Here is a 113,181-nt window from a genome sequence, read left to right as displayed (position 1 = left end):
TCCGACCGTCGTACATCGTCAGCAGGATCGTGGAGACGTGGAGCGTCGGGTTGAGGTGACGCCTGACGAGGTCGATGTTCTTCAGCAGCTGCGACAGGCCCTCGAGGGCGTAGTACTCGCACTGGATCGGGATGAACACCTCGCTGGCGGCCACCATCGCGTTCACGGTGAGCAGGCCGAGGCTGGGCGGGCAGTCGATGAGGATGTAGTCGAACTCGTGCCCGGACTCCCCCGCGGCCGCGATCGCCTTCTGCAGTCGCGACTCACGAGCCACCAGCGAGACCAGCTCGATCTCTGCACCGGCGAGGTCGATCGTGGCCGGCGCGCAGTAGAGGTTCTCCACGGTGGTGCACCGCTGCACGACGTCGAGCAGCGGGGTGCCGTCGACGAGCACGTCGTAGATGGACGGCACCTCGGCGTGGTGGTCGATCCCGAGGGCCGTACTGGCGTTTCCCTGGGGGTCGAGGTCGATGACGAGGGCCTTGAGCCCGGACTGCGCGAGCGCTGCGGCGACGTTGACCGTCGTCGTCGTCTTGCCGACACCACCCTTCTGGTTTGCCACGGTGAGGACCCGAGGAGCCACCGGCTTCGGGAAGGGGCGGCCGGTCAGCTGGATGCGCCGGCGTGCGTTCTCGGCCAGCTCCATCGCGAGAGGCGTGTCCTGTCCGGCGGTCGGGATGGCCGCTGCCAGGGCCTCCCGATCCGCATGGTCGGCCCGGAGATCGGAGGCGCGGCGGGCTTCGTCCACAGCGTTGTCCCCAGCCTCGTTCGCCATCATTTCCTGTTCAACAGAGGCCTTTTCGGGAGAGTCGTCCACCGTGTTGTCCACAGGTGCGGAAGCCACACCCTGGGCGTCTCCGGGCGCCTCCGAGTCACCCTCATGGGTCGGGTCGACCGGCAGGCCAGAGCCCGGGTCGTCGACGGACGTGGCGAGGCCCGACCCCTGCACGCCGGTCTCGACGACCTCCGGATCGGCGTGACCGACGGCCCTCTCGGCGTCGACTGCATCGTCGGGCCCAGCCTCGTCGGATGCGGGCATCCGCTCCTGTGGGGCGGAGGCCTCGGCCTCCATGAACGGCTGGTGGGCGGACTCGATCGGGTCGGGCTGCACGCCGGGAGCCTCTCCGGCCCAGCCCGCGGTGTCGCGGGACTCGGCGTCCGACGATCCGTCGTCGGAGGGGTCGGCCGGCGTGACCTCCGGGCGGGCATCCGGCTGACCGAGGACGACCTCGCTCGCCAGCACGCCGTCCTGGTCGCCGGTAACGCTTCCCGCCGGTGTCTCACCCTCGTCGGGGGTGTCGAGGGTGCCGGCGCCTCCCGGGGCGGGGGTGACCGCAACATCGTCGGCAACATCGTCGGCAACATCGTCGGCAACATCGTCGGCAGCATCGTCCGTGCCCTCGCGTGCCGCGTCGACGCGCGTTTCGCCGCTCGTTTCACGTGAAACGCCCAACATGCGCGCCAGCCACCCGAGCCGTCGGTGCTCCGGTCCCGGCTCGGGTTCGCTCGGCCAGCCCAAGTTGGTCGACATCGTCACAGGGAGAGCACCTCCGGGGTTGAGGGCCGGCCCGCGGAGTGATCCGCGCGAGCCGTCCATCGAAATGGTCTGGACACGATCATGGCTGATGGCGCGGACGCCCGCCCGCTTCCGGGCCGGAGCGTCGCGAACCGCGCGGACGATCAACCCGTCGCCGGGCCGACCCGGCGCTCGAAGGCTGACGTGAGCGGAAGCGGCGGCGGTCCACGACGTCGCCGATGGTGGCTCGCAGCACGATGGTGGGCTCCCCGAGCAGGGCAGCGCCGTACTCGTCCACACCGGCGTCGACGACGCCGAGACGCGTCAGGGCGGTTCTGCCCTCCGCGAGCTCCGCGACGGCCTGACTCCCCTTGAGGGCGAGCAGGCTGCCACCGGCGTCCAGCAGTGGGAGGGTCCACTCGGCCAGCTGGACGATGCGCGACACGGCGCGGGCCGTGACCCACGGGGCGTGAAGCCGGTCCCACATGGTCTCGGCCCGCGCCGTGTGCACGGTGACGTTGGTCAGACCGAGCTGGGCCACGGTCCCCGACAGCCACCCGGTGCGCCGGGCGAGCGGCTCGACGAGGTGCAGGTCCAGGTCCGGGCGGGCGATGGCCAGGGCCAGGCCGGGGAGGCCTGCGCCCGAGCCCACGTCGATGACCTGCTGCGTCTCCCCAGTCCGGGGGATCGCCTCGTGGACGACCGCGCAGTTGAGGACGTGCCGGTCCCAGAGGCGGGGGGCCTCGCGGGGCCCGATCAGGCCGTGGCTGATCCCGGTATCGGCCAGGATCGCCACGAAGTGCTCAGCCAGCTCCACCCGATCGACGAAGACGGCGGCCGCCGCCCCCGGGGTGGCCGGCACCTCGATCGGGTCGAGAGCATCGTGTGTCACGCGCCCTCACTCCTCGGTTCGTGCCGTTCGGATGCAGCTGGTCGAATCCCGTTTCACGTGAAACGAAACCGATGGTCAGGCAGGCAGGATGACGATGTGTCGGTGCGGGTCGACGCCCTCGGACTCGGACACCAGACCGGCGGCCGCGACCTCGTCGTGCACCACCTTGCGCTCGAAGGCTGTCATCGGCTCGAGCGAGCGCTTCGTCCCCGACTCCTGCACCTCGGCGATGGCGACCTTGGCCAACTCGACGAGCGCCGAACGGCGCTGGGCACGATGGCCGGCGATGTCGAGCATGAGGCGGCTGCGCTCACCCGTCTCGACCTGCACGGCCAGGCGGGTCAGCTCCTGGAGGGCCTCGAGGACCTTGCCGTCGGTGCCGACCAGGCGGCGCGGCACGCGACCCTCGTCGGAGTCGACGATCGCGATCGCGGCGCGGTCACCGTCGACGTCCACGTCGATGTCGCCGTCGAGGTCGGCGATGTCGAGCAGCGTCTCGAGGAAGTCGGCCGCCACCTCTCCCTCGCGCTCGAGCTGACGCACCCGCGTCTTCTTCTCGCCCTTGCCCTCCGACTCGACCTGATCCGGGCCGGCGGCCTCATCCGAGTCGTCGTCCACGGTGTCGCCCTGGCCCGTGGACACGGAGGTGTCGGCGGCGACCTCGGTCGGCTCGGTCGTGGACTCGGTCGAGGTCGAGGGCTCGGTGGCGTCGACGGGCGTCTCGACGTCCGTGGCCTGGGTGTCGCTCATGGAAACTCCTTCGTTCACCGGGGCCGGATCTGTGGACAACTCGTGTCTCCGCAGGTCAGAGGCCCCAAGGCAGTGTGGACAAGTGTGTGGATGAACCTCAGCGGCGGTTCTTGGTCGGCTGCGTGCGGGCACGCTTCTTGCCCTTGGGCTGCTGGCGCTGGCCCGACTTGGGCTCGTCGTCGGGGACCGTCTCGGCCGACTCGAGGCCCGGCACGGTCAGCTCCTGCATGTCCTTGCCCTTGCGCTTCATCCGCTCGCGGCGAGCACGCTCGGCCTCTGAACCGGGAGCCGGCATGTTGCGGATGACGTAGAACTGCTGGCCCATGGTCCACAGGTTCGTCGTGAGCCAGTAGATCAGGACGCCGATCGGGAAGTTGATGCCCGAGATCGCGAAGAAGATCGGCATCAGGTACAGCAGGACCTTCTGCTGCTTGGCGAACGGGTTGTCCAGCGCAGCCGCAGGCATGTTCTTGCGCATCAGCTGGTACTGGGTCGTGAAGGTGGTGGCCGACATGAGGATGATGAGGACGGCCGTCAGGATCTTGACGTTGAGGCTGGCGCCGGGCGTCAGGAACGAGTCCGACAGCTTGGCGCCGAAGATCGTCGAGCTCTCGATCTGGGCCGCGACCTCGCGGGTGATCGGGCCGATCGCGTCGTGTCCGGGAACGCCCTCGGCCTGGGCCTTGAGGTTGTTGAGCAGCTGGAAGAGCGCGAAGAAGAAGGGGCTCTGGATCAAGATCGGCAGACAGCTGCTGAACGGGTTGGTCCCGGTGCGTCGGTAGAGATCCATGATCTCCGCCTGCTGCGCCTTCTGGGACTCCGGGTCGCGCTTGCCCTTGTACTTCTTCTGGATCTTCTGCATCTCGGGCTGGATGAGCTGCATCCGCCGCGAGGAGTGGATCTGCCGCACGAAGAGCGGGATGAGCAGGATGCGGACCACGACCGTGAGGCCGACGATCGACATGGCCCAGGCCCATCCGGCGAGATCGCCGTTGAGGCCGATCTTGTCGAAGAGCCAGTGCCAGCCGTACATGACCCAGGCTTCACCGAGCTTGATCGGGTAGAGCAGGGTGTTGAAGAACTCGATCAACGTGTTTCCTCTGTCGTCGGGTGGGCCGGCCGGTTCAGCTCGGGTTCGAGGTGTCTGGGCCACTCACCACTGATCGGCAACCTTATGCCGGTTGGTCAGGTCGTGGGTTCCCGGTGCGGGACTCCGTGCTGTGCGTGCTCGTCGTGCTCGTGGTCGTGCGTGTGGTCGTCCTCGGCCGGGTCGGAGCCGGCGGGACGGAAGTCCTCGGGCCGCACGTCGTTGCGCGTGGCCCATGTCATCGGAACGGGGTCGACCCCGCCCGGGTTCCACGGGTGGCAGCGGCCGAGCCGGCGGATCGCGAGCCAACCACCACGAACCGGGCCGAACCGGGTGAGCGCGGTGACGGCATACGCCGAGCAGCTCGGGTAGAAGCGGCAGCTGGGGCCGGAGAGCGGGGAGATGAAGCGCTGGTAGAGCTTCACCGCGAGCACCAGGGGTGTCGCGAGCACCTGGTTCAGGCTGGTGCTCATGGCCGGCACGCCTTGTCGAGCTGGCGCCCGACCGCGAGGTCGAGCTCGTCCCAGGTGACCTCGGCCGCCGCCGGGTTCGCCCGCACGACGACGTCGAGCCCAGCAGGTATGCCGGCCAGCCGGGTCGCGACGCTGGCGCGCAGGCGCCGTTTGGTGCGGTTGCGCACGACGGCGTTGCCGACGGCCTTGGACACAACAAAACCGACGCGCGGCGGAAGTTCCGCACGCGCATCGGTCCGGTTGGCATGCACGACGATGAGTCGCCCGCCTGCTCTGCTGGCGCCGGGCCCGCGTACTGCCGTCGTGAAGTCCGTCCGCTCACGCAGTCGGTGACGTGCCGGCAGCACGCCGCGGCCTCCGGCTGCTCAGGCCGAGAGCTCGGCGCGGCCCTTGCTGCGGCGGCGGGCGAGGATGGCGCGGCCGGCGCGGGTGCGCATGCGCAGGCGGAAGCCGTGCGTCTTGGCGCGGCGACGGTTGTTCGGCTGGAAGGTGCGCTTGCTCACGAGGTTCTCCGTAGGTTGCAGGGGCCCGTCCGACGTCACGACGACGTCGGCCCGGCTCCCGTTGTGGGGCTTGTGGTGGCCGGTGCGACCGCAATCGGCAAGCCCGTGGAGGGCCGAGGTGGTCCGGCTGAGCCGGTCTCGGGGCCATGGGCATGCGAAAGAGGTCGCAGACACGCTCGGTCAACGATACGGGAGCCCGCGAACGAGGGTCAAACCGACGGAGGCCGCCCCGGTGACCTGGTCAAAACCCACGATCCTCGAAGGTCCGGCAGCGATTGCAAGGCGACACGCCGCCGAACGCGCAGATTGTCGGCGACTCGATTGTCACGAGCGCGCCTGCGGCGGTAGGTTTTCGACTCTCACGATCCTCGCCACCCCATGCACAGGCTGTGGACAAACGTGTGGACAACAGGGCATCGTTCACCAGGACACGGACGGTCCCAGGACGTCCGACCCGGCGGGCTCGAGCCGTTGCTCGTGCCGAACCGAGCCGGGAACGCAACAGGTGCAACGGAATTGACTCAGGGGCAGGTGGGATCAGGTGGCCGATACAGGCGTCGATTACGCGCAGATCTGGCAGCAGACGCTCGGCACCCTCGACTCGGTGGGCCTGTCGAACCAGGAGCGCGCCTTCGTCCGGCTGTGCCGGCTCGTCGGCGTGCTCGACCAGACGGCCCTCGTGCGCGCCCCCAACACGTTCACCAAGGACTTCCTCGAGCAGCGCGTCCGTGAGCAGATCCACGAGGCCCTCGCCAGCCAGCTCGGCCATCCGGTCCAGCTCGCCGTGTCGGTCGACGAGAGCCTCGAGACCGACCTCGGCATGATCAGCGACGAGCCGAGCGGCCAGGTCCACGACGGTGCGCGCGGCGGCCAGGGCGTCATTCAGGGCGGCGGGTCCAGCTCGGCTCCCGGCAACGGCTCCGGTCTCGTCGGCGGTCACCAGAACGGCGGCTACGGCCAGGCGGCGCACAACCCGCTGCGTGACCTGGCCGAGAGTGCCCCGGCGCTCAACGGTGCCGACCTCGACGAGCCGCGCCAGCCGGCCTACGACGTCCAGACGCGGATGGAGCTCGGCCCCGACCCGCTGAGCGCGGGCGAGAGCGGGCCGCTGCGCCTGCAGCAGCGCCCCGAGCCCAGCTCCCCCGGCGACACCCGCCTCAACCCGAAGTACACCTTCGACACCTTCGTCATCGGGGCGAGCAACCGCTTCGCCCACGCGGCTGCGGTCGCGGTCGCAGAGGCCCCGGCCAAGGCGTACAACCCGCTCTTCGTCTACGGCGAGTCGGGGCTGGGCAAGACGCACCTGCTCCACGCGATCGGCCACTACGCCCGCACGATGTTCCCCAACGTGCGCGTGCGCTACGTGAACTCCGAGGAGTTCACCAACGACTTCATCAACAGCATCCGTGACGACAAGGCGAGCGCGTTCCAGAACCGCTACCGCAGCGTCGACGTGCTGCTCATCGACGACATCCAGTTCCTTCAGGGCAAGCTGCAGACCCAGGAGGAGTTCTTCCACACCTTCAACACCCTGCACAACGCGAACAAGCAGATCGTCATCACGAGCGACCTGCCGCCGCGTGAGCTCTCGGGCTTCGAGGACCGGATGCGCACGCGCTTCGAGTCCGGCCTGCTGACCGACGTCCAGCCGCCCGACCTCGAGACCCGCATCGCGATCCTGCGCAAGAAGGCGATCCAGGACCGGATGAAGGTCCCCGACGACGTCCTCGAGTACATCGCGACGAACTTCAGCACCAACATCCGCGAGCTCGAGGGCGCGCTCATCCGCGTCACGGCGTTCAGCAACCTCAACCGCCAGGCGGTCGACCTGCCGCTCGCGGTCATCGTGCTCAAGGACGTGCTGCCCAACGAGACGCCCAACCAGGTGACGGCGGCGACGATCATGGCGGTCACGGCCGCCTACTACGCGGTGACGCTCGAGGACCTCTGCGGCTCGAGCCGCTCGCGCCAGCTCGTGACGGCCCGCCAGATCGCGATGTACCTGTGTCGCGAGATGACCGACCTGAGCCTGCCCAAGATCGGCCAGCACTTCGGCGGCCGCGACCACACGACCGTCATGCACGCGGACCGCAAGATCCGTGAGCTGATGGGTGAGCGCCGTGCCATCTACAACCAGGTCACCGAGCTGACCAACCGGATCCGCCAGCAGTCGCACTGACGCCCGCCGGCGCGGCCCGATGGCGTATGCCGTCGGGCCGGGTCCGCGTCAGGCCGCAGCGCCCGCTCGGGCGGGTGTCGTGGTGCGCCGTGCGGCGATGGTCGCCACCAGGGCCTCGTCCCACGGAGTGGGCCTGAGGTCGAAGGTGCGCTGCGTCAGCTCGGAGTCGAGCACGAACGGCCGCTCGAACTGGTGCCTGGTCTCGCGGAGCTCGCGCATGAAGGGGACGACGAGCCCGGCTGCGGTCCCGAGCGAACGGGGCAGCACGCGTACCCGCCGCTGCTTGACGCCCGCGAGCCGCGCGACGTCGGTGGCGGCCTCGTCGAACGTGCAGGCGGGTGCGGTCGGCACGTGCCACGCACGTCCCCAGCCGTCGTCGCCCGCGGCGACCCGGGCCGCGAGGCGGCCGACGTCGGGGACGTAGGTCCACGAGTGGGGCGCGTCGGCCCGACCGGCAGGGACGACGGGCGGCCGGCCGGCGAGCAGCGCGTCGATGACGACGTCGTTCAGGTAGCTCGTGCGTGGCGTCGTGCCGGGCCCGAAGTAGTCGCTCGAGCGCAGCTCGGTGACGCGCACGTGCCCGGCCTCGTGGCGGGCCAGGGCCTCGGTCCACATGTCGGCCCGGATCCGGCCCTTGTGACCGGTCGGGCGCATCGGGTCGTCCTCGTGCATCGGGGCCGCGACCTCGCCGTAGCCGTAGAGGTTGCCGATGATGACGAGCCCGGCGCCGCTGGCCTCGGCGGCGGCGAGCGTGGCGGCCGCGACGGGCGGCCAGTCGGTGTCCCACGTCGTGTAGCTCGGCGGGTTGACGGCGTTGACGATGCTCGCGGCGCCACGTGCGAGGGCGGTGACGGCGGCGCTGTCACTGGCGTCGACGGCGACGATCTCGACGGCGTCGGGGTGCGTGGCAGCCCAGGGCTGCTCGGTGACGCACCCCGAACGCGAGGCGAGGGTGACGGTGTGGCCGAGCGCCACGAGCGCCGAGGTGGTCGAGCGGCCGACGCCTCCGGCGCCGAGGACGAGGTGGTGGGTCATGTCTGCTCCTTCGAGGTCAAGGTGTGAGCACCGCTCACGTTTCGAGCATCGCACCGGGGCGGGCGTAAAGCAAGAGCACCGCTCACATTTGTTGGTGAACTGTGGCAGGCTCGAAGGCATGGACCCGCTCACCGCCTCCCCGGATCCCGACGCGACCGCCGCCCCGCTGGGCAAGCGGGCGCGCAACCGGCTCGCCGTCGAGGCGGACATCCTGCGCGTGGCCCGAGAGCACCTGGCCACCGACGGGGCGGCGGCGTTGAGCCTGCGGGCCGTCGCCCGCGACCTCGGGATGGTCTCCTCGGGGATCTATCGCTACGTCGAGAGCCGCGACGAGCTGCTCACCCGCCTCATCGTCGACTCGTACTGGTCGCTGGCCACGGCCGTCCGCACGGCCCACGACGCCACCCCCGTCGACGACCTCGAGGGGCGGTGGGACGCGATCGGTCGAGCGCTGCGGTCCTGGGCGGTCGGGCATCCTCACGACTTCGCCCTGATCTACGGCTCGCCCGTCCCGGACTACGAGGCGCCGGCCGAACGCACCGAGGAGCCGGGCACGGCCGTCCTCGTCCTGCTCGTCGCACTGCTCGACGACGTCCGGCGGGCGGGACGGCTCACCGCCCCGGACCGGCTCGGTCTCGTCGCAGTGCACGCCGAGGCCGGGGTGGGTGCCCTGCTCGAGGCGCCGATGTTCGCCGCGACAGAGCTCGACGCCGTCACCCTGACCCAGGGGCTGGCCGCCTGGACCCTCCTCCTCGGCTCCGTGACGAGCGAGGTCTTCGCCCAGCTCGGGCCGGTCCCGGACGGCCGGGCGCTCTTCGAGTGCCTCCTGGCCGCGTCGAGACGGTGCGTCATCGCGCCCGCCGGTGACTAGTCGCCACCCCCGTCACGGTCCGACGGTCCCCGGCCACACGGCATACGTCCACATTCATCCACAGAGTTGTCCACACCTGTGTGCACAGCGTGACCTCTCCGTGACCCAACGGGCACAGACGCGCAGGAGGCCGGGCCAGGGAGAGTTGTCCACCGTCTGTGGACAACTCTGTGGAAGTGGATGCCGTCCCCATGCACAGGTGACTAGTCATCAATCCGTCCAAATCGGACATATGGCAACCCCTCTTCCACACGCCTCTGTGGAAACGTGTGGATGACCGTCGAATAGCTGCGGACAACCCATGGCCTACCTGTGAGGACGATGTGCACGGCCGAAATCGGTCCACAGCACCAGGCCACCGCGTCCGGTACGAGCCCACACGTCGTGCACACCCCGATCGGCGCGCTGACCAGCCTCGACGCGAGTTGTCCACAGGATCCACAGCACCTATGACTATGACGAGATCCCAGTCATAGAGGGGAGCCCCGACAACGAGGGTCAGGTCAGGACACCGGCGCCGGGCGCGGGAGGGCCCACGGATCCCACGTGGAAGGGAGGTGTGTCTTCGCCGCCCCCGCGATTCGGGGAGTGTCTGTGGTGCCAGTCACCGGCAGGCACTAGTGTCTGATCCCCAATGTCCTTCCCCGTCGAAGTGAGTGCACCGTGAAGTTTCGGGTTGAGCGAGACGTCCTGGCCGAGGCCGTGACCTGGGTGGCCCGCGGGCTCCCGGCGCGCCCGCCGGTTCCCGTGCTCGCTGGCGTGCTCGTCGACGCGAACGAGGACGGCACGCTGACGCTGTCCGCGTTCGACTACGAGGTGTCCGCGCGCATCACCGTCCCGGCCGACGTCGCCGAGGCCGGTCAGGTGCTCGTGCTCGGTCGGCTGCTCGCCGACATCTCGCGCAACCTGCCCAACAAGCCGATCGACGTCAGCACGGACGGCACCAAGGTCAACGTCGCGTGCGGGTCGTCGCGCTTCGCGCTCCGCGAGATGCCGGTGGCCGACTACCCGACGCTCCCCGCGTCGCCCGAGACGAGCGGCACCATCGCCGGCGACGTCTTCACCCAGGCGGTCGCGCAGGTCTCGATCGCCGCCGACAAGGGCGACACCCTGCCGATCCTCACGGGCGTGCGCATGGAGATCGACGGCGACAAGGTCACGCTGCTCGCGACCGACCGCTACCGCCTCGCGATGCGCGAGCTGACCTGGAGCCCGGCGGCCACCGACGCCAGCCACATCGCGCTGATCCCGGCCCGCCAGCTCTCCGACACGGCGCGAGCCCTCGGGGCATCCGGCTCGGTCGAGCTCGCGCTCGGTCAGGGCGGCGACGGCCTCATCGGTTTCGAGGCCGGGCAGCGACGCGCGACGACGAGGCTGCTCGACGGCGAGTACCCCAAGGTCACCTCGATCTTCCCGACCTCCGTCGACACCGAGGCGATCGTCGAGACCGCGGCGCTCGAGGAGGCGGTCAAGCGCGTCGCGCTCGTCGCCGAGCGCAACACCCCGGTGCTGCTGAAGTTCACCGAGGGCCAGGTCGCCATCGAGGCCGGCACCGGAGACGACGCCCAGGCGTCCGAGGCCGTCGAGGCGACGCTCAACGGCCCCGAGATCCAGATCGCGTTCAACCCGCAGTTCCTCCTCGATGGCCTGCACGCCGTCGGCACCGCGTGGAGCCGGCTGTCCTTCACCCAGCCGAGCCGCCCGGCCGTGCTGACCGGCCAGGCCGAGGCCGACTCTGAGTCCGACACCAGCTACCGCTACGTCCTGATGCCGGTGCGTTTCGCCAGCTGACGGGGCACCCCTCGTCCCCTGAGGCGCCGCGCTGGGTACGCGTAGCCTCGAACGCGTCACCGGTTCCGCCCCGCACGCTCCCCCGCAGAAAGGCACGCGACATGCAGCTCGGTCTCATCGGTCTCGGCAAGATGGGCGGCAACATGCGCGAGCGGTTGCGCCGCGCGGGCCACGAGGTGGTCGGCTTCGACCGCAACCCCGACGTCGCGGACGTGCGCACCCTCCCGGCTCTCGTCAAGGCCCTCGACGCGCCCCGCGTCGTGTGGGTCATGGTGCCGGCCGGCGACCCGACCCGTGAGACCGTCGCCAAGCTCGCCGAGCTGCTCGAGCCGGGCGACCTCGTCATCGACGGCGGCAACTCCCGCTTCACCGACGACTTCGAGAACGCCAAGCTCCTCGGCGACAAGAAGATCGGCTACGTCGACTGCGGCGTGAGCGGTGGCGTCTGGGGCCTCGAGAACGGCTACGGCCTCATGTGCGGCGGCGACAAGAAGTGGGTCGCCAAGGCGATGCCGATCTTCGACGCGCTGCGACCCGAGGGCCCGCGCGACGAGGGCTTCGTCCACGCCGGCAAGGTCGGCGCCGGGCACTACACGAAGATGGTCCACAACGGCATCGAGTACGGCCTCATGGCGGCGTATGCCGAGGGCTACGAGCTGCTCGAGAAGAAGGACATCGTCACCGACGTCCCCGGCGCCTTCAAGGCGTGGAGCCGAGGCACCGTCGTCCGGTCCTGGCTGCTCGACCTCATGGTCGACGCGCTCGAGGAGAACCCGCACCTCGACGACGTGTCCGACTACACCAACGACTCCGGCGAGGGCCGCTGGACCGTCGAGGAGGCCATCGCCCTCTCGGTGCCGATGCCGGTCATCTCCGCCTCGCTCTTCGCCCGCTTCGCCTCGCGCCAGTCGAGCTCGCCGACGATGCAGGCCGTCGCGGCGCTGCGCGGCCAGTTCGGTGGGCACGAGGTCATGACGATCGCCGAGGGCGAGAAGCTGCGCCAGGGCGACGTGCCCCCGGCACCGGCCAAGAAGGCCGCCGCCACGAAGGGCGCGTCGCGCCGGTCGGCGACGAAGCAGGCGAGCAAGCGCGCGTCGGCGACGGCCTCGAAGGCCAATGTCGGCGCCGCCAAGAAGGCTGCCGCGTCGGGTCGGGCCTCGTCCACGACGGCCACCGACATGGCCGACACCGCGCGCGGCCAGAAGCGCGCGGCGAAGAAGACCGCCACGAAGGCCTGAGCAGAGCGCCGCACCCTCCTTGCACGTCCGTCACCTGACCCTCAAGGACTTCCGCAGCTACACGAGCGCCGAGCTCGCGCTGACGCCGGGGGTCACCACGCTCGTGGGCCTGAACGGGCAGGGCAAGACGAACCTCGTCGAGGCGGTCGGCTACCTCGCGACGCTCGGGTCGCACCGGGTGGCGACGGACCAGCCGCTCGTGCGGTTCGGGGCAGCGCAGGCGATCGTGCGCGGGGCCATCGTGCGCGACGAGCGCGAGACGATGGTCGAGCTCGAGATCACGCCGGGTCGGGCCAACCGGGCCCGGCTCGGGCGCTCCCCGGTCTCGCGGCCCCGGGACGTGCTCGGCACGGTGCGCACGGTGCTCTTCGCGCCCGAGGACCTCGCGCTCGTCAAGGGCGACCCGTCGGAGCGGCGCCGCTTCCTCGACGAGCTGCTCGTCCAGCGCCAGCCGCGGTGGTCGGGCGTCCGGTCCGACTACGACAAGATCCTCAAGCAGCGCAACGCCCTGCTGAAGTCTGCGGCGCCCGTGCTGCGCAAGGGTCCCCGACGCCAGCCGCGCCCGCCACGCGACGGCGACCAGCCGCTCGACGAGGCGCGCGAGGCGGCCCTGCACACCCTCGACGTGTGGAACGACCACCTGGCCACGGTCGGGTCCCAGCTGCTCTATGCCCGTCTGCGGCTGCTGCGCGACCTCGCCCCAGACCTGTCCGAGTGCTACGACGCGGTGAGCGCGGCCTCGTCGAACGCCCGCGCCACCTACAGGAGCTCGCTCCACGAGGACCTCGCCCGACGACTCGCGGCAGGCGAGGTGCCCGAGATCGACGAGCTGCGCGCCGGCATGCTCGACACCCTCGAGCAGGTGCGCTCCAACGAGATCGAGCGCGGCATCTCCCTCGTCGGGCCGCACCGCGACGACCTGGTGCTCTCGCTCGGTGAGCTGCCCGCAAAGGGCTATGCCAGCCACGGCGAGTCGTGGAGCTTCGCGCTGGGACTCAAGCTCGCGGCATACCGCCTCCTGCGGCGCGACCTCGGGGACGACCCGGTGCTCGTGCTCGACGACGTCTTCGCCGAGCTCGACTCGGGGCGGCGCGAGCGGCTCGCTGCGCTCGTCGCCGACTGCGAGCAGGTGCTCATCACGGCCGCGGTCGGCGCGGACGTGCCCGACGTGCTCCGTGAGAACGGAACGACGTATGCCGTCGTGCTCGGTCAGGTGCAGGCGGCGGACTCCCCAACGGCCCCCGCCGAAGCCGCGGTCGAGGATGATGCGGTCGTGGACGACGCGGCCGTCGAGGTTGCGGGCGAGGACGACGATGAGTGACGAGACCCCCGAGGTCGAGGGCGAGGAGCCTCCCGAGCCCACCGACGAGGACACCCGGATCGCCGACGCGGCGGCCTCGGCGCTGGCCCGGGCCCGGGCGGGAGCGGCCGACAAGGGCCTGCGCCCGGGGATGCGACCGAAGAAGCGGCGCCGTCCGATCGGCCAGGCGCCCGTGCTGACCGGCTCGGCGCGCGACGGCCGCGACCCGGCCCTGCTCGGCGACCAGCTCGACCGGCTGCTCCTCGACCGTGGTTGGAAGGTGGACGTCGCGGTCGGTTCGGTGATGGGCCGCTGGCCCGAGATCGTGGGTCCCGACATCGCCGCGCACGTCGAGCCTCAGACCTTCGTCGACGGCATCCTCACCGTGCGCGCGGACTCGACGGCCTGGGCCACGCAGATGCGCCTGCTCGCGTCGTCGCTGCTCGCCCGGATCGACGAGGAGATCGGGGCGGGTGCCGTCAGCGAGCTCAAGGTCGTCGGTCCGAGCGCGCCGTCGTGGAACCGCGGCCCGCGCCGCTCCCCCGACTCGCGGGGACCGCGCGACACCTACGGCTGACCGGCGCCGTGGCCGGCTCGGCCGCGCTCAGACGCCGGAGAGGCCGATGACGACCACGGTGGCGACGAGCAGGACCGTGCCGGCGATGATGATCCACCCCAGCGCGAGCGGGACGCGGCGGGAACGCCCCGGGTCCGCGACCCCGGCGTCAGGCTCGGTCTCGGGGTCCTCGTGGTGGTGGTCGTCGTTGCCGACCGCGTCGGGGTCAGCGTCCGGCGCGACCTCCGGGACCACGGTCGGTGGGGTGCTCTCCCCCGGCTGCATCCGGACAGCGGCCGCGGGATCGCCGCGGAGCGCGGAGCCGACAGCGTCGGCGATCGAGGTGAGCACCTGGGACACGACGGGCGGCAGCGGCGCGCCGTCCGGACCGGTGACGACGGTGCGCCGCGTGACCGCGCTGCCCGAGCTGCTCGCCCGCGACAGGTCGAGGGAGTCGAGTCGTCCGTCGGGTCCCGGGTCGACGCCCGCGGCGAGGAGCTGTGCGCGCACGTCCTCGGGCAGCTCGTCCCACGAGCCGTACTCGCGGCCCCCGACGTTGATCCTGATCACCCAGCGAACTGTAGGGCCGCTCGGAGGGCGTGTGTCGGTGTTCCGACGCAGACTGTTCGCATGACCTCGACGCAGCCCTCGACCGACCCTCGGACGCCGCTCTGCACCATCGTCCCGCCCTACATGCTCGAGGCGATGGCGGCCAGTGACGAGCCGGCCCTGGCCGCGCACGCCCGCGAGGCCCTGCGCCACGACGAGGACCTGCGCTCCACCCGCCGCACGCCCACGGCCCGGCCGACCACGCGCCGTGCCCCGCGCCGTGAGGACGTCACCACCCCGGGGGCCCACGGCACGGGTCCGCACCGCACCATCTCCGACGCTGCGGGTGCCCAGACGACGCCCGGCACGACCGTGCGCACCGAGGGCGCGGCCGCGACCGGCGACGTCGCGGTCAACGAGGCCTACGACGGACTCGGCGCGACCTGGGAGCTGTGGTCGACGGCGTACGACCGTGACTCGCTCGACGGCAAGGGGATGCCGCTGCTCGCGACGGTCCACTACGGCCGCAACTACGACAACGCGTTCTGGGACGGCTCGCAGATGGTGTTCGGCGACGGCGACGGCGTCGTCTTCGAGCGGTTCACGCAGAGCCTCGACGTCATCGGGCACGAGCTCGCGCACGGCGTCACCGAGCACACGGCCGGGCTGCTCTACCAAGGTCAGTCCGGAGCGCTCAACGAGTCGATCTCCGACGTCTTCGGGGTCCTCGTCAAGCAGAAGACGCTGGGACAGAGCGCGGCGCAGGCCGACTGGCTCGTCGGTGCCGAGCTGCTCAACAGCTCGGTCCAGGGCCGGGCGCTGCGCGACATGCGCAACCCCGGCACGGCCTACGACGACCCGCGCCTCGGCAGGGACCCGCAGCCCGCTCACATGGACGGCTACGTCGACACGCAGGACGACAACGGTGGCGTCCACATCAACTCCGGCATCCCCAACCGCGCCTTCGTGCTGGCGGCCGACGCGATCGGCGGCAACGCCTGGGAGGGCCCGGGGGCGATCTGGTATGCCGTCGTGTCGGGTGCCGGCATCAAGGCCGACTGCGACTTCGCGACCTTCGCCGACCTCACGGTCGCTGCCGCCGCGAGCGCGCACGGTGACGGCTCCGCCGAGCAGAAGGCCGTGCGCTCGGCCTGGGAGCAGGTCGGGGTGCTCGGAGCGTCCCCGGCCGCACCGGCCGCTGGGGCCGACGGCGCCGACGGCTCGGTCCCGGCGCCCAGCCCGAGCGGGCCCCGCGGGGGTCAGGCACCCGGCGCCGACGCGCAGCTGCTGCTGCGGCGCACCGGCGGCTTCGCCGGTCAGGTCCGCGAGCGGCGGCTTGCCCTCGGCGAGCTGCCCGAACGGGACGCCAAGGACTGGCAGCACCTGCTGGCCGCGCCGACGCTCCAGCGCATCGCCGCCTCGACCGAGCGCACCCACCCCGACGCCTACATCTACTCCGTCGTGTGCGACGAGGCCGGGTGTGACGTGACGCTCCAGGAGCCGCACCTGCCCGAGGCGATCCACTCCCTCTTCGAGCGCACCCTCGCCGAGTACTGAGGCGTCGGCGGCTCGGCGCCCCGCACCCCCGGCGCCCGCGCCCTCGGCGCCCCGCGCTCGGGGTCCTTGTGTCGGGGTCGTCCCGGTGCGGCTGCCGGGCCTGCCGAAACGAGGGGAAGTCTTTACGAATCCTTGCCGGACGCGAGGGTCCCGTGCGTGGTTGCCTGTGTCGTCGCCACCATCACGGCGCCACCACCACGTCGCCCTCACCGCGTCGTCACCCCGAAAGGTTCGACATGCGTCGCATGCCTCTCATCGCCACCGCCTCGGTCGTCGCCGCGGTCGGCGCGCTCCTCTCGACGGCCGCCACCGGTTCGGCCGCCGCGCCCCTCTCCTCGGCGGCGGTCGCCTCGATGCCCGCGGACCTCACGCTCGTCCAGGTGCGCCAGAGCCTGCTCGGCTCGCACAGCTGGTACGCCCAGACCTACCGCGGTGTCCCGGTGCTCGGCGGCTTCTACGCCTTCCACTCGACGGGGGCGTCCGCGTCGGTCGACGACGGGCGTCGTGTCGTCACCGGCCTCACCTCGGTCTCGCCGGGTGTCGCGCGCTCGTCGGCCGCCACCGCGGCCAAGGGCCACGGCAACGCCCGCAGCAGCCGGCTCGTCGTCGTGCCCGGCGCCGCCGGTGCGAGCGCGACCCTCGCGTGGCAGGTCACGACCGACCAGGACAAGCAGGTTCTCGTCGACGCGCGCAGCGGACGGGTCACCCGGGTCACCGACGAGCGGGTGCTCGCGAACGGCTCCGGCAAGGTCTTCGACCCCAACCCCGTCGTCGCCCTGCAGAACGAGTCGCTCAAGGACGCGAACAACGCCGACTCGGCCGTCCCGGCCTCTGCCTACACGACGGTGACGCTCGCCAACCTCGACGGCTCCGGCTACCTCAAGGGCAGCTGGGCCAACGTCACGAACAGCAAGAAGGGCAAGAACGCCGGCGCCTTCTCGTCGTCGCTGGCCTTCGCCTACACCCGCAGCGACACGCGGTTCGAGCAGGTCAACAGCTACTACGCCGTGGACCGGGTCCAGACCTACATCCAGGGCCTCGGCTTCGCCGACGTCAACCACGAGGCGCAGGACCTCAGCATCAACACGACGACGCAGGACAACTCCTGGTACACCCCGAGCCAGGACACCATCACGGTCGGCACCGGCGGCGTCGACGACGGCGAGGACCAGGAGGTCGTGTGGCACGAGTACGGCCACGCGGTCCAGGACGACCAGGTGCCCGGGTTCGGCAGCGGCTCCGACGCGGGCGCCATCGGCGAGGGCTTCGGTGACTACCTCGCGGCCACGATGTCGCAGGGCAGCTCGGCCGACACGGCCACCACGCCGTGGGCCTGCGTCATGGACTGGGACTCGACGTCCTACACGTCGACGACGCCGCACTGCATCCGTCGGCTCGACACGACCAAGACCGTGGCCAACCGCACCGGTGAGGTGCACGCCGACGGCGAGATCTGGAGCCACGCACTCTGGGACGTCAACAAGGCCTTCGGCCGCGACAAGGCGACCCGGATCATCCTCGAGGCGCAGTTCTCCTACGCCCCGACGACGACGTGGGCCGCTGCGGCCCAGAAGACCGTCGACGCCGCCACGGCGCTCTACGGCTCGACCGACGCCGCCACGGTGCGCGCCGCCTTCCAGGCCCGCGGCATCCTCTGAGCCGCCGCGCCTCGGGGCGCTGATCGCGTATGCCGGGAGGCCGGGTTCCGCTGGGACCCGGCCTCCCGGCATACCTCCGTCCCACGCCGGGACGACCCGGGAAAGGCCTGTGGACGACGGCCCGGCCGGACGACTTCGGAGGAGGAGAATGGGGACCGGCGGCAGTCTCGAGGTGGCCGACGGCGTTGCGGCGGGTGAAGGTGCCTGAGGCGCGCTGGATCCCCCTGGTGTGATCCTCCCCTCGGATCCACGGGTTCTCGGGCCGGAAAGTGGCCGTTTCGCGCGTCTGAGGGCACGGTTTCCCGCGCCGGACCGTTAGACTGGTGAGGTTGCGGCTCGACGTCCACGTCGAGCCGCCCGCATGAGGTCTGACCACCGAGGAGAGACGTGTCCGACGCCGACGAGCCGATCACCACCAGCACCACCCCCAGTTCCACCGGATCCGACTCCGTGGCAGCAAACGGCACAGCGACTCCTGACGCAGCGGCACCGGTCGTCCCCGCAGCGCCCGCGATCCCCGCCGACGTCCGGCCCAACGGCGTCGACTACGACGCGAGCGCGATCACCGTCCTCGAGGGTCTCGAGGCCGTGCGCAAGCGCCCCGGCATGTACATCGGCTCGACCGGCCCCCGCGGCCTGCACCACCTCGTCTACGAGATCGTCGACAACGCCGTGGACGAGTCGCTCGCCGGCTACGCCGACACCATCGACGTCACCCTCCTCGCCGACGGGGGCGTGCGGGTCAAGGACAACGGCCGCGGCATCCCCACCGACATCCACCCGGTCGAGCAGATCAGTGCCGTCGAGCTCGTCCTGACGCAGCTGCACGCCGGCGGCAAGTTCGGCGGCGGCGGCTACAAGGTCTCCGGTGGCCTGCACGGCGTCGGCAGCTCCGTCGTCAACGCCCTCTCGACCCGGCTCAAGGCCGCGGTCCGCCAGAAGGGCCACGTCTTCCGGATGAGCTTCTCCGACGGCGTGCCCGACGGGCCCCTCGAGAAGCAGGAGGCCACCGACGAGACCGGCACGACGATCACCTTCTGGGCCAACGACGACATCTTCGAGACGGTCGACTACGACTTCGAGACCATCCGGGCCCGGATGCAGCAGATGGCCTTCCTCAACAAGGGCCTGACGATCAACCTCGTCGACGAGCGGATCGAGCAGCCCGCGGGCGAGCAAGACGTGGACCTCGACGACCTCGATGAGGACCTCGAGGTCGTCGACGAGTCGACCGACGACGACGAGCCCCAGGACGCGGCGGCCGGCGACACTGCCGGCGGCGAGAAGAAGAAGGTCACCGCCAAGCGGGTCAGCTACCGCTACGACAACGGCCTCGTCGACTACGTCAACCACATCAACGGCAGCAAGCGCAGCGAGCCGGTCCACCCCGAGGTCATCTCGATCGAGGTCGAGGACGAGGCCCGCTCGCTCAGCCTCGAGCTCGCCATGCAGTGGACCAACGCCTACAGCGAGTCGGTGCACACCTACGCCAACGCGATCAACACCCATGAGGGCGGCACCCACGAGGAGGGCTTCCGCGCGGCGATGACCAAGCTGGTCAACGACTTCGCGCGCCGGCAGAACCTCCTCAAGGAGAAGGACGAGAACCTCACTGGCGACGACGTGCGCGAAGGTCTCACCGCCGTCATCTCGGTCAAGCTCGCCGAGCCGCAGTTCGAGGGCCAGACCAAGACCAAGCTCGGCAACTCCGAGGTCAAGGGCTTCGTCCAGCGCGCCATGACCGAGGAGTTCGGACACTGGCTCGGTGCACACCCCAACGAGGGCAAGGACATCGTCCGCAAGTCGGTCCAGGCCGCGGCCGCGCGCATGGCGGCCCGCAAGGCCCGTGAGGCGACCCGCCGCAAGGGCCTGCTCGAGTCGGGCGGCCTGCCGGGCAAGCTCAAGGACTGTCAGAGCAAGGACCCGAGCATCTCCGAGGTCTTCATCGTCGAGGGCGACAGCGCCGGCGGCTCGGCCACCCAGGCCCGCAACCCGCACACCCAGGCGATCCTCCCGATCCGCGGCAAGATCCTCAACGTCGAGAAGGCGCGCATCGACAAGATCCTCGCCAACAACGAGGTCCAGGCGCTCATCTCGGCCTTCGGCACGGGCATCGGCGAGGACTTCGACATCGACAAGGCGCGCTATCACAAGATCGTGCTGATGGCCGACGCGGACGTCGACGGCATGCACATCCGCACCCTGCTGCTGACCCTGCTCTTCCGCTTCATGCGCCCGCTCATCGAGGCCGGCTACGTCTACCTCGCGCAGCCGCCGCTCTTCCGCCTGCGGTGGAGCAATGCCGAGCACCAGTTCGCCTACAGCGACCGCGAGCGCGACGGCCTGCGGCTGCTCGGTGAGGGCAAGGGCTGGCGCCTGCCGAAGGACAACCCGATCCAGCGCTACAAGGGCCTCGGCGAGATGAACTACCAGGAGCTCGGCGAGACGACGATGGACCAGAGCACGCGCACGCTGCTCCAGGTCACGCTCGACGACGCCGCGAAGGCCGACGAGGTCTTCGCCGTGCTCATGGGTGAGGACGTCGAGTCGCGGCGCTCCTTCATCCAGAAGAACGCGCGCGACGTGAAGTTCCTCGACATCTAGCCGACCGCCGCCGTATGCCGTCGAGCCCGGCCTCGCTGGGACGGGACGTTCCACGTGAAACGGGCGACACGGCATACGCCATCGGTGGCGACCCACGCACCTGTACGAATGTGACTGAGAGACAAAGGGATCTGACGTGAGCGACGACCTGCCTCCCAACGACGGAGACGACGTCAACGAGACGCCCGGCAACGAGACGCCCGGCAACGAGACACCTGGCGACGAGACACCCGACCAGAGCATCGAGGACATCCTCGGCCCCGACCCGGAGGCTGACACGGACGCCGACGACGAGGGCGACCCCAACGCGAGCGCGGTCGTCGTGCCGAGCGACATCGGCCAGCACGACCGGGTCGAGCCGATCGACCTCAACACCGAGATGCAGCGCAGCTACATCGAGTACGCCATGTCGGTCATCGTCAGCCGCGCCCTGCCCGACGTGCGCGACGGCCTCAAGCCCGTGCACCGCCGCATCGTCTACGCGATGTACGACGGCGGCTACCGGCCCGACCGCGGCTACAACAAGTGCGCGCGCGTCGTCGGCGACGTCATGGGCCACTACCACCCGCACGGCGACTCGGCGATCTACGACGCCCTCGTGCGCCTCGTGCAGGACTGGTCGCTGCGCTACCCGCTCGTCGACGGCCAGGGCAACTTCGGCTCCCGAGGCAACGACGGCGCCGCCGCCCCGCGATACACCGAGTGCCGGATGGCCTCGATCGCGATGGAGATGGTCCGCGACATCGAGCAGGACACCGTCGACTTCGTCCCGAACTACGACGGCAAGACGATGCAGCCGGCCGTGCTGCCGAGCCGCTTCCCCAACCTGCTCGTGAACGGCTCCGCCGGCATCGCCGTCGGCATGGCCACGCAGATCCCCGCGCACAACCTGCGCGAGGTCGCGGCCGGCGCGCAGTACTACCTCGACCACCCCGAGATCTCGCGCGAGGACCTGCTCGAGGCGCTGCTCGGCATCATCAAGGGCCCGGACTTCCCGACCGGCGCGCTGATCATGGGTCACAAGGGGATCGAGGAGGCCTACCGCACGGGCCGCGGCTCGATCATCATGCGGGCGGTCGTCGAGGTCGAGGAGATCCAGAACCGCCAGTGCCTCGTCGTCACCGAGCTGCCCTACCAGGTCAACCCGGACATGCTCGCGCTCAAGATCGCCGACCTCGTCAAGGACGGCAAGATCTCGGGCATCGCCGACATCCGTGACGAGACCTCGGGCCGCACCGGCCAGCGCCTCGTCATCGTGCTCAAGCGCGACGCCGTCGCGAAGGTCGTGCTCAACAACCTCTACAAGCACACGCAGCTGCAGACGACGTTCGGCGCCAACATGCTCGCCCTCGTCGACGAGGTGCCGCGCACGCTGCCGCTCGACGGCTTCATCCGCCACTGGGTCGACCACCAGGTCGAGGTCATCGTCCGGCGCACGACCTTCCGCCTGCGCAAGGCCGAGGCCGACATCCACATCCTGCGCGGTCTGCTCAAGGCCCTCGACCGACTCGACGAGGTCATCGCCCTCATCCGTGGCTCACGCACCGTCGACATCGCCCGCGACGGCCTCATCGAGCTGCTCGAGATCGACGAGATCCAGGCCAACGCGATCCTCAACATGCAGCTGCGCCGCCTCGCGGCCCTCGAGCGCGAGAAGCTCATCGAGGCCCACGACGAGCTGCAGACCCTCATCGACGAGTACACCGCGATCCTCGCCTCGCCGGTGCGCCAGCGCGAGATCATCAGCGAGGAGCTCGCCGACATCGTCGAGCGCTACGGCGACGAGCGACGCACGACGATCGTGCCCTTCGACGGCGACATGTCGATGGAGGACCTCATCCCCGAGGAGGACGTCGTCGTCACGATCACCCGTGGTGGCTACGCCAAGCGCACCCGGGTCGACCAGTACCGCTCGCAGAAGCGCGGCGGCAAGGGGGTCCGCGGTGCGTCGCTGCGCGGCGAGGACGTCGTCGAGCACTTCTTCACGACGACGACCCACCACTGGCTGCTCTTCTTCACCAACCTCGGCCGCGTCTACCGTGCCAAGGCGTACGAGCTGCCCGAGGGGTCGCGCGACAGCAAGGGCCAGCACGTGGCCAACCTGCTCGCCTTCCAGCCCGGCGAGCAGATCGCCCAGGTGCTCGCGATCCGCGACTACGCCAAGGCCGACTACCTCGTCCTCGCCACCCGTGCGGGCCTGGTCAAGAAGACGCGCCTGGCCGACTACGACTCCAACCGCTCCGGCGGCCTCATCGCGATCAACCTGCGCGAGGGCGACGAGCTCGTCGGCGCCGGCCTCGCGTCCAACCGTGACGACCTGCTCCTCGTCTCGCGCAAGGGCCAGTCGGTGCGCTTCACCGCGACCGACGAGGCGCTGCGCCCGATGGGCCGCTCGACCTCCGGCGTCACGGGCATGAAGTTCCGCCACGGCGACGACCTGCTCGCGATGTCGGTCGTCGAGGAGGGCGAGAGCCCTGACGTGTTCGTCGTCTTCGAGAACGGCCTCGCCAAGCGCACCCCCGTCTCGGAGTACCGCCTCCAGGGTCGCGGTGGCCTCGGCATCAAGGTCGCCAAGCTCTCCGAGAAGGGCGGCGACCTCGTCGGGGCCCTGACCGTCATCGCCACCGACGAGGTCATGGTCGTCATGGAGAAGGGCAAGATCGTGCGCTCGCGCGTGGACGAGGTGCGCCACACCGGCCGCTCGTCACAGGGCGTGAAGTTCGCGACGCCCGACAAGGGCGACTCGATCGTGGCCGTGGCCCGAAACGCCGAGTCCGCCATCGTCGTCGGTGAGATCGTGGACGGTGACGGTGCGGAGGGTGCCGGGGGTGGCGAGTCCGCTGGTGACGCGGCGTCCGCTCCGGGAGCGCCCGCTACGGTTCCCGGCCCTGATGGCGTACCGTCGGACGAGACGTCGGGTGACGAGGCGAGCTCGTCGGACACCGACAACGGAGGTGACGAATGAGCGCGACCAGCCCTGAGGGCTCCGTCAGCGGGCCCGGCACGTCGACGCGGGCAGGCAGCGGCTCCGGCTTCTCCGACGACCAGGGCCAGAACGGCTCCTACTACGCCGCGAGCGGCGCGTCCGGCAGCACGTCCGGTGCCTCCAGCGCCGAGCAGGCCACCGCGCTCTCGCGTGGCGCGGTCACCAGCCGCACCGCTCCGACGCAGCGGGTCGGCTCCGGCCAGTCCGGCGCGGCCTCCTCGGCGAGCACCGGTACGCGCACCGCGACCGCGACTCGCAAGCACAAGGGCCCGCGCCGCGTCCGCCTCGCCGTCGCACGTGTCGACCCGTGGTCGGTCATGAAGATGAGCTTCCTGCTCTCCGTCGCGCTCGGCATCGCCGGCGTCATCCTCACGGCCGTGCTGTGGATGATCCTGTCGACGATGAACGTCTTCACCGACATCGAGGGCGTGCTCCAGTCGCTCCAGACCACGACGTCCGACCCGTTCTCGATCAAGGACTACGTCGGCTTCGGCCGCGTCGTGTCGCTCTCGATCGTCATCGGCGTCATCGACGTCATCCTCATGACGGCGATCGCGACCGTCATGGCCTTCCTCTACAACATCTGCTCGGCCCTCGTCGGTGGCGTGCAGCTGACGCTCACCGACGACTGAGACCCGCCCTAGCGGCCCTCCACCGGCGTCGCGGACGCGGCGACACGGCATACGCGAACGGCCCCCGCCCTCACCGGCGGGGCCCGTTTTGTGTGAGGCGAGGTGCATCGGGTAACGTTTCCCCTCGCGTCCGGTCAACATCTCTGATGGGGTGGGCCGGCCGCGCGAAGGTGACGATGGGCCTATAGCTCAGACGGTTAGAGCGCTTCCCTGATAAGGAAGAGGTCGGAGGTTCAAGTCCTCCTAGGCCCACCATCACCGCCCCCACGGAGAGGATCCCTCGCATGCTGAAGCGTCTCGCCCTCGTCGGTGCAGCCGTCGCCGGCGTCGTCTTCCTTCGGAAGAAGGCCAAGCAGCAGCAGGCCGAGCAGGACCTCTGGACCCAGGCCACCGACGACGTGCAGGCACCGGTCGCGCCGGCTCCCCGTCCCACGGCGACCGACGAGGCGTCCACCTCGTCCTGAGGCCGTTCTCCCCACTCGGGGCCATGGCGCAATTGGTAGCGCACCTGCTTTGCAAGCAGGGGGTTAGGGGTTCGAGTCCCCTTGGCTCCACCACACTTCAGAGGCCCCCTTCCGCACGTCGGGAGAGGGCCTCTGACGCGTCCGTACCCAGTGAAGTATTGCGTGTCGCCGCAGGCCGTTGGTCGTCGAACGGCCGGGCTCGGCCGTTGACCAGCGCAGACGGCGTCGCCCACTGGCAGCTAGAGAACGACGCTGGCCGCGGCGAAGTCTGCCGCCGGCATTGGGGTCCGAAGCTGCCAGGTGATCGCGATCGGCCGCTCTCCACGGTGCTCGACGTACCGCGCTTCTCCGAGGAAGAGGTACGGCGCACCCGTGCCGAAAGCGGAGACCTTCTGCGGACGAGTGAAGAGGAGGACGTGGCTGCCGTTGGCGCGGTGGTTGAGGTAACGCTGGCCGGTCTTGGACGCAACCGATGTCACAGACTGCGACTCCCAGTGAAACAGGTCGGGACTGATCGCATAGTCCTGGTACATCGTCGTCGGTGAGTAGTCCGCCTCGGACTTATGCAGGGTCACGAGGAAGGCGTCGGCATTTGCCGCTGGCGAAAAGAGGACCCCCTCCCGGAAGCTATTGGGCTTCCGTCCGTCGATCGACACATAGTCCAGCGCAGAGACGATCTCCTCCCGTGTGTACCGGGCGTGGACCCGGAGCGGCCGCATGCCCAGCTCACCCGGCAGTCGAGTGGCGACTCGCTCGGCCCCCTGCAGTCCCAGTCTGACCACAGCCCTCAGATCCTCGCGCACGGCGGGTTCCTGCCGAAGCGCGTCAAGCCCGGCGCCATACGAGTCGAACCCACCCCCATCCGGCCACATCGAGAAGAACAGCATGCGCCCGTAGGCCTGAAGCACCGGGTCGGCGGAGTCGTAACGCGGCGAGTCATCACGCAACCACGCGAGATAGGCTCCCGCGCGCTCGCGATCGTCGACATGGCAAAGCGCGCGGGCCCGCTTCAGAAGAGACAGCTCCATCGGTCCCTCCTGCGGCACCTCGAGCCCCGCCTCGCGCCTCAGGCGAGCCCACGAGCGATCGCCGCGGATCACGTCGACCAGCTCCACGCCGGAGTCGTCGAGGAACGTACCCAGGTCGTCGATGGGGTGGGCTCGCAGCTCCGACGTGATGTTGGGCCAGCGTTTGGTGACCTGACTCTTGATGTTGTCGAGAACGAGGTTCTGACTCTGGTGGTCGAGCACGATCTGCGTTCCGGCGGGAAGGAACGGAAAGCCCTGTTCGATGTCGCGCTCGAGCACGGCGCGAGTACTGCCGGTCATCGCCCGGAACCTTTGATCGAACCGGAACTCCTTGCGGTGGTGGCCGACGAAGTCGAGTGCGGTGAGCACTGCCTTGTCGTTCGCACGTCGGAGCCCTCGTCCAAGTTGTTGCAGAAAGACCGTGGAACTCTCCGTGGGCCGGAGGAAGAGCACGGTGTTGATGGCCGGTACGTCGACCCCCTCGTTGAACACGTCGACGGTGAACACCACCTGTACGGCACCGTCTCGAAGGTCCTTAACCGCGGCGTCACGGTCAGCGGATGCAGCGTCGCCGAGCACCGCCGCCGCTTTGATCCCGGCATCGTTGAAGACTTTGGTCATGTAGCGCGCATGGTCGCGGGAGACACAGAAGCCGAGCGCCTTCATTGCAGTGAGGTCGGCGACCTTGTCACGAACAGCCTTCAGGACGATCCGGGCGCGAGCGTCATTGCCGGTGAACAGATTCGACAACTCGCCTGGGTCGTAGGCGCCGGCCTTCCAGTCCACGCGGGTCATGTCCATGCCATCGGCGACGGCGAAGTAGTGGAACGGGGTCAACAGGTCTGCTCTGAGGGCGTCCCACAGCCGCAACTCGGCCGCGGTGCGGCCGCCGAAGAACGACCGCACGTCCAGGCCGTCGCCACGTTCAGGGGTGGCTGTCAGGCCAAGCAGCTCACGGGGGTTGAGGTGATCGAGGATCCGTCGGTAAGTCTTCGCCTCTGCGTGGTGGAACTCGTCAATGACGACGACTCGATAGGCCCCCGCGGGGATGTTCGTGATGCCGTAGGCCGACAGTGACTGCACCGAAGCGAAGACGTGCTCCCACCGTTCGGGGCGACGACCGTCCACGTAGAGCTCGCCGAAGTTTGCGTCGGCGAGAACCTCTCGGTAGGTCCGCAGGGACTGCTGGAGGATCTCTCGCCGGTGGGCGACGAAGAGCAGTCCCGGAAGCGTCGGACCATCGGCGGCCATGCGCCGGTAGTCGAGCGCAGCGACAACCGTCTTCCCGGTACCAGTCGCCGCGACCAGGAGGTTCCGGTGGCGGCCATGCACGATTCGCTCGACTTCAAGCTGGTCGAGCATCTCCTGTTGGTAGGGGTACGGCCGCACCTCGAGGCCCGAGAGCGTCAGCGTCACCCTGTCGTTGATGCGCTTGCCGGCTGCTTCAGCCAGCGCGTCGTCCAGCCTGTCGCGGTCCGCGTCGGGGTCGTAGCTCTCGAACGTGGCGTCGTTCCAGTAGCTGTCGAACGTGGCGAGGAACTTCCGCAGTACAGGCGGCGTGGACACGGACGACAGGCGCACATTCCACTCGACGCCATCGAGCATCGCCGCGCGGGAAAGATTGCTGGAGCCGACATAGGCCGTGTCGAAGCCGGTGTTGCGCCGGAAGAGCCACGCCTTCGCGTGGAGTCGTGTTCGCTGCGCGTCGTGCTGGACCTTGACCTCGGCCCCGAAGTCCCTCACGAGCCGATCCAGGGCGTCCCGCTCGGTAGCCCCCATATAGGTCGTCGTGATGAGGCGGAGAGGGACGCCACGCTCGCAGGCGCTCTTGAGTCGGTCCTCGAAGAGGCGAAGGCCGTACCACTTGACGAAGGCCATGATGACGTCGACCCGGTCGGCACTAGCCAGCTCGGCTCGAATCTCGTGGCCCACCCCTGGCTCACCGTGCGCGTTGGTGAGGAGGGCGGCATCCGAGAGTGGGGTCGACGGACGCTCACTCAACACCCCGAGAACCGCGCCGGGAGCGGGTGGCGTAGTCAGAGCGAGAAGCTGCCCAGCCCTAGAGACCGAATCCTCGGAAGCCCCGAGAGCCTCGACCAGCTGGTTAACCATGGCCAAGCGACGCCCCGCATCCCGCTCCTGGCGCAGGAACCTCAGCGTCACATCGCGGACGTGCCGTGCCAGGACGTCCGGCTCGTCAGCCTCGTCGACTAAACCGCGGTGAACGTCGAGGGCTGAAACACCCGCCAGGCGCTGCTCCAACGCGCGCGTGATGAGACTCTCGTACAGCCCCTCGAGCAGGCCCTCTTCCCCGTTGCTCACCCGAGGCAGCTTGCCAGGTGCGGGCAACAGAAGCCGCGCTTTTCAGTTCGGCGGCAGGAATCGTTGGCCGACGAATGTCCATTGCCTATTTCTTGGGCGCGGGGACTGACTCCAGACCATTCCCGACAGCTAGGAACCAGTCGTTCTCCGAGAGGTGATCGCGAAGCACCCAGTGGCAAAGTCGAAGCAGTGCCATCTCCGATGGAATGTGGCGCCTTTTCGCATCAGCGTCATGTTCAGTCGCCTGGCTGCGTCAGCGCCCACGGCCCCCCCGAGCGTCGCCAGGCCGGCACCCGACGCGTCGGAGGATCACTCGATCAGGTGATGTCTCGCCCGCCAGCACGGGACGAGGAGGAACAGCATGGCCGTCATCATGATCTCCGAGGTGCCGGGTGCCGACCGCGGCCTGGTCGAGGGCCTCCGGGCCTCCGGGCTGCTCGACGCCCTGCCCAAGATGCCGGGCTTCGTCAGCCACGTCAGCGGCCCGACCGACACCGGCTTCCGCGTCGTCGAGGTGTGGGACCGGAAGGAGTCGCACCAGGCTTGGTACGACCACCACGTCGCACCCAACCTGCCGACCGGACTGTCCGCCACCCCGCCCGAGTACATCGAGCTGATGATCACCCTGCCCGAGCCCCACGACGAGCCTCACGGCCACCGGGCCCCGCGGCGACCGCCTGAGGGCCCGGTCATGGACAACACCGCGACGATGCGTCGCGCCTACGAGCTCATCAACCACGGCGACATCGACGGCTTCGGCGAGCTGATGGCCGAGGGCTTCGTCGAGCACGAGGAGGTGCCGGGCCTCGCGCCCACCAAGGCGGGCGTGATCGACGTTCCGCGCCTACCGCGTCGCCTTCCCAGACCTGCACATGAAGGCTGTCGAGGTGCTCGAGAGCGGCGACCGGACCATCGCCCGGGTGGCCGCGTCGGGCACCCAGCGCGGCGAGTTCATGGGCCTGCCGGCATCCGGCCGCCACGCCGAGACCCAGCTCATCGACATCATGCGGTTCGACGCCGACGGCAAGATCGTCGAGCACTGGGGCGTCATGGACATGCTGACGATGATGCAGCAGCTCGGTGCCATCCCGGACGGCCCGCCTGCACCTCCGGGGAAGTCGGCCGGCCACTAGGCGGACGCGGCGACCACGGGTGCTGCCGACTCGCCGGCACCCGGCGGCCGCAGCGCCGGCGCACCGAGGGCGACCCCGAGCCCGGGGTCGCCCTCGCGGGCCGCCCGGCGTGAGGGCCGCGCGAGCCGCCGCCATCCGCGCTCAGTCGTGCTCGCGGACGGCGAGCGTCAGGGCGTTGAGGCGCAGCTGGATGCCGCCGCGCAGGTGGGCCAGGTCGACGTCGCCCGTGCCATCAGTCGTCGTGACGAGCGTGACCTGCTCGGTCCACGTGAGCTGCGTCGACCGTCCGTCGTCGGCGGGCTCCAGCTCGACGGTCACGAGCGAGGCCCAGCGCACCACGCCGTCGACCACGGCCCGGTAGGCGAGGACGAGGCGGCGGTCCGGCTCGAGGTCGAGGTAGTGGGACTGGTTCTCGAGGACCTCGGGCGGTGCCTCGAGCGTGGTGAACGACGCCCGCGCCGTCTCACCCCCGCCCACGCGGAAGTCGTGCTCGTAGCTCGCGCCCGAGCCGGGCATGCGGACCCAGCGTCGCCGGATCGCGTCGTCGGAGAAGGCCGCCCACACCGCACTCGGCGCGGCGGGGACGGTACGCGAGAGGCTCAGGGTGTCGTGCCGCATGTCTGCTTCAAGGACGTGGAGGGCGGATCTACTCCCGCCGGACGCCAGCCGGTGCCCACCGTTCCGGTGGTTGGGGCGCCGTGACGGGTCGGGCAGGAGCAGACTGCCGTCATGAGCTCGAGCGTGCCGGACGCCGACGACCTCACCGAGTCCCTCACCCGCCAGGGCGTACGTGTCGTGGCGGGGTGGGCGACCAACGCCTCCAACCTCGTCCACGCGAAGTCGATGCCGGTCGAGCGGACTGCCGCCTTCGTCGCGGCCGGCGCGGGCATGTCGCAGGTCCACCACGGCTACTCGCTCGACGGCTCGATCCAGCTCACGCCGTTCTACGACGCGGTCGGCGACCTGCGGATGCGTCTCGTGCCCGAGGGCGTACGCGTGCTGCCCGGTGGTCTGGCCGCCGGGCCCACGCACGTGGTGACGCAGGACGGCGAGCCGGATCCGACCGCGCCGCGTCACGTCCTCGCGGAGATGGTCGACCGGCTGGCCGCTGCCGGCCTGACCGCCCGGGTCGGCCACGAGCTCGAGTTCGTCCTCGTCGCCCCGGACGGGTCGGCGCTCCCACACGCGGCGTGGACGCCCTACGGCCTGACGGCCCTCGTCGACCGGTCGGCGCTCATCGGCGAGATCGTCGACGTCGCGACCGCCGCGGGGCTCGGCATCGAGCAGGTCCACGCGGAGTACGGCGCCCACCAGCTCGAGGTGTCCCTCGCACCGGAGGCCCCCGTCGCGGGGGCGGACTCGGTGATCCTGCTCAAGACGGTGATCGGGATCGTCACCCGCGCGCACGGACTGGCGGCCTCCTTCTCACCGGTCCCCTTCGCCAGCACGGTCGGCAACGGCGCGCACCAGCACCTCTCCCTCGCCGCTGAGGGCGTCAACCTCTTCGACGACCCGGCGGTCACGACGCCGCACCGCATCTCGACGCGGGGTGGGCACGCCATCGCCGGGCTTCTCGACGGGCTCATCGGGGCGCAGGCCGTCCTCACGGGCTCGATCGTCTCGGGTCGTCGGCTCCGACCCGGCCTGTGGTCGGGAGCGACGATCTGCTGGGGCGCCGAGAACCGCGAGGCCGCAGTGCGATTCCTCGCCGGCGGACCCTCGAACCCGCACGGCGCGAACATCGAGGCGAAGCTCGTCGACCCGTCGGCAAACCCCTACCTCGCCTCGGCGGTGCTGCTCGGCCTGGCCCATGACGGCATCGAGCGCCGGTTGCCGCTCCCGCCTGAAACCGTCCGCGACACAGGGCAGCTCGACGACGCCGACCGCGCCCGGGCCGGACTCTCGCTCGTCCTGACCGACCAGGGTGCGATCCTCGACGCCTTCACTGGATCGGTCGCCGAGCGCGTCCTCGGTGAGCGGGCGGCGGCAGCCCTGATCGCCGTCCGACGCCACGAGCGGGACGCCTTCGCGGGCCTCGCACCTGAGCAGCTCTGCGAACGACTCCGACTCACCTGGTCGATCTGAGATGGCACCCAGGACCGTCGGAGCAGTCCGCGACCTGCTCGCCGTGGTCGGCGCCACTACGCTCGTCGACCACCACGTGCACGCCGCCTTCCGCGCTGCTCCGAGCCGGGCGGCATACGGCGAGGCCCTCAACGAGGCGGACACCGACCCGCTCCCGGCAGGCGCCGACCCCTTCGACAGCCAGGTCGGCTTCGCGGTCCGCGCCTGGTGCGCCCCGGTGCTCGGGCTCGACCGTCACGCGGCCCCCGACGACTACTGGGCCCGCCGCACCGAGCTCGGGGAGGACGAGGTCAACCGGCGCTTCCTCACCGCCGCCGGGGTCAGCGACTGGCTCGTCGACACCGGGCACCGGGCCGACGACCTGCTGACGCCGACCGAGCTCGCGACGGCCGGGGGCGGCCGCGCCCACGAGGTGGTGCGGCTGGAGTCGCTCGCCGAGTCGGTCGCGCAGGCCGGGACCGAGCCGAGGGCGTATGCCGCCGCCTTCGGGGCGCTGCTCGCCGACCGGGTGCGTGGTGCCGTCGCGGTCAAGTCGGTGCTCGCCTACCGCGCGGGCTTCGACGTCGACCTGAGCCGGCCGAGCGATGCCCAGGTCGAACGCCACGTCGCGGCATGGCTCAGGGAGGTGGGACGGACCGGCTCGGTCCGGCTCACCGACCCGCGGCTCATCGCGTTCGGCATCCACGAGGCGATCGGGCTGGCCCTGCCGCTCCAGCTGCACGTCGGGCTCGGCGACCGGGACATGGACCTGCGGCGCTCGGACCCGTTGCTGCTCACCGACTTCCTCCGGATGCCCGAGGTGTCGAGCGTGCCGGTCATGCTCCTGCACTGCTACCCGTTCGAGCGGCAGGCCGGCTACCTCGCGCAGGCCTTCCGCAACGTCTTCCTCGACGTAGGCCTGTCGGTCAACTTCCTCGGCGCGCGGGCGGCGTCGCTCGTCGCGCGGAGCCTCGAGCTCGCGCCCTTCGGCCAGGTGCTCTACAGCTCGGACGGCTGCGGCCCGGCGGAGCTGCACTTCCTCGGAGCCCGCCTGTGGCGCAACGCGATCGCCCGGGTCGTCGGTGGCTTCGTCGCCGACGACGAGTGGGCGGCCGCGGACGCGAGCCGGGTCGTGCGGATGATCGCGCGCGACAACGCCGTCCGCGCCTACGGCCTGCCCGCGACCGGCTCCTGACGCGACGAAGGCCCGGTTCGAGGTATTCGCGTGCGTGTTTCCACGCGCGGAATACCTCGAACCGGGCCCGTCCCGGCGCCGGTTAGTTCGCCGTCGCCGTCCAGCGCTGCGTCGCCGCACCGGTGTCGGTCACCTGGACGACCTTGCCGGCCCCGTCGACGGCGAGCGAGAGCCCGCTGTGCTTGGCGGTGATCTTCAGCTGCGTGCCCGACCGCGTGACGGTCCACTGCTGGTTCGTCGTGCCGGTGCAGGTGTACTGCCCGACGAGCGCGCCCGACGTCTGCGAGCTGTAGAAGACGTCCATGCACTGCCCGCTCTGCGCGTTCTTCACCTGGTAGGCGCCGGAGTCCTGCAGCGTCACGACCCACTTCTGCGAGCCCGACGACGACACCGCCGCCGTGCCGAGCTGGGACGAGTCCGACCCCGGTGCCTCGAGGGCGAGCCCCGACCCGACGTTGCCGAGGGAGTACTGCCCGTCGGCGATCGGCGGCGGCACGACGTCCTCGGTGCCCACCGTCATCGCGAAGACGTGCACCGCGGAGTTGGCCGGCAGGGTCACCGCGGCCACCTCCTTGGCCGGGTCGAGCCGCACCGTCTTCGTGTAGAGGCGGTACGCGACGGTCGGGTAGGCCGCGCCGGTGGGCGTGTTCTTGCCCATCGTCGTGACCGCCGTCCTCGCCCCGTAGGTGTCGGTCGCGAGGCAGCACCAGTTCGGGAAGCCGACCGTCACTGCGGCCGACGACCCGTCCGTGTAGTGCACGGTCGCCGCACCGCCGGCCGAGCCGCTCGTCCCGGTGCCCAGGAACGCCAGGGCGTTCCCCCTGCCCGACACCTGGATCGTCTCTCCGGCCGATGCGACGTTGTCCTTCGTGCCCGGCTGCGACGACGGCCACGTGAAGTCGAAGCCGTTCGCCGTCACCTTCGCCCCGGGCGAGACGCCTTGCGCTGCAAGGCGTTCGGCGATAAAGCTCGACCCACCGCCGTCGATGTCGCCTGCTGCGGGCGACGCCAGCGCCGTCACGCCGACGTTGCTGAAGGCGCTCGCCAGCGACGGGAACGCCAGACGGGTCTTCGTGCTGTCGGTGACGGTCCGCGAGACGTCCCGCGCGGTGTATGCCGCAGACGCGCTCACGGCATACGACCCGGGCTTCGCCCCGGCTGGGGGTGTCACGCTGAAGCGGGCGGTGAAGGTGGCGCCGTCCTTGAGGTCGGTGGCCGTCGTCGGCCCGGAGGCCACCGACGTCCAGCCGGTCGGCACGCCCACCGACGTGGACGTCACCTGGACCGGCTTGCCCGTGGAGTTCGTGAACGTCGCCGTGACCTCGCGAGCCTCGCCGGGAACCGAGATGACGGGTGCCTTGACGTCGAGGGTCGCGTCGAGCTCACCCGGCTGGGCGCCACCGACGGCGCCGGCGCCGGTGATCTTCACGGTGTGCGCCGACGCGGTGGACGTCGACGCCGTCCGGACGTGGATGACCCCGGTGGCCGAGTCGTAGAACCACCCGCTCACCGCGGCGTCCAGTGCCGCCTCCGAGCCCACTTCGGCGACGTCGACACCGTCGACGGCGACCGCCGACGGGGCCGAGTTCGTGTGCACGGCGAGGTCGTAGCCGCGCGAGGCGGGCTTGCCGGCGTACGAGCCGTTCACCGACCCGAGGGTCACGGTCACCGGACCCTTGCCGACCGTCGGCGCCCCGACGTCGAAGCGCTGCGTCGCACTCGCGCCGGACGCCCACGCCTGCGAGCGGCCGTCGTCCTCGTAGTTCGTGAACGTCGACGTGCCCGACGGGTAGACCTCGAGGTCGAGGCGACCCGAGGCCTTGCCGGCCTTCCAGTCGAGCGTGCCCTCGGGGAACATCGGTACCACGGCACCGGCCCGGACGAAGAGCGGCAGCCGGTCGAGCGGGGCCTTGTAGCCGTCGACCGTCTGCTTGCCGGAGTAGAGCCGGCCGGTCCAGTAGTCGACCCACGTCCCCTCGGGCAGGTAGATGCCGTCGCGCACCGTCGTGTCGGAGTAGACCGGCGCGACGAGGAAGTCGTCACCCGCGAGGAACTCGTACTTCGCCGCGTCGCCCCACGTCGCCGGGTCCTTCGGGTAGTTGGCGTAGAGCGGGCGCGTCGGCCCCAGACCGGTCTTCGACCCGTTGACCGTGTGCGTGTAGAGGTAGGGCAGCAGCCGCTCGTGCAGCTCGAGGTAGCTCCGGTTGATCGTCGTGTACGGCTCCCCGTAGCGGTAGGGCTGCTTGTCCTTGGCCGCCCACCCGCTCATGGCATACGTCATCGGCAGGAACATCTTCCACTGGAGGTCGCGCGTGTACGTGTCTGCGCTGCCGCCGAAGATGCCGTCGATGTCGCCCGTCGTCACCGGCTGCCCCGAGAGCGTCGAGCCGGCGTACGTCGGGATCTGCCACTTGATGTAGTCCCACGACCCCGACTGGTCGCCGCTCCACATCGCGCCACAGCGCTGCGTGCCCGCCCAGCCCTCGATCGTGAGGACGGTCGCGCGGTCGGTGCTGCCCGACTGGATGCCGTCCCGGGCCTTCTCGCAGGCGTCGAGCGCGAAGCGGTAGCCCGGGCCGACCCAGGCGACGTCGGTCTTGCGCACCCGCACGCCGCTCGCGACCTCGTACGGCTGGTTGGTGAGGTCGGACTGGGTCCAGAGGCCGAGCTCGGACCCGTGGTCGACGAGCATCTCGTGGGTCACGGGGAGGTCCTCGTAGCCGCAGCCGTAGCCGTCGTTGACGAGCGTCCAGCCGAGCGGCATGCCACTGGCCCGGTAGCCGTCGGCGATCGCCGTGGTGTCGCGCAGCGTCTCGCGCTCGCCACGGTTCGCGTTGTGGAGGTAGCAGTCCGCGTCCCCGAGCTCGAGCGCGTACATCGGCAGCATGAGGGGCCGGCCGGTCAGCTCGGTGTAGCCGTCGAGGACCTGCCGGGTGTCGCCGACGAAGTAGTACGCGTCGAAGCGCTGCTCCTGGTGGGTCGTGCGCACCGGCGAGTGGAAGTCGTAGGTGCCAGGTGCGAACGTGTTGCGCAGCACGCCGTAGCCCGCGCTCGAGAGGTAGAAGGGCGCGGCGTTGGGGTTGCCGCCGTCGTCCCAGTTGTAGTCGCGGCTGATCGTGATCGCGGTGTCGCGGTGGCTGAAGCGGCCGTTCTGCATGCCCCCGCCGAAGAACTGCTCCTGGGCGCCCTGGGCGAGTGTCTGGGTCATGCCGCTCGCGTTCCAGGCCAGCGGCGCGGTCTCGCGCATCAGCTCGGCCCCGCTCGCGTCCTCGAGCCGGAAGGTGATCGGTGCCTTCGTCACCGTGAGCCGCGCCTTCGCCGTCGAGATGACGTATGCCGTGCCGGTGTCGGTCACGCTCGACGCACCGCCCGGGTAGTCCCGCTTGACGACGATGTCGGCGTCGGGCGCCGACGGGTCTGCCGGGTCCGCGCTCGCGGGGTCGGTGAACGTGCCGTCGGGGGCGACCTGCACGCGCAGCAGGTCGGTGTCGTCGACCTCGACGCGCAGCTTCGCCGTGCCCGATCCGAACGTGTACGTGTCGCCGCTGCGGCTGTAGGCCGTCACGTCGCCGAGGTGCGAGTCGGCCGCCTGCGCGGGGCCGGACACGAGCACCAGGCCGGAGAGGGTGACGGCGGCGCCGGCGAGGGCACCCACCCCTCTCCGCACTGTGTGTTTGAAACTGCTCATTCAAGCATCCTTTCGCTCACAATCAGTCACCCTCTGTGGGTAGGACCGTAGGGGTGGGCGGAAAGGGGCGTCAAGAGGTCGGGGCAAATCGGTCGTGCTCGGCGTGTCCCGACCACTCCCGAGGACCTACAGGCAATCCACGGGATCTTCCTCTGGCGCAACCTCGACTCTGGTGCCATGCTCAGTGGTGCAGCAATCTCCGCGCCTCTTCAGGGACGCCGGAACTCGTGGGTGTGATGCGTGGAAGGAACCGAACTGACGCGCTTGATGTGATGCAATCTTCATCGAGCCCCTCGCGCAACCAGCCGGACAGGGTCTAGACTGGTGGTAGCGAAGGGTTGGGCCCGCACGAACCGCGCCCAGCCCTTCTGCATGTGCTGGCTCGCACTGTCCCCCTGTCGGTGCGAGCCAGCTCAAGCAGAGAAGGACCCGGATGCCATGGGCATCCGGGTCCTTCTCTGTCCACTCCCGGTTCCGGCGCCGAGCCCTGCACGGGCCCGGCACCAGAGGGGGACTCAGCTCGTGCTGTCGCCGTTCTCCTTGGCGACCCTGGCCTTGGCCGACCCCCGGGGGGACGACTTCGTCGAGGCGCCGTTGATCGTGCCGCCCTCGACCGCCTCGGACGTGATCGCGTCGGAGTCGGGCGCGGCGTCGACCGCCGTCACCTCACCCTCGGCGGTCGCCGGAGCGCCGGCGAGCTCGTCGGTCGCGTCGTCCACGGCATTCGTTGCGGACTCGGTCGCGGAGTCGACGGCATCCGTTGCGGCGTCGGTCGCGGCGTCGACGGACTCGCCGGAGCGGTCCTTAGCGTCGGCGATCGCGGCCTGGCCCTTGGCGGCGAGGTCGCCGGCCTTGTCCTTGGCCGCGTCGGCGAGCTCGGAACCCTTCTCCTTGGCCTTGCTCGCGGCGTCGGCGACGGCCTCCTTGGCGTGGCCGACCTGCTCGGCGGCCTTGTCCTTGAGGGTCGCGGCGTCGGACGCGAGCGCCGAGGTCGTCGAGCCACCCGCGCCCGCACCGGAGCGCGAGTCGAGGGGCGTGGCCCACGGGTCGTCGGCCTGCTTCTGCTTGCGGAAGGCGGCGACGGCGGCGACAGCGGCAGCGGTCAGGCCGATGGCGATGAGCCACTTGCCCTTGCCGCCACGCTTCTTGGCGACCGCGTCACCCTTGAGCACCGAGTAGGCGTCCTGGGCGCGATGGCCACCGACCGCCGCCGACTCCTTGGCCTGCGCCGCAGCCTGCTCGAGGTGCGGCTGGGCCGCCTCGCGAGCCTGCTCGGCACCGGAGGCGAGCGCAGCGGCCGCCGTGGCGATGGCGGCCCCGACCTTCGGCAGCACGGTGTCGACCAGCGTCGACTGTGCGGCCTCCACCTTCGGCTTGGCTCGGTCGGCAGCCTCGTGCAGCGCGTCACCCGCAGCGTCCTTGGCGGTCGCCGCGGCGTCGTAGAAGCGCTCGCGAGCCGTGTCGGCCGCGTCCGCCAGTGCGGGCGTCGCAGCGTCCTTGGCCGCCACGAGCCGCTCGCGCGTCGCGCCAGCCGCGTCCTGCAGCGCAGGCGTCGCGGCGTCCTTCGCGGCATACGCGCGATCCTTCGCGGCTGCAGCGGCGTCGCTCGCGGTGTCGGCAGCGCTGTCCTTCAGCGTGCCGATCCGGTCACCGGCCGCCGACCCGAGATCGGCCGCCGTGGAGCGTGCCTGGTCAACTGCAGCCTCCGTGCGGGACTGCTTGGTTCGGAACATACGTCCTCCTAAGTCCACTCGTCCTTACCCATCCTGCCAAGTTCGGCCACGTACTGCACGGACACCGCCCATGCGTGGACGGCGCCGTCACCGGCGCCGCTCGCGTATGCCGTCACGCCCCGCCGTTCAGCTCGTGCCGTCGTGCGGCGGGCGAGGCCCGCGCGGGGTCGCGTCGGCGTCCTCGGGGGCCGGCGCGTCCGGGTGCCCGGCCGGTGCGGTCGGCGGGTGGTCGAGACCGAGCACGGTGTCCTCGAGCGTCGTGTCGGTGAGCGACTCGCGGGCCGGGACCGGCAGGTCGCCGGCGGCCGCGTCGAAGCCGCCCTCCGTCACGGGCGTCGGCCGGTCGAGGGGGGACGGGGCGTCGAGGGGGCTGGCCGACACCGGGGCGGGAGCCTCGGGGTCGACCGGGAAGGGCTCGCCACCCGTCACGTCGGTCGCGCCCGCGGCCGCCGCCGCACCGGTCGCGGTGGTCGGCCCCGAGGTGCGGCCCTCGGCGACCTTGTCGACGCCGCGGTCGACGTGCCCGCGGACCTTGGCCACCTTGTCGGCGTACTTGCCCTCGGTCTTCTCGTCGATCTTCGTCGTGGCCGTCTCGACGTAGCCGTCGATCTTCTCGCGGTTCTGGGCGGCGTAGTCGCCCGCCTTCTCCCGCGCCTGCTTGGCCGCCTGCGTGGCGGACTCCTGCAGCTGTCTGGCTTTCGTCTCGAGGTCGAGCTCCTCGGCCTTCTTCTTCAGCTTGTCCATGAACGACATCGGCACTCCGTCCTGCGCCGGCTCCTGGCCGGCTGCTCATCGGGTCGCGTCCTCGACTGCTGTGAGGATGATCCTTCTCCTTGGCCAACGGTGGGTCCACCCCCAGCGTTCCGCCACCCATGGCGCATACCCGCCCGGACGGCATACGTGCTCGGTCGTGCGAGGATTGGGCCCATGAAGGCAACCCTGCACACGAACCACGGTGACATCGTCATCGACCTCTTCGAGCACCAGGCCCCGAAGACCGTGGAGAACTTCGTCGGTCTCGCCAAGGGCGAGAAGGAGTACAAGGACGACGCGGGCCGCACCAACCCGACCCCGTTCTACGACGGCCTGATCTTCCACCGCATCATCCCGAACTTCATGATCCAGGGCGGCTGCCCGATCGGTCAGGGCTTCGGCGGTCCGGGCTACGCGTTCGACGACGAGATCAGCCCCGACAAGGACTTCACCAAGCCCTACATCCTCGCCATGGCCAACGCCGGCAAGCGCATGGGCAAGGGCACCAACGGCTCGCAGTTCTTCATCACGACCGCTGCGACCACCTGGCTCCAGGGCAAGCACACGATCTTCGGTGAGGTCGCCGACCAGGCCTCGCGCGACGTCGTCGACAAGATCGGCGCGGTCGCCACGGGCGCCAACGACAAGCCCGTCGAGGACATCGTCATCAACTCGGTGACCGTCGAGGACTGACCCTCCGGGTCCATCGCACGACCGCACCATCCGCACCACCCGCACCACCGCACCACCGCCCACGGACGTGACCGGCAGGGGGAACCCCGTTGTCTGACAACCCGCCCAGCGGCCAGCCCGGCCAACCCCCGCCCGAGTCGGGGGTCCCGCAGCCCGCTGCCGGTCCGTCCGTGTGCCCGCGCCACCCCGACCGGGAGGCCTACGTCCGCTGCCAGCGCTGCGGCCGGCCGGCGTGCCCGGAGTGCCAGCGCCCCGCCGCCGTCGGCATCCAGTGCGTCGACTGCGTGCGTGAGGCCGCCCGGACCACGCCCAGCGCCCGCACCGTCTTCGGTGGTCGCGCGACCGACGGCACCCCGGTCGTCACCTACACGATCATCGCGGTCTGCGCCGTCGTCTACCTCGCGCAGCGCGCCAACCCGAGTGTCACGGAGAAGTTCGCGTTCGCGCCGTTCCTCGGGTGGACCGAGCCGTGGCGCTTCGTCACCGCGGCCTTCCTGCACTCCCCGTCGACGATCTTCCACATCCTGCTCAACATGTTCGCGCTGTGGACGCTCGGTCAGTACCTCGAGCCGATGCTCGGCCGCGCGCGGTTCGCCGCGCTCTACCTCATCAGCGGCATCGGCGGTCAGGTCGCCGTGACGCTCCTGGCGGGCTCGCCCACGATCGCGGGCCTGCGCGCCGGTCTGGATGATGCCTGGCTGACTCCCGTCGTCGGCGCGTCCGGCGCGATCTTCGGACTCTTCGGCGCGCTCCTCGTGCTCAACCGGCACCTCGGGCGCTCGTCGGCCGCGATGTACGCGACGATCGCGATCAACGCCGCGTTCGGCTTTTTCTACCCCGGCATCTCGTGGCATGCGCACGTCGGCGGCTTCGTCACCGGCATGGCCTGCGCCGGTGTCATCGTCGTCTTCCGCCGCCAGGGCGTGCGCCACCTCGTGTGGACCGCGCTCGGAGCCGTCCTCGTGCTCCTCGTGGCCGTCACCGTCGTCAAGTACCTCACCGTGCCCGAGGTCATCCGCGAGCTCAGCATCTTCGGCTGAGGTCGTCGTGCACCTCGTCTGCGTCACCGGTCCGCCGGCCGTCGGCAAGATGACGGTCGGTCGGGCCGTGTGCGACCTGACGGGCTTCCGGCTCTTCCACAACCACATGTCGATCGAGCCGCTGCTCGGGGTCTACGACTTCGGCACCCCCTCGTTCCAGCGGATCAACGCCATGATTCGCCGGGAGGTCATCGCCGAGTCCGTCGTCGCCGACCTGCCCGGCCTCGTCTTCACCTTCGCCATCGACCTCGACCACCCGGCCGACCTCGCGCAGCTGCGGGAGCTCGTCGAGCCGGTCGAGCGAGCCGGCGCTCCCGTCGACGTCGTCGAGCTCTATGCACCCCAGGACGTGCGCCTGGCCCGCGAGGGCGGCACCGACCGGATGGACCACAAGCGCAGCAAGCGGGACGTCGAGTGGGCCCGTTCCCATGTCGTCGACCTCGAGTCGCGGGCGCGGTTCAGCACCGACCCGGCCCGGGACGGCGAGCGCCTGCTGCCCGGGCACCGCCACCTGCGCCTCGACAACGACCACGGCGATGCCCGCGCCACGGCCGAGCGGGTCGTCACCGAGCTCGGCCTGCCCCGGCTCTGACGTCCTCGACAACCGGCGCCCACGGGTCGTCGTGGCTGCTGTCCCCAGCCGACGGGTGGAGTTGTCCACCGGGTGTGGATAAGCCTGTGGATGTAGTTACACACCTGTCATTCATCCCCAGCTGGGGACAACGGTGTGGATAACTCTCGTCATCCGCGCCAGAGGTTGTGCACGGGCGTCATCCACAGCTGTGGACCGGGAACCACCGTGCCGGCTGTCCACAGGTGTGGACAGCCGGCACCGGGACGCTTGTGTGCAAAAGGGCCGCTCCGTCGCGTCGACGGAAGCGGCCCCTGTGTGCTCTGGGTGATGCCTGGTGCGTCAGCGCCAGCGCATCGTCATGATGAACCCGCCCATGAGCAGGACGAAGCCCACCCCGAGGTTCCAGACCCCGATGGACCCGATCGGGTACTTGTACTCGGTCACGTAGTAGACGACGATCCACAGCAGCCCGAGGACGAGCAGCGTGATGAAGACGGGCGCCCACCAGGTGGGGTTGGGCTCGGCGGCCTTGCTCGTGCGGGGCGGGGTGTAGGCCGTCGCCTTGTGGTCGCGGCCTTTGGACTCGGGCACTGCGTTCTCCTTGGGTCTGAGTTGAGGCAAGGGTAACCAATGACACGCCCGGCGTCCGCGTGTCCCGACGGCGAGCGGGCGGATGCGCCCCCTGTCTGCGCCCCGCCCGCCGCCGGTCCCTACACGGTGACGGGACGAGGATGACACCCGGATGCCTCGATGTCGCGTCCGTAGTTCCTCCGTTGCACGAACACGCAGCCCCACGCGGCCTCGTCACGCAGCTCGGGGCGACCAACCGCGCCGCGGCCGGCCTCGCCCTGCGCGGCGGCACCCAGATGAGCGAGGCGGCGTCGGTCGTCCCCTACCTCCGGTCGGTCCACGCGCCGTGACGAGGCACAATGGAGGCGGCGCGGACGGTCCGCGCGAGCGAGGACACCTGTCATGAACGACGTCGAGCCGCCCGAGTCGGCGACGGTCGAGCACGCTGCCGAGCCGGCGGCGTCCCCCTCGACCGCCCGGCGGCGACTCCGTCTGACGTGGGGGCTGCTCGTCCCGGTCGTCATGGCGGCGGCCGGCGTGATGTTCGCGATGAGCTTCCAGACCGCGCAGGGACGCGACCTCCGGGCCGACCGGGACCTGCCGCAGCTGATCATGGAGGGTGACTCGCGGGTGGCCGAGAAGGCCGGCGTCCTCGACGGGCTCCAGAAGGAGGTCGAGGCGCTGTCGAAGTCGAACGCCCCGACCGACGACCACCTCTCGAGCCTGACCCGCACCGCCGACGAGCTCGCCGCGTCGGCCGCGACGACCACGGTCCGGGGCTCCGCCCTCGAGGTGACCCTCGACGACGCGAAGCGCACGGCCGACTCCCTGCCCGACGGCTTCACCGCCGACGACATCGTGGTCCACCAGCAGGACGTGCAGGCCGTCGTCAACGCGCTCTGGACCTCGGGCGCCGAGGCGATGATGATCCAGGACCAGCGGGTCATCTCGACGAGCGCCGTCCGCTGCGTCGGCAACACCCTCATCCTCCAGGGTCGCGTCTACGCCCCGCCCTACCGGATCAGCGCCATCGGCGACGTCGACCGGATGCAGCAGGGGCTCGACGCCGACGCGTCGGTCAACATCTACAAGCAGTACGTCGATGCCGTCGGTCTCGGCTACGCCCTGCACACGCACGGCTCGATCGAGTTCCCGGCATACTCGGGCTCGGTCGACTTCCAGTACGCGTCGCCGATCCGCTGAGCGCGCCCCACCACCCCTCTGAGGCCCCCGCATGACCAGCCCCACCCGCATCCTCGTCGTCGACAACTACGACAGCTTCGTCTACACGATCGTCGGCTACCTCGAGCAGCTCGGCGCCGACTGCACCGTCGTGCGCAACGACGCCGTCCCCGCGTCTGACGCGGCCGCCTACGACGGCGTGCTCGTCTCCCCGGGACCCGGCACGCCCGAGGCCGCAGGGGTGTCGATGGAGATCATCCGCGAGTGCGCCCGCCTCGCGAAGCCGATGTTCGGCGTGTGCCTCGGCCACCAGGCGCTCGGCGTCGTCGCCGGCGCGGTCGTCGGGCGCGCGCCCGAGCTGCTCCACGGCAAGACCTCGCTCGTGCACCACGACGGCACCGGGGTCCTCGAGGGCCTGCCCAGCCCGTTCACCGCGACCCGCTACCACTCGCTGACCATCGACCCGGCGACCCTGCCCGACGAGCTCGTCGCGACCGGCAGCACCGACTCGGGCCTGGTCATGGCGGTGCGCCACCGCGACCTGCCGCTGCACGGGGTGCAGTTCCACCCCGAGAGCGTCCTGACCGAGGGCGGCCACCGCATGCTCGCCAACTTCCTGGCCCTGTGCGGCGACACCGACGCGGTCGAGCGCTCGGTCGGGCTGAGCCCCCTCGTGACCGCCGCCGTCTGACGCGACGGTCGACACGGCATACGCGACCTCACACGACGAAGGGCCCCTCCCGCTCGGGAGGGGCCCTCGGCCGTATGCCGTGTGCTGACCCCTAGGGGGTCGGTGGCGGGCTGGTCCCCGTATCGGTCGTGGTGTCGGTGGGCGGCGGCGGGGGCGTGATCGTGACGGTCGCCGTCTGGCTCGGCGTGCGCGCCACCTTCACCGTGATGTCGGTGCCGAGCTTGACGACGTCTCCGGACCGGTCGACCGAGAGCACCTCGTCGGGGTTCTTGTCGGAGTCGACGGTCTGCTTGACCGGGTTGAGCCCGGCGTTCTGGAGCGCGACGGCCGCGAGGGCCCAGTCCTTGCCGACGAGGTTGTCGGGCACCTTGACGTTGCCGGTGGCGTAGAAGATCTTGATCTTCGACCCCTTGGGGACGACGGCCTGTGCAGCCGGCTCGGTCTTGGTCACCTTGTTCTTGTCCTGGTCGGGGGTGTTCTCCTCCTGGAAGCCCGACACGACGAAGCCCTGCTTCTCGAGCTCGGCGCGGGCGTCGTCCTTGTTGAAGCCGGTGACGTCGGGGACGGTGAGGTTGTCGGGGCCGGTCGACACGACGTACTTGACGACCGACAGCTCGGCGATCCGCGTGCCTGACCTGGGGTCCTGGCTGATGACGTCGCCCTCGGTGACGGTCGTGCTCGCCGCCGTCGACTTCTCGCCCCGGAGGTTGTTGGTCGCCAGGGTGCGCGCGGCGACGTCCTCCTTCATGCCCTCGATCGTGGGCACGGACACCAGCGTCACGTCAGGGGTCTGGTTGCCGAACCACTTCACGCCACCCCACCCGACAAGGGCGAGCAGGGCGATGACGAGGCCGGTGATGAGCACCGCCTTGCCCGTGCCGCCCTTCCGGTCGTCCGCGTCCTGCTCGTCGTGGCCGACGGCGGGCAGGCCCGCGGTGTTCGCGTAGCGCTCGCTGCGGGAGGTGACGGGGGCCTGGACCGCGGTGGGAGTGCCGGGAGCGGCATACGCCTGCGGGAGGGTCTGGGTGGCGGCGGCGCCCACGGCGGCCGCGGTCCCGAGGGCCGCCGCGCTGATCCGGCGGCCGAGCCGGACGTTCTCGAGGTCGTCCCGGAAGGCGGTGGCGTCCTGGTAACGGGCCTCGCGGTCCTTGGCCAGGGCGTGCAGGGTCACGGCGTCGAGGTCGCCGGCGACGGCGTCGTTGAAGACGCTCGGCGGCTGGGGCAGCTCGCCGACGTGCTGGTAGGCGATCGCGACCGCGGAGTCACCCGTGAAGGGTGGGCGGCCGGCCAGCAGCTCGAACAGGAGGCAGCCGGTGGAGTAGAGGTCGGACCGCGCGTCGACCGTCTGGCCCTGGGCCTGCTCGGGCGAGAGGTACTGCGCGGTGCCGACGACCGACTGGGTCTGGGTCATCGTCGCGGCCGTGTCGGCGATCGCCCGGGCGATGCCGAAGTCCATGACCTTGACGTGGCCGCCGGTCGTGATCATGACGTTGGCCGGCTTGATGTCGCGGTGGACGATGCCCATCCGGTGGCTGTAGGCGAGGGCGTCGAGGATGCCCTCGGTGACGCGGATCGCCTCGGCCGGCTGGAGCTGCTGCTGGTCGGTCAGCTGCTGGCGCAGGGTCTCGCCGTCGACGTACTCCATGACGATGTAGGGCAGCGTCGTCCGCGTGCCGTTGGGGCCCTCGACGACGCTGTCGTCCTCACCCGAGTCGAAGATGGCCACGATCGCCGGGTGGTTGAGCCCGGCGGCGGACTGCGCCTCGCGGCGGAACCGCATGAGGAAGTTCGCGTCGCGGGCGAGGTCGGACCGCAGCATCTTGATCGCGACCTGGCGCCCGAGTCGCGTGTCGTGGCCGAGGTGGACGTCGGCCATGCCGCCTCGACCGATGAGCTCGCCGACCTCGTAGCGTCCGCCGAGGACACGGGGTGCGGTGCTCACGTCGTTGGCCTCTGGTCGTTCGGGTGCTGGGTCATCCTGGTCCACTCGTCGGGCGCCTGGATCGCGCTGCTCGGGCTGGTCGGTCATGTCAGTTCGCCTTGCCCTTTCCCTTGCCCTTGCCGGCATGGGCGGGCTGCTGCATCGTGCTCGTCGTGATGGGGACGGGGGCCTGGGTCACGGTGCGGCTCGGGGCCGCCGTGGTGGTCGTCCGCATGGCGGTCGGCGTGGCGGTCGGCGTGGCGGTCGGCGTGGCGGTCGGCGTGGTTGCCGGGGCGGTGGCCGCGGGCGGCGTCGGTCGGGCCGCCGGGCTCGCGTCCGGTCCGCTCATGACGCTGCCGAGCGCGAAAGCACCCCAGGCCACGAGAGCGACGGCCGGGACGGCCAGCCAGGCCCACCGGCGTGCGGCCGGGTGCTCCGAGGGGCTCCCGGTCAGGCGATGACGGTCGGCGCGCGAGGCGAGTCCCTCTGTGGCGGAAGCGAGTCCGGCCGCGGCGGGCGCAGCGCGGCCGGTCGTGTCGGCATGGGCCAGCGGAAGGGCTCGCGTCGCGACGGCGGCCGGGACGATCGCGGTGGTGTCGGCGGCGACGGGCGGCGGTGTGACGCCCGGGAGCGACCCCAGGGGCACGCCGGCGGCGTCGGCGACGGTGCGCGCGTCGGCCGGACGGTCGGATGCTGCCTTGGCCAGGCACGCGTCGACGACCTCCCGCAGGTCGAGGGGCACGGTCGAGGGCAGCTCGGGCGGAGGGTCGTTGACCTGCGCGATGGCCGTCGCGACGGGCGTGCCCATGTCGAACGGCTTGCGGCCGGTGATCATCTCGTGCGCCACGACGCCGAGCGAGTAGATGTCACTCGCCGCGGTCGCCGGCTCGCCGAGAGCCTGCTCCGGGCTGATGTAGTCGGGCGTGCCGAGCACCTCGCCGGTGAGGGTGTGCCCCGAGCCGTCGCCGACCCGGGCGATCCCGAAGTCGGTGAGCTTGGCCTGCCCCTCGGGCGTCACGATGATGTTGGCGGGCTTGACGTCGCGGTGCACGACGCCGGCCTCGTGGGCCGCGGACAACGCCAGGGCCGCCTGGCCGAGCAGCGAGCGCACCTCCTCGGCCGGCATACCGCCGTCGCTGTCGCGGATGAGGTCGCCCAGCGTGCGTCCGGGGACGAGCTCCATGACGAGGTAGGCCGTGCCGTGCTCCTCGCCGTAGTCGAAGACGGACGCGATGTTGGGGTGGTGCAGCGAGGCGCTGCCCCGGGCCTCGTCGCGGAAGCGCTCGAGGAAGGCGTCGGCCTCGGGACCCTGCGGCCGCATGACCTTGACGGCGACGGGACGCTGGAGCACCTCGTCGGTGGCCTCCCAGACGTCGCCCATCCCGCCGGACGCGATGGCCGTGCCCAGGGTGTAGCGGCCGCCGAGGGTCGCACCGGTCGTGAGGCTCGCGAGACTCATCGGCTCAGCACCGCCTCCATGACGTCGCGGGCGATCGGGGCGGCGACGCGGCCGCCGCCGATCTCGCTGCCCGTGACGCCGCCGTCCTCGACGACGACGGCGACAGCGACCTTGGGGTCGGTGGCCGGCGCGAACGAGATGAACCACGCGTGCGGTGGCTTGCCGGGGTCGTGCTGCGCCGTGCCGGTCTTGCCCGCGACCTCGACGCCGTCGATCTGCGCCCGGGCCCCGCTTCCGTGGTCGACGACCGAGACCATCATCTTGGTGAGCGTCGAGGCGGTCTGCTCCGAGACGGCCTGGGAGAGCTCCACCGGATCGGGGGTCGACTCGATGATGTCGAGGTTCGCGCTGCGCACCGACTGGATGAGATAGGGAGTCATGACCCGGCCCTGGTTGGCGATGCCGGCCGCGACCATGGCCATCTGGAGCGGCGTCGCGCGCACGTCGTACTGGCCGATCGCGGCCTGCGCGGCCTGCGGGGCGTTGAGGTCGGCCGGCACCGAGCTCACCGACACGCGCATCGGGATCTGCAGGGCGTCACCGAATCCGAACTTCGCGGCCTGGGCACGGATCTTCTCGCCGCCGAGCTCGAGGCCGAGCGAGCCGAACGCGGTGTTGCACGAGATCTCGAGCGCGTGGATGAGCGTCGTCTCGTTGCCCGGCCCGCAGGCCCGGCCGTCCTCGTTGGGCAGGTTGGTGCTCGTCAGCGGCAGGTCGAGCTCGGGCGGCCCGGGGACGGTGGAGTTCTCGTCGCTGACGACGCCGCTCTCGAGGGCCGCGGCCGCCGTGACCACCTTGAAGGTCGACCCGGGCGGGTAGACGCCGTTGATGGTGCGGTTGAGGTAGGCCTTGTCCTTGTCGGTGGACAGGGCCTGCCACGCCTTCGACGCCTTGTTGAGGTCGTGGCTCGAGAGCGGGTTGGGGTCGTAGGAGGGGTGGCTCACCATCGCGAGGATCGCGCCGGTCTTCGGGTCCAGCGCCACCACGGCCCCCTTGTTGTCGCCGAGGGCCTTGTCGGCAGCGGCCTGCGCCTTGGGGTCGATCGTCAGCTCGATCGTCGCGCCCGAGGTCTTGCGGCCCGTGATGAGGTCGGTCACCCGCCGGACGAACAGCGTGTCGGCGTCGCCGGAGAGCAGGTCGTCGGAGGCGTGCTCCAGACCGTAGGGGGCGCCCACGGCATACGAGTAGAAGCCGGTCGTCTGCGCGTACAGCTGGTCCTGGGGGTAGGTGCGCAGGAAGCGGTACTGGTCCTGGACGGGCACCGACTTCGCCACGGCCTGGCCGCCGACGATGATCGAACCGCGTTCGCGGGAGTAGCTGTCGAGCAGGGTGCGCTTGTTGGACGCCATCGCGCCCAGCGACTTGGCCTGCGTGAACTGGACGACCGTCGACGCGACGAGCAGCGCGGTGAAGAGCGCTGCGATGACGACCGACAGGCGGCGGATCGGGGTGTTCACGTCAGCCTCACCACCTGGGTGACCTCTGCCGGGGCCGGCTCGTCGGCGGCGACACCGACCGGGATCTCGGGCATCGGTCGGCGGGCCTGGTCGGAGATGCGCAGCAGCAGCGCCATGATCACCCAGTTCGCGAGCAGGGACGAGCCACCGAGCGACATGAAGGGCGTCGTGAGGCCGGTCAGCGGGATGACCCGCGTGACGCCGCCGATGACGATGAAGAGCTGGAAGGCGACGGAGAAGGAAAGGCCGATGGCGAGGAGCTTGCCGAAGCCGTCACGCACGCCCAGGGCGGTCCGGATGCCGCGCTCGCAGAAGATGAGGTAGAGCACGATGATCGCGACGGAGCCGAAGAGGCCGAGCTCCTCACCGAGGCTCGTGAAGATGAAGTCGCTCTCGGCGAACGACGTCAGGTAGGGGCGGCCGGCGCCGAGCCCGGTGCCCGTGAGACCACCCGAGGCCATGCCCCACAGGCCGTTGGCCAGCTGGTTGGACCGCTCGAGGTTGTCCTGCGAGAACGGGTCGAGCCACAGGTCGACGCGCTTCTGGAAGTGCGTGAAGGCCGACAGGGCGAAGGCGACGGCCGCGGCGAAGAGGATCAGGCCGATCGCGATCCAGGACACGCGCTCGGTGGCGACGTAGAGCATCGCGACGAAGAGACCGAAGAAGAGCAGGGCCGAGCCGAGGTCCTTCTGGAAGACGAGGACGAGCAGGGCGAGGACCCAGGCGACGAGGATGGGTCCGAGGTCGCGCCCGCGCGGGAACGTGAAGCCGAGCACCTTCTTGCCGGCGAGCGAGAGCACGTCGCGGGTCTGCACGAGGTAGCCGGCGAAGAAGATCGCGAGGGCGATCTTGGCGAACTCTCCGGGCTGGAAGTTCATCGGGCCGATGGAGATCCAGATCTGCGAGCCGTTGATGGTGCGTCCGATGCCGGGCACGAGCGGCAGCAGGAGCAGCGCGAAGCCGAAGGCCATGGTCACATAGGTGTAGCGGCGCAGCAGGCGGTGGTCGCGCAGCAGGAAGAGGACGGCGATGGCGAGGACCACGGCGAGCGTCGTCCAGATGATCTGCCGGTAGGCGTCGCCGTCGGTGCCGAGCTTGCCGCGGGCGAGGTCGAGCCGGTGGATCATGACGAGACCGAGCCCGTTGAGCACGGTGGTGATCGGCAGGAGCACGGGGTCGGCGTACGCCGCCTTCCACCGGAGCACGAGGTGGACCGAGAGCACGAGGGCGGTGAAGCCACCGGCGATCGGGATGATGTTGGCCGGCACCGTGCCGTTGCGGTTGAGGTCGGTCGTGACCCACGCGAGCAGCACGATCGCGATGGCGAGGACCAGGAGCATCAGCTCGGCGCCACGGCGGGTCCGGGGGGTCAGGGGCTCGACGGTCGTCGTCACGCCACGACCCCGGGGAGCGTCACGAGACCGTCGGTGGGCAGCGCGACGGCCGGAGGCGTCGTGATCGACGGGCTCAGGCGCGGCGTCGACGGCAGCGGGGAGGTGGGGTTCGTCGTCGGAGGCGTGGTCGGGACGGTCGACTGCGCCGGCGTCGGGGTCGTGCCGCACGGGGTGCCGGTCGCGGCGAGGTGCTGGCAGCGCACCGCCTCGGCGCGCAGGGCCGTGACCTTGACCAGCGCGTCGGCGAGGTCACGGGCGGGGATCGTGTTGCCGACGGCCGCCTGGACGTCGCTCGGCAGGTCGGAGACGAGGACGTCGGACGGCGACTCGACGTGGGAGAGGCTGATCGGGCCGAGGTCCTGGGAGACACCTCGGAAGATCGCGACGTGCCCGGCGTCGGTCGCGACGAAGTACTGCTTCTGCGACCAGGCCCACGCGGCATACCCGCCGGCGGCGAGGATGGCCGCGACGACGACGACGCTGATGGTGCGCAGCGCGATCTTCGAGCGGCGCGAGCGGGTGGGATCCTCGGCGAGCTCGAGGGAGTCGTCGTCGGGCTCGGCGCGGCCGGTGGCCTCGCGTGACAGGGCCGCGGCCTTCTCGGCGGGGCTGGTCGGGATGGCACGCGTGCGGCCGCGCATGCGCTTGCCCGCGGCGCCCACGACCTGGGGCACCGTGGTGGGCAGGTCGTCGCCGTCGGCGTCGACGACCTCGGCCACGATGACCGTGACGTTGTCGCGGGTGCTCGCCTTGAGGGCGACCTCGATGCACCGGTCGGCGGCCTCGTCGGGCGTGCGCGCCTCGCGGACGATCTCCTCGATGACGTCGGCGCCGACGAAGTCGGACAGGCCGTCGGAGCACAGCAGGAAGCGGTCACCGATCTTCGCCTCGCGCAGCGACGTGTCGGGCTCGTCGTCGGGCTGGCCGGTCATGACGCGAGTCACGACGGAGCGCTGCGGGTGGTGGCCGGCGTCCTCCTTGGAGATGCGGCCCTCGTCGATCAGCTGCTGGACGAAGGAGTGGTCCTTCGTGATCTGCGAGAACGTGTCGCCGCGCAGCATGAAGGCGCGCGAGTCGCCGATGTGGGCCATCGCCAGCTTGTTGCCGGTGCGCAGCATGACGATCGTCGTGCTGCCCATGCCGGCGAGGTCGGAGTTCTCGCGCATCGCCTTGGTCAGCCTGGCGTTCGCGGCGTGGAGCGCCTCCTCGAGGAGCGGGATCGCCTGGTCGGCGGTGACGTCCTCCTCGTCGAGCGGGGCGAGCTCTCCGACGATCATCGAGCTGGCGACGTCGCCTGCGGCGTGGCCGCCCATGCCGTCGGCGAGAACGAGCAGGTTGGGCCCGGCATACCCCGAGTCCTCGTTGCGGGACTTGGGGCCCAGCCCGAGGTCGGAGCGCGCGGCATAGCGCAGGGCGATGGCCATCCGGTCAGCCTCGCAGTTCGAGGACGGTCTTGCCGATCCGCAGGGTGGTGCCGATCTCGACCGGTCGCGACCCCGTCAGCCGGTCGCGGCCCATGAAGGTGCCGTTGGTCGAGCCGAGGTCCTCGACGACCCAGCCGTCGCGGCCCGAAGGGTCGGGATGGATGCGGCAGTGGCGGCCCGACGCGTAGTCGTCGTCGAGGACGAGCGCGCACTCGGGGTTGCGGCCGATGAGGATGCCGCCGCTGCGCAGGGGCAGTGACGTGCCGGTCAGCGGGCCCTCGGTGACGACGAGCGTCGTCGGGCTGCCCTTGCCGCGCCCCCGGCCCTTGCGGGCGGCTGCCTCGGGGGTGGTGGCAGCGGCACCGGCGGCGCCGGCGGCACCGGCGGCACCCGCGGCACCCGCGGCGGGCACCGGCGTGCGACGGGAGGTGGCCTTGCGGTCCTGCTTCTCGGCCTGCTTCAGCGCCTTGCGCTGCCCGCGGCGGCTCACGGCGGTGCCGTAGATGTCGGTGCGGAGCACGCCGACGACGCTGAAGATGAAGATCCACAGCAGCGCGAGCAGACCCAGCCGCAGCAGGGTGAGGGTGAGTTCACTCATGCGTCACCAGATGTCATCACCGGAGGGCCGTCCAAGGGGGTCATCGGGCTCACCGGCGTCCGGCTCGGAAGGTCGCCGACGTCCGGCCGATCGTGAGGCGGTCGCCGTCCTGGAGCCGCTGGCTCGAGACGCGCTCGCCGTTGACGAAGGTGCCGTTGGTGGAGTTGAGGTCGCGGATCGAGGTCACGAGGTGGGGACCGTCGGTGGTGACGCGGATCTCGCTGTGGCGGCGGGACACCCCGGGGTCGTCGATGACGATGTCGGCCGTCTCGTCGCGGCCGAGCGTCGTGAGGCTGCCGAGGAGGGGGTAGCGGTCGCCCCCGATGTCGAGCCACGGGCGGGCCGACGGGTTGGACCGGGGGGCCGGGCGGTGCACCGGCGCCTCGTCGATGGCCGTGCCGTTGTAGGTCTGCGGCCGCGCCGCAGGGGCCGGCTCGCGAGCGGCGGGCTCGCGAGCGGCGGGCTCGCGCCCGGCCTGCTTGGCGGTGGCGGGGCGCACGCGGAAGACACCCGTCTCGAGGCCCTCGCCCTCGACGAGCGCGACCTCGAGGGGGCCGCCGGGCTGGTAGCCCTGCGAGTCGGCGTGCTCCTGGGCCGCGGCGACGAGGTCGTCGGACAGGTCGTCCTCGTAGTCGCCGAGCCGCTCGTAGTCGGTCTGGCTCAGCTCGATCGTGTAGAGGTTGGGCACCATGGCCCGGCCGTGACCGAGGAGCGCCGCCCGGTCGTCCATGGCGCGGCGGATGGCCGAGGCGATCTCGACAGGCTGCACCTCGGACTTGAACGCCTTGGCGAAGGCACCGTGGACAGCCTTGGCGAGACCGTGCTCGACACGGTTGATGATTCCCACGCCGTCTCCTCCTCCTTGGTGAGCGCTCCTGTCGGGCGCTTCATCGTAACCGGGTCAGCACCCCGAGCCTCCAACCGACAGTCGGCGCGGGGTGCCACGAAACGTCCGTTTGCGCCCGCTGGGGCATGGCCGGCGGGTTTGATGTGTGGCGGAAGCATGGGACTATCACACGGGGTCCCGCGGCGGGGTCCCGCACGTGGTTAGGCCAGCAAGGAGTGCTCGATGAGCAAGGACGACACCGGAAACACCGAGAGCCAGGGCATCCCCGGCTTCTCGGCGAACAACTCCATCCCGGGTGGTTTCGCCCTTCCCATCCCGACGGCGACCGGCGGTGCTGCCCAGCCCGACGAGGCCCCGGCCGACCCGTGGAGCTCGACGTGGGAGGACACCTCCTGGCAGTCGGGCGACACCGGTGAGATCCCGACGGGCGCCGACGACGCCGACTCCTCCACCAACCAGTGGACCGACTCCTATGAGTACGGCGGCGAGACCGCCGCCCACGACACCTCCGAGCGCAACGGCCACGCCCAGAACGGCAGTGCGGTCAACGGGGCGGACACCTCGGACGCCTCGTCCTCGACGAGCTCGTGGACCGACTGGGAGCCCTCCGACCCGGGAACGGCCGACTGGTCGGCGAGCGGCACCGTCGCCTCCGACGAGACCTACGCTGAGGAGACGTACTCCGGGTGGACGCCCGCCGGTTCCACCGCGGCGGACGAGCCCTCGGCCAATACGGCCGACCACTCCGCCGCGCAGCAGGCGTATGCCGCCCGGCCGGCCGTCGACCCCGACGTGGCCGCCGCGGCCGCCGAGCTGGGCTACGACATCGACACCTCGGCGGACCCGTCCTACGACCTGACCCCCGCGCCGCGCACCGGCAACTCCGACCGCCCGAGCGCCGAGGACCTCATCACGGCCCGCTCGAAGGGGGAGCGCCAGAAGGTCAAGGCCAACTCGGGTCTGCGCAAGGCGTTCGGCCTCGGTCCGAGCGTCAAGGAGATGCTCGAGCGCGACCGCATCGACCGCATCGCGCGCCCGCTCAACGGCCGCAAGACGATCATGGTCATCAACACCAAGGGTGGCGGTGGCAAGACGCTCGTCACCCTCATGCTCGCCAGCTACCTGGGGCGCTACCGCTCGGGTTCCGTGCTCGCGTGGGACAACAACGAGACCGAGGGCACGCTGGGCATGCGCGCGCCGTCGCAGAGCCACCACCGCACGGTCGTCGACCTGCTCGGTGCCCTGCCGACGATCGCCAACGACCCCACTGCCGGCACGTCCGAGCTCGAGCACTGGGTGCGCGAGCAGCGGGGCCTGTCGTTCGACGTGCTCGCCTCGGCCGACGACGACGAGGCGATGCGCATCATCGGCGAGTCGGAGTTCGAGAACCTCCACACGCAGCTCTCGCGCTTCTACCGGATGATCGTCGTCGACACGGGCAACAACCGTCTGTCGCCGAACTGGCTCGCGGCGGCTGCCCGCGCCGACATCCTCGTCTTCGCCACGTCGCTCAAGGACGACACGTCCGTCGTCGCGGCCAAGAACCTCGACGCGCTCGTCGCGATGGGCCGGGGCGACCTCGTGCGCAACGCGGTCTGCGTCATCTCGCACACCTCGGCCAAGGGCAACGACGTCGGAGCCGGCGTCCACACGCGCGAGCACTTCGAGCAGTGGGTGCGCGCCGTCGTCGACATCCCCTACGACCCGATGCTCGCGCCGGGCCTGCACCTCGACCCGCTCAAGATCAGCCGCAAGACGCACGAGTGCTGCATGGAGATGGCTGCCGTCGTCGTCGACGGCCTCTGATCCCGGAACCCGAGCGGCGAGGCTGCTGACGTGGCCGTCATCGCGCTGACCGGCGCCGCAGGGCGCATCGCGACCGCGGTGCGCCCCCGTCTGCGCGCGGCGGGCCATCGGGTCGTCCTCTGCGACGGCGCCGGGGTGGTCGTGCCCGGCGTCGACCCGGCGACCGAGCGGGTGCTCGCGTGCGACCTGCGTGACGTCGCGGCCCAGGCCGAGGCGTTCGCGGGCGCCGACCTCGTCGTGCACCTCGGCGCCCACTCCGACGAGCGGTCCTGGTCCGACATCCTCGCCGTCAACATCGACGGCACGCACGCCGTCTGCGAGGCGGCCCGGCTCGCCGGTGTGGGTCGGATGCTGCTCGCGAGCTCGGTGCACGCGGCGGGCTACGTGCCGGTGGACTCCCCGCTCGCCCGCGAGGGGATGCCGCTGCCGGCGCCCGACACGTACTACGGCGTCAGCAAGGCGGCGCTCGAGGCGCTCGGCGGGTTGTATGCCGGCCGCTTCGCCATGACGGTCGTCAGCGCCCGGATCATGACCTTCGACGACGCGCCGGGTGGCCCGCGCTCGCTGCAGTCGTGGCTCTCCCCCGACGACATGACGCGGCTCGTGCTGGCGGCGCTGACCACGGACGCCGGCGGTCACCACGTCGTGTGGGGCGTCTCGCGCAACACGCGGCGCCGGGTCGACCTGGCGCCGGGGCTCGCGATCGGCTTCGACCCGCAGGACGACGCGGAGGCGTATGCCTGGGGCGTCGAGCAGCGGGACCCGAGCAGCCCGCCCGGAGTGCTCGGAGGCGGGTTCGCGACTCCGGACTACCGGCTGGGCGAGCCGCACGGCGGTGCGCGCGACCGACTCTGACCCGGCTGGTCGATCGGCCGATGGTCTGCGCCCTGGTGTGGTGATCACCCCACCGGACGGCGGACCATCCGACGTGTCACGGCGAGCCGGAATGGGCTGACGAGCCCACGCCGGGGGACCCGGTTTGGCGATAGCGGGCCTGATACAGCACACTGTCTCCTTGTCACGCGCGAGTGGCGGAATGGCAGACGCGCTGGCTTCAGGTGCCAGTGTCCGAAAGGGCGTGGGGGTTCAAATCCCCCCTCGCGCACGCGATGACGAAGGGCCCCAGTTCTCGGAACTGGGGCCCTTCCGCGTGTGCGGGCCCTTCGTCATCGCGTGCGCCGCCCGGGATTTGGGAGGAGCCGGAGCGAAGCGGAGGCGACGGTTCCCCCCTCGCGTACCAGGACCGATCCGTCCGTTCTGAGGTGGCTTCGTCCGCGAATTCGTCGAAGCAGCACGCCGTTCGGTATCTGGAGCCCGGATCGGGCGTCTGTCCGCTACCCAGCTAGATCAGCTCCAGTCGCGCCACACGGAACCCCGGACGGCGCGACGCCCCCGGGAATGATCGCGGTCCAGGCGCGGCCGTGCGGGGTCGACTCTCCACCCGAAAGGAGCGCCACATGTCCAGTCAGTCCTCCACCACCACCACCCTCGCGCGTCGCTCGGCCGCAGCGCTCGGCACCTCGGCAGTCCTCTGCCTGGCTCTCGCCGGTCCGGCGCTCGCCATGAAGCTGCCCGACCCGATTCCCGTCCCGCAGGCCTCGTCCGCCCCGTCGGACTGCGTCTACGTCGGCGGTGCCTCGGCCGTGTCCTGCCGCGACCAGTCGTCGGCGTCCCCGGGCTCCGGCGCGGGGTCGGCCTCCGCGGCCGAGCAGGGTACGCCCGAGGTGGCCACGCCCGTGTCGCCCCGCGTCGTCCTGCCCTCGCCCGAGCCGTCCGACCTGCCGGCGATCGGCATCGGGGTCGCCGCTGCGGTCGTCATCGCGGGTGGGCTCATGATCGCGTCGACGAACCGCCGACGCGCCGCTTGAGATCCCGCCTGAGATCGCGCCTGCGATCTCGCCCCAGGACCCCCGACCGGGGCCCCGGACGCGTCACCCGGCCCGACGGCACACGACCATCGTGTGCCGTCGGGCTCGTGGCGCGAAGCGGACCACATCGACGGTTCGAGGCAGTGATGCGAGGGGTATGTAGGCGGGAGCCGTGCGACCGGGGGGACGGTTCTGCAGAGCCCCAGCCCGTGAATGTTCATTCATTGCGGGGTCCCGTACCATGACCGCTGACGAAGGCCCCTGAGATGTCAACTGACGTGCACCTTCAGACCGAAAGGCCCCGGTGCCACTGACATGAACCGCCTGCAGGAAGGGTTCGTCCTCGGCGACCGCTATCAGCTGGAGAGCCGCATCGCCTCCGGGGGGATGGCCGATGTCTGGGCCGGCACCGACTTCGTGCTGCGGCGCGAGGTCGCGGTCAAGGTCATGCGCCCCGACGCCGACCACGAGCGGCTCTTCGCCCTCCGCTTCCGCGACGAGGCGGTGCACTCGGCGGCGCTGCTGCACACCAACATCGCGACGGTCTTCGACTACGGCGAGGACCAGGGCCTCGCGTTCCTCGTCATGGAGCTCGTCTCCGGCGAGCCGCTCTCCGCTGTCCTCACCCGACGCGGGCCGCTGGTACCGAGCGAGGTCCGCTCGATCATGGGTCAGGCCGCGCTCGCGCTCGGCGTCGCCCACGAGGCGCGCGTCGTGCACCGCGACATCAAGCCGGCCAACATCATGGTGCGCGAGGACGGGCTCGTGAAGCTCACCGACTTCGGCATCGCGCGCGCTCTCGACGCGTCCGGTCACACGCAGCACGGCGAGATGCTCGGCACGCCCAACTACATCAGTCCCGAGCAGGCGCTCGGCCACGCCGCCACGGGCGCGAGCGACCTCTACGCCCTCGGCGTCGTCGGCCACGAGATGCTCGTGGGCAAGCGTCCCTTCGACCGCGGCACCCCCATCGCCACGGCCCTCAGCCACGTCAACGAGCCACCCCCGCCGCTGCCCGACGACGTGCCGGAGGACCTGCGCGACCTCATCGCCGAGTGCCTCGAGAAGGACCCCGAGAAGCGTCCGGCCAACGCGGCCGCTGTCGCCGTCCGCCTCGGCCTGGGCGACCAGGAGCTGCGCGGTCTCGCGCTCGGCCTCGCGACGGCCATCAACGGCTCGCCCGCCGAGATGCTTGACGAGGTTGAGGAGCTCCACGGCGAAGTCCGGGACCCGGCGCAGCGCACCGGCTCCAACCCCGCCGTGACGGCCGACCAGCTCGGCGCCACGCAGGCGATGCCGTCCGGCGCCCGCGACTGACCGCGCCGGGTCCACTCCGGGTCGGCACCGGCCACACGTGGTCCCCCGGGGCTCGACAGCGTTCCTGCCGCTGCTGTCGATCCGACCTAGGCTGACTCCATGGCGACCCTGCCGCTCTTCCCGCTCGGCACCGTGCTCATGCCCGGTGGGCGGTTGCCCCTGCAGATCTTCGAACCGCGCTACGTCCGGCTGCTCCGGGACCTGCTCGACGGGCAGGACGAGCGCTCCCCCGTCTTCGGGGTCGTCGCGATCCGGGAGGGCTACGAGGTCGGCGAGGAGGGCGTGCGCGCCCTGCACCCCATCGGCTGCGGCGCCCTGCTCACCCAGGCCGCTGCGCTCGAGGGCGAGCGGTTCCTCGTCGTCTCGGAGGGCACGGACCGCTTCCGGCTCGACGCCATCGACGAGTCCGCCGGCACGCCGTACACCACGGCCCGCGTCACCTGGCTGACCGAGCCCGACGGCGACGCCGCGACCGTCACCCTCCTCGCGGCCCGCCTCCGCGCCGAGCTCGCCGTCTTCGCCGCGGTGACGGGCACCGACCCCGAGCTCCCGGCCGACGACCGTGCCCTCGCGTATGCCGTGTCCGACGCCGTGAGTCTGGACGTGGCCGACCGCCAGCGCCTCCTCGCGAGCAGCGACACGGAGTCGCGCCTGCGGCTCGGCCTCGAGCTGGTCAGGCGTGAGCGCGAGTTCGCCGCTGCCCTCGGCGCGGTCGCCCGGCCGCCGATCCCGCCCTTCAGCCTCAACTGACCTCATCGCGAAGGCCGACCGCCTGCAGGCGGGGCCCAGCCCGGCGGCATGCCAGTGATCTCCCTGCATGCCGCCGGGCCGTCGCCGTGGTCATCCGTGCACCGGATGCGGCGTCCCCGAGGTGTGGTGCAGGGTGGTCCCCCTGCCTCCACCCGATCTTCGCTTACCCATTTTCCCGGCGCGTCGACCACCGACAGCCGGCCTTCGTGCCGGTCAGTGCAGGGTGGCGACGACCTCGGCCGCGACGACCCACGTCGCGAGGGCGCACACGACGACGAACGAGAGGTTCCAGGCGGCACGTGGCAGGTGCGTCAGCGAGGCGAGGACGCCCGGGTCGCTGCCGCTGCTGCGGTCGCCCAGCACCGCGAGCAGATGGCGCCAGGCCCCGACGACGAGCACGACGCCCAGGCCGACGAGCACCTGCGTCTGCAGCGCGTCGTCGCGCCACCACCAGAGGGCGGCCGATCCGGCGATGGCGACGAGCATGACGACGACCGTGAGCGCCGACCGCACCCGGACGAGGGCGAAGAGGAGGACGGCGAGACCGGCCGTGATGACGGGGGCCGCCCAGCCGCGCTCGGCCGCCCACACCATCGCGGCGCCGAGCAGCGCCGGCATCGGGTATCCCGACCACGTCGAGGCCATGCGGCCGGGGCCGCGCACCGGGCCACGGGTCACGGCGTGGCCGGACATGTCACCGCGGAGCACGAAACCCGTGAACTGCCGCCCGACGAGCACCCCGACCACGGCGTGACCGAGCTCGTGCACGAGGGTGACGGCGAGGCGTACGACCTTCCACAGCGGCTCGACGGCAACGAGGACGAGCGCGATGCCGAGGACGATCAGCAGCCGGGGGGCGGCCAGGGCGACGTCACCGGTCGCCGGGACCACCCGGTCGCGCACCGCCTCGAACCAGTCCACGGACGCAGAACCTAGCCGACACGGTTGTGGGTGCCCGAGGTGGACCCCCGTTGGGTACGGAAAGAGGAGTCGCGCGCGAGGCGCAGGCTCTCGATGCGACAGGACGGGCGGTTCACGGCACCATGCAGGACATGCGTCAGGGGTCCCTCGTTCGCGCACCCGGTCGGCACCGAGCCACCGGCGCGAGTGCGTCCCGCGGGCGCCGGCCCGTGTGGCTCGGCACCGTGATCCTCGCCGTGCTCGCGATCACGGTCCCGCTGTGGCTGTGGCAGGCGCGGCCGTTCGACTCGAGGCACGGCATCGGGGTCGACTCCCCGCCGGCCGGCATCGGCGCGGCCCAGGCCCCGCTCGGTGACCCCCCGTCGATGCCGGGCGGCCACGGCGGCTACACGTTCATGCGGATGCAGGCCGACGGCCTGGACCCGGTGGCCTACGACCCCTGCCGGCCGATCCACTTCACGACGAGCACGGTCCGCCTGCCGCCCGGTGGCGACGCCCTCGTGCGCGAGGCCGTCGCGACGATGTCCGAGGCGAGCGGGCTGCGCTTCGTCGACGACGGCCTGACCGACGAGGGGCCTACCCCCGAGCGCGACCCGTACCAGCCCGACCGCTACGGCGACCGCTGGGCGCCGGTCTACGTCGCCTTCGCGACGCCCGAGCAGATCCCGAGGCTCGCGGGCGGCACCGTCGGACTCGGCGGCAGCACGCCGCGGGCTGCCGGTGACGGGGTCCTCGTCTACGTCACCGGGTCGGTCTGGCTCGACGCGAAGGCGATGCACGACCTGCTCGCCGCGGGCCGACGCGACTCCGCCCGCGCCGTCGTCGAGCACGAGATCGGGCACGTGCTCGGGCTCAACCACGTGTCCGACGGCTCGCAGCTCATGTCGCAGACGGGCGGCACGGGGGCCGGCCCCGCCGACGGCGACCGGCGCGGGCTCTCGATCCTCGGTCGTGGGGTGTGCCGCCCCGACCTCTGAGCGTCACCCGGGCTCGGACGCCGCCGAGGGCGTACGCCATCAGCGCGGTCACCGGTCAGCCGAGCAGCGCCCCTGGGTGGCGTGAGGTGAGCACCTCGAGCAGCAGGCGGTGCAGCGGCACGTCCACGCCGGACTCGCTCGCGAGGCGCACGACGGCGCCCGTCCACGCGTCGAGCTCGGACGGCCTGCCCTCGAGCAGGTCCCGCTGCAGCGACGTCGTCGCGTCGGCGGGCTGGTCGTCGACGAAGGCCATCGTGCCCGCGACCACGCGCTCGGGCAGGTGTGTGCCGCGTGCCCGGGCCAGCGTCTCCACCTCCCGCATCGCTTCCTGAAGGAGCGCCCGGCTCGACGGCTTCGTGCGCAGCTCGCCGATGGTCGAGTCGAGGGCGGCGCCGAGCCCGCCGAAGGGCACGACGAAGAGCATCTTCGACCACAGCTCGGCCCAGATGTCGTCGGGCACGGGCGACACCGCACCCGAGGCCGTCACCGCCTCGCGGAGCCGGGCGACCCGGTCGGACGGCGCGGGAGCGGCCGACCACTCGTCGAAGGCCAAGGAGGCGGGGCCGCCCGCGTGCGTGATGCGGCCGGGACCGTCGATGTAGGCGAAGATCTTGGCGATGCCGGGCAGCACCGCGGAGCGCCCGACGACGGCGGCCACCTGGTCGGGCGCCTCGACCCCGTTCTGGGTGGTGACGACGGCCGTGCCGGGTCCGACGAGCGAGCGCAGCGACTCGAGGACGGGTGGCAGCTGCCACGTCTTGACCGCGAGCAGGACCGCGTCGACGACGCCGATCGACGTCACGTCGTCGGTGGCGTGCGCGGGCTCGACCGTGAAGTCGCCGGCGACGCTCGTCACGACGAGACCGCTGTCGCGGATCGCCTCGAGGTGGTCGCCCCGCGCCACGAACGTGACGTCGTGCCCGGACGCCGCGAGCCGCCCGCCGAAGTAGCCGCCGATCCCGCCCGTGCCGAGCACCGCGATGCGCATGACCGTGTCCTCCTCGTCGCTGCGGGTCGCCGTTCCGGCCGTGGGTCGGCGCGGACGAGAGCCCTCCACACCATCATCGCGCCGCGGCCGATCCGGAGGTAGCGTCGGTTCGCACCGTCTCGTCGAGACGCAGCCGCAGGGAGGCCTCATGGAGCTCACCACCACGGTCAACGACGAGGCGCGGGTCGTCGAGGTCGAGGGCACCGAGTCGGCCGTCGACGTCGTGCGCGACCGCCTCGGCCTGACCGGCACCAAGCTCGTCTGCGGCAGCGGCGTCTGCGGCGCGTGCACGATGCTCGTCGACGGCGAGCCGGTGCTCGGCTGCCTCACCCCGGCGACCCGGCTGCGCGACGCGAGCGTGACGACCGTCGAGGGCCTGGCCGACGGCGACGACCTCCATCCCGTGCAGCGCGCCTTCGCCCACCACGACGGGCTCCAGTGCGGCTACTGCACACCGGGATTCGTCGTCGACGCAGTCGCCTTCCACGACCGGTGGCGGGCCGAGCGCGGTGCCGCCGGTGCCGCCGGGGAGGTCGGAAAAGCCGGTGCCGACGGGCCCGACCGCGAGACGATCGCCGAGGCCCTCGCCGGCCACCTGTGCCGCTGCGGCTCGTACGAGGGGATCTACCGCGCGGTCGCCGCCGCGTGCCGCGGCGAGCACGACGACGGGGCCGGCCACGTCGAGCGCGTCGACGCCCCTGCCAAGGTCACCGGGGCCGCCGTCTACACGACGGACGTCGTCCTGCCCGGCATGCTGCACGCCGCGATCCGCCGGTCCGACGTGGCGGCCGGGACCGTCGGTCCGATCCGCTTCCCGGACGGCGTCGTCGGCCTCGACGTCCTCGGCGACGACCGACGCGTGCGCTGGGCCGGTCAGCCGATCGCCGTCGTCGCGGCAGAGTCCCTCGCCGAGGCGCGCCGGGTCGCGCGCGAGCTCGTCGTGCCCGTGACGCCCCTCGACTTCGTGCTCGATCCCGAGGCGGCCGTGCGCCCGGGTGCCCCGCTCGTCTACCCGACGCGGGGCGAGCGCAAGGCCGCGCCGTCCGCCGGTGAGGGTGGGTCGATGCCGGCGCCATGGGACGGCAACCGCCACGGGCCCTCGCGCAGCCCCTTCCTGGGCACCCTCGCCAAACGCCGCGTCGGTGCCGCGCGCGCCGCCGGGAGACCGGGCCTCGTCGAGCTGGAGTTCCACACCGCGGCCCAGCTGCACACGGCCTTCGAGCCGCACGCCTGCGTCGCCGACTGGACCGACCCGCAGCATCTGCGGGTCTGGCTCAGCACCCAGGGCGTGGACCTCATGCGGCACGCCATCGCCGACCGCTTCGACCTCGACCCCACGCAGGTGGAGGTCGTCGCCGAGCACGTCGGCGGCGGGTTCGGGGCCAAGCTCTCACTCACGACGGAGGCCACGAGCGCGATCTCCCTGAGCCGTCTCGCGCGTCGACCGGTGCGGCTCGTGCTCGACCGGCACGAGGAGCTGACCGGCACCGGCAACCGCCCGGGCAGCCGGTCGCGCGTCTCGATGCTCGTCGACGACGACACGCAGGCCGTCAGGGCGCTCGTCGTCGACACCGACAGCCACGCGGGGGTCGCGATCGGCAACAGCGTGGCCGCCCTGTCGATGCTGCTCTACGAGCGCACGCCGCGCCTGGCCCGCGACGTCGACGTCGTGACGAACGCGCCTCCCGGAGCGCCGTTCCGGGGACCCGGCGGCCCGACGAGCGCCTGGTCGCTCGAGCAGACCGTCGACGAGGTCGCCCACCGCTTCAACCGCGACCCGATCGGGCTGCGCGCCCAGTGGGACGGCAACCAGAAGCGTCAGGCGCTCTACCGCTGGGCGAGTGCGCTCCCGACGTGGGAGCGGCGACCCGCCACCGGCAGCCAGTCCGGGCGCTTCCGGCGCGGCGTCGGTGTGGCTGCCGGCAACTGGATCTACCTCGTCGACCCCGACTGCGAGGTCGTCGTGTCCGTCGAGGCCGGTCACCTGGTCGCGTCGACGGCTGCGCAGGACATGGGGACCGGGAGCCGCACGGTCGTCGCCCGGGCGGTGGCGGGTGTCTTTGACGTCGACCCGTCCGCCGTCGAGGTCCGGCTCGGTCGCTCCCACGGCGGCACGTCCCACGGCCCGGCGTCCGGGGGCAGCCGCACGACGGTGTCGCTGTGGTCGACCGCCGTCGAGGCGGCGACCAGCCTCCGTGATCGGGTCGGCACCGACCTCGACCGTGCCCCGGCCGGCGCGTCGGCGACGGCGAAGCGCGGCGGCGACCGCGGTCTCCGAGCCGTCCCGATGACGATGAACGGCATCCAGGTCGGCCGCGGCTTCTCGGCGGCCCTGCACGTCACCGAGGTCGAGGTCGACACCCGCACCGGGAAGACCCGGGTTCTCCGCGTCCACGGCGGCATCGCCGTCGGCCGCATCCACGCCCCGGTCCTCGCCCGCAGCCAGTGCGAGGGCTCGATCATCCAGGGCGTCGGGCTCGCGCTCTACGAGAACCAGGTCCTCGACCCGCACACCGGACTCACCCTCACGGCCAACCTCGAGGACTACCGCATCCCGCAGCTGGGAGACACCCCCGAGATCGACATCCACTTCCACGAGGAGGGGTGGGACCGCGTGCCGGGCGGTGGCGTCGGGCTGGGCGAGGTCGCCACCGTCAGTCCCGCGGCCTCCGTGGGGAACGCCATCTTCAACGCCACGGGCTGGCGACCCCTGTCACTGCCGGTGCGTCCAGACCGGCTCCTCGAGGGACTGCGCACGGAGGTCACGCGATGAGCATCACGATCCTCACGGCATACGACGAGCGGCCCGACGGCGCAGGCGAGCTCGTCTATCGCGCCGGCGGCACCGACCTGCAGGAGCGGCTGCGCACGACCGGCGCGACGCCGCACGTCCTCGACCTGACGGGGGTGCCCGGCTTCGCCGCGGTCGAGCGCACCGACGCCGCCACGACCCTCGGCGCGGGCGTCACCGTCGCCACCATCGCTCACGACCTGGCTGCCGACTACCCGGCGCTCGCGCTCACGGCCGCGGGCCTGGCGACCCCCCAGGTGCGCACCGCGGCGACGATCGGCGGCAACCTGCTCCAGCGCACCCGCTGCTGGTACTTCCGCCACCCGCACACGTCGTGCTTCAAGTCGGGCGGCGAGGGCTGTCCCGCGCGCGACGGGCGCCACCTCTACGGCGTCGTCTTCGACACCGCCCCGTGCGTCCACCCGCACCCGTCGTCCCTCGCCATGGCCCTGATGACGTATGCCGCCACCATCGACACGACGCAGCGTGACGGTCTCGGGGTGGGCGACGTGCTCGGCGACGGGTCCGACCCGAGCCGTGACCACCTGCTCGCCGACGACGAGGTGCTGACCCGGGTGACGCTGCCACCCCCCGCGGCGGGCGAGCGGGCGGCCTACTTCCGCTCGATCAGCCGGTTCGAGGCGGAGTGGCCGCTCGTCGAGGCGGTCGTCCGCGTCGTGCGCGACGACGCCGGGACCGTCACGTCGTGCGGGGTCGCGATCGGCGGGGTCGCGCCGGTTCCCTTGCGGCTCGGTGCGGTCGAGGAGCTGCTGACCGGGACGTCGCTCAATGACGACACCGTTTCCGCGGCGGCTGAGGAGGCGACGCGCGGTGCCCGCCCGCTCCCCGAGACCGGCTACAAGGTGCAGCTCGTCGAGGCCACGGTCCGCGAGGTGCTCGAGCGCGTGCGGTCGTGAGGGTCCTCGTCGTCTCCGACACCCACGCGCCCCGCCACTGGAAGGCCTGCCCGCCGGCGCTGCTCCCGCACCTCGAGTCGGCCGACGTCATCCTCCACGCCGGTGACGTCTGCACCCCCGACGTGCTCGACCTGCTGGCGACCTTCGCGCCGGTGCACGTCGTCATGGGCAACAACGACGTGCCCGAGGTCGCCGCGTGGGGCGCCCCCGAGACGATGGAGATCGAGCTCGAGGGCCTGCGCATCGGGATGGTCCACGACAGCGGGCAGCGACAGGGGCGCACCGCGCGGATGCGGCGGCGCTTCCCCACCGCCGACCTCGTCGTGTTCGGGCACTCGCACATCCCGCTCGACGAGACCGGCGACGGCGTGCGCATCCTCAACCCGGGCTCGCCCACCGACCGACGGCGCCAGCCGGCCGGGACCTTCGCGACCCTCGACGTGCGCGACCGGACGCTCGTCGAGGCGCGGATCGTGCCGCTTCCGCGCTGAACCGCTCCCGGCAGGGCTCAGCGACCGCCGAAGGTCTCCAGGAGGATCTGGCGCTCGCCGTCCGTGAGGTTGGTGGCGACGAGCTTGCTGTGGATCCCCCGGAGGCGCTCGCCGACGCGGTCGAGGTCGCCCTGCTCGGTGACGACGAAGAGCGCCGACGTGCCCGGGGTCAGCTCGGTGCGGATCGTCTCGAGCTGCTCCTTGGTGATGCCGGCGTCCTCCGTCATCTTGCTGATGGCCCCGATGGCCGCTCCGACGACGCCCCCGACGACCGGGACGAAGAAGAGCGCGCCGACCAGCACTCCCCAGAGCGCGCCCCAGCCCGTGCCACGCCACTTCTCGTCGTTCCCGTGGCTCATGCTGGGATGCTCGTCGCCCTCGGGCCACGTGACGACGGCGTGGTCGACGACCTTGAGGAAACCCTCCGCCTGACAGTCCTCGAGGACGGACTCGGCGTGGTCTGCGCCGTCGAGGTCGTCGAACTTCCATACCGTGAAGGCAGCCATGTCCTGCTCCTTTGCGTGGCGCCGTGGCGGGCCCGGCCGTCCGGCGGTGGGTGCGAGTGGTGTCGTCGGGTCCACGTGCGTCGCCGGACGCACGTCTCCCCATGGACCACCCTGCCGCTCCCGGCCGCCGTGATCCTCCCCCTCTCAGGGTGAGGTCTGGCGCCTCCGCGCCGTCACCAGCCCCAGGAGCCGGGGCCGCCCTTGAAGGGGCCGACGACCCGGTCGGTGATCCAGCCGCCGTAGAAGCCGCCCTCCTGCGCCCGCACCCTCTCGCCGTCCACGAGGCACGCGTCGACGAGTCCCGGCATGACGGCGACGTGACCGGCCAGGACGGCATACGTGGCCACGGGCTCGGGGTAGGTCCACGCGGCGCGGGCCGCGCGCAGCCCGCCACCGACGACGTCGAAGTAGGCGGCGCGACCCTTCCACTCGCACACGGTGCTGCCCTGGACGGGCACGAGCGCGCCGTCGACGAACGCGTCGAGCGGCAGGTAGTAGGTCGGCGGGTGGCTCGTCTCGAGGACGCGGAGCGAGGAGCGGGTGCGGGCCACGACCTCGCCGCCGAGGTGCACCTCGACCAGCTCGTCGCTCGGGTCGACCGCCGGCGGACGCGGGTAGTCCCACACCGACTCCTGGCCCGGGCCGGCCGGGAGGGGCACCGCTCGGCTCACCGGGACACCCCGCAGATCTCCTCGAGCCCGGTCGCGAGCCGGTCGACGTCGTCAGCGTTCGTGTAGGGCGCGAGGCCCATCCGCAGCCCGCCGCTGGCGCCGAGCCCGAGGTGGTGGCTGCACTCCCACGCGTAGAAGCTGCCGGCTGGGGCGTTGACACCGCGCTCGGCCAGCGCCGTGCGCAGGTCCTGCGGGTCGTGCCCCTCGACCGTGACGAGCACGGTCGGCGTCCGACGCTGCGCGTTGCTGTATGCCGTCAGCCCCGGGATCGCGCGAAGCCGCGCCTCCAGCGTGGTGAGGAGGGCGTCCTCGTGCGCCTCGAGGGCGGCGAACGAGGCGACGAGTCGCTCCCGGCGCGGCCGCGAGGGGTCGGTGAGGGCGAGGTCGGCGAGGAAGTCGACGGCCGCCGTCGTGCCGGCGAGCAGCTCGTAGGGCAGCGTGCCGAGCTCGAAGCGCTCGGGCACGGCGTCCGACGAGGGCACGAGCTTGGCGGGGTGCAGCGTCTCGAGCAGCGCGGACGAGGCGCCGAGGACGCCGAGGTGCGGGCCGAGGAACTTGTAGGGCGAGCAGACCCAGAAGTCGGCGCCGCTCGCCGGCACGTCGGTGAGCACGTGCGCGGTCGCGTGCACGCCGTCGACCCAGAACAGCGCCCCGGCCGCGTGGACGATCTCGGCGATGGCGGGCAGGTCGGGGCGGGTGCCGATGAGGTTGGACGCGGCGGTCACGGCGACGAGGCGGGTGCGCTCGCCGACGACGGCGGCGACGGCCTCGGGTGCGAGCTCGCCGGTGCTCGGGTCGAACTCGGCCCACCGGACGGTGGCGCCCCGAGCCTCGGCAGCGAGGACCCACGGACGGACGTTGGCGTCGTGGTCGAGGCGGCTGACGACGACCTCGTCGCCGGGACCCCAGTCCGACGAGAGCGTGCGCGCGAGGTGGAAGGTCAGCTCCGTGGCCGACCGGCCGAAGACGACGCCGCCCGGCTCGACCGACAGCAGGTCGCCCATCGCGGCGCGCGCCTCGACGACGACGCGGTCGGCGCGGCGCTCGGCCGCGGTCACGGAGCCGCGGTTCGAGATGGCGGAGGTCAGCGTCTCGACGACAGCCGTGGCGACGGTGTCGGGCACCTGCGACCCACCGGGGCCGTCGAAGTGCGCCGCCCCCTCGTGGAGGGCGGGGAAGTGCCAGCGGATCCGGTCGACGTCGTACGCGGAGGGTGCCAGGGGTGCCATGGCCCCATCTTCGCCGAGGGACCACGAGATCGTCCGTTCGGGACCCGCGGGGTCCTGATGCGGCCTACCGTCGGTGTGAGGGGTGGTCGTCCATCGTCCTGCCCGCACCACTGCGTGAGGGGGTTCCATGACCCGTCCTCTCCTGCTCGTCGTCGACCATGACCTCGACGGGCTCGCCCGGACCGAGGCCGAGCTCGCGCGGCGCTTCGGCGCCGACTTCCGCGTGCGCGGCGAGTCCGACAGCGCCGTCGCCCTCCAGCACCTCCAGCTCGCGGCCGAGCGCGGCGACCCGGTCGCGCTCGTCCTCGCCGACCCGTGGCTGCCCGGACTCGGGGGCGCCGAGCTGCTGCGGTCGGTGCGCACCCTGCACCCCGACGCCGCCCGGGCCCTGCTCGTGCCCTGGGGCGCGTGGGCCGACGGTCGCACCGCCCACGCGATCCTGCGAGGCATGTCGCTCGGCGACATCGACTACTACGTCCTCGAGCCGTGGACGTCACCGGACGAGCTCTTCTGTCGCACCGTCTCGGAGTTCGTCCAGGTGTGGTCCCGGACGGTGGCGAACCGCCGGCGCGAGGTGGTCGTCGTCGGCGCGGCCCGCGACCCGCGCGGCCACGCCGTGCGAACCCTGTTGACTCGCAACGGGATCCCGCACGCCTACCTCGACCGGGGCACGGCGGAGGCGGTGGACCTGCTCCTGACGATCGAGGCCCCGCGCCCGACCGACCCGGAGGGTCCGCTCGTCATCTGGCTCGCGGCGCTGGGCGGCCGGGTCCTGCTCGACCCGACCGACGTCGAGATCTGCCAGGCCTGGGGCATCGGCACCGACCTCACCGTGCCCGGGGGCGGGCCGGAGGTGCGCGACGTGGACCTGCTCGTCGTCGGGGCCGGACCGGCCGGGCTCGCGGCTGCGGTCTACGGCTCGTCCGAGGGACTGTCGGTGCTCTGCGTCGAGGAGCAGGCGCTCGGCGGTCAGGCCGGCACGAGCTCGCTCATCCGCAACTACCTCGGCTTCTCGCGCGGGGTCTCGGGCGCCGAGCTCGCCCAGCGGGGCTTCCAGCAGGCGTGGGTCTTCGGCGCGCGGTTCGTCCTGACCCGGCGGGTCACGGCGATCGACCCGACCCCGGACGCGCACGGGGCCCCGTGGTTCGTCGCCACGGTCTCCGACGTCGGCGACGTGCGGGCGCGGGCGGTGCTGCTCGCGACCGGCGTCGCCTACCGGCGCCTCGGGGTGCCGTCGCTCGAGGCGTTGAGCGGGTCCGGCGTCTACTACGGCGCGAACGTCTCCGAGGCCCATGGGCTCACCGGGGCGCACACGGTCATCGTCGGCGGCGGCAACTCCGCCGGCCAGGCGGCCCTGCACCTGCAGCGGTATGCCGCGGACGTGACCGTCGTCATCCGCACGCCGGACCTCTCGACGACCATGTCGCGCTACCTCATCGACGAGATCGAGGCCTCGCCGAGGATCACCGTCGTCCCGAACGCCGACGTCGTCGACGGGGGCGGCGACGGATGGCTGTCCGAGATCGTGGTGGCGGACCGGACGACCGGCGAGCGGCGCTCCATCCCGGCCGACGGTCTCTTCGTCATGATCGGCGCGCAGCCGCACACCGCGTGGCTGCCCGAGGCCGTGGTCCGCGACGGGTGGGGCTTCCTGCTCACCGGCGCCGACGTGCGCGAGGCCGGCGCCTGGAGCCTCGAGCGACCTCCGTGCGCGCACGAGACGTCGGTGCCGGGACTCTTCGCGGTCGGGGACGTGCGAGCGGGGTCCGTCAAGCGGGTCGCGTCGGCGGTCGGCGAGGGCTCGGTCGTGGTGTCCGAGGTGCACCAGTACCTCTCGCTCGTCGAGTCGATGTCCCGGTCGACCGAGAAGGAGACGGAGACGGACGGGCAGGCCCACCCCCATGGCTGACGACCCGGCCGTCACCCCGCTGGCCGCGCCCGCGACCAGCCCGGGCGAGTCACGCCCCGGGGCCCGCCGACGCGGTGTCGTCGGCGCCGTCGCGCTCGCGCTGCCGCTGCTCGGCCTCGTCGTGCTTCGGCTCTCCGAGCCCCTCGACCGGCAGTGGCAGCACGACCCGACGCACTTCTGGATCGTCCTCGGCGCGGCCCTGCTCAGCGCGCTGACGGCATACGGCACGGGCGCGGCTGCGGTCCGGCGCGGCGACGTGCGCGTCATGTACGTGTCGCTCGCCTTCCTCTCCGCCTCGGGCTTCCTCGGGCTGCACGCGCTCGCGACCCCGCACATGCTCCTGGAGACCGCCACGGCCGGGTTCAACATCTCCACCCCCGTCGGCATCGCCATCGGCTCGCTCTTCGCCGTCGCGTCGGTGCGCGAGGTGGCTGCCGACCGGGCGGCCGCCGAGATGCGGAGGGCGCGGATGCTGCGCCTGGCCCTGCTGATCACGATGGTCGTCTGGGGCTTCGCGTCGCTGCTGCGGGTGCCGCCGTTCGACGTGGGGCCCGGGCTCGAGAGGGGATCGCCGCCGATGGTGGGCGCGGCCGTGGTGTCGGTCGTCCTCTTCGCGGTGACGGCGGTGACGTACGCGCGGCTGTGGTGGCGGCGTGGTGGGCTGCTCCCCGCGGCGATGGCGTCGGCGATGGTCCTGCTCGCCGAGGCGATGGTCGCCATCGTGTTCGCCCCCAACTGGCACTACTCGTGGTGGGAGTGGCACCTGCTCATGCTCGCGGCGTTCGTCCTCGTCGCCTGGGGCGCGCAGCAGTCCTGGCACGAGGAGCGCTACGCCAGCCTCTACACGGCCGACACCCTGGCCGGCCGCCGCGAGATGTCGATCCTCTTCGCCGACCTCAAGGGCTTCACGACCTTCTCCGAGGGCCATGACCCGAGCGAGGTCACCGAGATGCTCAACGCCTACTTCACGGTGGCGATCCCGGCCGTCGTCAAGCGGCACGGGGGCACGATCGACCGCCTCATCGGCGACGCGATCATGGCGACGTTCAACCGTCTCGGCGACCAGCCCGACCATGCACACCGAGCGGCTCGGGCCGGTCTGGACCTCCAGGTCGAGACGGCGCGCATCGCCGACCAGCACCCCGGCTGGCCGCGCTTCCGGGTCGGGATCAACAGCGGCGAGGTGCTCGTCAGCGTGCTCGGCAGCGAGGGCGGCCGCACCCACACCGTCATCGGCGACGCCGTCAACGTGGCCTCGCGGATCGAGGGCCAGGCGCCGGTCGGCCGCGTCGCGGTCACGGCCGACACCCTGGCGATGCTGCCCGGCGCGACCACCGAGCCGCTGGGTCCGCTCGAGCTCAAGGGCAAGGGCGAGCCGGTGGAGGCCTTCGTCCTCGTGACGCTCTGACGCCGGTCGAGGTGATCCCGTGAGGCACGTGGCCCACGGGATCACCTCGAGCGAGCCGTCACTCGGTGACCGCGCCGTCCTCGAAGAGCCGGGGGACGCGGTGGTTGGCGAGGAAGCGGTCGTCGAGGTCGTACGCCGACCGGATCCCCTTGAGCTGCAGCCACGCCGACTCGGTGTAGCCGGTGCGCACGTCGACCTCGTTCTCGGCGAAGTTGAGGTAGCTGCGGCCGGTCGACCACGGCTCGAGCGAGCCCGTGAGCCGGTGCGCGTCGAGCTGCCCCTGCATCGCCATCTCGGGGGTCGCGGCGACCGCGACGGCGAAGACGGCGTATGCCGCATCGATCGTCGCGAGGGCGCCGTGGCCCTCGGGTGCCCGGCCGAGGGCCCCGCCGAGCTGGCGCAGCTCGGTCGACAGCAGCGACGACGTCGAGCCCGGGCCCACCTGCTCGAGGAGCGTGTCGACGGTCGCGTCGCCGAGCTCGCCGATGAGGGTCCCGTCCGAGACGGCGGGTGTCGGGCCCTCCGGGTCCATGTGCAGCCGGGTCAGCGACCGGGCCGGCACGCGGTCGAAGGTGTCGATCTCGGGTCCGAGGCCGCGGAGCATCCCGAGGATCGAGCGGGCCTCGGCGTCGCAGCCGAGCACCGCGCCGTCGATGACGACGAGCGACCGCCCACGCAGCGGCTCGGGGATCGTCGGCAGCGGCGGCAGGTCGAGGAAGCGGAACGACGTCGAGACGGCGTCGGGGGCCTCGGGAGCCCAGTCGGCCCAGCGACGCAGCACACGCTCGGCGTGGTCGCGGTCCCAGACGAGCATGCCGGCATACGCCGCCTCGATCGGGTAGAGGCGGAACTCGAGAGCCGTGACGACCCCGAAGTTGCCGCCACCCCCGCGCAGGGCCCAGAAGAGCTCGACGTTCTGCGTCGCGTCGGCGCGCACGTGCTCACCGTCGGCCGTGACGAGCTCGACGGCCGTGAGGCTGTTGGAGGCGAGACCGAGCTTGCGGGCGTACCAGCCGATGCCACCGCCGAGGCTGTAGCCGGCGATGCCGACGTCGGGCGAGCTGCCGTGCAGGGCCGCGAGCCGGTGGTCGGCTGCGGGCTCGGTCGCGTCGATCCAGAGCGCCCCGCCCTCGACCCGGGCGACCCGGCGGGTCGCGTCGATGCCGACACCGCGCATCCGCTGGGTGCGCACGAGGACGACGTCGTCGAGGCCCCGCCCGACGAGCGGCCCGGCGTTGTGGCCCGTGCTCTGCGGCGCGACCTTCAGCCCGTCGGCGGCGGCCGCGCGGACGACCGCCTGGACGTCCGCGACGGTGCGAGGCAGGGCGACGGCGGCCGGGCGCTGGTCGAGGGCGACGTTCCAGGGCAGGCGTGCCGCGTCGTAGCCGGGGTCGCCGGGGAGGTGGACCGCACCGTCGCAGAGTCCGGCGAGGCTCGTGGCCCGTCGGGCGGTGGGGGTGAGGATGGTCGTCATTGCTGGTCTCCTGTGTCGGGGTCGGCCCTCGTGGTGGGCGCGGGGGTTCAGAGACCGGGCGGGCCCTGCAGATACATCGCGCGGCAAAGGTCTGATTCGTCCGGAGTCACACGGGCGCAAGGTGATCCGCCGCACTGCGGGTCGGGATGCAGTAGGGGCACGGCGTGGGAGGTCCGCGCCCGGGTGCATGCTGGGGAGGTGGACGACATGACGACCGACATCGCACGCGACCTGATGCTCGACGGCTTCGGCCGCATCCGTGACGGCCTGCCGGAGGTCGTCGACGGTCTCTCCGTCGAGGAGCTGCTCTGGCGCCCCGACCCGGACGCGAACCACATCGCATGGCTCGTCTGGCACCTCGCCCGGCAGCAGGACGACCAGGTGGCCCAGCTGGCCGACGCCGACGACTCGGTGTGGCGCGGCGACGGCTGGGTCGAACGGTTCGGGCTGCCCTACCGGGCGGACGCGCACGGCTGGAGCATGACGTCGGCAGACGTCGGACGCTTCACCGTCGCCGACCCGGCCCTCTTCGCGGCATACCACGCGGCGGTCCACGAGCGGACGGTCGAGCTCGTCGAGGAGCTCGACGACACGGCATACGCCCGGGTCGTCGACGAGCGCTGGGACCCGCCCGTCACCGTGGCGGTGCGTCTCGTCTCCGTCCTCGACGACGGGGCGAAGCACCTCGGCCAGGCCGAGTACGTCCGCGGGCTCGTCGAGCGGCGCCGCCGAGGCCGTCGGCTCAGGAGCGGGTGAGGGCTCCGTAGGCGGCCGGTGCCACGAGGTAGAACAGGATGAAGGCCCAGCCGCCGGTGAGGCGACGCCCGGACCGCCCCGTGTCGGGCACCCCGGGCGGCGGGCCGGAGACGAGCAGGAACAGTGGCACGGCCACGACCGCGGCCGGGGAGAAGAGCGCCCAGAACCAGGCCCAGCGGGTGGCCCACCACGGCTGAGCGCCGTTGAAGAGCAGCGCCACGGTCGCGAACCAGAGCACGAGCGCCGCAGCGGCGAACCACCCCGGCACGCGCCAGCCGGCGAGCTCGTGACCGGGGTCGCGCCACGTGTCCGCCACGATGCGCACGCCCGGTTGCAGCGCGCGGAGCGACTCCTCGAGGTTCTCGGTCACGATCTCGCGGGCGCCGATGTCGCCCGGCGACGAGACCGCAGGATCGCTCACCTGGACCACCTCGGCGAACCGGTTGCGGCCGCCGTCGCGCCACGCGAGGGACACGGTCACCAAGCCCGTCGCCCCGGGGGGCAGCGCCCCGGACACGTGCACCTCGTCGACACGGCCGGCGCTGACGCCTGCTCTGAGGTCGGCGAAGGTCGCGGGAGCCGAGCCCAGCACCAGGCCGCACCCGAGGAGGACGAAGCAGGCCACGACCAGTCCGTAGCGGAAGCGTCGCCACGCGTCTGGGTGGACCCTCGCCAGCACCGGTGCCGGCACCGGAGATGTCGCCATGGGAAGACCCTAGGGCGACCGGCCTCGGCGTCGCCCCGGAATCGCCGGAGATGTCTGCTGTGGCGGCGTGGCCTTCGGGGTGGGTTGAGGCGCTTGTGACCGGGGTGGCAGGCGGGATCGCCGGGCGGTTCCAGCACAGGTCGCGCACAGGTTGACGTGCGAAAATGGTGGCAATGAACAGCCCAGCCGTGAGCCCCGTTGTCGCCGTCGCGTCCCCGACCGACGGCATCCCCATGGTCTCCGTGGCCACGGCCCACGACCCGGTGCGTCGACGCCGTCTGGCACTCATCGCCCGCGGACGGCGGGCCCGGATGGCCGCCACCGTGGTCGTCGTCTTCGCCCTCGCCGGCGTCAACGTCGCCAACCACGTGCTGGGCTGGGACACCATGTGGCTCGGCCCGGTCGGGGCCGTCGCCCTCCTCGGCTTCGCCCGCTGGCAGGGCCTGTCGTGGCACCAGCTGGGGCTCGCCCGGCACACCCATGCCCGCGGCATCCGGTGGGGGCTCGGCGTCATCGCCGTCGTCGGGCTCGTCTACCTCGTCGGCATCCTGCTCCCGTCGACGCGCACCGCGTTCCTCGACGTCCGCTACCACCTGCCCCCGGCGGGTGCGCTGCTCACGGCGTTCGTCATGATCCCCGTCGGCACGATCCTGCTCGAGGAGGTCGCCTTCCGCTCCGTGCTCTGGGGCTTCCTCTCCCGGCACGCCCGGATGTGGCAGGTCCTCGCGGGGTCGTCCCTGCTCTTCGGCCTCTGGCACGTCTTCCCCGCCATGGCCTCGGCCACCGGCAACGAGGCGATCGGCTCCGCCGTCGCCGGGCTGGGCCCCTTCGCCAAGGCCGCCGTCGTCGGCGGCACCGTGCTCTTCACCGCGCTCGGTGGCGTGCTCGCCGGTGAGCTGCGCCGTCGCAGCGGCAGCCTCTTCGCGAGCGTCGGCATGCACTGGGCCACGAACTCGCTCGGCGTGCTCTTCGGCGTCCTCGCCTGGCGCCTCGCGGCCTGACCTGGCTGTCTGCCTGATCCGTTCGGGCCCGACCTGCGGCCATCGCGCGGGACCCAGACGCCGGCGCCTGCCCCAGCGGCGACGAGTGAGGTTGCACGTGCGCGCGTGACAGGCGACCTGTCAGGCGCCCGTTGCACTCTCTGGCGCAGTGCCCGTCGCCTGAGCCGTCTCGTGGGCGCCCGGGTCGGCTGTGTGGACCTCCTGCCAGGCCGGGTCGTCATCCGGCAGCCAGGCGGGGGCGTGTCTGCCGTCCCGCCCCGAGTCCAGCCAGCCGAGCTCGTCGGCCACGCCGACCGAGACCTCGATGAGTCGAGTCGTCGTCGCGTCGACGTCGTCTGCGCGCCAGGCGAGCGACCACGGGTAGTACGGCTGGATCTCGTCGGGCCAGGACATGTGGAGCCCCTCGGCGACGTACTTCTCCGCGTAGCTGAGGAACTCGAGGTAGTGGACGCTGTCAGGTGCCCATCTAACATGCGAGAGGCAGTGACTGAAGGCCCCCGGTGTACCGAGCCACTGCATCGTGTGCCCGAGTCGTTGCTCCAGGGCGGTCAGGTACTGTCCGTGCGCGTTGTAGGTACCGGAACTGGGCGGGTCCCCGAAGACGTGCAACGGCCGTGCGCCGAACGACACCCTCCCCTGGTGCCCATCCTCGTGTCGCCCCACGAGTACGAGGGGCTCGAGGCGCAGGAGCCGGTGGCGCCAGCCGGTGGGGTGCGCGACCTTCATCCGCGGCGTGACGCGCAGGATGGCGACATCGAGGCGGCCCTGCAGGAGCGCGTTGAGCTGCGTGACGCTGTCCATGGCATGCTCTCGCAGCGGGATCCCCGGCTCGGCCACCCTGAAGGCGTCGGCGACGACCTGGCTCGTGGACAGCTCGAACACATGGGCGATGCGCACCCCCGCCGATCGGGTCCGTTCGGACATCGAGTCCGCCAGCGCCAGTAGGCGACGGGCGTCCACGAGGAAGCGCTCCCCTCGCGTCGTCAGGGTCACGTGCCGGCTGTCCCGCACGAAGAGGGGTTCGCCGAGCTGGTCCTCGAGCTTGCGGATCTGCTTGGAGAGCGCCGGCTGGCTCACGTAGAGGCGTGCCGCGGCACGACCGAAGTGCAGCTCGTCGGCGACCGCCACGAAGTAGCGCACCAGTCGAAGCTCCAGGTCCATGCCGACGCCTCCGTGGAGGCCGTGGACTGGACGGGCGTAGCTGGTTGCCGGTCTCCGTCGCCCACGCTACCGAGCCGGCCGCTGCGGGAGGGGCGCTCGCGGTTATCGATCGGTCCGGAACGGGTCTTGGACGCGCGACGAGGGTGCGGCAAGACTCGGAACCGTCGCCGTGCAGCGCGACAACGTGGACGGCCAGGAGGTCGCCCCGCCAGCATCCGCTCCGGAGGCACCGTCATGCAGCCAGCCCAACGACCCGTCATCTTCATCCACGGACTGTGGCTCCACAGCACCAGCTGGGCCCCGTGGGTCGAGGCCTTCGCTCGGTCGGGCTACTCGCCCACCGCGCCCGGGTGGCCCCACGAGCCCGAGACCGTGGCCGAGGCCCGTCAGCACCCGGAGGCCGTCGCGGGCCTGGGCATCGACGACGTGACCAACCACTACGCGTCACTGATCGACGGGTCGTCGGAGCCGCCGGTCATCATCGGTCACTCGTTCGGCGGGCTCATCGCCGAGAAGCTGCTGGGGCAGGGGAAAGCAGCCGCGGCGGTTGCCATCGACCCGGCGCAGATCAAGGGCGTCCTGCCGCTACCGCTCGCCCAGCTGCGCGCCGGACTGCCGGCCCTGGGCAACCCCGCCAACCGCAGCAAGGCGGTCTCGCTGACGGCCAAGGAGTTCCGCTTCGGCTTCGGCAACGCGGTGAGTGAGGAGGAGTCGGACGCCCTCTACGAGAAGTGGAGCATCCCGTCACCCGCGAAGCCCTTGTTCCAGGCCGCAGCCGCCAACTTCTCGCTCCACTCGGAGGCGGCGGTCGATACGCGCAACACGACCCGTGGCCCGCTCCTGCTGATCTCCGGCCTGGAGGACCACACGGTTCCCGACGCCGTCACCCGGTCGACGCTCAAGCAGTACCGCCACTCGACCGCGGTCACCGAGCTGCGTCAGTTCGAGGGTCGGGGTCACTCGCTGACGATCGACAGTGGCTGGAACGAGATCGCCGAGGCCGTGCTGGCCTGGCTGCACGAGCAAGGACTCTGAGCGTGGACCTCGGGCTGGCGGGGCAGGTCGCGATCGTCACCAGTGCGAGCAAGGGGATCGGTCTCGCCATCACGAGGGTCTTGGCTGACGAGGGGGTCACGGTGGTGGCCGGCGCACGCGAGACCTCGGCAGAGCTGGAGGCCTTGACCCGTACCGGGACGGTGACGTACGTCGCCGCCGACCTCGGTCAGCCCGACGGGGTGGCCCACCTCGTCGACGCCGCTGCCGGGCGCGGGCGTCTCGACATCCTCGTCAACAACGTCGGAGCGGTGACCCCGCGACTGGACGGCTTCGTGGCCGTGACAGACGAGCAGTGGGCGACGACGTACACGCTCAACCTCATGGCCGCCGTGCGCACCACCCGCGCCGCCCTGCCGATGATGCTGGCTCGTGGCCGGGGAGTCATCGTCTGCACGAGCTCGGTCAACGCCGTCCTGGCCGACCCGGGCGTCATCGACTACAGCGCGGCCAAGGCGGCGTTGCGGAGCTTCTGCAAGTCCCTCTCGAAGGAACTGGGCCCGAAGGGGATTCGCGTCAACACCGTGAGCCCGGGGCCGGTCTCCACCGACCTGTGGCTGGGCGCCGGCGGGGTTGCCGCCGCGGTGTCCGCACGGCAGGGGACGGACCCCTCCGCCGTCGCCGCCGCAGCGGCTCGGGAATCCGCCACGGGCCGCTTCACCCGGCCCAGTGAGGTGGCCAACCTGGTCGCCTTCCTGGCCAGCGACGTCGCAGGAAACATCACCGGAGCCGACGTCGCCATCGACGGCGGCCTCATCACCACCACCTGACCTCCCGAGCACGAGGAGAACCACATGTCCAGCAACCGGTCCGGCATCGTGACCACCCCACCGCCCACGTCGCCGGACCTCGTTCCAGGTCCCGGCCGGATGAGGAACGGACGCGGTGCCTCGAGCGTCCGGAGACGTTCGACGTGGCTGGCCGGCGTGGTGCTCGCCGCGCTCGTCGCCCTCATGGCCGGGGCCCCGGCCCAGGCCGGACCCGCCTCGTCCGGGGCACTGACCTCCGTTGCGGCGCGCCCCACCATCGTGCTCGTGCACGGCGCGTTCGCCGGTCCCTCGTCGTGGGACGAGGTCTCCGCGGCGCTGCGCAAGGACGGCTACACCTCGGTCGCCGTTCCGCTGCCGCTGTCCGGGACGGTCGACGACATCGCGACGGTCAGGGCGACCTTGGACGCGGTAGCCGGCCCCAAGGTCGTGGTCGGGCACTCCTACGGCGGCTTCGTCATCTCCGACGCGGCCGCCGGGCGGAGCGACGTGTCGGCGCTCGTCTACACAGCCGCCTTCGTCCCGGCAGCCGGGGAGAGCATCATTGGGCTGGGCGCGGGTTACGCGCCAGCCGCCTTCCTCGCGCCCGGTCACATCACCTTCGACAGCGCAGGTCGCGCCACCATCACGTCGACGAACTTCCGCGACGACTTCGCGCAGGACCTGAGCCCTCGGCTCGCGGCCACGCTCGATCGTGCCCAGACGCCCACGGACCTCAGCATCCTGTTCGCGCCGTCGGCCGACGTCGCCTGGCCCGCCATCCCGTCCTGGTACGCCGTCTCCGGCGCCGACCGGGTCATCGACCCGGCCCTGCAGCGGTACATGGCGGCCCGGGCCGGCGCGACCACGGTCACCTTCGACGACGCGAGTCACGCAGGCGGGTTCACGCACTACTCGGCCCGCTTCACCAAGCTCGTGGAGCAGCCACCCAGCGGAGCGCTGGGTGGCCACGACACGGCATACGCGATGGGTCAGTGGACGAGCTGGCCCACGAGGTTCGAGACGTCCGGCGAGCCGAGCCCGGTGGGGTCGTCGTAGCCGGCCTTCGCGTCGAGGCCGGGCCCGTGCCAGGCGTTGTTGCCCGACGTGACGTCGTGGAAGGCGAGGGCGTGCGTCGCCCCCGTGCCGATCGTGTAGAGCGCCGGGTTGAGCGCGCCCAGGCGGTGGCCCGCCTGCTGGTCGGCGAGGGCCCCGATCGCGGCCCACTGCGGGGAGCCGGAGCTCGTGCCGCCGTAGAAGTAGAAGCCGTTGTCGTCCGGGTTGGCGTTGAAGCCCTCGTAGACGAAGACCGACGTGTAGACCGACGCGTCGTAGCACACGTCGGACGTCGTGCGCATCGGGTTGCCGGAGACGCCGGCCTGGTAGGCGGGCGCGCGGAAGATCGTGCTCGGGGCTCCGCCCGTCGCGCCGATCGGTCCGAGGGTGCAGCCGAACGGCTGGTGCACGGCGCACGATGCCTCGTCGCCCCAGACCGTCTCGCCCTGGTAGTCGCCCGAGTCGCTCGCGAAGAGGTTCGTGCCGCCGACCGCGGTGACGAGCGGGTCGGATGCCGGGTAGCCGGCCGCGAGGGCAGGGCCGCCGTTCGAGGCGCCGTCGTCGCCCGACGAGGCGAACAGGGAGATCCCCTTGGCGGCCGCCGCCGCGAAGTTCGCGTGCGACTGCTGGAGCTGCAGGTTGTTGCCCTTGCCCTTGATCGCAGCCTCGTCGGCGCCGTAGCTCATCGACAGGACGTCGCCGAGGTCGTGGTCGACGGCGTAGCGCACGGCCACGTTGAGCGCGTTGCCGTAGTTGTTCGGCGCGACGACGAGGTTGATCGTCGCGTCGGGCGCGATGGCGTGCGCCCACTGGACGTCGAGGCTCGTCTCGCCGGCCCAGCCGAGCGGCTGGCCCTGGTGCGCCGTGCTCGTCTGCGGCTGACCGCCCGGGTAATAGACGTTGAGGTCGGCCCCGGGCAGGCCGAAGGTCTGGCTGAAGACGTCGAGGTCCTGGCGCACCGTGGGGCTGCCGTACGCGTCGACGACGACGATGCGCTGACCCTTGCCGGTCCAGCCGTCGGGGATGTCGTACGCCTTGCGGATGAGCGCGGGCGTGTAGCAGGCCAGCCCGATCCGGGCGACGCACTGCGACGGCGTCGGGAGCGCGCCGGGCCGGCTGCCCGTCGAGAACTGCTTCGTCGGCGGGTGGACGGTGTAGACGATGTCACCGCTGTCCGAGCCGGCCGCCGTCGCCGCGGAGCCCGCGGCGAAGGTCGTGCCGAGCGCGAGGGCGGTCGACGCGAGCCCCACGCCCACGACGGTCCTCGCCCGCCGGGTGTGTGTGCGTCTGCTGAGTGTGCGCATGCTGCCCCTTCCCTGTAGCCCCCGAGGCGGCTCGCTCGAGCCGTCTCGGAACGTAGGTGCGGTTTCTGCGAACCGGCTGGGTGGAGTCTGCTGGTCGCATGGGAGGCCATCTCCGGGCGATCGTGACGACCCGGGCGCTCCGAACCATCCGAACGATCCGGACGATCCGAACGATCCGGACGGCCGGCACGGCCGACCATGGCCGGCTGCGACACTGGCGCGCATGGACGGCTTCACGATCCGCGCGGCGCACCCGGGCGACTACGAACGGCTCGGTGAGCTGACGGCCGCGGCCTACCTCGACGACGGGCTGCTCGACTTCGGCACCGATGACCCCTACCTTGCCGTGCTCCGCGACGTCGGCCGCCGGGCCGAGCACGCCGAGGTGCTCGTCGCGGTCGACGCCGACGACACGGTGCTCGGTGGGGTCGCGTTCGTCGGGGCCCCGGGCCCGTTCGCCGACGTCGCCCGCGAGGGCGAGGCCGAGTTCCGGACCCTGGCTGTCGCCCCCGCCGGTCGCGGTCGCGGCGTCGGGACGGCCCTCGTCCGCGAGTGCGTCGACCGCGCCCGGGCCCTCGGCCGCACCCGCGTCGTGCTCTCGACGCAGCCGATGATGCACGCGGCGCACCGCGTCTACGAGCGCTTCGGCTTCACCCGCGCCCCCGAGCGCGACTGGTCGCCGATCGCGACCCTGACCCTGCTCGTCTACGAGCTCGAGCTCGCCCGCGACTGAGCCTCGGCGGCCGAGCGGGCGACGAGGTCGCGCACCGCCGCGACGATCGTCGGGTCGAGCTCGACGTGCGCCTCGAGCAGCCCGAGCAGGGTCGCCGCCGCGTGCGCGTTGCGCTCGTAGCCCGGCACGAGGTCGGCGAGCGGCAGCAGCTCGGGCCCGAAACGCCGCTCGACGCCACGGTCGACGACGAAGACGTCCTGACGGGCACCGCGACCGAGCCCCAGGTGGTCGAGCACCGTGACCCAGCGGTCGACGGCATACCCCTGGATGAAGCGGGTCGCCGTGAGGCGCTCGCCGCGCAGGTCGCGGTGCAGCCCGACGTAGAGGTTCGTGATCGCCTCGCCGACCTCGTGCTCGAGCGAGGGCGGTTGCGGCACAGGCGTCGTCGGCACCTCGAGGCCGACGGGCGCGTCGCCGCGGCTCCAGTGGATGCGCCCCGGCGGGTAGCCGGCGGTCGCCATGTCGGCGAGGGCGAGGACGGCGTACTCCGCGAAGAGGTCGCCCTCGAGGAGCGCCTTGCGGCCGAGGTCGCTGTTCTCGAACGACCACACGACGGGGTGGGCCGCCTCGAGCCAGTCGATGTCGGCGATGTAGCGGTCACGGGTCGCCGCGTCGTCGACGACGACGAAGAAGTCCGCGTCGGAGTGCTCGTCGAGGCGGTGCAGGTCGCGCCCGACCGACCCGAGGCCGAGCAGGGCGACGGCGTCGCCGCGCCGGTCGAGCTCGGCGGCGAGGCGGTCGAGGAAGGCGAACAGGCGCGCCGGGACGGTGGGCACGCTCGGGACGGTGGGCGGGGCGGGGCTGGACGGCATACGTCGTCTCCTTGTCGTCGTGTCAGGGAGTCGACGTTTCAGCCCGCCCGGCCCGGAGGCCGTCGAGGTCGCGACAGAGGCAGGGTATGCCGTCGCGCACGTCAGCGGAACTGCTTTCGCGGGTGCCGGGCCGGCTCCGTTCGCAGCGGGGATGTGGAGCGGTCCCTCGCACTCAGAGGCATCGGACGGCGTGTCGGCCGGCCGTGCGTGCCAGGGTGGAGGGGTGCCCGTGACCATCGACGACGTGCGGCGCGTGGCCGAGCAGCTTCCCCGTTCGTACGAGGTGCTCGTCCGCGACCGCGTGAAGTTCCGTGTCGGCAAGATCGTGTGGCTGGCGTTCTCCGCCGACGAGACGCAGCTGGGATTCGCCTTCCCCAAGGAGGAGCGCGACGTGCTCGTCGCGAGCGAGCCCGACGTCTTCCTCATGCCCCGCCGGTCCGACCTCCGCTTCAACTGGGTCGAGGTGCGGCTCGACGCGCTCGACGTCGACCGGATGCGCGAGATCGTCATCGACGCCTGGCGCCTCGTCGTGCCGAAGAGCGTGGCGCTCGCGAGGGCCGGCGACTGACCTGTCGGGAGTGATCCGGTGGTCGACTACACGTCGAGCCCGGCGACCTGCCGTGCCGTCGCGACGAAGGCCGGGGCGGTGACCTCGACCCCGTCGAGGTAGCCCCCCACGAGGGCGGCGTCACGGAGGAGGACGAGCGATGCGGCCGCGGCATCGGGATCGGGCAGCCCTGCGGCACGGGCCAGCTCGGCCAGGGCCTGCCGGAACCACGTCCGGTGCGCGGTGACGATGCGCCGCACCGGGCTGTCGGCGTCGGGGAACTCCGCGGCCGCGTTGATGAAGGGGCAGCCGCGCGTGTGGTAGCTCGTGATGTCGATCGCGATGGTGTCGATGACCCGGCCGAGCAGCTCGGTCGGCGTGCCGCCCTCGGCCTCCGCGTCGGCGAAGTAGCCGCGCAGCGTGGCGTCCTCGGACTCGAGGTAGGCCGCGACGAGTGCCTCCTTGCCGGCGAAGTGGCGGTACATCGTGGCGCGCGTGACGCCGGCCTCCTCGAGGATGCGGTCGACGCCGACGCCGTTGATGCCCTCGCGGTAGAAGAGGCGTGACGCGGCGGCCAGGAGCCGCTCGCGGCCGGGGGTCCGCGTCGTCGTCGGCTCGTCCACATCGCCACGCTAACGCAGGGCGGCCGCGCGACCGAGACGGCTGCGGCGGGGACGGCGGTGGCGACGGCGGCGGCGACGAACCTCCGACCCGGCCCTCTGGCGCGGCGGGTCGGGAATGGATATCGTAGAACGATCGTTCTACCTGCTGGACCCGCCCGCCCCCTCACTGCACGGGAGAACACCATGAGCTCTTCGCCGGCCGCCACCACCACGTCCGTCATCACCGCCACCGAGCGCGCCCAGGTCGAGGCCGCCAACGCGAGCGGTCGCCAGCCCGTCGTCTTCGTGCACGGCCTGTGGCTGCTCCCCAGCAGCTGGGACGCCTGGCGCGAGCACTTCGAGTCCCTCGGCTACGCGACGCTCGCGCCCGGCTGGCCCGACGACCCCGAGACCGTCGAGGAGGCACGCGCCCACCCGGAGGTCTTCGCCGGCAAGACCGTCGGTCAGGTCACCGACCACGTCGCCGACGTCATCCGGCTGCTCGACCGGGCCCCGGTCGTCATCGGGCACTCCTTCGGCGGCCTCATCACGCAGAAGCTCGCCGGCCTCGGCCTCGCCCGGGCCTCCGTCGCCATCGACCCCGCGCCCTTCCGCGGGGTGCTTCCCCTGCCGGTGTCGGCCCTCCGTGCGAGCTCGCCCGTCCTGTCCAACCCGGCCAACTTCAACCGGCACGTGTCACTGACCTTCGACCAGTACCGCTACGCCTTCGCCAACGCCGTGAGCGCCGAAGAGGCCGCTGACCTCTACCGCACGTATCCCGTTGCGGCGCCAGGACGCCCGCTCTTCCAGGCCGCCACGGCGAACGTCAACCCGCGCACCGAGGCGAGCGTCGACACGGCCAACCCCGACCGCGGCCCGCTCCTCGTCATCAGCGGCGAGAAGGACCACATCGTGCCCTGGGCCATCGCCCACGCGTCCTACAAGCGCCAGCAGAAGAACGCCGGGCCCACCGAGATCATCGAGATCCCGGGCCGCGGGCACTCGCTCGTCGTCGACAGCGGATGGCGCGAGGTCGCCGACACCGCAGCCGCCTTCCTCACCCGACACGGAGTGTCCCCGGACGCCTGAGGCCCCGCGCGTCAGCCGATCCGGTAGGCCGCGGACGCGCGCGGACCCCGCTCCGCCTCCCCGCGCTCGATGCAGAACTCGTTGCCCTCGGGGTCGGTCAGCGTCACCCAGCCGGTGCCGTCCTCCTTGCGGTGGTCCCCGAGGATGGCGGCACCCGCGGCGAGGGCCCGCTCGACGGCCTCGTCGCGGGTGCCCACGTCGGGTGCGACGTCGAAGTGGACGCGGTTCTTCGCCGTCTTGCCCTCTGGCACCGGGATGAAGAGCAGCCCCATGCCGGGATTGGGGAAGGAGGGGGCAACGACCACCTCCGGGTCGTCGTCGTAGAAGACGTTCCAGCCGAGCAGGCCCGCCCAGAACGTCGCGAGGGAGCGCGAGTCGGCGCAGTCGAACGTGATGCTGTGGATTCCCAGTGCCATGAGCGCAGCGTCGTCCCGATCGCGTTCGGCCGCAAGCCGTTTGCGTATGCCGTGTGCCGCCGGCGCTCCGGTCACGTATGCCGCCCACCGCGGCTCCGGGACCGCCCTCCGTCTGCGGGAGGCCGGGCTGCGCGTGCTCCACGTGCCACCGCGCTACGGCTCGTCGGAGGAGTCGGCGATCATCTCGCTCGCGCAGGATGGGCTCGCGCGTCCCATGACGAAGCGGCAGCCGTTCGTGCGCGGTGGTCGGGACTCCGAGGGTCGCCGGATCAGCCCGGCCGTCGTGCTCAACGCCGAGACGGTCTGGCGGGCGGCGCAGATCTCGCGCCTCGGCCCCGCCTGGTTCCGGTCGTTCGGCACGCCCGCCCAGCCCGGACCGCGGCTCGTCTCCGTCAGCACGCCGGCGGCCCGGGGCGTCGTCGTCGGGACGGCGGCCGGTGCTCCGCTCACCGACCTGCTCGACCTCGCCGGAGGTCTCGCCGCCGGTTCGCGCGTCGTTCTCGTCGGAGGCCTCGGCGGCACTTTCGTCGCCGTCGAGAACCTCTCCGGACTGCTGTGGTCCGACGCCGACCTCGCCCGGGTCGGGGCCCGCACCGGACCCGGCGTCGTCGAGGCGCTCGACCCGCGCGACTGCCCGCTCGAGTTCGTCGACCGCTGCCTCACCTGGGCTGCGGGCGAGTCGGCGGGACAGTGCGGCCCGTGCATGTTCGGACGGCCTGCCCTCGCCACCGACTGGCGCGCGCTGGCCGCGGGAGGGGACCGGGCGGCATACGACCGCGTCCGCTCGCGGGTCGGGCTGCTGCCGGGGCGTGGCGCGTGCCGCTTCCCCGACGGGGTCGCGGGTTTCGCCGGGTCGGCGCTCCGCGTCCTCGCCGACCACCTCGAGCAGCACCGCGCCGGCCGGTGCGACGCCGCCGACCGTGCGGACGGTGACGACCACACGCGCCGCCGCCTCGGACTCGTCCGCGACCGGCACCTCGCCGTCGACCGCGTCGCGTGCAGCGGGCACAGGGTGTGCGCCCAGCTGCTGGCCGGGGTGACGCTGGACGAGTGGGGCGATCCGGTGGTCACCGACGACCGCGTCGAGGCGGGCGAGGGGCGCGACCTGGCCAACACAGCCGTGCGGTTGTGCCCGGCGCGGGCCCTCTACCTGCGCTGACGCTCGGGCCGCCACTTCGCGAGCGGCGCGCTGCCCGGGGTGGCAGGCTGGCCAACGTGCCCATCTGCCGGTCAATGTGTCCAAATGTGCTCGATCGAGTGTGCAACCGCGCATTAATGCTCATAGACTGCGCGTCGTGATGCGCGAAGCAGTGGTAGGGATCGACGTCGGCGGCACCCGGATCAAGTCGGCCCTCGTGACGCCCGACGGCCAGGTCCTCGCCGAGGCCGTGCGACCCACCCCCGAGAAGGTCGGCGACCAGCTCGGCGAGGTCGCCGCCAAGGCCGTCGTCGAGCTGACGGCCCGCGTCGGGGACGCGGTCGACCTGCTCGCGGTCGGCGTCGCGGTGCCCGGCCTCGTCGACGACGTGACCGGCATCGGCGTGTGGTCGGCCAACCTCGGCTGGCGCGACCTCGACCTGCGCGGCGGCATCGCGGCCCACGTCGACGTGCCCGTCGCGATCGGCCACGACGTGCGGTCCGGACTGCTCGCCGAGCACCGCCTCGGCGCCGCGCGCGAGGCAGACAACGTCCTTTTCGTGCCCCTCGGCACCGGCCTCGCCAGTGCCATCCTCTGCCGCGGCCAGCTCGTCACTGGGTCGCTCTGGACCGGCGAGATCGGCCACATCGTGGTCGTGCCCGACGGCCCGCTCTGCGCCTGTGGTCAGCGCGGGTGTCTCGAGGCCCTGTCGAGCGCGGGTGCGATCGGCCGCCGTTGGTCCGAGGCGACCGGCCTCGTCGGCGACGCCGAGGAGGTGGCCCGCCGCGCCGAGGCCGGTGAGCCCGAGGCCCGCCGCATCTGGCAGGAGGCCATCGACGCGCTCGCCATCATGGTCGCGCCCGTCGTCGCGGCCGCCGGCACCGAGCTCGTCCTCATCGGCGGTGGCCTCGTCCACGCCGGCGACACCCTGCTCGAGCCGCTGCGCACCGCGCTCACCGCCCGCCTCGGCGGTCGTGACGATGTCGCCGTCCGGGCCGCGGCGCTCGGCGACCGCGCCGGATCGCTCGGCGCCGCGACCATCGCCCTGGACCTCGTCGGTCGATGATCGTCACGTTCACGCCGAACCCGGCCCTCGACATCACGTACGCCGTCCCCCACGTCGCGCTCGGCGAGTCCCACCGCGTCGCGTCGGTGAGCGAGCGTGCCGGCGGCAAGGGGCTCAACGTCGCGTCGGTGCTGACGTCGATGGGCGGCCGGGCCGTCGCGGTCGCACCCGTCGGCGAGATGGACCTCGACCTCTTCGCGTCCGACCTCGGCGCCCGGCGGGTGCCGCACCGTCTCGTCCCCTCGCCGTGCCCGACCCGTCGGTCCGTGGCCGTCGTCGAGGCGAGCGGACGGGTGACCCTGCTCAACGAGCCCGGTATCGGGCAGTCGCAGCGGGTCTGGGACCGCATCGCCGACGAGATCGCGGCGCTGGCCCCGGACGCGTCGACGCTGACGGTGTCGGGCAGCTTCCCGCCGGGCACCGACCCCGACCTCGTGCGCCGGGTGACCCGACTGGCCCACGAGTCCGGTCTGCGCGTCGTCCTCGACGTCAGCGGCGTCCACCTGTTGCGCGCGCTCGGTCTCGGCCCGGAGCTCGTCAAGCCCAACCGCGTCGAGGCCGCACAGACCCTGACCGGACTCGGACGCGGGGAGGTGCCGTCGGTCCCGGACGCGGCCCGGGCACTCGTGGCCGCCGGGGCCCAGGCCGCCCTCATCAGCGACGGCACCAACGGCCTCGTCCTCGTCCACGAGGACGTCGCCCTGCGCGCCCACCTCCCGCGCCCGCTCTCGGGCAACCCGACCGGTGCCGGCGACGCCCTCACGGCCTCGCTCGCCGCCGACCTCGACGGCGACGGCGACCTCCCGCAGGGGGCGGAGGCCTGGGCCTCCGTGCTGCGTCGCGGGGTCGCGTGGTCGGCCGCCGCTGTGCTCCAGCCCGTCGCGGGCGCCGTCGACCCCGCCGACGTCGGCCGCCTGCTCCCCACCGTCGAGATCGAGGAGATCCGTCCGTGACCCGCTCCGCCCTGACGCCCCTGCTCGCCGAGGCGTCAGCCGCCGGCCGCGCCGTGGCGGCCTTCAACGTCATCCAGCTCGAGCACGCGGAGGCGTATGCCGCCGCGGCCGAGCGGGTCGGCCTGCCCGTCGTCATGCAGATCTCGGAGAACTGCGTGCGCTACCACGGTTCGCTCGCCCCGATCGCGGCAGCGACGCTCGCCATCGCGGACGCGTGTGCCCAGCCGGTCGTCGTGCACCTCGACCACGCCGAGGACGTCGCGCTCGTCAGAGAGGCGGTCCGGCTCGGGCTCACGTCGGTGATGTTCGACGGCTCGACGCTGGCCGACGACGAGAACCGCGCCGTGACCCGTCGGGTCGTCGGGCTGTGCCGCGCCGCGGGGGTCAGCGTCGAGGCCGAGCTGGGCGAGGTCGGCGGCAAGGACGGCGTCCACGCGCCCGGCGTGCGCACCGACCCCGACGACGCGGCGCGCTTCGTCGCCGACACGGGCGTCGACGCCCTGGCCGTGGCCGTCGGCAGCAGCCACGCGATGACCGACCGCACCGCCGAGCTGGACACGGATCTCATTGCGGCACTGAGGGACTCGGTGCCGGTGCCCCTGGTGCTGCATGGCTCGTCCGGCGTGCCCGACGATGGTCTCGTCGCGGCAGTGCGGGCCGGCATGACCAAGGTCAACATCGCGACGCACCTCAACCAGGTGTTCACCCGCGCGATGACGGCGCGCCTCGAGGCGTCGCCGACGGTCGACACGAGGAAGTACCTCGGGGCGGCTCGTGACGCCGTCACCGACGAGGCCGCCCGCCTGATGACTCTCCTGGCCCTCCGCTGACCCCTCCACCAGCCACCCGCTTCAACCGTCGAAGGGCCACGTGTTGCCCCGCCGCAACCGTCGAGAGGCCACGTGTTGCCCCGCCGCAACCGTCGAGAGGCCAGGTGTCGCCCACCTCTCCTGACGGGATGGGTGGGCCAGAGGTGGCCTTTCGACGGTCGGGGGTGGGCCCGAGGTGGCCTCTCGACGGTCGGGGGTGGGCCAGAGGTGGCCTTTCGACGGTCGGGGGTGGGCCCGAGGTGGCCTTTCGACGGGGTCAGGTGAGGACGATGCTGCGGGTGAGGTTGCGCGGGGCGTCGGGGTCGAGGCCGGCGGCGTCGGCCTTGCCGAGGCAGAGGCGGTGCAGGCGCACGAGGTCGGCGAGCGGGTCGATGTCACGGTGCTCGAAGTGGGCACCGGTCGCGCGCACCTGCTCGGGCAGCCCCTGGGGCACCTCGCCGAAGGCCCACACGGCCCGGCCCGGAGCCGCGATGCTGATCGGACCATGGCGGTACTCCATGGCGGGGTAGGACTCGGACCAGAACTGGGCCGACTCGCGCAGCTTGAGCGCGGCCTCGTTGGCGATGCCGTTGGACCAGCCGCGACCGAGGAAGGTGACCTGCTCGGCCAGAGCGAGATGGCCGTATGCCGCCGAGGTGTCCTCGGCGAGGACGGCGCGGGCCTGCTCGGCCACCGGCCGCATGTCGTCGCCGAGCGAGGCGCGGAGCAGGGCCAGGGTCGTCGTGGCGAAGCGGGTCTGCACAACGCTCTGCTCGTCCACGTCGTCGAGCAGCACTGTCGCGTCGGAGCGCTCGGCCACCGGGGTGCCGGCCGTCGCGACGATCGACACGTGCGGCGTACCCGAGGCGCGCAGCTCCTCGACGACGGCCATGACCTCGCTCGTCGTGCCGGAGCGGCTGATCAGGACGACGCGGTCGTAGCCGCGCGCGAGCTGGTGCTCGGAGGCGGCATACGCGTCGGTGGGGCCCTGACCGAGCTCCTCGCGGCGGACGGCATACGCCTGTCCCATGAACCACGACGTGCCGCACCCGATCGTCGCGACCCGCTCGCCGGGGCGCGGGAGGTGCCGCGCCACGTCGTCGAGGCGCGTGACGACGCGCTCCCAGTCGTCCGGCTGCGTGGCGATCTCCTGGGCGAGGTGCGTGGTCTGCGGCATGGTGGCTCCCGACGGTTCGACGGTCACACGGCTGGGCCGTGGCGGTGGTGATTGTGTTTGCGCGAAACACAGCCTAAACGCGCAGAGATGCACATGTCCATTGCTCGAACTGCGCGGTATCGTCAGCGCGTGACCGAAGAGAGCGATCTCGCCCGCAACCGCGCCAGCCGCTGGTCGATCATGCTCGACCGTCTCGCGACGACCGGCCGTCTGGGCGTCGGCGAGGCGGCCGAGCTGCTCGGCGTCAGCGAGGCCACCATCCGTCGTGACTTCTCCGAGCTCGCCAAGCGCCAGCTCGTGGCCCGCAACCACGGTGGGGTCGTCGCGACGTCCGTCGCCTACGAGCTGCCCTACCGCTACCGCAGCAGCATGGCCGACGACGACCGGACGCGAGTCGCCGAGGCGGCTGCCGCGCTCGTGCAGCCGGGCCAGGTCATCGGCCTCAACGGCGGCACCACGACCACCGCGACGTCGCGGGCCATCACGGCGCGCGAGGACCTCGCGGCCGACGGTGAGATCACCATCGTCACCAACGCCCTCAACATCGCGACCGAGGCGGTGCTGCGACCCCACGTCCAGTGCGTCTCGCTCGGCGGCGTCGCCCGGCCCGAGTCCTACGAGGTCACCGGACCGCTCGCGACGCTCGTGCTTCACCAGCTCTGGCTCGACGTCGCCATCGTCGGCGTCAACGGCCTCTCGGCGCGCGAGGGCGCGACCTGCCGCCACGAGGAGGAGGCCGCCATCATCCGCACGATGATCGAACGGTCGAAACAGGTCATCTGCGTCGCCACGGGTGACAAACTCGGGGTGCGCACCTTCGCGTCGATCTGTCCCGCCGGGCGGATCGACCATCTCGTCACTACCGTGGGAGCAGATCGCGACGAGGTCGAGGCGCTGCGCGAGGCCGGCGTCGTGATCCACCAGGTCTGACCGGGCTCGATGCCTCCCTGCGTGATTGTGATCGAATCGATGAACATTCAGTCAGAATTGCTCTTGCGAATGGCAAACACGCCCCTCTAGGTTGGCCTCACCGTGTGGCCGGGACGGCGCGTGATCACGCTGCCACCTCGCCCGACACCGAACCAAGGAGAGACATGAGGTCGACGAAGAAGTCTGTGGTCGTCGCGGGGTTGGCCATCGCAGGCCTCGCCCTCGGCGCCTGTGGCGGAGGAACCGGTGCCGGAACGGCGCCGGGAGGCACGGCCGGTGCCACCGGCGAGGAGGCCAAGACGATCAAGCTCGTGGCGGCCGAGTACTCCAAGGACCACACGAAGGCGTTCTGGGACGCCTTCGCCAAGACGTACAACGAGAAGACCGGCTACACGCTCGAGGTGCAGGTCGTCAGCTGGGACAACATCGACCAGCAGTCCTCGACGATGATCCAGAACAACCAGGCCCCCGACATCCTCAACCTCAACGCGTACGCCAGCTACGCCAAGGACGGCCTGCTCTACGACTCGGACGCGGTGCTCCCGGCGGTTGCGAAGGACGACATCCTCGACACGTTCGTCAAGTACGGCACCTACCAGGGCAAGTTCTACGGCTTCCCCGACCTCTCGTCGGCCCGTGCCTTCTTCTACAACAAGACGATCTTCAAGCAGGCCGGCATCACCGCGCCGCCGAAGACGTGGGCCGAGCTCGAGGCAGACGCCCAGAAGATCACCGCCCTCGGCGGCGGCAAGGTCGGCTACGCCCTTCCGCTCGGCCCCGAGGAGGCGCAGGGCGAGTTCTCGATGTGGATGTTCAACAACGGCGGCGACTGGAAGACCGACGGCAACTGGGTCATCAACTCGGACAAGAACGTCCAGACCCTCGACTTCCTCAAGAAGCTCGCCGACGAGAAGGTCACGCAGAACAACCCGGCTCGCACGAACCGTGCCGACGCCTTCGACCTCTTCAAGTCCGGCGCGGCCGGCATGGTCGTCGGATTCAGCCCCCTCGCTGCTGACCTCGACAAGGACAAGAAGGTCGACTACGGCGTCGCGCCGTTCCCGACGATGGACGGGTCCGAGAGCAAGACGCTCGGCGTCACCGACTACCTCATGGCCTTCAAGAAGCCGGGCAACGAGAAGGCGGTCAAGGCCTTCTACAACCTCTACTACACCCCTGACCAGGTCAACACCTTCATCAAGGCCGAGGGCTTCCTGCCGGTCACGGAGTCGGGCGTCAAGTACTTCTCCAACGAGAAGGCGCTCACCGTCTACCTCAACACCCTCCCGAACGCGAAGCTCACGCCGACCGACGATCCCGCCTGGGACAAGGTCAAGCTCGCCGTCCAGCAGAACCTCGGCGGGGCCATGAACGGCTCGCCGAAGGCCACCCTCGACGGCCTCCAGCGGACCGCCGAGAGCGTCGGCTGAGGCATCCGCCCCCGATGAGTGACAGCACCACCGTGACCCCCGACCCCGCCCCCGCGGCGGGGTCGGGGGACCACCCCTCGCGTATGCCGTCCCGCACGCGCCGTCGTCGACGCGCCGGCCGCATCGGCCAGGTCCACCCGCTCGTCGCGCTGCTGTGGCTCGCGCCGGCGCTCGCCCTCATCCTCGGGGTCGTGCTCTACCCGGCGATCAAGCTCTTCGACGCATCGCGCGGCGAGTACTCCATCACGGGCCTGCGCAAGGGTGACGCCGGCTGGGACAACTACGTCAACGTGCTCCAGCACCCCGACCTCGGCACGGTGTTGCGCAACACGGTCGTGTGGGTCGTCGCGGTGGTGGCCATCACGATCGTCCTCAGCCTGGCCCTCGCCCAGTTCCTCGTGAAGAGCTTCCCGGGGCGACGGTTCGTCCGCTGGGCCGTCATCATCCCGTGGGCCGCGTCGCTCGTCATCACGAGCCAGCTCTTCGTCCTGCTCTACGACTACAACTACGGGATCATCAACCACGTCCTGCTGAGCCTGCACGTCATCGGCACGCCGATCGACTTCCTCGGCGACGACAGCTGGACGATGTTCTCGATGGTCGTCGTCGGTGTCTTCGTGTCGCTGCCGTTCACGATCTTCGTCTTCATCGCCGGTCTCGGCGCGATCCCGGACGACGTCATGGAGGCGGCGACCGTCGACGGCGCGAGCCCGTGGCAGCGCTACTGGAACATCACGCTCCCGCTCATGCGTCCCGCGCTCATGATCGCGACGGTGCTCAACGTCATCTACGTCTTCAACAGCTTCCCGATCATCTACACCCTCAACGACCGCAACCCCGGCTACGCGCACGACACGACGATCACGTTCATGTACAAGCTGGCCTTCAAGAGCCAGGAGCACGACGTGGGCATGTCGGCGGCCGCGGGCATCTTCAACGTGCTGCTCATCCTCGTCGTCGTCGGCATCTACCTCAAGATCATCAACTGGCGAGAGGAGACGAGCCGATGACCTCGACCACGGTCTCTGCGCCGCCGTCTGCGGGCGCGCCCGCACCGCAGGGAGGCCCGACCGCGACGCCGCGGGATCCCAAGCGCCGCAAGCGGATCCTCATGGCGATCGGTGGCGCGCTCGTCGCGTTCGTCTTCGTCGCGCCCTATCTCGTCATGGTGCTCGACTCGCTGCGCACGAGCAGCGACGTCAAGAGCACGCCGCCGAGCTTTCTGCCGAAGGTCTGGCAGTGGGACACCTACGCCCAGATCCTCGGCGACGAGCGCTTCCTCAACTGGCTCAAGACCTCGCTCATCATCGCGACCGGCTCGACGGTGATCGTCATCCTCGTCGCGATCCCCGCGGCCTTCATGACGGCCCGGCACCGCTTCCCCGGTCGGGGCCTCTTCCTGCTCGTCGTGCTCGTGACGCAGATGTTCGCGCCCACCTCGCTCGTCGTCGGCCTCTACCGGCAGTTCTTCGAGCTCAACATGATCAACACCTACGGCGCGCTCATCCTCACCAACGCGGCGTTCAACCTAGCCTTCGCGATCTGGATCCTGCACGGCTTCTTCTCCTCCATCCCGCTCGAGGTCGAGGAGGCCGCCGCGCTCGACGGGGCGAGCCGCTGGCAGATCCTGCGCCGGGTGATGCTCCCACTGACGCTGCCGGGGCTCGTCACGGCGACGATCTTCACCTTCATCGCCGCGTGGAACGAGTACGTCGTGGCCCTGACCCTGATGATCGACGACGACAAGAAGCCCCTGACGGTCGGCATGCGTGCCTACATCACCGGCTACGAGCAGCACTGGGACCAGCTCTTCGCGGCGTCGGTCATCGCCGTCGTGCCGGTCGTCATCCTCTTCGCGATCATCGAGAAGCACCTCGTCGGCGGCCTCACGGCCGGTTCCGTGAAGTAGTCGGCACTCAAAGCCGGTCGGGAGGGGGCGGGACGACGACGCCGACCACCGTCCCGAGGTCGACGACCGGCGCCCCTGCGGCCGCGATGCGTGCGCACTCCGCGGGGGTACACCACCGCGGCACCACGCCGTCCTGGGCGGCACGCACCATCATCCGAACGGTGCCGGCCGTGATCCGGCCCCTCGTCGTGTTCTGCTCCTTCTTCGGCTGATAGAGCACCACCTGCGGTCGCAGTCCGTCGGATCGCGGCTGCGTGGCCTGCTCCACGAGGGCGGAGTACTCGCGCCGGCTGCCTTGGTGTTCACCGACGTCGGAGCGCCAGGTGAGGACACCGACCACGGTCAGGACGGCCAGGCACGCGACGCCGACCCGTCGCGATCGCGCCGAACCGGCCAGCAGCAGCACCGCGGGCAGGACGATCGCCAGCCACGCCCAGAGCTCACCGCGCGGGTCGGTGTCGATTCCGGTCACGAGAGTCTGCGCGGAGTCGAGGCCGATGACGACCGCGATGGCGAACCACAACCGCACCAGCGCGGGACGGAGCCGAAGGTCGAGGTAGGCGACCGCGGAGGCCGCGACGGCCACGAGACCGCCGGCCCAGACGATGGCCGAGAGTCGGTAGAGGGCGCGCACCGCGCGAAGGGTGTTCACCTTGGCGTCGTAGAGGCTCACCAGAGGGTTCGGGTGCCGCCAGGCGGCGATGCGAAGCCCGAAGTGGTCGAACGCGGCCTTGTTGAGGGCGTACATGACGGCGACGCCGACCGCGTAGGACACGATGAAGCCGATCGCCAGAAGGACGAGCTCTCGCCACGGTCGCACCCCCACGTGCACCACGGCACAGACGAAGAGCACGACCCCGACGGGAGGGTAGCTCAGCACCGACAGGACGGTGACGACGAGCAGCCACGTCCCCAACCGCAACCGGCTGCTGGCCACGTGCGGCAGCGTCCATACCCCGGTGGCAGCGACGAGCATCGACGGGGTCAGTGTTCCCGGCCAGTAGAAGAGGCGCACCCAGATGACCGAGACGAAGAGGGTCAGGCCCAGGAGCGCGTCGACCGCCCAGTGAAGACGCGGGAGCCGCAGCCGCAGCAGGCGCCACAGACCCGCGACGAAGACGACGTATGCCGCCACGTACGTCAGAGAGGCCGACGTCGCCGTGCTGTGCTGGCCGACGACATACCACCACGCCGAGTTCAGCCACCGTCCCTCGTTGAGGTTCTTGGCCACGACCCCGGCCGCGGTGGGCGTGTCCGGAGGCAGCAGGTAGGGCCAGTCGTCGCGGCGGATGAACGGCGCGATGGCCTGGGACACCGCGTCGGTCAGCACGAGTGCGAGGACGAGCACCGCTGTGACGACGAGCCACCGGGGCGGAGGCCAGCCCGGGCGGGTGGTGCGTGCGGTGCCGGTGGCTACCGCGGTCGGTGCCGTCATGGTGCGGACCCGTTCACGGGAGGGAGGAGCGGTGCCTCCACGGTACGCAGGCTCGGGGCGCGAACCGGGCGTCTTCGTGGTCTGCCCAGCGACTTCCCAGCAGACTCCCCGTCGCGGCGCCGGCCGGCGACCCTGCTCGGCAGCCGCCGCGGAGCCGGGGATGTGTGGTCGTCCGCGCCCTTCGCGACGATGCGTGCGGATCACCCCTGACCTGCCTAGGCTCCGGAGTGGTTGCCGCACCGAGCGAGGAGGCGTCATGGCTGGGAGCGTGCTTCGGTTCGAAGCGCAGACGGTGATCCGTCGGTCGGCGAGTGAGGTGTTCGAGCGGCTGGCCGACCTGCCCGGCTATCGGCAGTGGATGCACCGTGACGGTGTGTTCGGTGGCACCGAGCTGACATCGGCGCTGCCGGTGCGGTCCGGCACGACGTACGTGGACCGTACGCGGATGGGTCGCTTCGTCGGGGAGGTGACCGAGCACGTGCCGTCGACGCGCCTCGCGTTCAGCGAGACGTTCAGTATGTTCGGCCACCCGCTGACGCAGGCGCGTCCGAGCTACGTGCTCGAGGTCGACGGCGACTCCACGGTCGTCCACCACACCGCCGAGGCAGAGCTCTACGGCTTCGCTCGCGTGTTCAAGCCCCTCGCGGCGCGGATGGTGACGCGGGAGCGGTCACACACCCTTGCCTCCCTCAAGCGCTCCTTCGAGCCCTCTCCCGAGACCGAGTAGCCGGTCGCCTCCGCGGGCCTGGCTGCTTTCCTTTCGGGGCGGCCGGTGTCGGCGGCAGGTCTGGGTCGGTCAGTCGGAGAGGGAGGGGGCGGCGGCATACTCCTCGTCGGAGACGGGGGTCAGCCAGTGCACGACGTCGTGGTCCGCGTCTCCTTCGTTGATGGCGACGTGCACCATGAGCCGGGTGGGCGCTGCGCCGTGCCAGTGGTCCTCGTCGGCCTCGAAGAGGACGCGGTCGCCGGGACGGATGACCTCGATCGGTCCGCCGCGGCGCTGGCAGAGGCCGACGCCCTCGGTAACGAAGACGGTCTGGCTCAAGGGGTGGCGGTGCCAGTGGGTGCGGGCTCCGGGCATGAAGTGCACGAGGTTGGCCGAGACGCGCGACGGGCTGGGCGCGGCGGCGACCGCGTCGATGTAGACGTCGCCGGTGAACCAGTCGCTCGGGCCCTTGACGGTGTCGACGGAGCTACGGGTGATCTGCATGGGTTTCCTTCTGACTGTTGTGGATCGCGGTGTCGGTGGTCGCGGTGGGGCTCGCGGTGTCGGCGGCCCAGGAGGCGAGCAGCTGGAGGCGCTCGGCCGAGGGCGAGCCGGGCTCGGCGGTGTAGACCATGAGGACGAGGCCGGGCTCGGCCGTGATGGCGAGCTCCTCGTAGGCGAGGGTCAGCTCGCCCACGACGGGGTGGGTGAAGCGCTTGGTGCCAGTGCCGTGGGTGCGCACGTCGTGGGCGCTCCAGAGGCGGCCGAAGACCTCGCTCTGCGTGGAGAGCTCGCCGACGAGGTCCTGCAGGCCACGGTCGTGCGGGTCGCGGCCGGCCTCGGTGCGCATGATGCCGACGCACATCCCGGCGAAGAGCTCCCAGTCCGGGTAGAAGTCGTGCGAGGCCGGGTCGAGGAACTGGAAGCGGGCGAGGTTCGGCAGGSGGCCGCCCTCGCCGATGACGGGCGAGTAGAAGGCGCGGCCGAGCGCGTTGGTGGCGAGCAGGTTCTGGTGGGGGTCGCGCACGAAGGCGACGGCGTCACGGATCGACTCGAGGGCCCACTGCAGGCTGGGCCGGGACGCGGGCTTGCCGGCCGCGCGTCGGCGCGGACGCCCGGACGTGGGTATGCCGTCCGCTGCCCTCGCGAGGTCGAGCAGGTGGGCGCGTTCGGTGTCGTCGAGCTGCAGGGCGCGAGCGACCGCGTCGAGGACGCCGGCCGAGGCGCCGCCGATCTGGCCGCGCTCGAGCCGGGCGTAGTACTCGACGCTGAGCCCGGCGATGGTCGCGACCTCGCTGCGGCGCAGGCCGGGCACGCGTCGGCCGCGGCTGACGGGCAGGCCGACCTGGTCGGGGGTGATGCGGGCGCGGCGGGTCATGAGGAACTCGCGCACCTCTTGGCGGTTGTCCACACCTTCGAGACTAGGCCGCGTCGAGGGGTGGCCGAGCCGTGAGAGGTGCCCTGTCAGTGCGTGCCTCGACAGGGACTTCCTCGAGCTCTCGCCGGGGGCTTCACTCGTGGGGTGGGCCGTTGGCCCGGCGGGCGCCTGCCCGCGAGAAGCGAGCTGAAGGAGTTCACGCGATGCGTGGAGTTGTCATGTACGGACCCGGCGACGTGCGGGTGGAGGAGCGCGAGGACCCGAGGATCATCGAGCCGACGGACGCGATCGTCCGCCTCACGGCGACGTGCATCTGCGGCAGCGACCTGTGGCCCTACCGCGGCGTCGAGCCGGTCGACCACACCCTCATGGGGCACGAGTACGTCGGGGTCGTCGAGGAGGTCGGCTCGGACGTGAGCACTGTCAAAGTGGGCGACTTCGTCGTGGGGTCGTTTGTCATCTCCGACAACACCTGCGAGATCTGCCGGTCCGGATTCCAGTCCAAGTGCGTCCACGCCGAGTTCGTCCACGGCGGGATCGGCACCCAGGCGGAGCGGGCTCGCATCCCGCACGCCGACGGCACGCTCGTGGCGACGCCGGGTCAGCCGGACGAGGACCTCATCCCGTCGCTCCTCGCCGCCTCGGACGTGCTCGGCACCGGCTGGTTCGCCGCCGACGCTGCTCAGGCAGGTCCCGGCAAGACCGTCGCGGTCGTCGGGGACGGAGCCGTCGGGCTGATGGCGATCCTCGCGGCCAAGCAGCTCGGCGCCGACCGGATCATCGCCATGTCGCGCCACCCGGAGCGCCAGAAGCTCGCGCGCCACTACGGCGCGACCGACATCGTCGAGGAGCGCGGCGAGGTCGGGGTCGCCAAGATCAAGGAGCTGACCGGCGGCCTGGGCGCCCACTCCGTCGTCGAGGCCGTCGGCACCCAGGAGGCGTTCATGCAGGCCGTCGGTGCGACCCGTGGTGGTGGACACCTCGGCTACGTCGGCGTCAACCACGACGTGCAGATCCCCGGCATCGAGCTGTTCTTCGCCGGCATCCACACGCTCGGTGGGCCGGCTCCGGTGCGACGCTACCTGCCCGAGCTCATCCAGCTCATCTGGGACCGGAAGATCGACCCCGGCAAGGTCTTCGACCTCACCCTCCCGCTCTCGGAGACTGCCGCCGGCTACGAGGCGATGGACGAGCGCCGGGCGACCAAAGTGCTGCTGACCCTGTGAGCGTGGTGTTGCTGTCGAGCAGGACGCACGGGGCGATGGCGGCTCTCGGGCTGACGACGGTCTTGACCGCGGGCTGTGGCTCGGCGGTCGAGACCGTCGACGGCCGGGAGGCACCCGGCCGCGCGCAGACCATCCCGACCGCCACGACACGGCATACGACATCAAGTTCCGCTCAGTCGACCGACCTCGAGGAGGACCAGATGAAGATCGTGATCACGTTGGGAGAGAGGCGCTTCGGTGCTGTGCTGACCGACAGCGCGGCGTCGCGTGACCTGCTGCGACAGCTGCCGGTGACCGTCGACATGATCGACCACGGCGGGGTGGAGAAGACCGGAGCGCTGCCGTCACCGCTCTCGCTCGACGGGCAGCCCGATGGTGCGGACCCGGACGTGGGGGACGTCGGCTACTACGCCCCCGGCAACGACCTCGTCCTCTACTACGGCGACCAGTCCTACTACCCCGGCATCGTCGTCCTCGGTCGTCTGGACGAGGGCGCCGCTGCGCAGATCGCCGACCAGCGCGGTCCCGTCACGGCGACCGTCGAGGCGAGGTGAACGCGGTGACGCTGGAGGAGTTCCTCGACCACGTGAACAGTAGGCGCCTCATCGAGGGCGGGTCGGAGGCGCACGCGTTCATGCACGAGGCGTCGCAGGAGGCGCTGCTCGTCCTCGCGGAGCTGAACGGCGCCTACCGCTCCCCGGACGAGGTGCGGGCGCTGCTGTCCCGGCTGACCGGACGGGAGGTGGCTGCGTCGGTGACGGTCTTCCCGCCGTTCTACTCCGAGTTCGGCAAGAACCTCACCCTCGGCGAGGGCGTCTTCGTCAACATGGGCTGCCGCTTCCAGGACACCGGTGGCATCACCATCGGCGACGGGACGCTGATCGGGCACGGCAGCACGCTGACGACGCTCAACCACTCGATGGACCCGGCCCGGCGCGCCGACATGGAGCCGGCGCCGGTGAGGATCGGTCGCAACGTGTGGCTGGGAGCAGGCGTCACGGTCGTGCCCGGCGTGACCATCGGCGACGGTGCCGTGATCGGCGCCGGAGCGGTCGTGACCAAGGACGTCCCCGCCGACACCATCGTCGCGGGAGTCCCGGCACGAGTCATCCGTCCGACCGGATTTGCTGGCTGAAGCTGGCGTCGGCAACCGAGGTGTAGGGCTGCTGTCGAATGAGAGCGGGCATTGCCAGGGGCCTGGCTGTCGGCGAAACACGTCACCGAGGTCCGTCAATCCCGACCATTTGTCCGATACCTTGACGCCGGCGCGACCCCGGCTGACACAAGTTCCTGCGGCCGCTGGGTCGGACCGCCCACTCATAGCCCCACTTCGTGGGGCGTAACGGCTGCTCTCCGAGCAGCAGGGAATCAGGGGTTATACGTGAAGAAGTCGCTTTTGCTTACGTGTTCGTTCGCCTCGTTCGCTCTTGTGCTCAGTGGGTGTGGCGGAAGTGCGAGTACAGATAGCAGCGCACCGGGCGCCGTCTCGACGAGCATGGTCGAGAGTTCGAGTCGTGGTGGTTCGTCTCCCACGAGCGATGCTGCTGAAGCTGACGCCTCATTCAAGGACGGCGTGCTCACGACCCCAGATATCCGCATCGAGATCACGAAGCACAAGCTCATCCCGGTCGGGAAGAAGGGAAACGAGTACGGCGAAAAGCCAGTGATCGCGTTCTGGTACAAGACGACGAATGTCAGTGGCCAAAAGGTCGACCCGACGACCCGGCATCCTGCTGACGATCAGGGCCTACCAGGACAACAACCCGAATGCGGAGAACGAGCTCCAAGTCGGTTCTCTACCCGACGACAAGTACTTGGACACTCAAACGGAGGAGATCAAGAAGGGCGGCACGGTCGAAAATGCGGTTGCGTTCGAGCTTGACGACGTCAAGACGCCTGTCGACCTCGTGGCGTCAACCGATCTCGGCACGACTGAGATCGGCAAGGTCACGTACCAGTTGAAGTGATCGGCGCCTGGCTCGATTTGGTGCTCGCCGCGGGGGTCGGAATCTTCCGTCATCCCAGCGCGTCCAACGGCTGATCCGTATGCGGTGAACCGCGTCAGTCTCAGGCGACGACGCTGTCCAAGCGGGTCGCGGCAGACATTCCTGTTCACTTGGCCTCCATGAAGGCGTTTGCAGCACGCGATAGAGGGCATGTTGGGGATTATGCGTCTGCGGGATCACAACAAGGGGGACCTCGCCCTGACGGCACTGACGCTGGTCGTCGCCGCGGCGGCAGCTGCCAGCGAAGCAGCCCGCTGGGCAGCTCGCCGCCATCGTCGACGACAACCCTCCGCGCAGTCGATGCGTCCCACGACGAAGTAGGCCGGCAGCCCTGAGCCGACGGCACCATCGAAAGCGGCCTTCCGCGGCCAAGTGCGCCGGTGCTACCCGTTGAATACGTACGCGCACGGCATGCGGGCGCAAACCACCCGCCTTCCAGTCGGCGATGTGACGCATCTGGGACCGCGGTCGCGAGGCTGGTAGCGGCTGCCCCGCGGGGTAAGAAGGTGACATGGCGGATACGGCGATCTTCGATGTCGACGGCACTCTCGTGGACACCAACTACCAGCATGCCTTGGCGTGGTTCCGCGCCCTGCGCCGCTATGACATCACCCTGCCGATGTGGCGCATCCACCGCGGCATCGGGATGGGTGGGGACCAGTTCGTCTCGGCGGTCGCCGGACGGCAGGCCGAGGAGGCGCACGGGGACGACCTGCGCGAGGCGTGGGCGGAGGAGTTCGACGAGCTGATCGGCGAGATCCAGCCTTTCGAGGGCGCGCACGAGCTGCTGGCCGAGGTCAAGGAGCGCGGCTTCCGGCTGGTGCTTGCCAGCTCGGGCAAGTCCCAGCACGTCGAGGCCTTCCTCGACCTCATCGACGGCAAGTCCCTGGCCGATGCCTGGACGACCTCGGACGATGTGGAGAAGAGCAAGCCCGAGCCGGACATCGTGGCGGCGGCGCTGGCCAAGGTCGAGGGCGCCGGCGCCATCATGGTGGGCGACTCGATCTACGACGCCCAGGCGGCGGCCAAGCTCAGCATTCCGACCCTCGGGGTCCGCACGGGCGGCTTCTCCGTCGGTGAGCTGCAGGAGGCCGGCGTCCTGCAGGTCTTCGACTCGCTGGTGGCCTTCCGTTACGCCCTGGATGGCACCCCGTTGGCTCGCGCCAGCCGCTGAGCGTGGCAGGTGGGCCCGTTCCCGGCCCTGCGCCGTCAACCGCCCGGGCCAAGACCGCATCTGGCTTGCCCGCGCCTCTGGACGCAGCATGGGAGAACGCGCCAGAAGGCCATGCAAAGCATCGACGAAGCACCACACGCGGCGAAACGACGCGCTTGGCGAGTGTCGCTCGAAGGGCATCAGGTCGCGGCGTTCCCGAATTCTGCTAGGTCATCCTTCGTCGCGGCCGCTCTGGAGACCTACGGAGGCGGCCGGTCAGCTGTAGTAGTTCTCCCGATGTGCGAGGGGCGCTCGGCGCGAATGGTGGAGGTGTTGGCGGAAAAGCCGCCACACCTGACAAGGAGCACCAGGCTCATGAACACTCGCCACCTCGCCGCCGGTCTGCTGGCGGCAACTGCCTTCGCGGCTTCCGCTGGATCCGCCAACGCCACCGGCATGTCGCAGCCGATGCCGGAACCTAGCGGAACCGCTGCGGTACAGGCTGCATCAGCCGTCCGGGACTCGCTGATGAAGGACCTGCTGGCCGAGTACGCCACCAGCCACCGGCGATCGGTGCACAACGAGATCGTCCTGGCCGGGAACGTCCCTGCTTCCGTTGCCTTCTGACACCACCCGCACGTGGGTGCTCGTACGCTGAGGGCAGTGTGGGCGGATCCGTCCGCGCCCGTTGTGGAGTCGCCGATGGCCAGGACGTTCGAGCTGGAACAACCCCTCGGCCGGGACGAGGAGATCGTCCTGGCCGATGGCCTCCTCCGCGCCACCCTTGCCGACGCGGGTTCGGCCGACCCCCACGTCCGTGCCCTGCTCGTGGGCGGCGACGCCGGCATCGGGAAGACCACGCTCGTTCATGCTCTAGGCGCCCGGGCAGCGGCGCTCGATCTTGGCTTCACGGTCGGTCACTGCCTGGACCTGGCGACAGGGCCGCCGTTCGATCCCGTCACCGAGGCATTGAGGGCGATCGTCAAGCACAGCGGAACCCGGCTGGAGGTTGTTCCGGGGCCGGCCCGATGGCTCGCCGCCGGCGAGCCGTCGTCGTCGGAGGGCTCCCTCGAGAGCCTGCTGCTGGCCACCGAGGCGCTTGCCCGGGCCGCGCCGTTCGTCCTCGCGCTCGAGGACCTGCACTGGGCCGACACCACGGTCCGCGACTTCACCCTGGCACTGCTGCGCACCTGCCGCGCCCCGCTGCTGCTCGTCGTGACGCTCCGCACCGACGAGCTGACCCGGCGGCACCCGGTGCGGCCGCTGCTGCTCGAGCTGACCCGGAGCCCGGCCACGACCCGAGCCGACCTCGAAGGCCTCGACACGGACGGCGTCGCACAGCTGGCCCAGCGGCGCACCGGTCATACCCTGCCGGCCCTGGCCGTGAGCCAGCTGCTGGAGCGCTCGGCCGGCAACCCACTCCACGTGGAGGAGCTGCTCAGCGCCGCTGACATCGCGGTCCCCCTGCTGCTGCACGACCTGCTGCTGCGCCACGCCGACAAGCTCTCGACAGGATCGGCTCGACTCGCCCGGCTCGCTTCGGTCGGCGGCAGCACGATCGACGTCGAGGTCCTGCGTGAGGCTTCCGGCCTGCCCGACCCACAGTTCCAGACGGCGCTTCAGGAGGCGCTCGACGCCAACGTCATCGTCCGGGTCCGGGACCGCTTCACGTTCCGGCACGCCCTGCTGCGTGAGGCGATCCACGACGACGTGCTTCCCCATGAGCGTTCCAAGATGCACGCCGCCTACGCGGCCGCGCTGCGTGGTCGCGTCGAGTCGGGGACGACCGCCGAACGGTGGCAGTTCGGTGCCGCGCTCGCACTCCACGCATACGCCGGCCACGACATCCCGCTGACCTTCCGGGCCTCGGTGTGGGCAGGGCTGGCCGGCAAGCAGTACGGCGCGGCCGGCGCAGCGGACCACTTCGAGCGTGCCCTCGAACTCTGGGACCGGGTGCCCGACGCCGGGGCCGTGACCGGTCTCGTCGAGGCAGACCTACCTCGGCTCGCCGCGAAGGTGCTCGCCAACGAAGGCGTTGGGGACCGCGTGCAGGACCTGCTGCGGCGGGCGGTCGCGCTGCTCGATCCGTACGGTGACCCCCTTGCTGCCTGCCGCGTGTACACAGCAGTCGGCAGCAGCTGGGGCGAGGTCCCTGAGCTGATCAGCAGAGCGGAGGCGCTGGAGCGTGCGATCACCCTTGCAGGTGACGAGCCCAGTCGTGAGCTTGCCGAGGCACTCATCGCGAGCTCGTTCCACCACAGCAACCTGGAGGAGTACGGTCTCGCCCTGAGATTGGCGTCCAGGGCCATTTCGGTGGCCGACACCCTCGGGGCAAAAGACCTGCTCGCGGAGGCTCGGTGGGAGCTGGCCGACCCGTTGTTCAATCTCGGCCGCTGCGCCGAGGCGTTGACTGTCTACCGCGACGCGGTCAAGTCGGCGCAGGCCGCCGACGAACCGGGCATGAGCCTGGAGGCGCGTGGGGAGCTCGCGTACTTCATGGTCATCTGTGGCCTCGTCGACGACGGACTGGCGCTGGCCAGGCAGGTCCGGACGGATGCCGAGCGCGCCGGGCTGCCCCGCTTCGTGGCCTTCGGTGCTGAGCAGGAGGTGGAATGGCTCGTCTGGGACGGGCGGTTCGCCGACGCAGAAGCCCTGTTCGAGGAAGCCTGCCTCCCCGCCAAGCAGGACTACCGCGATCGATGGATGCGGGTCACCCTCCTGCTCGCGCGGGGGGAGGCACGCTCGGCTCTGGCGATCGAGGAAGAGGGCATCGCTGCCGGGACCGCCCAGCCGGGAGTTGGCCACTCTCCGCGCCTCATCGACGCCTGCGAGGAGGTGTCGGACCACCAGCGCATGCTGGCCACGGCACAGGCCCTCTTGGCGACGACCGCACACACCGACTCGCCGCTGCGGCTGGCTCTAGCAGCCAGCTGCTCGTACCGCGCCATGGTCGCTGCCCGCGCTGCGGGCGTCCCGCCAGCTGAGGACCTGATCCGGACGGCTGCCGACGCCCTCGACGTCGCTCAGCGTCACGCGACCTCGGAATGGTCCCAAACCTGGTACGGCATGCACCTGGCCCTCGCTGAAGCGTTTGAGGCGCAGCTCGCTTGTCTTCCGGCGATCGCGCAATGGCGCGGTGCGGCCGAGCTCGCGTCACGCTTCGGTCGCTACACGGCACTCCGCCCTCAGCTGGAACTGGCTCGAGAGCTGCTCGCGCACGGCGCACGCGAGGAAGGAAAGGAGATCCTCATCCGGCTCCGTCACGACGCGCACGCCATGGGAGCGCGCTGGTATGAAGAGCAGGCGACCCTTGCCGCCCGTCGGTTCCGCGTGCCGCTCCCGCAGGTTGACGCCCGAGCCGGGCCGCTGAACGTGCTTACCCGACGCGAACGCGAAGTCCTCGACCTCGTCAGCACCGGCGCCACCGACCGGGCCATCGCCACAGCCCTGTTCATCACCGAGAAGACAGCCAGCACCCACGTCGGAAGAGTGCTCGCCAAACTCGGCGTCGCCAACCGCGGTCAGGCCGCAGCGGTCGCTCGGGCGGCTGACGGCGCGACCACCGCGCGCGACGAACGATGACCATGCGCCCAGCCAAGTGCCACCCGCCGGCTGCGCTGCCAATGTCACGGCCGGCTCTGCCGCCGTCGCGTGGCCAACTGGCAGGGTGATGACGAATGGTGATTGGCGTCGAAGTGGGTCGTTGAAGCGCTCAGCCGGTACGCAGGCCTGACTCCGAGGCGGCGTAGCGCCACCCCGATCCGGCAGAAGCAGAAGGGCCGCCACCCCAGCATCGAACGCTACGAGATGAAGAGCGAGCGGGTGATCCCGGTCGTCTACCTCACCCGTCGCTGAACCGGACGTCGTAGGTCACGGGAGCCGCGAGCGGTACCACTCGAGCTTGCCCTCGACACGTTCGAGGTTTGCCTGCAGCTCCCGGATCTGGCGCAGCACCTCGGTCCGGTGCTCTTCGAGCAGCTCGATGCGGGCACCGATGGTCGCGTCGTCGTCCTCGCCCACGAGCGTGGCGAACTCCCGCATCCGCCGGATCGGCATGCCCGTCTCGCGGAGGCACGTGAGCACGCTGATCCACTCGAGGTCGCTCTCGAAGTAGCGGCGATGGCCGCTCGGGGTGCGTTCCGTACGGAGCAGGTCCTCGCGCTCGTAGTACCGGAGGGTGTCGATGCTGACCCCAGCCTCTCGCGCGGCCTCACCGACGCGGAGGCCGGCGCCGTCCTTGCGCGTCGTCGTCATCGGTCCACCGTAGAGGTGAGGGTCGACGAATGGTCCGTTCAAGGGCTTGATCTGGTGCGCGCTCAAGGATCTAGCGTCGTTGACATGACGACATCTGAGAACACCATCACGACCCGGCGAACCCTCGGCCGCAGTGGCATCGACGTGAGCGCCCTCGGGGTCGGCTGCTGGGCCATCGGCGGTCCGTGGACGATGGACGGCCAGCAGGCGGGCTGGGGCGAGGTCGACGACGACGAGTCGGTCCGCGCGCTCCATGCGGCGATGGCCGGCGGGGTCACCTTCTTCGACACCGCCGCCAACTACGGGGCCGGCCACAGCGAGGTCGTGCTCGGTCGCGCCGTTGCCGACCGGCGTTCCGACGTCGTGCTCGCCACGAAGTTCGGCTACGCCGTGGACGAGGCCGGCAAGAGCGTCAGCGGCGTCGACGTCACGCCGGACGCGGTGCGACGGTCATGTGCCGAGAGCCTTCGACGCCTGGGCACCGACTGGATCGACCTCTTCCAGCTGCACGTCGGCGACCTCGAACCCGCCCGGGCCGAGGACGTGCGCGCCGTGCTCGAGGGGCTCGTCGACGAGGGCACTATCCGCGCGTACGGATGGAGCACCGACGATGTGGATCGCGCCCGCGTCTTCGCAGCGGGTCCGCGCTGCGCGTCCGTCCAGCACCAGCTCAACGTGCTCGAGGACAACCCCGCCATGCTCGACTTCTGCGAGAGCGAGAACCTCGCCAGCATCAACCGCGGGCCCTTGGGGATGGGCGTGCTCACCGGCGCCTACGACGGCGGGGCGAGGCTCTCGGCCACCGATGTCCGCGCGACAGGTGCGGCTTGGATGAAGTACTTCATCGACGGCAGGCCGAACCCGGAGTGGCTGGCCCGGGCTGCCGCGATTCGCGAGGTCATCACGTCCGGTGGGCGCACTCCCGCCCAGGGGGCGCTCGCTTGGATCTGGGGACGGAGCCCGGCCACCGTCCCTATCCCCGGAGTCCGCACCGTGGCGCAGGCCGAGGCAAATGCCGCGGCGCTGCAGCACGGCCCGCTGACGCAGGTGCAGATGGCGGAGGTCGCGCGCCTGCTCGCCTGAGGACGCGGCGCGCTGGGGCTGCACACCCCAGCCAGAATGGTCGACAGGCGGCGGGGTGACGCCCGGTCGTCAACGCGGGCATCAGCGCATGGACGGACGTCTCGTCCTCCGCGCGGCATGCCCGGACACGCTATGACTGGCAGACTGGTTCGCGTGGCGACGGCCTGGATTCAACAGGAAGCCTGGGCTCGGCTGGTGTTCGGCATCAGCGTCGCTGCATTCGCTGTAGGCGAGTTCTCTCAGGTGGTGAAATGGCGTCGCGGTGCCTCGCGCACGGACGTCCGAGGTGAAGTGGTGTTCCGGGTGATCTTCTTCGCGGGCATCCTCATGCTGCCGCTCGCCCAGGCCCTGGTGCCCGAAGCTGTACTCGATGGTGCCGGGGTGTTCGTACTGGGAACAGTGATCGGTTGGCTCGGCCTACTGCTGCGGTGGTGGTCGTTCGCCACCTTGGGCACGTACTTCACGACCGTGGTGAAGACTTCTTCCGATCAGGTGGTCGTCGAACGCGGCCCCTATCGGATACTGCGGCACCCCAGCTACACCGGCCTACTCGCGGCGTTCGTCGGCTGTGGCCTGATGCTCGGCAACTGGGTGGGCACCGCTGCTTGCTTCCTTCTGATCCTGGTTGGGCTCATCTACCGACTTCTGCGCGAGGAGCACGCGATGATCGACAGTCTTGGAGACGCGTATCTGGACTTCGCGAAGGACCGTGCGCGGCTGGTCCCCTTCGTCTGGTGACGAGCAGATCTGGGTGGCAAGCGACGTCAGAATGTTCCAATGGAGCCGACCGCTAACGGGCATGCGGGGGAGACGCCCTTCAGGCGGCGGAATGACACGCCTTCGCGACGAGTGCCCGAACGAGCGACTCTCGCTACCTGGGCGGTCGACGGGTTCGGACCGACGGCCGCCTCCGGGGCACACGCGATCGACCTCCAGGCTCAGTGTGGGGACTGGCCCACGCAGACGTAACGTGTCGGGGTGATGTTCGGCCGAGACGTTCGCGACGCGGTGGCGCGGCGCGAGTTCACCCTCTCGATCCGGCGGTGGAGCCGCCCGCAGGTCAAGGTCGGTGGCCGCTACCTGAGCGCCGGCCTCGTCATCGAGATCGACCTCCTTCGAGGTTCTGCTTCTGCGCCGTGACCGATGACGATGTACGCGCCTCGGGCGAGGCCATCTGGAGGCGCTCCGGACCGGGCCGCTCACCCGCGGCCGGTCCACGACGGCCCTATGGTCATCCGGGTTGAGGTCCGTGTGGTGTAACCCCAGCGGCCTCGTCGGGGTTCCCACACGCTGCCAGCGGTTCCAGCGGTTGTGGTGGCGGGTCGGCAGTCGTGCCCGGCGATGTCGGAGGCCAACCGCTGGCAGTGAAACGGGCCGCGGTCAGGTGGCACCCTTCGAGGGGCATCGAGTGTTTGGATGGACCCATGGCCAGCCAAGGCGAAGTTGGGCGTGTCGTGAGCGCCAGCCGCGATATTGCTGCGGGAACCGCCCGGATCTTCGAGCTCATCGCAGATCCGACCCAACAGCCGCGCTGGGATGGCAACGACAACCTGTCTCGGGCACCCGCCGGTCAAAGAGTCCACGCCGTCGGTGATGTCTTCACCATGACAACCACCAAGGGCAACATCCGAGAGAACCACGTGGTCGAGTTCGTCGAGGGCCGACGAATCGCCTGGGTCCCCGCTGAGCCGGGTCAGGAGCCGCCGGGACACCTGTGGCGATGGGAGTTGCAGCCAATCACGTCATCGCGTACGCGCGTCACCCACACCTACGACTGGACACGGTTGTCCGACGATGACCGGCGGATCCCGCGCGCTCAGGCGACCACAACCGAGAGGCTGATGGCGTCGCTCGATCGACTCGCTGAGCTCGCTCAGAGTGAATGACCCGACGCTGCGGCCCACCCTCATCTTCGGGCCCAACGCATGCCCTTCACGCCCTACGTGCGCGACAGCGGATCGTACGGCGCGCAGTCTGCTGCTACCGGCTCTCGGCATTATGTGCGGAAAGTCGGTGCGGCCGACAGGCGGCGATATGACGCATGAGTCATGACTTCAGCCGGCGGGTACTGGGAGGGGCACCACGCAGATCGAACGTCACCATCGCCCGAGGCTCTCAACCAGGCCAGGCTGGTTGAGGATCTCCCTCGGGCACGGCGTTCACTATGACCCCTGCTCGTTCGGCGGGGCTGGACCCGGGTCGCGGGCGACGATGTGTTCCTCGCCGTCTGCGTCGAGGGGTTCGTCGGCCAGCGCTCCGCCGGCGGGTGGCACCCCGTCGTGGGCAGGGAGGTCGAGCAGGCCGTGCACTCGACGTGCCTCACGCACGCCCTGAGAGATGCTGTGCCACAGGTGGTCTTCGCCGAGATCGGGGATCAGTCCGGAGCGGCGCAGCGCCTTGCGGACCGGCCACATGACCCGGACGAGGAAGAGGTCGACATCCCGTCGTACCAGGGCAGCCCGGAGGTCCGCGAGGGCGTCCGCGCTGGTCGTGTCCATCTGGTTGGTCGCCTCCAGGTCGAGGACCAGAGCGCGCGTAGCCGGTGTGGAGTCAATCAGGGCGAGGATGCTGTCGTTGGCCGGCGCCGCCGTGACCCAGAAGAGCGGCACGTCGAGGCGAAGCACGATCACCCCGGGGTACGTCGAGCGCTCAGCATGGTTGCGGGTGCTCCCCCATGCTGCCTTCTCATCGGGCACTTTGCCCATCACTTCGACGTCGACCCTGGTGGAGCGGAAGACCAGGCCGATCACCGATCCGGCCACGGCGAGTAAGAGGCCATTCAGGGGGCCGAACGCCAGCACGCCCGCCGCAGCGATGACGGCGGCGACGATGTCGTTGCGGCGCACCACTCTGTAGCGGGCCATGGCCTCGAAGTCCATGAGCTTCCACACCGCGTTTACCACGATCGCGCTCAACACCGCCCGTGGGAGCACCGACAGCGCGGGGGCGATGGCGACGATGACAACCACGGCCAGCCCCGCCGCAGCCAGCCCGGTCAGCTGCGTCCGCCCGCGGGCGTCACTGACCGCAGCCGTCTTGGACAGGCTCCCGGCCACGCCGAGCCCACCGAACAGGCCGGACGCGACGTTGGCCGCGCCGGAGGCGAGCAACTCCTGGTCGGCGTCGATCCGGTAGGCCCCCCGTGCCGCGAAGAGGCGTGCCGCGCTCAGGCCCTCTGCCAGGCCCACGAGGGCTAGTGCCGCTCCGGCGGTGAGTAGGCCGGCCAAATCGGCGGGGTCGACGGCAGGTATGCCGGGCCTCGGCAGCCCACGCGGGACCGGGCCGACAACCTCAACCCCGCGTGCCTGAAGATCCAGCGCCGCCGACGCCGCAAGGCTGCCGAGCAGGACCAACAGACCCCAAGGGAACTTCGGAAGCAGACGGTGCCCGCCAAAGAGGACCACGAGCGAGACCGCCGACACGGCCACAGTCGTGAGGTCGGCCTCGCCGCGAGTGACGCTCGAACCCAGGGCACTTACCCGTTCGATCACCTTCCCTGTCGGCGTCGACACCCCGACCAGGTGGGGCACTTCGTTGAGGATGACAAGCAGGGTCAGTCCGAGGACGAAGCCTGTGACGATTGGCTTGGACAGGAACTCTGCCATCCACCCAACCCGGACGAAGCCCGCAGCGACGAGCACCAGCCCTGAGCCGAGCGCCAGTGCGGCCGTGTATGACGCTGCTTGCGCCGTACCTGCGACCCCGAAGCTGGCCAGAAGGGACCCGGACAGCACGGACACCGTCGACACCGGGCCCACGACGAGCTGTCGGGACGAGCCGAACACGGCATATGCCACGAGCGCCACCGGGAGCGCGTAGAGGCCGACCTCAACGGGAGCACCTGCGATCGACGCGTAACCGAGAGCCTGCGGAATCGCGAGCGCCGCCACCACCGCGCCGGCGATGAGGTCTCCGCGCAGCCACGCAGCCTGGTAGCGCGGCAGCCAGCGGACCATGGGAACCCGGCGCCAGCGGCCCTCCGAGAGTGCCATCGTGTCATCGCTCACCCGTGCTACCTCGTTCTGCCAGGTGTGCTGCAAACGCTACCGGAGCGGATCCATGGCACCCGAGCAAATGGGCTACCCGGCGGATAGACGCGGCCGCCGAGGCCTACAAGTCTCGCTCGTACGCAAGCATGAGGGACCCGCCCTCGCCTTCGGTCCGGCGGAACCCGGCTGCTTCGTAGAGGAGTTGTGCCAGACGGTCGTCCTCACTGGTGACCACCAGGGCGTAGCCGACGTCGTCGTGACCATGCCGCCACAGCTCGTGGATCACCGGCCAGATTCGCAGACGCGCGGCGCGGCCCGGCCGATCGCGCAACCCTGTCTGTCACTGAGTTGCGCCCGGGGGACCGCAGGCCATCCGTCTGAAAGGGGGGCTGCTGCTCAAATCGTTGATCAGGCACCCTTCGCCGCTGCGCCTGACCCCGGTGCGGATTCGCATCATGCCAAGCGGCGTCACGCGGCGAATAGACGCACCTCCCCGACTCACGGATCGCGGCAGACATCCCAGGTTCTGGTTGTGTCAAGTGGTGGAGGCGATGATGTGACTCCAGGCGGTGCCCTCGTCGTAGAGGGATCCGGTTTTGAGGCANCGCGGCAGACATCCCAGGTTCTGGTTGTGTCAAGTGGTGGAGGCGATGATGTGACTCCAGGCGGTGCCCTCGTCGTAGAGGGATCCGGTTTTGAGGCAGCCGTGAAGGATGCCGACCCATCGGTTCGCCAGCTGACGCAGGGCGGCTTGGTGCCCGGTGCCGCGGGCTCGGAGCTGCTGGTAGTAGGACTTGGCGCCGGCGGAGCCGCGCATCGAGGAGAACGCCCATTGCTGTGCGGCGTCGCCCAGTCGTTTGTTGCGCGCGTAGCGGGCCATCACGACCTTCTTGGTGCCGGATGCCTTGGTGATCGGTGCTGTTCCGGCGTAGGCCTTGCGGGCCTTGGCGTCGACGTATCTGGCGGCGTCATCCCCGAACTCGCCGAGCACCCGGGCGGCCAGGACGGTGCCCAGCCCCGGCAGGCTGGTGAGGATCTCAGCGGCCGGGTGCTGGCCAAAATGCTCGGCCACCACCTGCTCGAGGGAGTCAACCTGGGTGTTCAGGGTGGAGATCAGAGCGACCTGAGCCCTCACCGCAGCCGCGTATGCCGCTTGGACCGGTCCCGGCTGACGCAGCTCGTGCGCCCGAAGCACCGCCATCGTCTGCTCGGCGCGTTCCTCGGGGTTGCGTCGCCGTGCCCGGGTGACTGCCGCAAGGATCGTGCGGCGGGTCATGCGCGCCGCCGTGTCAGGGTCCGGGGCCTTGGCCAAGATCTCCAGCGCGTCCGGGGCGTCAAGCTCCGAAAACGCCTGCAGCGCAGCGGGAAAGAACTCCCGCAGCGTCGAGCGCAACYGCAGCACATGCCTGGTGCGTTCCCACACCAGGTTCTGGTGCATCCGGGCGGCGAGCTTGACGCCCTCGGCCAAGGCGCTGTCCCCGGCGACGCTGCGGTGATGGGCACGGTCCAACCGAACGATCTCGGCCAGCAGATGCGCATCGGCAGCATCGGACTTCGCCCCCGACGTGGAATGCCGCTGGCGATACCGCGCCGCGGACAGCGGGTTGATCGCGTACACCGTGTACCCGGCGGCGACCAGCGACGCCACCCACGCCTCCCGCTCGGTCTCGATCCCGATCACTACCTGCGGCGTGGGATCGAGGTCATCCTTCGGGTCGGGCAGGAACTCAGCGATCAACGCATGCAGGCGCGTCACGCCCACACGCCCTTCAGGCAGTCGCCGCCGGGCCAACACCCTCCCGCCCTCGTCGACCAGCTCGACATCGTGGTGATCCTCAGCCCAGTCATCTCCAACGAACAGCATCGGCTTTGCCTCCTGGTGCCTCAGCCCTGACAGGTCAGCAGCGCGGAGGAGACGCCCGGCGATCTCATGGCCCAAGTGCTCACCGAAACCATCTCGGGGCACGTCATCCCAGCAGCGGTCACCATCTCCTCACGACCGACGGGCGCACAGTCTGCCGCCAGACCTCGAAGGCCAGAAAAGTATGAGTGCTGACCCGCCAGCCGCTACCGGAACCGAGCCTCCCAGCAACACCAGGCACCCGGCTAGAACCCATGAGATGAGTG

The 113,181-nt window shown here is 71.0% G+C and carries 101 protein-coding genes, 3 tRNA genes and 2 pseudogenes (1 of these 106 only partly in view); 65 read left to right on the top strand and 41 right to left on the bottom strand.

Features of this window, described 5'->3' with window-relative positions:
* A protein-coding gene (locus ASD90_RS00520) for a ParA family protein (protein ID WP_369793543.1) crosses the window boundary here: on the bottom strand, positions 1-748 show its 5' portion. Its footprint begins 209 nt before the window's first position; the window shows 748 of its 957 coding nt (coding positions 1-748); the start codon lies at positions 746-748; its stop codon lies off the left edge, out of view.
* A 132-nt stretch (positions 749-880) separates the two neighbouring features.
* Between ASD90_RS00520 and ASD90_RS23275 the strand changes: the two genes are divergently transcribed.
* Complete coding sequence (locus ASD90_RS23275) at positions 881-1,444, top strand: hypothetical protein (protein WP_056750184.1); 564 nt, start codon at positions 881-883, stop codon at positions 1,442-1,444.
* 172 nt (positions 1,445-1,616) lie between these two features.
* Here ASD90_RS23275 and rsmG read toward each other — a convergent pair whose 3' ends face one another.
* The 6 genes from rsmG to rpmH all read right to left on the bottom strand — a co-directional run bounded on the left by rsmG (position 1,617) and on the right by rpmH (position 5,221).
* The gene (gene rsmG, locus ASD90_RS00510) at positions 1,617-2,408 is read right to left on the bottom strand and encodes a 16S rRNA (guanine(527)-N(7))-methyltransferase RsmG (RefSeq protein ID WP_056750182.1); all 792 of its coding nucleotides are present in this window, start codon (positions 2,406-2,408) and stop codon (positions 1,617-1,619) included.
* Between the two features lie 75 nt (positions 2,409-2,483).
* Entirely contained in the window at positions 2,484-3,158 is a 675-nt protein-coding gene (locus ASD90_RS00505; RefSeq protein WP_056750179.1) for a R3H domain-containing nucleic acid-binding protein, read from the bottom strand.
* Positions 3,159-3,255: 97 nt separating this feature from the next.
* Positions 3,256-4,248 carry a membrane protein insertase YidC gene (gene yidC, locus ASD90_RS00500; RefSeq protein WP_056750178.1) on the bottom strand — a complete coding sequence of 331 codons (993 nt, stop codon included), beginning with the start codon at positions 4,246-4,248 and terminating at the stop codon, positions 3,256-3,258.
* Between the two features lie 95 nt (positions 4,249-4,343).
* Positions 4,344-4,718, bottom strand: coding sequence for a membrane protein insertion efficiency factor YidD (yidD, locus tag ASD90_RS00495; RefSeq protein ID WP_056754130.1), 375 nt, complete (start codon positions 4,716-4,718; stop codon positions 4,344-4,346).
* The gene (gene rnpA, locus ASD90_RS00490; protein WP_056750175.1) at positions 4,715-5,065 is read right to left on the bottom strand and encodes a ribonuclease P protein component; all 351 of its coding nucleotides are present in this window, start codon (positions 5,063-5,065) and stop codon (positions 4,715-4,717) included. Before rnpA ends, yidD begins: the two co-directional genes overlap by 4 nt.
* A gap of 18 nt (positions 5,066-5,083) precedes the next feature.
* Positions 5,084-5,221, bottom strand: a complete 138-nt coding sequence (gene rpmH / locus ASD90_RS00485; protein ID WP_020141619.1) for a 50S ribosomal protein L34 — start codon at positions 5,219-5,221, stop codon at positions 5,084-5,086.
* A gap of 541 nt (positions 5,222-5,762) precedes the next feature.
* Here rpmH and dnaA point away from each other — a divergent pair.
* Positions 5,763-7,400: a chromosomal replication initiator protein DnaA gene (gene dnaA, locus ASD90_RS00480; protein WP_056750173.1), complete on the top strand. Its 1,638-nt coding sequence runs from the start codon at positions 5,763-5,765 to the stop codon at positions 7,398-7,400.
* Positions 7,401-7,448: 48 nt separating this feature from the next.
* On the opposite strand, the gene ASD90_RS00475 is transcribed toward dnaA, so the two are convergent.
* A complete protein-coding gene (locus tag ASD90_RS00475; protein ID WP_056750169.1) occupies positions 7,449-8,435 on the bottom strand; it encodes an NAD-dependent epimerase/dehydratase family protein in 987 nt (328 codons plus the stop codon).
* A gap of 118 nt (positions 8,436-8,553) precedes the next feature.
* On the opposite strand from ASD90_RS00475, the gene ASD90_RS00470 reads away from it, so the two are divergent.
* The 5 genes from ASD90_RS00470 to ASD90_RS00450 all read left to right on the top strand — a co-directional run bounded on the left by ASD90_RS00470 (position 8,554) and on the right by ASD90_RS00450 (position 14,212).
* A complete protein-coding gene (locus tag ASD90_RS00470; protein ID WP_082588384.1) occupies positions 8,554-9,306 on the top strand; it encodes a TetR/AcrR family transcriptional regulator in 753 nt (250 codons plus the stop codon).
* A 663-nt stretch (positions 9,307-9,969) separates the two neighbouring features.
* Positions 9,970-11,097, top strand: coding sequence for a DNA polymerase III subunit beta (gene dnaN / locus ASD90_RS00465; protein ID WP_056750165.1), 1,128 nt, complete (start codon positions 9,970-9,972; stop codon positions 11,095-11,097).
* A gap of 101 nt (positions 11,098-11,198) precedes the next feature.
* Positions 11,199-12,335 (top strand): phosphogluconate dehydrogenase (NAD(+)-dependent, decarboxylating), encoded by a 1,137-nt coding sequence (gene gnd, locus ASD90_RS00460; RefSeq protein WP_056750162.1) that lies wholly within the window; start codon positions 11,199-11,201, stop codon positions 12,333-12,335.
* Between the two features lie 19 nt (positions 12,336-12,354).
* Positions 12,355-13,656, top strand: a complete 1,302-nt coding sequence (gene recF, locus ASD90_RS00455; protein ID WP_056750159.1) for a DNA replication/repair protein RecF — start codon at positions 12,355-12,357, stop codon at positions 13,654-13,656.
* The gene (locus tag ASD90_RS00450) at positions 13,649-14,212 is read left to right on the top strand and encodes a DUF721 domain-containing protein (RefSeq protein ID WP_056750156.1); all 564 of its coding nucleotides are present in this window, start codon (positions 13,649-13,651) and stop codon (positions 14,210-14,212) included. Before recF ends, ASD90_RS00450 begins: the two co-directional genes overlap by 8 nt.
* Before the next feature lie 27 nt (positions 14,213-14,239).
* On the opposite strand, the gene ASD90_RS00445 is transcribed toward ASD90_RS00450, so the two are convergent.
* A complete protein-coding gene (locus tag ASD90_RS00445) occupies positions 14,240-14,761 on the bottom strand; it encodes a hypothetical protein (protein WP_056750153.1) in 522 nt (173 codons plus the stop codon).
* A 60-nt stretch (positions 14,762-14,821) separates the two neighbouring features.
* On the opposite strand from ASD90_RS00445, the gene ASD90_RS00440 reads away from it, so the two are divergent.
* The 8 genes from ASD90_RS00440 to ASD90_RS00405 all read left to right on the top strand — a co-directional run bounded on the left by ASD90_RS00440 (position 14,822) and on the right by ASD90_RS00405 (position 24,734).
* Positions 14,822-16,297 (top strand): protealysin inhibitor emfourin, encoded by a 1,476-nt coding sequence (locus ASD90_RS00440; protein ID WP_056750149.1) that lies wholly within the window; start codon positions 14,822-14,824, stop codon positions 16,295-16,297.
* 236 nt (positions 16,298-16,533) lie between these two features.
* Positions 16,534-17,955 carry a M4 family metallopeptidase gene (locus tag ASD90_RS00435; RefSeq protein WP_056750146.1) on the top strand — a complete coding sequence of 474 codons (1,422 nt, stop codon included), beginning with the start codon at positions 16,534-16,536 and terminating at the stop codon, positions 17,953-17,955.
* Positions 17,956-18,342: 387 nt separating this feature from the next.
* Positions 18,343-20,559 (top strand): DNA topoisomerase (ATP-hydrolyzing) subunit B, encoded by a 2,217-nt coding sequence (gene gyrB, locus ASD90_RS00430; RefSeq protein WP_082588383.1) that lies wholly within the window; start codon positions 18,343-18,345, stop codon positions 20,557-20,559.
* Positions 20,560-20,695: 136 nt separating this feature from the next.
* A complete protein-coding gene (gene gyrA, locus ASD90_RS00425; protein ID WP_056750143.1) occupies positions 20,696-23,524 on the top strand; it encodes a DNA gyrase subunit A in 2,829 nt (942 codons plus the stop codon).
* Positions 23,521-24,177 carry a DUF3566 domain-containing protein gene (locus ASD90_RS00420; RefSeq protein WP_056750140.1) on the top strand — a complete coding sequence of 219 codons (657 nt, stop codon included), beginning with the start codon at positions 23,521-23,523 and terminating at the stop codon, positions 24,175-24,177. The genes gyrA and ASD90_RS00420 overlap by 4 nt, the downstream gene beginning before the upstream one ends.
* A 178-nt stretch (positions 24,178-24,355) precedes the next feature.
* Positions 24,356-24,432, top strand: a tRNA-Ile gene (locus ASD90_RS00415).
* 29 nt (positions 24,433-24,461) lie between these two features.
* Positions 24,462-24,641, top strand: a complete 180-nt coding sequence (locus tag ASD90_RS00410) for a DLW-39 family protein (RefSeq protein WP_056750137.1) — start codon at positions 24,462-24,464, stop codon at positions 24,639-24,641.
* Positions 24,642-24,658: 17 nt separating this feature from the next.
* Positions 24,659-24,734 (top strand) — tRNA-Ala (locus ASD90_RS00405).
* A 146-nt stretch (positions 24,735-24,880) separates the two neighbouring features.
* On the opposite strand, the gene ASD90_RS00400 is transcribed toward ASD90_RS00405, so the two are convergent.
* On the bottom strand, positions 24,881-27,970 hold the full coding sequence (locus ASD90_RS00400) for a DUF3427 domain-containing protein (RefSeq protein WP_056754122.1): 3,090 nt from the start codon (positions 27,968-27,970) through the stop codon (positions 24,881-24,883).
* 869 nt (positions 27,971-28,839) lie between these two features.
* Between ASD90_RS00400 and ASD90_RS00390 the strand changes: the two are divergent.
* A pseudogene (locus tag ASD90_RS00390) lies at positions 28,840-29,124 on the top strand (ester cyclase); the annotation flags it as partial.
* Between the two features lie 141 nt (positions 29,125-29,265).
* Here ASD90_RS00390 and ASD90_RS00385 read toward each other — a convergent pair.
* On the bottom strand, positions 29,266-29,742 hold the full coding sequence (locus ASD90_RS00385; protein ID WP_056750129.1) for an SRPBCC domain-containing protein: 477 nt from the start codon (positions 29,740-29,742) through the stop codon (positions 29,266-29,268).
* 111 nt (positions 29,743-29,853) lie between these two features.
* On the opposite strand from ASD90_RS00385, the gene ASD90_RS00380 reads away from it, so the two are divergent.
* Complete coding sequence (locus ASD90_RS00380; protein WP_056750127.1) at positions 29,854-31,209, top strand: glutamine synthetase family protein; 1,356 nt, start codon at positions 29,854-29,856, stop codon at positions 31,207-31,209.
* A gap of 1 nt (position 31,210) precedes the next feature.
* Entirely contained in the window at positions 31,211-32,383 is a 1,173-nt protein-coding gene (locus ASD90_RS00375; protein ID WP_056750124.1) for an amidohydrolase family protein, read from the top strand.
* 82 nt (positions 32,384-32,465) lie between these two features.
* On the opposite strand, the gene ASD90_RS00370 is transcribed toward ASD90_RS00375, so the two are convergent.
* From ASD90_RS00370 to ASD90_RS00360, 3 genes are all read right to left on the bottom strand, one after another.
* Positions 32,466-36,071 (bottom strand): RICIN domain-containing protein, encoded by a 3,606-nt coding sequence (locus ASD90_RS00370; RefSeq protein ID WP_056750122.1) that lies wholly within the window; start codon positions 36,069-36,071, stop codon positions 32,466-32,468.
* 515 nt (positions 36,072-36,586) lie between these two features.
* On the bottom strand, positions 36,587-37,804 hold the full coding sequence (locus tag ASD90_RS00365) for a hypothetical protein (protein ID WP_056750119.1): 1,218 nt from the start codon (positions 37,802-37,804) through the stop codon (positions 36,587-36,589).
* A 126-nt stretch (positions 37,805-37,930) separates the two neighbouring features.
* Positions 37,931-38,557, bottom strand: coding sequence for an antitoxin (locus ASD90_RS00360; protein WP_056750117.1), 627 nt, complete (start codon positions 38,555-38,557; stop codon positions 37,931-37,933).
* Positions 38,558-38,731: 174 nt separating this feature from the next.
* Between ASD90_RS00360 and ASD90_RS00355 the strand changes: the two genes are divergently transcribed.
* The 3 genes from ASD90_RS00355 (at position 38,732) to ASD90_RS00345 (ending at position 40,882) form a co-directional block, all read left to right on the top strand.
* Positions 38,732-39,250: a peptidylprolyl isomerase gene (locus ASD90_RS00355; protein WP_056750115.1), complete on the top strand. Its 519-nt coding sequence runs from the start codon at positions 38,732-38,734 to the stop codon at positions 39,248-39,250.
* 89 nt (positions 39,251-39,339) lie between these two features.
* Entirely contained in the window at positions 39,340-40,290 is a 951-nt protein-coding gene (locus tag ASD90_RS00350; protein ID WP_056750112.1) for a rhomboid family intramembrane serine protease, read from the top strand.
* A 7-nt stretch (positions 40,291-40,297) separates the two neighbouring features.
* The gene (locus tag ASD90_RS00345; RefSeq protein WP_056750110.1) at positions 40,298-40,882 is read left to right on the top strand and encodes a hypothetical protein; all 585 of its coding nucleotides are present in this window, start codon (positions 40,298-40,300) and stop codon (positions 40,880-40,882) included.
* Between the two features lie 321 nt (positions 40,883-41,203).
* Here ASD90_RS00345 and ASD90_RS00340 read toward each other — a convergent pair whose 3' ends face one another.
* A complete protein-coding gene (locus ASD90_RS00340; protein WP_056750107.1) occupies positions 41,204-41,455 on the bottom strand; it encodes a cell division protein CrgA in 252 nt (83 codons plus the stop codon).
* A gap of 182 nt (positions 41,456-41,637) precedes the next feature.
* On the opposite strand from ASD90_RS00340, the gene ASD90_RS23270 reads away from it, so the two are divergent.
* From ASD90_RS23270 to ASD90_RS00330, 3 genes are read left to right on the top strand one after another with little or no spacing between them, the layout of a single operon-like run.
* Positions 41,638-41,784: a hypothetical protein gene (locus tag ASD90_RS23270; protein WP_157611044.1), complete on the top strand. Its 147-nt coding sequence runs from the start codon at positions 41,638-41,640 to the stop codon at positions 41,782-41,784.
* Between the two features lie 52 nt (positions 41,785-41,836).
* Positions 41,837-42,637: a DUF881 domain-containing protein gene (locus ASD90_RS00335; protein WP_056750105.1), complete on the top strand. Its 801-nt coding sequence runs from the start codon at positions 41,837-41,839 to the stop codon at positions 42,635-42,637.
* 31 nt (positions 42,638-42,668) lie between these two features.
* Complete coding sequence (locus tag ASD90_RS00330; RefSeq protein WP_056750102.1) at positions 42,669-43,307, top strand: aminodeoxychorismate/anthranilate synthase component II; 639 nt, start codon at positions 42,669-42,671, stop codon at positions 43,305-43,307.
* Positions 43,308-43,398: 91 nt separating this feature from the next.
* Here the strand turns inward: ASD90_RS00330 and pknB are convergent, their stop codons facing one another.
* The 7 genes from pknB to ASD90_RS00295 form a co-directional block, all read right to left on the bottom strand.
* Positions 43,399-45,249 carry a Stk1 family PASTA domain-containing Ser/Thr kinase gene (pknB, locus tag ASD90_RS00325; RefSeq protein WP_056750100.1) on the bottom strand — a complete coding sequence of 617 codons (1,851 nt, stop codon included), beginning with the start codon at positions 45,247-45,249 and terminating at the stop codon, positions 43,399-43,401.
* An 88-nt stretch (positions 45,250-45,337) separates the two neighbouring features.
* On the bottom strand, positions 45,338-46,687 hold the full coding sequence (locus ASD90_RS00320) for a serine/threonine-protein kinase (RefSeq protein WP_056750098.1): 1,350 nt from the start codon (positions 46,685-46,687) through the stop codon (positions 45,338-45,340).
* A complete protein-coding gene (locus tag ASD90_RS00315; RefSeq protein WP_056750095.1) occupies positions 46,684-48,144 on the bottom strand; it encodes a penicillin-binding protein 2 in 1,461 nt (486 codons plus the stop codon). Before ASD90_RS00315 ends, ASD90_RS00320 begins: the two co-directional genes overlap by 4 nt.
* A complete protein-coding gene (locus ASD90_RS00310) occupies positions 48,141-49,484 on the bottom strand; it encodes an FtsW/RodA/SpoVE family cell cycle protein (RefSeq protein ID WP_056754119.1) in 1,344 nt (447 codons plus the stop codon). The genes ASD90_RS00315 and ASD90_RS00310 overlap by 4 nt, the downstream gene beginning before the upstream one ends.
* Positions 49,485-49,534: 50 nt before the next feature.
* A complete protein-coding gene (locus tag ASD90_RS00305) occupies positions 49,535-50,962 on the bottom strand; it encodes a PP2C family serine/threonine-protein phosphatase (RefSeq protein WP_056750092.1) in 1,428 nt (475 codons plus the stop codon).
* 4 nt (positions 50,963-50,966) lie between these two features.
* Positions 50,967-51,560, bottom strand: a complete 594-nt coding sequence (locus ASD90_RS00300; RefSeq protein WP_056750089.1) for an FHA domain-containing protein — start codon at positions 51,558-51,560, stop codon at positions 50,967-50,969.
* 49 nt (positions 51,561-51,609) lie between these two features.
* On the bottom strand, positions 51,610-52,407 hold the full coding sequence (locus ASD90_RS00295) for a DUF3662 and FHA domain-containing protein (protein ID WP_056750086.1): 798 nt from the start codon (positions 52,405-52,407) through the stop codon (positions 51,610-51,612).
* Between the two features lie 222 nt (positions 52,408-52,629).
* Between ASD90_RS00295 and ASD90_RS00290 the strand changes: the two genes are divergently transcribed.
* The 6 genes from ASD90_RS00290 (at position 52,630) to ASD90_RS00265 (ending at position 58,148) form a co-directional block, all read left to right on the top strand.
* Positions 52,630-54,213, top strand: a complete 1,584-nt coding sequence (locus ASD90_RS00290; RefSeq protein ID WP_056750084.1) for a hypothetical protein — start codon at positions 52,630-52,632, stop codon at positions 54,211-54,213.
* A 30-nt stretch (positions 54,214-54,243) separates the two neighbouring features.
* Positions 54,244-55,068 carry an NAD(P)-dependent oxidoreductase gene (locus ASD90_RS00285; RefSeq protein WP_056750081.1) on the top strand — a complete coding sequence of 275 codons (825 nt, stop codon included), beginning with the start codon at positions 54,244-54,246 and terminating at the stop codon, positions 55,066-55,068.
* Positions 55,069-55,235: 167 nt separating this feature from the next.
* Positions 55,236-55,318, top strand: a tRNA-Leu gene (locus ASD90_RS00280).
* A 352-nt stretch (positions 55,319-55,670) separates the two neighbouring features.
* Positions 55,671-56,081 (top strand): hypothetical protein, encoded by a 411-nt coding sequence (locus tag ASD90_RS00275; protein ID WP_056750079.1) that lies wholly within the window; start codon positions 55,671-55,673, stop codon positions 56,079-56,081.
* 315 nt (positions 56,082-56,396) lie between these two features.
* On the top strand, positions 56,397-57,398 hold the full coding sequence (locus tag ASD90_RS00270; protein WP_082588381.1) for a serine/threonine-protein kinase: 1,002 nt from the start codon (positions 56,397-56,399) through the stop codon (positions 57,396-57,398).
* 99 nt (positions 57,399-57,497) lie between these two features.
* A complete protein-coding gene (locus ASD90_RS00265; RefSeq protein ID WP_056750076.1) occupies positions 57,498-58,148 on the top strand; it encodes an LON peptidase substrate-binding domain-containing protein in 651 nt (216 codons plus the stop codon).
* Between the two features lie 213 nt (positions 58,149-58,361).
* Here the strand turns inward: ASD90_RS00265 and ASD90_RS00260 are convergent, their stop codons facing one another.
* Positions 58,362-59,069, bottom strand: coding sequence for a M50 family metallopeptidase (locus tag ASD90_RS00260; protein WP_056750068.1), 708 nt, complete (start codon positions 59,067-59,069; stop codon positions 58,362-58,364).
* A gap of 131 nt (positions 59,070-59,200) precedes the next feature.
* On the opposite strand from ASD90_RS00260, the gene ASD90_RS00255 reads away from it, so the two are divergent.
* Positions 59,201-60,046, top strand: a complete 846-nt coding sequence (locus ASD90_RS00255; RefSeq protein ID WP_157622903.1) for a matrixin family metalloprotease — start codon at positions 59,201-59,203, stop codon at positions 60,044-60,046.
* A 55-nt stretch (positions 60,047-60,101) separates the two neighbouring features.
* On the opposite strand, the gene ASD90_RS00250 is transcribed toward ASD90_RS00255, so the two are convergent.
* On the bottom strand, positions 60,102-61,103 hold the full coding sequence (locus tag ASD90_RS00250; protein WP_200958510.1) for a 2-dehydropantoate 2-reductase: 1,002 nt from the start codon (positions 61,101-61,103) through the stop codon (positions 60,102-60,104).
* A 79-nt stretch (positions 61,104-61,182) separates the two neighbouring features.
* On the opposite strand from ASD90_RS00250, the gene ASD90_RS00245 reads away from it, so the two are divergent.
* Genes ASD90_RS00245 through ASD90_RS00235 form a run of 3 tightly spaced genes read left to right on the top strand, consistent with a single transcriptional unit; the run spans position 61,183 to position 65,233 of the window.
* Entirely contained in the window at positions 61,183-63,807 is a 2,625-nt protein-coding gene (locus ASD90_RS00245) for a molybdopterin-dependent oxidoreductase (RefSeq protein WP_056750063.1), read from the top strand.
* A complete protein-coding gene (locus tag ASD90_RS00240) occupies positions 63,804-64,742 on the top strand; it encodes a xanthine dehydrogenase family protein subunit M (RefSeq protein WP_056750061.1) in 939 nt (312 codons plus the stop codon). Before ASD90_RS00245 ends, ASD90_RS00240 begins: the two co-directional genes overlap by 4 nt.
* Entirely contained in the window at positions 64,739-65,233 is a 495-nt protein-coding gene (locus ASD90_RS00235) for a metallophosphoesterase family protein (protein WP_056750056.1), read from the top strand. Before ASD90_RS00240 ends, ASD90_RS00235 begins: the two co-directional genes overlap by 4 nt.
* A gap of 17 nt (positions 65,234-65,250) precedes the next feature.
* On the opposite strand, the gene ASD90_RS00230 is transcribed toward ASD90_RS00235, so the two are convergent.
* From ASD90_RS00230 to ASD90_RS00220, 3 genes are all read right to left on the bottom strand, one after another.
* Entirely contained in the window at positions 65,251-65,739 is a 489-nt protein-coding gene (locus ASD90_RS00230) for a DUF1269 domain-containing protein (RefSeq protein ID WP_056750054.1), read from the bottom strand.
* 173 nt (positions 65,740-65,912) lie between these two features.
* Positions 65,913-66,410 carry a DUF427 domain-containing protein gene (locus ASD90_RS00225; protein WP_235506331.1) on the bottom strand — a complete coding sequence of 166 codons (498 nt, stop codon included), beginning with the start codon at positions 66,408-66,410 and terminating at the stop codon, positions 65,913-65,915.
* The gene (locus tag ASD90_RS00220; RefSeq protein WP_056750041.1) at positions 66,407-67,639 is read right to left on the bottom strand and encodes a cysteine desulfurase-like protein; all 1,233 of its coding nucleotides are present in this window, start codon (positions 67,637-67,639) and stop codon (positions 66,407-66,409) included. The genes ASD90_RS00225 and ASD90_RS00220 overlap by 4 nt, the downstream gene beginning before the upstream one ends.
* Before the next feature lie 127 nt (positions 67,640-67,766).
* Here ASD90_RS00220 and ASD90_RS00215 point away from each other — a divergent pair, with 127 nt between their 5' ends.
* Together ASD90_RS00215 and ASD90_RS00210 are read left to right on the top strand one after the other, a co-directional pair.
* Positions 67,767-69,548 (top strand): FAD-dependent oxidoreductase, encoded by a 1,782-nt coding sequence (locus ASD90_RS00215; RefSeq protein ID WP_056750038.1) that lies wholly within the window; start codon positions 67,767-67,769, stop codon positions 69,546-69,548.
* Positions 69,541-70,956, top strand: coding sequence for an adenylate/guanylate cyclase domain-containing protein (locus ASD90_RS00210; RefSeq protein ID WP_056750033.1), 1,416 nt, complete (start codon positions 69,541-69,543; stop codon positions 70,954-70,956). Before ASD90_RS00215 ends, ASD90_RS00210 begins: the two co-directional genes overlap by 8 nt.
* 58 nt (positions 70,957-71,014) lie before the next feature.
* On the opposite strand, the gene ASD90_RS00205 is transcribed toward ASD90_RS00210, so the two are convergent.
* Complete coding sequence (locus ASD90_RS00205; protein ID WP_056750029.1) at positions 71,015-72,430, bottom strand: FAD-binding oxidoreductase; 1,416 nt, start codon at positions 72,428-72,430, stop codon at positions 71,015-71,017.
* Between the two features lie 207 nt (positions 72,431-72,637).
* Between ASD90_RS00205 and ASD90_RS00200 the strand changes: the two genes are divergently transcribed.
* On the top strand, positions 72,638-73,186 hold the full coding sequence (locus ASD90_RS00200) for a DinB family protein (RefSeq protein ID WP_056754113.1): 549 nt from the start codon (positions 72,638-72,640) through the stop codon (positions 73,184-73,186).
* Here ASD90_RS00200 and ASD90_RS00195 read toward each other — a convergent pair.
* Positions 73,173-73,892 carry a hypothetical protein gene (locus ASD90_RS00195; protein WP_157622901.1) on the bottom strand — a complete coding sequence of 240 codons (720 nt, stop codon included), beginning with the start codon at positions 73,890-73,892 and terminating at the stop codon, positions 73,173-73,175. The genes ASD90_RS00200 and ASD90_RS00195 overlap by 14 nt on opposite strands.
* Before the next feature lie 173 nt (positions 73,893-74,065).
* Here ASD90_RS00195 and ASD90_RS00190 point away from each other — a divergent pair, with 173 nt between their 5' ends.
* Positions 74,066-74,893 (top strand): CPBP family intramembrane glutamic endopeptidase, encoded by an 828-nt coding sequence (locus ASD90_RS00190; protein WP_235506330.1) that lies wholly within the window; start codon positions 74,066-74,068, stop codon positions 74,891-74,893.
* Between the two features lie 120 nt (positions 74,894-75,013).
* Here ASD90_RS00190 and ASD90_RS24580 read toward each other — a convergent pair whose 3' ends face one another.
* Positions 75,014-76,054, bottom strand: a complete 1,041-nt coding sequence (locus ASD90_RS24580; protein ID WP_056750023.1) for a LysR family transcriptional regulator — start codon at positions 76,052-76,054, stop codon at positions 75,014-75,016.
* Between the two features lie 234 nt (positions 76,055-76,288).
* Here ASD90_RS24580 and ASD90_RS00180 point away from each other — a divergent pair, with 234 nt between their 5' ends.
* The 3 genes from ASD90_RS00180 to ASD90_RS00170 are packed head-to-tail and all read left to right on the top strand — an operon-like array spanning position 76,289 to position 78,912.
* Positions 76,289-77,089, top strand: a complete 801-nt coding sequence (locus ASD90_RS00180; RefSeq protein WP_056750020.1) for an alpha/beta hydrolase — start codon at positions 76,289-76,291, stop codon at positions 77,087-77,089.
* Positions 77,090-77,091: 2 nt separating this feature from the next.
* Positions 77,092-77,877, top strand: a complete 786-nt coding sequence (locus ASD90_RS00175) for an SDR family NAD(P)-dependent oxidoreductase (RefSeq protein ID WP_056750018.1) — start codon at positions 77,092-77,094, stop codon at positions 77,875-77,877.
* 24 nt (positions 77,878-77,901) lie between these two features.
* Entirely contained in the window at positions 77,902-78,912 is a 1,011-nt protein-coding gene (locus ASD90_RS00170) for an alpha/beta hydrolase (protein ID WP_056750015.1), read from the top strand.
* Here the strand turns inward: ASD90_RS00170 and ASD90_RS00165 are convergent.
* Positions 78,846-80,159, bottom strand: coding sequence for a S53 family peptidase (locus ASD90_RS00165; protein WP_157622899.1), 1,314 nt, complete (start codon positions 80,157-80,159; stop codon positions 78,846-78,848). The genes ASD90_RS00170 and ASD90_RS00165 overlap by 67 nt on opposite strands.
* Positions 80,160-80,436: 277 nt before the next feature.
* On the opposite strand from ASD90_RS00165, the gene ASD90_RS00160 reads away from it, so the two are divergent.
* The gene (locus ASD90_RS00160; protein ID WP_056749992.1) at positions 80,437-80,946 is read left to right on the top strand and encodes a GNAT family N-acetyltransferase; all 510 of its coding nucleotides are present in this window, start codon (positions 80,437-80,439) and stop codon (positions 80,944-80,946) included.
* Here ASD90_RS00160 and ASD90_RS00155 read toward each other — a convergent pair.
* Complete coding sequence (locus ASD90_RS00155; protein ID WP_056749989.1) at positions 80,919-81,758, bottom strand: hypothetical protein; 840 nt, start codon at positions 81,756-81,758, stop codon at positions 80,919-80,921. The genes ASD90_RS00160 and ASD90_RS00155 overlap by 28 nt on opposite strands.
* 223 nt (positions 81,759-81,981) lie before the next feature.
* Here ASD90_RS00155 and ASD90_RS00150 point away from each other — a divergent pair, with 223 nt between their 5' ends.
* Complete coding sequence (locus ASD90_RS00150) at positions 81,982-82,326, top strand: MmcQ/YjbR family DNA-binding protein (RefSeq protein WP_056749986.1); 345 nt, start codon at positions 81,982-81,984, stop codon at positions 82,324-82,326.
* A gap of 26 nt (positions 82,327-82,352) precedes the next feature.
* Here the strand turns inward: ASD90_RS00150 and ASD90_RS00145 are convergent, their stop codons facing one another.
* Positions 82,353-82,928, bottom strand: a complete 576-nt coding sequence (locus tag ASD90_RS00145) for a TetR/AcrR family transcriptional regulator (protein WP_056749983.1) — start codon at positions 82,926-82,928, stop codon at positions 82,353-82,355.
* Between the two features lie 183 nt (positions 82,929-83,111).
* On the opposite strand from ASD90_RS00145, the gene ASD90_RS00140 reads away from it, so the two are divergent.
* Positions 83,112-83,996, top strand: coding sequence for an alpha/beta hydrolase (locus ASD90_RS00140; protein ID WP_056749976.1), 885 nt, complete (start codon positions 83,112-83,114; stop codon positions 83,994-83,996).
* An 11-nt stretch (positions 83,997-84,007) separates the two neighbouring features.
* On the opposite strand, the gene ASD90_RS00135 is transcribed toward ASD90_RS00140, so the two are convergent.
* Positions 84,008-84,412 carry a VOC family protein gene (locus ASD90_RS00135; protein ID WP_056749974.1) on the bottom strand — a complete coding sequence of 135 codons (405 nt, stop codon included), beginning with the start codon at positions 84,410-84,412 and terminating at the stop codon, positions 84,008-84,010.
* 46 nt (positions 84,413-84,458) lie between these two features.
* On the opposite strand from ASD90_RS00135, the gene ASD90_RS00130 reads away from it, so the two are divergent.
* The 4 genes from ASD90_RS00130 to ASD90_RS00115 all read left to right on the top strand — a co-directional run bounded on the left by ASD90_RS00130 (position 84,459) and on the right by ASD90_RS00115 (position 88,399).
* On the top strand, positions 84,459-85,571 hold the full coding sequence (locus ASD90_RS00130; RefSeq protein ID WP_235506329.1) for an NADH-ubiquinone oxidoreductase-F iron-sulfur binding region domain-containing protein: 1,113 nt from the start codon (positions 84,459-84,461) through the stop codon (positions 85,569-85,571).
* 139 nt (positions 85,572-85,710) lie between these two features.
* On the top strand, positions 85,711-86,616 hold the full coding sequence (locus ASD90_RS00125; protein WP_056749971.1) for an ROK family protein: 906 nt from the start codon (positions 85,711-85,713) through the stop codon (positions 86,614-86,616).
* A complete protein-coding gene (locus ASD90_RS00120) occupies positions 86,613-87,569 on the top strand; it encodes a 1-phosphofructokinase family hexose kinase (protein ID WP_056749968.1) in 957 nt (318 codons plus the stop codon). Before ASD90_RS00125 ends, ASD90_RS00120 begins: the two co-directional genes overlap by 4 nt.
* A complete protein-coding gene (locus ASD90_RS00115; RefSeq protein ID WP_056749962.1) occupies positions 87,566-88,399 on the top strand; it encodes a class II fructose-bisphosphate aldolase in 834 nt (277 codons plus the stop codon). Before ASD90_RS00120 ends, ASD90_RS00115 begins: the two co-directional genes overlap by 4 nt.
* Before the next feature lie 256 nt (positions 88,400-88,655).
* Here ASD90_RS00115 and ASD90_RS00110 read toward each other — a convergent pair whose 3' ends face one another.
* Complete coding sequence (locus ASD90_RS00110; protein WP_056754107.1) at positions 88,656-89,555, bottom strand: SIS domain-containing protein; 900 nt, start codon at positions 89,553-89,555, stop codon at positions 88,656-88,658.
* A gap of 129 nt (positions 89,556-89,684) precedes the next feature.
* Here ASD90_RS00110 and ASD90_RS00105 point away from each other — a divergent pair, with 129 nt between their 5' ends.
* From ASD90_RS00105 to ASD90_RS00090, 4 genes are all read left to right on the top strand, one after another.
* Positions 89,685-90,485 (top strand): DeoR/GlpR family DNA-binding transcription regulator, encoded by an 801-nt coding sequence (locus ASD90_RS00105; RefSeq protein WP_082588379.1) that lies wholly within the window; start codon positions 89,685-89,687, stop codon positions 90,483-90,485.
* A 164-nt stretch (positions 90,486-90,649) separates the two neighbouring features.
* Positions 90,650-91,915 carry an extracellular solute-binding protein gene (locus tag ASD90_RS00100; RefSeq protein WP_235506328.1) on the top strand — a complete coding sequence of 422 codons (1,266 nt, stop codon included), beginning with the start codon at positions 90,650-90,652 and terminating at the stop codon, positions 91,913-91,915.
* A 14-nt stretch (positions 91,916-91,929) separates the two neighbouring features.
* Positions 91,930-92,925 carry a carbohydrate ABC transporter permease gene (locus tag ASD90_RS00095; protein ID WP_235506327.1) on the top strand — a complete coding sequence of 332 codons (996 nt, stop codon included), beginning with the start codon at positions 91,930-91,932 and terminating at the stop codon, positions 92,923-92,925.
* Positions 92,922-93,824: a carbohydrate ABC transporter permease gene (locus ASD90_RS00090; protein ID WP_056749947.1), complete on the top strand. Its 903-nt coding sequence runs from the start codon at positions 92,922-92,924 to the stop codon at positions 93,822-93,824. The genes ASD90_RS00095 and ASD90_RS00090 overlap by 4 nt, the downstream gene beginning before the upstream one ends.
* Before the next feature lie 7 nt (positions 93,825-93,831).
* On the opposite strand, the gene ASD90_RS00085 is transcribed toward ASD90_RS00090, so the two are convergent.
* Positions 93,832-95,259 carry a hypothetical protein gene (locus ASD90_RS00085; RefSeq protein ID WP_056749945.1) on the bottom strand — a complete coding sequence of 476 codons (1,428 nt, stop codon included), beginning with the start codon at positions 95,257-95,259 and terminating at the stop codon, positions 93,832-93,834.
* A 256-nt stretch (positions 95,260-95,515) separates the two neighbouring features.
* Here ASD90_RS00085 and ASD90_RS23715 point away from each other — a divergent pair, with 256 nt between their 5' ends.
* Entirely contained in the window at positions 95,516-95,986 is a 471-nt protein-coding gene (locus ASD90_RS23715; RefSeq protein WP_056749942.1) for an SRPBCC family protein, read from the top strand.
* 69 nt (positions 95,987-96,055) lie between these two features.
* On the opposite strand, the gene ASD90_RS00075 is transcribed toward ASD90_RS23715, so the two are convergent.
* Positions 96,056-96,469, bottom strand: a complete 414-nt coding sequence (locus ASD90_RS00075; RefSeq protein ID WP_056749940.1) for a cupin domain-containing protein — start codon at positions 96,467-96,469, stop codon at positions 96,056-96,058.
* Positions 96,453-97,376 carry a helix-turn-helix transcriptional regulator gene (locus tag ASD90_RS00070; protein ID WP_200958509.1) on the bottom strand — a complete coding sequence of 308 codons (924 nt, stop codon included), beginning with the start codon at positions 97,374-97,376 and terminating at the stop codon, positions 96,453-96,455. Before ASD90_RS00070 ends, ASD90_RS00075 begins: the two co-directional genes overlap by 17 nt.
* Before the next feature lie 170 nt (positions 97,377-97,546).
* Between ASD90_RS00070 and ASD90_RS00065 the strand changes: the two genes are divergently transcribed.
* The 8 genes and pseudogenes from ASD90_RS00065 to ASD90_RS00035 all read left to right on the top strand — a co-directional run bounded on the left by ASD90_RS00065 (position 97,547) and on the right by ASD90_RS00035 (position 105,310).
* Positions 97,547-98,569: a zinc-dependent alcohol dehydrogenase family protein gene (locus ASD90_RS00065; RefSeq protein ID WP_056749938.1), complete on the top strand. Its 1,023-nt coding sequence runs from the start codon at positions 97,547-97,549 to the stop codon at positions 98,567-98,569.
* Between the two features lie 2 nt (positions 98,570-98,571).
* Positions 98,572-99,123, top strand: coding sequence for a cyclophilin-like fold protein (locus ASD90_RS00060; protein WP_235506326.1), 552 nt, complete (start codon positions 98,572-98,574; stop codon positions 99,121-99,123).
* Complete coding sequence (locus tag ASD90_RS00055) at positions 99,120-99,704, top strand: sugar O-acetyltransferase (protein ID WP_082588376.1); 585 nt, start codon at positions 99,120-99,122, stop codon at positions 99,702-99,704. The genes ASD90_RS00060 and ASD90_RS00055 overlap by 4 nt, the downstream gene beginning before the upstream one ends.
* Before the next feature lie 360 nt (positions 99,705-100,064).
* Positions 100,065-100,226, top strand: a pseudogene (locus ASD90_RS24645) (hypothetical protein); the annotation flags it as partial.
* A 34-nt stretch (positions 100,227-100,260) separates the two neighbouring features.
* Positions 100,261-100,536, top strand: a complete 276-nt coding sequence (locus ASD90_RS24085) for a DUF5067 domain-containing protein (RefSeq protein ID WP_056749935.1) — start codon at positions 100,261-100,263, stop codon at positions 100,534-100,536.
* A gap of 550 nt (positions 100,537-101,086) precedes the next feature.
* Complete coding sequence (locus ASD90_RS00045; RefSeq protein ID WP_056749932.1) at positions 101,087-101,749, top strand: HAD family hydrolase; 663 nt, start codon at positions 101,087-101,089, stop codon at positions 101,747-101,749.
* A gap of 354 nt (positions 101,750-102,103) precedes the next feature.
* Positions 102,104-102,355 (top strand): hypothetical protein, encoded by a 252-nt coding sequence (locus tag ASD90_RS00040; protein WP_157622895.1) that lies wholly within the window; start codon positions 102,104-102,106, stop codon positions 102,353-102,355.
* A gap of 75 nt (positions 102,356-102,430) precedes the next feature.
* Positions 102,431-105,310, top strand: a complete 2,880-nt coding sequence (locus ASD90_RS00035) for an AAA family ATPase (RefSeq protein ID WP_056749924.1) — start codon at positions 102,431-102,433, stop codon at positions 105,308-105,310.
* 288 nt (positions 105,311-105,598) lie between these two features.
* Here ASD90_RS00035 and ASD90_RS00030 read toward each other — a convergent pair whose 3' ends face one another.
* A complete protein-coding gene (locus ASD90_RS00030; RefSeq protein ID WP_056754094.1) occupies positions 105,599-105,982 on the bottom strand; it encodes a MerR family transcriptional regulator in 384 nt (127 codons plus the stop codon).
* Positions 105,983-106,066: 84 nt separating this feature from the next.
* Between ASD90_RS00030 and ASD90_RS00025 the strand changes: the two genes are divergently transcribed.
* From ASD90_RS00025 to ASD90_RS00015, 4 genes are all read left to right on the top strand, one after another.
* The gene (locus ASD90_RS00025) at positions 106,067-107,065 is read left to right on the top strand and encodes an aldo/keto reductase (protein WP_056749922.1); all 999 of its coding nucleotides are present in this window, start codon (positions 106,067-106,069) and stop codon (positions 107,063-107,065) included.
* Between the two features lie 153 nt (positions 107,066-107,218).
* A complete protein-coding gene (locus ASD90_RS00020; RefSeq protein ID WP_235506324.1) occupies positions 107,219-107,803 on the top strand; it encodes an isoprenylcysteine carboxylmethyltransferase family protein in 585 nt (194 codons plus the stop codon).
* A 240-nt stretch (positions 107,804-108,043) separates the two neighbouring features.
* Positions 108,044-108,205 carry a hypothetical protein gene (locus ASD90_RS23260; protein ID WP_157622893.1) on the top strand — a complete coding sequence of 54 codons (162 nt, stop codon included), beginning with the start codon at positions 108,044-108,046 and terminating at the stop codon, positions 108,203-108,205.
* A gap of 284 nt (positions 108,206-108,489) precedes the next feature.
* Positions 108,490-108,951 (top strand): SRPBCC family protein, encoded by a 462-nt coding sequence (locus tag ASD90_RS00015; RefSeq protein ID WP_056749916.1) that lies wholly within the window; start codon positions 108,490-108,492, stop codon positions 108,949-108,951.
* Positions 108,952-109,227: 276 nt separating this feature from the next.
* Here the strand turns inward: ASD90_RS00015 and ASD90_RS00010 are convergent, their stop codons facing one another.
* The gene (locus ASD90_RS00010) at positions 109,228-111,072 is read right to left on the bottom strand and encodes a SulP family inorganic anion transporter (protein WP_056749912.1); all 1,845 of its coding nucleotides are present in this window, start codon (positions 111,070-111,072) and stop codon (positions 109,228-109,230) included.
* A gap of 616 nt (positions 111,073-111,688) precedes the next feature.
* Positions 111,689-112,918 (bottom strand): IS110 family transposase, encoded by a 1,230-nt coding sequence (locus ASD90_RS00005; RefSeq protein WP_056754092.1) that lies wholly within the window; start codon positions 112,916-112,918, stop codon positions 111,689-111,691.
* Between the last annotated feature and the right edge of the window lie 263 nt (positions 112,919-113,181).

Origin of the sequence: Terrabacter sp. Root181 (assembly GCF_001428505.1) — a bacterium.
In the GTDB taxonomy this organism is placed as follows: Bacteria; Actinomycetota; Actinomycetes; order Actinomycetales; family Dermatophilaceae; genus Terrabacter.
The sequence above is the reverse complement of the archived record's forward strand: the minus strand, read 5'-3'. Positions and strand labels throughout refer to the sequence as shown.

Bases quoted from the DNA above. Each gene is read 5' to 3' on its own strand.
- ASD90_RS00210 (WP_056750033.1), top strand. From the start codon at position 69,541: ATGGCTGACGACCCGGCCGTCACCCCGCTGGCCGCGCCCGCGACCAGC.
- ASD90_RS00160 (WP_056749992.1), top strand. From the start codon at position 80,437: ATGGACGGCTTCACGATCCGCGCGGCGCACCCGGGCGACTACGAACGG.
- ASD90_RS00275 (WP_056750079.1), top strand. From the start codon at position 55,671: ATGTCCAGTCAGTCCTCCACCACCACCACCCTCGCGCGTCGCTCGGCC.
- ASD90_RS00335 (WP_056750105.1), top strand. From the start codon at position 41,837: ATGAACGACGTCGAGCCGCCCGAGTCGGCGACGGTCGAGCACGCTGCC.
- ASD90_RS00220 (WP_056750041.1), bottom strand. From the start codon at position 67,639: ATGGCACCCCTGGCACCCTCCGCGTACGACGTCGACCGGATCCGCTGG.
- ASD90_RS00075 (WP_056749940.1), bottom strand. From the start codon at position 96,469: ATGCAGATCACCCGTAGCTCCGTCGACACCGTCAAGGGCCCGAGCGAC.
- ASD90_RS00355 (WP_056750115.1), top strand. From the start codon at position 38,732: ATGAAGGCAACCCTGCACACGAACCACGGTGACATCGTCATCGACCTC.
- ASD90_RS00330 (WP_056750102.1), top strand. From the start codon at position 42,669: ATGACCAGCCCCACCCGCATCCTCGTCGTCGACAACTACGACAGCTTC.
- ASD90_RS00435 (WP_056750146.1), top strand. From the start codon at position 16,534: ATGCGTCGCATGCCTCTCATCGCCACCGCCTCGGTCGTCGCCGCGGTC.
- ASD90_RS00120 (WP_056749968.1), top strand. From the start codon at position 86,613: ATGATCGTCACGTTCACGCCGAACCCGGCCCTCGACATCACGTACGCC.
- ASD90_RS00200 (WP_056754113.1), top strand. From the start codon at position 72,638: ATGACGACCGACATCGCACGCGACCTGATGCTCGACGGCTTCGGCCGC.
- ASD90_RS00240 (WP_056750061.1), top strand. From the start codon at position 63,804: ATGAGCATCACGATCCTCACGGCATACGACGAGCGGCCCGACGGCGCA.
- yidD (WP_056754130.1), bottom strand. From the start codon at position 4,718: ATGAGCACCAGCCTGAACCAGGTGCTCGCGACACCCCTGGTGCTCGCG.
- ASD90_RS00270 (WP_082588381.1), top strand. From the start codon at position 56,397: ATGAACCGCCTGCAGGAAGGGTTCGTCCTCGGCGACCGCTATCAGCTG.
- ASD90_RS00440 (WP_056750149.1), top strand. From the start codon at position 14,822: ATGACCTCGACGCAGCCCTCGACCGACCCTCGGACGCCGCTCTGCACC.
- ASD90_RS00180 (WP_056750020.1), top strand. From the start codon at position 76,289: ATGCAGCCAGCCCAACGACCCGTCATCTTCATCCACGGACTGTGGCTC.
- ASD90_RS00475 (WP_056750169.1), bottom strand. From the start codon at position 8,435: ATGACCCACCACCTCGTCCTCGGCGCCGGAGGCGTCGGCCGCTCGACC.
- ASD90_RS00030 (WP_056754094.1), bottom strand. From the start codon at position 105,982: ATGACGACGACGCGCAAGGACGGCGCCGGCCTCCGCGTCGGTGAGGCC.
- ASD90_RS00065 (WP_056749938.1), top strand. From the start codon at position 97,547: ATGCGTGGAGTTGTCATGTACGGACCCGGCGACGTGCGGGTGGAGGAG.
- ASD90_RS00140 (WP_056749976.1), top strand. From the start codon at position 83,112: ATGAGCTCTTCGCCGGCCGCCACCACCACGTCCGTCATCACCGCCACC.
- ASD90_RS00095 (WP_235506327.1), top strand. From the start codon at position 91,930: ATGAGTGACAGCACCACCGTGACCCCCGACCCCGCCCCCGCGGCGGGG.
- ASD90_RS00360 (WP_056750117.1), bottom strand. From the start codon at position 38,557: ATGTCGTTCATGGACAAGCTGAAGAAGAAGGCCGAGGAGCTCGACCTC.
- ASD90_RS00035 (WP_056749924.1), top strand. From the start codon at position 102,431: ATGGCCAGGACGTTCGAGCTGGAACAACCCCTCGGCCGGGACGAGGAG.
- ASD90_RS00045 (WP_056749932.1), top strand. From the start codon at position 101,087: ATGGCGGATACGGCGATCTTCGATGTCGACGGCACTCTCGTGGACACC.
- ASD90_RS00410 (WP_056750137.1), top strand. From the start codon at position 24,462: ATGCTGAAGCGTCTCGCCCTCGTCGGTGCAGCCGTCGCCGGCGTCGTC.
- ASD90_RS00215 (WP_056750038.1), top strand. From the start codon at position 67,767: ATGACCCGTCCTCTCCTGCTCGTCGTCGACCATGACCTCGACGGGCTC.
- ASD90_RS00190 (WP_235506330.1), top strand. From the start codon at position 74,066: ATGAACAGCCCAGCCGTGAGCCCCGTTGTCGCCGTCGCGTCCCCGACC.
- ASD90_RS00085 (WP_056749945.1), bottom strand. From the start codon at position 95,259: ATGACGGCACCGACCGCGGTAGCCACCGGCACCGCACGCACCACCCGC.
- ASD90_RS00090 (WP_056749947.1), top strand. From the start codon at position 92,922: ATGACCTCGACCACGGTCTCTGCGCCGCCGTCTGCGGGCGCGCCCGCA.
- ASD90_RS00380 (WP_056750127.1), top strand. From the start codon at position 29,854: ATGAGCTCGAGCGTGCCGGACGCCGACGACCTCACCGAGTCCCTCACC.
- ASD90_RS00420 (WP_056750140.1), top strand. From the start codon at position 23,521: ATGAGCGCGACCAGCCCTGAGGGCTCCGTCAGCGGGCCCGGCACGTCG.
- ASD90_RS00040 (WP_157622895.1), top strand. From the start codon at position 102,104: ATGAACACTCGCCACCTCGCCGCCGGTCTGCTGGCGGCAACTGCCTTC.
- ASD90_RS00155 (WP_056749989.1), bottom strand. From the start codon at position 81,758: ATGCCGTCCAGCCCCGCCCCGCCCACCGTCCCGAGCGTGCCCACCGTC.
- ASD90_RS24580 (WP_056750023.1), bottom strand. From the start codon at position 76,054: ATGGACCTGGAGCTTCGACTGGTGCGCTACTTCGTGGCGGTCGCCGAC.
- ASD90_RS00110 (WP_056754107.1), bottom strand. From the start codon at position 89,555: ATGCCGCAGACCACGCACCTCGCCCAGGAGATCGCCACGCAGCCGGAC.
- ASD90_RS00305 (WP_056750092.1), bottom strand. From the start codon at position 50,962: ATGGCCATCGCCCTGCGCTATGCCGCGCGCTCCGACCTCGGGCTGGGC.
- ASD90_RS00135 (WP_056749974.1), bottom strand. From the start codon at position 84,412: ATGGCACTGGGAATCCACAGCATCACGTTCGACTGCGCCGACTCGCGC.
- ASD90_RS00470 (WP_082588384.1), top strand. From the start codon at position 8,554: ATGGACCCGCTCACCGCCTCCCCGGATCCCGACGCGACCGCCGCCCCG.
- ASD90_RS00310 (WP_056754119.1), bottom strand. From the start codon at position 49,484: ATGCTCCTGGTCCTCGCCATCGCGATCGTGCTGCTCGCGTGGGTCACG.
- ASD90_RS00100 (WP_235506328.1), top strand. From the start codon at position 90,650: ATGAGGTCGACGAAGAAGTCTGTGGTCGTCGCGGGGTTGGCCATCGCA.
- ASD90_RS23275 (WP_056750184.1), top strand. From the start codon at position 881: ATGGGTCGGGTCGACCGGCAGGCCAGAGCCCGGGTCGTCGACGGACGT.
- ASD90_RS00370 (WP_056750122.1), bottom strand. From the start codon at position 36,071: ATGAGCAGTTTCAAACACACAGTGCGGAGAGGGGTGGGTGCCCTCGCC.
- ASD90_RS00255 (WP_157622903.1), top strand. From the start codon at position 59,201: ATGCGTCAGGGGTCCCTCGTTCGCGCACCCGGTCGGCACCGAGCCACC.
- ASD90_RS00265 (WP_056750076.1), top strand. From the start codon at position 57,498: ATGGCGACCCTGCCGCTCTTCCCGCTCGGCACCGTGCTCATGCCCGGT.
- ASD90_RS00365 (WP_056750119.1), bottom strand. From the start codon at position 37,804: ATGTTCCGAACCAAGCAGTCCCGCACGGAGGCTGCAGTTGACCAGGCA.
- ASD90_RS00320 (WP_056750098.1), bottom strand. From the start codon at position 46,687: ATGAGTCTCGCGAGCCTCACGACCGGTGCGACCCTCGGCGGCCGCTAC.
- ASD90_RS00450 (WP_056750156.1), top strand. From the start codon at position 13,649: ATGAGTGACGAGACCCCCGAGGTCGAGGGCGAGGAGCCTCCCGAGCCC.
- ASD90_RS00025 (WP_056749922.1), top strand. From the start codon at position 106,067: ATGACGACATCTGAGAACACCATCACGACCCGGCGAACCCTCGGCCGC.
- ASD90_RS00015 (WP_056749916.1), top strand. From the start codon at position 108,490: ATGGCCAGCCAAGGCGAAGTTGGGCGTGTCGTGAGCGCCAGCCGCGAT.
- ASD90_RS00170 (WP_056750015.1), top strand. From the start codon at position 77,902: ATGTCCAGCAACCGGTCCGGCATCGTGACCACCCCACCGCCCACGTCG.
- ASD90_RS00130 (WP_235506329.1), top strand. From the start codon at position 84,459: ATGCCGTGTGCCGCCGGCGCTCCGGTCACGTATGCCGCCCACCGCGGC.
- ASD90_RS00290 (WP_056750084.1), top strand. From the start codon at position 52,630: ATGAGCAAGGACGACACCGGAAACACCGAGAGCCAGGGCATCCCCGGC.
- ASD90_RS00125 (WP_056749971.1), top strand. From the start codon at position 85,711: ATGCGCGAAGCAGTGGTAGGGATCGACGTCGGCGGCACCCGGATCAAG.
- ASD90_RS00300 (WP_056750089.1), bottom strand. From the start codon at position 51,560: ATGAGTGAACTCACCCTCACCCTGCTGCGGCTGGGTCTGCTCGCGCTG.
- ASD90_RS00205 (WP_056750029.1), bottom strand. From the start codon at position 72,430: ATGACGACCATCCTCACCCCCACCGCCCGACGGGCCACGAGCCTCGCC.
- ASD90_RS00245 (WP_056750063.1), top strand. From the start codon at position 61,183: ATGGAGCTCACCACCACGGTCAACGACGAGGCGCGGGTCGTCGAGGTC.
- ASD90_RS23715 (WP_056749942.1), top strand. From the start codon at position 95,516: ATGGCTGGGAGCGTGCTTCGGTTCGAAGCGCAGACGGTGATCCGTCGG.
- ASD90_RS24085 (WP_056749935.1), top strand. From the start codon at position 100,261: ATGTCAGTGGCCAAAAGGTCGACCCGACGACCCGGCATCCTGCTGACG.
- ASD90_RS00375 (WP_056750124.1), top strand. From the start codon at position 31,211: ATGGCACCCAGGACCGTCGGAGCAGTCCGCGACCTGCTCGCCGTGGTC.
- gnd (WP_056750162.1), top strand. From the start codon at position 11,199: ATGCAGCTCGGTCTCATCGGTCTCGGCAAGATGGGCGGCAACATGCGC.
- ASD90_RS00230 (WP_056750054.1), bottom strand. From the start codon at position 65,739: ATGGCTGCCTTCACGGTATGGAAGTTCGACGACCTCGACGGCGCAGAC.
- ASD90_RS00195 (WP_157622901.1), bottom strand. From the start codon at position 73,892: ATGGCGACATCTCCGGTGCCGGCACCGGTGCTGGCGAGGGTCCACCCA.
- ASD90_RS00385 (WP_056750129.1), bottom strand. From the start codon at position 29,742: ATGCGGCACGACACCCTGAGCCTCTCGCGTACCGTCCCCGCCGCGCCG.
- ASD90_RS00505 (WP_056750179.1), bottom strand. From the start codon at position 3,158: ATGAGCGACACCCAGGCCACGGACGTCGAGACGCCCGTCGACGCCACC.